The sequence below is a fragment of the Pseudomonas sp. Eth.TT006 genome, assembly GCF_054456575.1.
The window spans coordinates 114,843-228,431 of record NZ_JBTJEN010000009.1 but is presented as its reverse complement, the minus strand read 5'-3'; the positions used below and the strand labels follow the sequence as shown (position 1 = coordinate 228,431).

104 protein-coding genes and 4 pseudogenes (1 of these 108 cut by a window edge) are annotated in these 113,589 nt (G+C 60.3%); 42 read left to right on the top strand and 66 right to left on the bottom strand.

Annotated features, from left to right (window positions below; all coding sequences use genetic code 11):
- The 8 genes in view from ACXR0M_RS16705 to arnB are tightly spaced (each overlapping or abutting the next) and all read right to left on the bottom strand, a layout consistent with a single transcriptional unit that may run on beyond the window.
- Positions 1 to 773: the 5' portion of a UDP-glucose dehydrogenase family protein gene (locus tag ACXR0M_RS16705; protein WP_458832904.1), read on the bottom strand. It extends 607 nt beyond the left edge of the window; 773 of the gene's 1,380 nt are visible here — the first part of the coding sequence; the start codon lies at positions 771 to 773; its stop codon lies off the left edge, out of view.
- Positions 770 to 1,183 (bottom strand): 4-amino-4-deoxy-L-arabinose-phosphoundecaprenol flippase subunit ArnF, encoded by a 414-nt coding sequence (gene arnF, locus ACXR0M_RS16700; RefSeq protein ID WP_458832903.1) that lies wholly within the window; start codon positions 1,181 to 1,183, stop codon positions 770 to 772. The genes ACXR0M_RS16705 and arnF overlap by 4 nt, the downstream gene beginning before the upstream one ends.
- On the bottom strand, positions 1,180 to 1,524 hold the full coding sequence (gene arnE / locus ACXR0M_RS16695) for a 4-amino-4-deoxy-L-arabinose-phosphoundecaprenol flippase subunit ArnE (RefSeq protein WP_458832902.1): 345 nt from the start codon (positions 1,522 to 1,524) through the stop codon (positions 1,180 to 1,182). Before arnE ends, arnF begins: the two co-directional genes overlap by 4 nt.
- Positions 1,521 to 3,170, bottom strand: coding sequence for a lipid IV(A) 4-amino-4-deoxy-L-arabinosyltransferase (arnT, locus tag ACXR0M_RS16690; protein WP_458832901.1), 1,650 nt, complete (start codon positions 3,168 to 3,170; stop codon positions 1,521 to 1,523). Before arnT (ACXR0M_RS16690) ends, arnE begins: the two co-directional genes overlap by 4 nt.
- Positions 3,167 to 4,051, bottom strand: coding sequence for a 4-deoxy-4-formamido-L-arabinose-phosphoundecaprenol deformylase (arnD, locus tag ACXR0M_RS16685; protein WP_458832900.1), 885 nt, complete (start codon positions 4,049 to 4,051; stop codon positions 3,167 to 3,169). The genes arnT (ACXR0M_RS16690) and arnD overlap by 4 nt, the downstream gene beginning before the upstream one ends.
- On the bottom strand, positions 4,051 to 6,042 hold the full coding sequence (gene arnA, locus ACXR0M_RS16680) for a bifunctional UDP-4-amino-4-deoxy-L-arabinose formyltransferase/UDP-glucuronic acid oxidase ArnA (RefSeq protein WP_458832899.1): 1,992 nt from the start codon (positions 6,040 to 6,042) through the stop codon (positions 4,051 to 4,053). Before arnA ends, arnD begins: the two co-directional genes overlap by 1 nt.
- Positions 6,039 to 7,070: an undecaprenyl-phosphate 4-deoxy-4-formamido-L-arabinose transferase gene (arnC, locus tag ACXR0M_RS16675; RefSeq protein WP_458832898.1), complete on the bottom strand. Its 1,032-nt coding sequence runs from the start codon at positions 7,068 to 7,070 to the stop codon at positions 6,039 to 6,041. The genes arnA and arnC overlap by 4 nt, the downstream gene beginning before the upstream one ends.
- Entirely contained in the window at positions 7,067 to 8,215 is a 1,149-nt protein-coding gene (gene arnB / locus ACXR0M_RS16670) for a UDP-4-amino-4-deoxy-L-arabinose aminotransferase (RefSeq protein ID WP_458832897.1), read from the bottom strand. Before arnB ends, arnC begins: the two co-directional genes overlap by 4 nt.
- A 438-nt stretch (positions 8,216 to 8,653) precedes the next feature.
- Between arnB and ACXR0M_RS16665 the strand changes: the two genes are divergently transcribed.
- Positions 8,654 to 9,544: a site-specific integrase gene (locus tag ACXR0M_RS16665; protein ID WP_458832978.1), complete on the top strand. Its 891-nt coding sequence runs from the start codon at positions 8,654 to 8,656 to the stop codon at positions 9,542 to 9,544.
- Here the strand turns inward: ACXR0M_RS16665 and ACXR0M_RS16660 are convergent, their stop codons facing one another.
- The 6 genes from ACXR0M_RS16660 to pmrG form a co-directional block, all read right to left on the bottom strand.
- Entirely contained in the window at positions 9,545 to 10,603 is a 1,059-nt protein-coding gene (locus tag ACXR0M_RS16660) for an ABC transporter ATP-binding protein (protein ID WP_458832896.1), read from the bottom strand. It lies immediately after the preceding gene.
- A complete protein-coding gene (locus tag ACXR0M_RS16655; RefSeq protein ID WP_458832895.1) occupies positions 10,600 to 12,195 on the bottom strand; it encodes an ABC transporter permease in 1,596 nt (531 codons plus the stop codon). The genes ACXR0M_RS16660 and ACXR0M_RS16655 overlap by 4 nt, the downstream gene beginning before the upstream one ends.
- A gap of 3 nt (positions 12,196 to 12,198) precedes the next feature.
- Positions 12,199 to 13,212, bottom strand: a complete 1,014-nt coding sequence (locus ACXR0M_RS16650) for an iron ABC transporter substrate-binding protein (RefSeq protein WP_458832894.1) — start codon at positions 13,210 to 13,212, stop codon at positions 12,199 to 12,201.
- A 187-nt stretch (positions 13,213 to 13,399) separates the two neighbouring features.
- On the bottom strand, positions 13,400 to 14,914 hold the full coding sequence (locus ACXR0M_RS16645; RefSeq protein WP_458832893.1) for an ArnT family glycosyltransferase: 1,515 nt from the start codon (positions 14,912 to 14,914) through the stop codon (positions 13,400 to 13,402).
- Positions 14,911 to 16,632, bottom strand: a complete 1,722-nt coding sequence (gene arnT, locus ACXR0M_RS16640; protein ID WP_458832892.1) for a lipid IV(A) 4-amino-4-deoxy-L-arabinosyltransferase — start codon at positions 16,630 to 16,632, stop codon at positions 14,911 to 14,913. Before arnT (ACXR0M_RS16640) ends, ACXR0M_RS16645 begins: the two co-directional genes overlap by 4 nt.
- 299 nt (positions 16,633 to 16,931) lie before the next feature.
- Positions 16,932 to 17,612 (bottom strand): lipopolysaccharide core heptose(II)-phosphate phosphatase PmrG, encoded by a 681-nt coding sequence (gene pmrG, locus ACXR0M_RS16635; protein ID WP_458832891.1) that lies wholly within the window; start codon positions 17,610 to 17,612, stop codon positions 16,932 to 16,934.
- A gap of 313 nt (positions 17,613 to 17,925) precedes the next feature.
- Between pmrG and ACXR0M_RS16630 the strand changes: the two genes are divergently transcribed.
- Positions 17,926 to 19,188 carry a sensor histidine kinase gene (locus ACXR0M_RS16630; RefSeq protein WP_458832890.1) on the top strand — a complete coding sequence of 421 codons (1,263 nt, stop codon included), beginning with the start codon at positions 17,926 to 17,928 and terminating at the stop codon, positions 19,186 to 19,188.
- Positions 19,189 to 19,196: 8 nt separating this feature from the next.
- Here ACXR0M_RS16630 and ACXR0M_RS16625 read toward each other — a convergent pair whose 3' ends face one another.
- The 5 genes from ACXR0M_RS16625 to ACXR0M_RS16605 all read right to left on the bottom strand — a co-directional run bounded on the left by ACXR0M_RS16625 (position 19,197) and on the right by ACXR0M_RS16605 (position 25,537).
- Entirely contained in the window at positions 19,197 to 19,748 is a 552-nt protein-coding gene (locus tag ACXR0M_RS16625) for a PqiC family protein (RefSeq protein WP_458832889.1), read from the bottom strand.
- Between the two features lie 16 nt (positions 19,749 to 19,764).
- Positions 19,765 to 21,420, bottom strand: a complete 1,656-nt coding sequence (locus tag ACXR0M_RS16620) for a PqiB family protein (protein ID WP_458832888.1) — start codon at positions 21,418 to 21,420, stop codon at positions 19,765 to 19,767.
- A 222-nt stretch (positions 21,421 to 21,642) separates the two neighbouring features.
- Positions 21,643 to 22,944: an NAD(P)/FAD-dependent oxidoreductase gene (locus ACXR0M_RS16615; protein ID WP_458832887.1), complete on the bottom strand. Its 1,302-nt coding sequence runs from the start codon at positions 22,942 to 22,944 to the stop codon at positions 21,643 to 21,645.
- Positions 22,941 to 24,029, bottom strand: coding sequence for a polyamine ABC transporter substrate-binding protein (locus ACXR0M_RS16610; protein ID WP_458832886.1), 1,089 nt, complete (start codon positions 24,027 to 24,029; stop codon positions 22,941 to 22,943). The genes ACXR0M_RS16615 and ACXR0M_RS16610 overlap by 4 nt, the downstream gene beginning before the upstream one ends.
- A 149-nt stretch (positions 24,030 to 24,178) precedes the next feature.
- On the bottom strand, positions 24,179 to 25,537 hold the full coding sequence (locus tag ACXR0M_RS16605; protein ID WP_458832885.1) for a glutamine synthetase family protein: 1,359 nt from the start codon (positions 25,535 to 25,537) through the stop codon (positions 24,179 to 24,181).
- A 161-nt stretch (positions 25,538 to 25,698) separates the two neighbouring features.
- On the opposite strand from ACXR0M_RS16605, the gene ACXR0M_RS16600 reads away from it, so the two are divergent.
- Positions 25,699 to 26,595 (top strand): helix-turn-helix domain-containing protein, encoded by an 897-nt coding sequence (locus tag ACXR0M_RS16600; protein ID WP_458832884.1) that lies wholly within the window; start codon positions 25,699 to 25,701, stop codon positions 26,593 to 26,595.
- 50 nt (positions 26,596 to 26,645) lie between these two features.
- On the opposite strand, the gene chrA is transcribed toward ACXR0M_RS16600, so the two are convergent.
- Both chrA and ACXR0M_RS16590 read right to left on the bottom strand, forming a co-directional pair.
- On the bottom strand, positions 26,646 to 28,004 hold the full coding sequence (gene chrA / locus ACXR0M_RS16595) for a chromate efflux transporter (protein WP_458832977.1): 1,359 nt from the start codon (positions 28,002 to 28,004) through the stop codon (positions 26,646 to 26,648).
- Positions 27,997 to 28,941: a chromate resistance protein ChrB domain-containing protein gene (locus tag ACXR0M_RS16590; protein WP_458832883.1), complete on the bottom strand. Its 945-nt coding sequence runs from the start codon at positions 28,939 to 28,941 to the stop codon at positions 27,997 to 27,999. Before ACXR0M_RS16590 ends, chrA begins: the two co-directional genes overlap by 8 nt.
- A gap of 393 nt (positions 28,942 to 29,334) precedes the next feature.
- On the opposite strand from ACXR0M_RS16590, the gene ACXR0M_RS16585 reads away from it, so the two are divergent.
- Positions 29,335 to 30,717 (top strand): LLM class flavin-dependent oxidoreductase, encoded by a 1,383-nt coding sequence (locus tag ACXR0M_RS16585; protein WP_458832882.1) that lies wholly within the window; start codon positions 29,335 to 29,337, stop codon positions 30,715 to 30,717.
- A gap of 47 nt (positions 30,718 to 30,764) precedes the next feature.
- Here ACXR0M_RS16585 and ACXR0M_RS16580 read toward each other — a convergent pair whose 3' ends face one another.
- Complete coding sequence (locus ACXR0M_RS16580) at positions 30,765 to 31,616, bottom strand: LysR substrate-binding domain-containing protein (protein WP_458832881.1); 852 nt, start codon at positions 31,614 to 31,616, stop codon at positions 30,765 to 30,767.
- Between the two features lie 241 nt (positions 31,617 to 31,857).
- On the opposite strand from ACXR0M_RS16580, the gene ACXR0M_RS16575 reads away from it, so the two are divergent.
- The 11 genes and pseudogenes from ACXR0M_RS16575 to ACXR0M_RS16525 all read left to right on the top strand — a co-directional run bounded on the left by ACXR0M_RS16575 (position 31,858) and on the right by ACXR0M_RS16525 (position 42,813).
- On the top strand, positions 31,858 to 32,700 hold the full coding sequence (locus ACXR0M_RS16575) for a transporter substrate-binding domain-containing protein (protein ID WP_458832880.1): 843 nt from the start codon (positions 31,858 to 31,860) through the stop codon (positions 32,698 to 32,700).
- 65 nt (positions 32,701 to 32,765) lie between these two features.
- Positions 32,766 to 33,617, top strand: a complete 852-nt coding sequence (locus ACXR0M_RS16570) for a transporter substrate-binding domain-containing protein (protein ID WP_458832879.1) — start codon at positions 32,766 to 32,768, stop codon at positions 33,615 to 33,617.
- Positions 33,614 to 35,038: an FAD-binding oxidoreductase gene (locus ACXR0M_RS16565; protein ID WP_458832878.1), complete on the top strand. Its 1,425-nt coding sequence runs from the start codon at positions 33,614 to 33,616 to the stop codon at positions 35,036 to 35,038. The genes ACXR0M_RS16570 and ACXR0M_RS16565 overlap by 4 nt, the downstream gene beginning before the upstream one ends.
- Positions 35,035 to 36,246, top strand: a complete 1,212-nt coding sequence (locus tag ACXR0M_RS16560) for an aminotransferase class I/II-fold pyridoxal phosphate-dependent enzyme (protein ID WP_458832877.1) — start codon at positions 35,035 to 35,037, stop codon at positions 36,244 to 36,246. Before ACXR0M_RS16565 ends, ACXR0M_RS16560 begins: the two co-directional genes overlap by 4 nt.
- Positions 36,243 to 36,977, top strand: a complete 735-nt coding sequence (locus ACXR0M_RS16555; RefSeq protein WP_458832876.1) for an amino acid ABC transporter permease — start codon at positions 36,243 to 36,245, stop codon at positions 36,975 to 36,977. Before ACXR0M_RS16560 ends, ACXR0M_RS16555 begins: the two co-directional genes overlap by 4 nt.
- Positions 36,967 to 37,755, top strand: a complete 789-nt coding sequence (locus tag ACXR0M_RS16550) for an amino acid ABC transporter permease (protein ID WP_458832875.1) — start codon at positions 36,967 to 36,969, stop codon at positions 37,753 to 37,755. The genes ACXR0M_RS16555 and ACXR0M_RS16550 overlap by 11 nt, the downstream gene beginning before the upstream one ends.
- Positions 37,742 to 38,578: an amino acid ABC transporter ATP-binding protein gene (locus ACXR0M_RS16545; protein WP_458832874.1), complete on the top strand. Its 837-nt coding sequence runs from the start codon at positions 37,742 to 37,744 to the stop codon at positions 38,576 to 38,578. Before ACXR0M_RS16550 ends, ACXR0M_RS16545 begins: the two co-directional genes overlap by 14 nt.
- Positions 38,579 to 38,594: 16 nt before the next feature.
- Entirely contained in the window at positions 38,595 to 39,191 is a 597-nt protein-coding gene (locus ACXR0M_RS16540) for a cysteine dioxygenase family protein (protein WP_458832873.1), read from the top strand.
- Positions 39,188 to 39,352, top strand: a pseudogene (locus ACXR0M_RS16535) (thioredoxin domain-containing protein); the annotation flags it as partial. The gene ACXR0M_RS16540 and the pseudogene ACXR0M_RS16535, both read left to right, overlap by 4 nt.
- Positions 39,353 to 39,407: 55 nt before the next feature.
- Positions 39,408 to 42,209, top strand: a complete 2,802-nt coding sequence (metC, locus tag ACXR0M_RS16530) for a cystathionine beta-lyase (RefSeq protein WP_458832872.1) — start codon at positions 39,408 to 39,410, stop codon at positions 42,207 to 42,209.
- Positions 42,210 to 42,297: 88 nt separating this feature from the next.
- Positions 42,298 to 42,813 (top strand): cupin domain-containing protein, encoded by a 516-nt coding sequence (locus tag ACXR0M_RS16525; RefSeq protein ID WP_458832871.1) that lies wholly within the window; start codon positions 42,298 to 42,300, stop codon positions 42,811 to 42,813.
- Positions 42,814 to 43,293: 480 nt separating this feature from the next.
- Here the strand turns inward: ACXR0M_RS16525 and ACXR0M_RS16520 are convergent, their stop codons facing one another.
- From ACXR0M_RS16520 to ACXR0M_RS16510, 3 genes are all read right to left on the bottom strand, one after another.
- Entirely contained in the window at positions 43,294 to 43,647 is a 354-nt protein-coding gene (locus tag ACXR0M_RS16520; RefSeq protein ID WP_458832870.1) for a hypothetical protein, read from the bottom strand.
- 188 nt (positions 43,648 to 43,835) lie between these two features.
- Positions 43,836 to 44,060, bottom strand: coding sequence for a DUF2188 domain-containing protein (locus tag ACXR0M_RS16515; RefSeq protein ID WP_042559198.1), 225 nt, complete (start codon positions 44,058 to 44,060; stop codon positions 43,836 to 43,838).
- Positions 44,061 to 44,196: 136 nt separating this feature from the next.
- Entirely contained in the window at positions 44,197 to 44,991 is a 795-nt protein-coding gene (locus tag ACXR0M_RS16510) for an alpha/beta fold hydrolase (protein WP_458832869.1), read from the bottom strand.
- Between the two features lie 310 nt (positions 44,992 to 45,301).
- On the opposite strand from ACXR0M_RS16510, the pseudogene ACXR0M_RS16505 reads away from it, so the two are divergent.
- The 4 genes and pseudogenes from ACXR0M_RS16505 to ACXR0M_RS16490 form a co-directional block, all read left to right on the top strand.
- Positions 45,302 to 45,560, top strand: a pseudogene (locus ACXR0M_RS16505) (short chain dehydrogenase); the annotation flags it as partial.
- Positions 45,561 to 45,901: 341 nt separating this feature from the next.
- Complete coding sequence (locus tag ACXR0M_RS16500; RefSeq protein WP_458832868.1) at positions 45,902 to 46,084, top strand: hypothetical protein; 183 nt, start codon at positions 45,902 to 45,904, stop codon at positions 46,082 to 46,084.
- A 75-nt stretch (positions 46,085 to 46,159) separates the two neighbouring features.
- Complete coding sequence (locus ACXR0M_RS16495; protein ID WP_458832867.1) at positions 46,160 to 46,834, top strand: HAD family hydrolase; 675 nt, start codon at positions 46,160 to 46,162, stop codon at positions 46,832 to 46,834.
- Positions 46,835 to 47,047: 213 nt separating this feature from the next.
- Positions 47,048 to 47,465 (top strand): annotated as a pseudogene (locus ACXR0M_RS16490) (acetyltransferase).
- A 91-nt stretch (positions 47,466 to 47,556) separates the two neighbouring features.
- Here the strand turns inward: ACXR0M_RS16490 and ACXR0M_RS16485 are convergent.
- The 3 genes and pseudogenes from ACXR0M_RS16485 to ACXR0M_RS16475 form a co-directional block, all read right to left on the bottom strand.
- Positions 47,557 to 48,873 carry an APC family permease gene (locus ACXR0M_RS16485; protein ID WP_458832866.1) on the bottom strand — a complete coding sequence of 439 codons (1,317 nt, stop codon included), beginning with the start codon at positions 48,871 to 48,873 and terminating at the stop codon, positions 47,557 to 47,559.
- A 112-nt stretch (positions 48,874 to 48,985) separates the two neighbouring features.
- A pseudogene (locus ACXR0M_RS16480) lies at positions 48,986 to 49,211 on the bottom strand (transposase); the annotation flags it as partial.
- Between the two features lie 185 nt (positions 49,212 to 49,396).
- Positions 49,397 to 49,918: an AidA/PixA family protein gene (locus ACXR0M_RS16475; protein WP_458832865.1), complete on the bottom strand. Its 522-nt coding sequence runs from the start codon at positions 49,916 to 49,918 to the stop codon at positions 49,397 to 49,399.
- A gap of 471 nt (positions 49,919 to 50,389) precedes the next feature.
- Between ACXR0M_RS16475 and yfcF the strand changes: the two genes are divergently transcribed.
- Both yfcF and ACXR0M_RS16465 read left to right on the top strand, forming a co-directional pair.
- Positions 50,390 to 51,037, top strand: a complete 648-nt coding sequence (gene yfcF / locus ACXR0M_RS16470; RefSeq protein ID WP_458832864.1) for a glutathione transferase — start codon at positions 50,390 to 50,392, stop codon at positions 51,035 to 51,037.
- 123 nt (positions 51,038 to 51,160) lie between these two features.
- The gene (locus tag ACXR0M_RS16465) at positions 51,161 to 51,421 is read left to right on the top strand and encodes a hypothetical protein (protein ID WP_458832863.1); all 261 of its coding nucleotides are present in this window, start codon (positions 51,161 to 51,163) and stop codon (positions 51,419 to 51,421) included.
- 77 nt (positions 51,422 to 51,498) lie between these two features.
- On the opposite strand, the gene ACXR0M_RS16460 is transcribed toward ACXR0M_RS16465, so the two are convergent.
- A complete protein-coding gene (locus tag ACXR0M_RS16460) occupies positions 51,499 to 51,945 on the bottom strand; it encodes an anti-virulence regulator CigR family protein (RefSeq protein WP_458832862.1) in 447 nt (148 codons plus the stop codon).
- Between the two features lie 149 nt (positions 51,946 to 52,094).
- Between ACXR0M_RS16460 and ACXR0M_RS16455 the strand changes: the two genes are divergently transcribed.
- The 7 genes from ACXR0M_RS16455 (at position 52,095) to ACXR0M_RS16425 (ending at position 57,510) form a co-directional block, all read left to right on the top strand.
- Positions 52,095 to 53,012 (top strand): bifunctional helix-turn-helix transcriptional regulator/GNAT family N-acetyltransferase, encoded by a 918-nt coding sequence (locus ACXR0M_RS16455; RefSeq protein ID WP_458832861.1) that lies wholly within the window; start codon positions 52,095 to 52,097, stop codon positions 53,010 to 53,012.
- A 491-nt stretch (positions 53,013 to 53,503) separates the two neighbouring features.
- Complete coding sequence (locus ACXR0M_RS16450) at positions 53,504 to 54,013, top strand: HvfX family Cu-binding RiPP maturation protein (RefSeq protein WP_458832859.1); 510 nt, start codon at positions 53,504 to 53,506, stop codon at positions 54,011 to 54,013.
- A 59-nt stretch (positions 54,014 to 54,072) separates the two neighbouring features.
- Complete coding sequence (locus ACXR0M_RS16445; protein ID WP_458832858.1) at positions 54,073 to 54,957, top strand: HvfB family MNIO-type RiPP peptide maturase; 885 nt, start codon at positions 54,073 to 54,075, stop codon at positions 54,955 to 54,957.
- Complete coding sequence (locus ACXR0M_RS16440) at positions 54,950 to 55,717, top strand: HvfC family RiPP maturation protein (protein ID WP_458832857.1); 768 nt, start codon at positions 54,950 to 54,952, stop codon at positions 55,715 to 55,717. The genes ACXR0M_RS16445 and ACXR0M_RS16440 overlap by 8 nt, the downstream gene beginning before the upstream one ends.
- A 252-nt stretch (positions 55,718 to 55,969) precedes the next feature.
- Positions 55,970 to 56,437, top strand: a complete 468-nt coding sequence (locus ACXR0M_RS16435; protein ID WP_458832856.1) for an HvfA family oxazolone/thioamide-modified RiPP metallophore — start codon at positions 55,970 to 55,972, stop codon at positions 56,435 to 56,437.
- A gap of 225 nt (positions 56,438 to 56,662) precedes the next feature.
- The gene (locus ACXR0M_RS16430) at positions 56,663 to 56,878 is read left to right on the top strand and encodes a tautomerase family protein (RefSeq protein ID WP_458832855.1); all 216 of its coding nucleotides are present in this window, start codon (positions 56,663 to 56,665) and stop codon (positions 56,876 to 56,878) included.
- Positions 56,875 to 57,510 carry a cysteine hydrolase family protein gene (locus tag ACXR0M_RS16425; protein WP_458832854.1) on the top strand — a complete coding sequence of 212 codons (636 nt, stop codon included), beginning with the start codon at positions 56,875 to 56,877 and terminating at the stop codon, positions 57,508 to 57,510. Before ACXR0M_RS16430 ends, ACXR0M_RS16425 begins: the two co-directional genes overlap by 4 nt.
- Positions 57,511 to 57,537: 27 nt before the next feature.
- Here ACXR0M_RS16425 and ACXR0M_RS16420 read toward each other — a convergent pair whose 3' ends face one another.
- From ACXR0M_RS16420 to ACXR0M_RS16390, 7 genes are all read right to left on the bottom strand, one after another.
- Positions 57,538 to 58,914: a GntP family permease gene (locus tag ACXR0M_RS16420; protein ID WP_458832853.1), complete on the bottom strand. Its 1,377-nt coding sequence runs from the start codon at positions 58,912 to 58,914 to the stop codon at positions 57,538 to 57,540.
- A gap of 90 nt (positions 58,915 to 59,004) precedes the next feature.
- Positions 59,005 to 59,835, bottom strand: a complete 831-nt coding sequence (locus ACXR0M_RS16415; protein WP_458832852.1) for an amidohydrolase family protein — start codon at positions 59,833 to 59,835, stop codon at positions 59,005 to 59,007.
- A gap of 28 nt (positions 59,836 to 59,863) precedes the next feature.
- Positions 59,864 to 61,153: an MFS transporter gene (locus tag ACXR0M_RS16410; RefSeq protein ID WP_458832851.1), complete on the bottom strand. Its 1,290-nt coding sequence runs from the start codon at positions 61,151 to 61,153 to the stop codon at positions 59,864 to 59,866.
- Positions 61,154 to 61,286: 133 nt separating this feature from the next.
- Positions 61,287 to 62,018 carry a GntR family transcriptional regulator gene (locus tag ACXR0M_RS16405; protein ID WP_458832850.1) on the bottom strand — a complete coding sequence of 244 codons (732 nt, stop codon included), beginning with the start codon at positions 62,016 to 62,018 and terminating at the stop codon, positions 61,287 to 61,289.
- A gap of 163 nt (positions 62,019 to 62,181) precedes the next feature.
- The gene (locus tag ACXR0M_RS16400) at positions 62,182 to 62,550 is read right to left on the bottom strand and encodes a hypothetical protein (protein WP_458832849.1); all 369 of its coding nucleotides are present in this window, start codon (positions 62,548 to 62,550) and stop codon (positions 62,182 to 62,184) included.
- A 104-nt stretch (positions 62,551 to 62,654) separates the two neighbouring features.
- A complete protein-coding gene (locus ACXR0M_RS16395; protein WP_458832848.1) occupies positions 62,655 to 62,987 on the bottom strand; it encodes a YkvA family protein in 333 nt (110 codons plus the stop codon).
- Between the two features lie 204 nt (positions 62,988 to 63,191).
- Positions 63,192 to 63,905 carry an SDR family NAD(P)-dependent oxidoreductase gene (locus ACXR0M_RS16390; RefSeq protein ID WP_458832847.1) on the bottom strand — a complete coding sequence of 238 codons (714 nt, stop codon included), beginning with the start codon at positions 63,903 to 63,905 and terminating at the stop codon, positions 63,192 to 63,194.
- A gap of 172 nt (positions 63,906 to 64,077) precedes the next feature.
- Here ACXR0M_RS16390 and ACXR0M_RS16385 point away from each other — a divergent pair, with 172 nt between their 5' ends.
- Both ACXR0M_RS16385 and ACXR0M_RS16380 read left to right on the top strand, forming a co-directional pair.
- Complete coding sequence (locus tag ACXR0M_RS16385; protein ID WP_458832846.1) at positions 64,078 to 65,001, top strand: LysR family transcriptional regulator; 924 nt, start codon at positions 64,078 to 64,080, stop codon at positions 64,999 to 65,001.
- A 182-nt stretch (positions 65,002 to 65,183) separates the two neighbouring features.
- Positions 65,184 to 66,647 (top strand): aldehyde dehydrogenase family protein, encoded by a 1,464-nt coding sequence (locus ACXR0M_RS16380; RefSeq protein WP_458832845.1) that lies wholly within the window; start codon positions 65,184 to 65,186, stop codon positions 66,645 to 66,647.
- A gap of 70 nt (positions 66,648 to 66,717) precedes the next feature.
- On the opposite strand, the gene ACXR0M_RS16375 is transcribed toward ACXR0M_RS16380, so the two are convergent.
- From ACXR0M_RS16375 to gabT, 6 genes are all read right to left on the bottom strand, one after another.
- Positions 66,718 to 68,061: an OprD family porin gene (locus ACXR0M_RS16375; protein WP_458832844.1), complete on the bottom strand. Its 1,344-nt coding sequence runs from the start codon at positions 68,059 to 68,061 to the stop codon at positions 66,718 to 66,720.
- Between the two features lie 65 nt (positions 68,062 to 68,126).
- Positions 68,127 to 69,332, bottom strand: coding sequence for a DUF1624 domain-containing protein (locus ACXR0M_RS16370; RefSeq protein WP_458832843.1), 1,206 nt, complete (start codon positions 69,330 to 69,332; stop codon positions 68,127 to 68,129).
- Positions 69,333 to 69,357: 25 nt separating this feature from the next.
- Positions 69,358 to 70,128: a DUF4198 domain-containing protein gene (locus tag ACXR0M_RS16365; protein WP_458832842.1), complete on the bottom strand. Its 771-nt coding sequence runs from the start codon at positions 70,126 to 70,128 to the stop codon at positions 69,358 to 69,360.
- Between the two features lie 566 nt (positions 70,129 to 70,694).
- Positions 70,695 to 71,183 (bottom strand): Lrp/AsnC family transcriptional regulator, encoded by a 489-nt coding sequence (locus ACXR0M_RS16360; RefSeq protein WP_027616181.1) that lies wholly within the window; start codon positions 71,181 to 71,183, stop codon positions 70,695 to 70,697.
- Positions 71,184 to 71,228: 45 nt separating this feature from the next.
- Positions 71,229 to 71,885, bottom strand: a complete 657-nt coding sequence (locus ACXR0M_RS16355) for an HAD family hydrolase (RefSeq protein WP_458832841.1) — start codon at positions 71,883 to 71,885, stop codon at positions 71,229 to 71,231.
- A gap of 96 nt (positions 71,886 to 71,981) precedes the next feature.
- Entirely contained in the window at positions 71,982 to 73,274 is a 1,293-nt protein-coding gene (gabT, locus tag ACXR0M_RS16350; RefSeq protein ID WP_458832840.1) for a 4-aminobutyrate--2-oxoglutarate transaminase, read from the bottom strand.
- 286 nt (positions 73,275 to 73,560) lie between these two features.
- Between gabT and ACXR0M_RS16345 the strand changes: the two genes are divergently transcribed.
- Positions 73,561 to 74,487 carry a 2-hydroxyacid dehydrogenase gene (locus tag ACXR0M_RS16345; protein ID WP_458832839.1) on the top strand — a complete coding sequence of 309 codons (927 nt, stop codon included), beginning with the start codon at positions 73,561 to 73,563 and terminating at the stop codon, positions 74,485 to 74,487.
- Between the two features lie 629 nt (positions 74,488 to 75,116).
- On the opposite strand, the gene ACXR0M_RS16340 is transcribed toward ACXR0M_RS16345, so the two are convergent.
- The 12 genes from ACXR0M_RS16340 to ACXR0M_RS16285 all read right to left on the bottom strand — a co-directional run bounded on the left by ACXR0M_RS16340 (position 75,117) and on the right by ACXR0M_RS16285 (position 89,619).
- Positions 75,117 to 76,196, bottom strand: a complete 1,080-nt coding sequence (locus tag ACXR0M_RS16340; RefSeq protein ID WP_458832838.1) for a tartrate dehydrogenase — start codon at positions 76,194 to 76,196, stop codon at positions 75,117 to 75,119.
- A 27-nt stretch (positions 76,197 to 76,223) separates the two neighbouring features.
- Positions 76,224 to 77,681, bottom strand: coding sequence for an NAD-dependent succinate-semialdehyde dehydrogenase (locus ACXR0M_RS16335; protein WP_458832837.1), 1,458 nt, complete (start codon positions 77,679 to 77,681; stop codon positions 76,224 to 76,226).
- A 544-nt stretch (positions 77,682 to 78,225) separates the two neighbouring features.
- Complete coding sequence (gene argE, locus ACXR0M_RS16330) at positions 78,226 to 79,383, bottom strand: acetylornithine deacetylase (protein WP_458832836.1); 1,158 nt, start codon at positions 79,381 to 79,383, stop codon at positions 78,226 to 78,228.
- The gene (locus tag ACXR0M_RS16325; RefSeq protein ID WP_458832835.1) at positions 79,380 to 80,534 is read right to left on the bottom strand and encodes an NAD(P)/FAD-dependent oxidoreductase; all 1,155 of its coding nucleotides are present in this window, start codon (positions 80,532 to 80,534) and stop codon (positions 79,380 to 79,382) included. Before ACXR0M_RS16325 ends, argE begins: the two co-directional genes overlap by 4 nt.
- Entirely contained in the window at positions 80,531 to 81,907 is a 1,377-nt protein-coding gene (locus ACXR0M_RS16320) for an FAD/NAD(P)-dependent oxidoreductase (protein WP_458832834.1), read from the bottom strand. Before ACXR0M_RS16320 ends, ACXR0M_RS16325 begins: the two co-directional genes overlap by 4 nt.
- A complete protein-coding gene (locus tag ACXR0M_RS16315; protein WP_458832833.1) occupies positions 81,889 to 82,197 on the bottom strand; it encodes a (2Fe-2S)-binding protein in 309 nt (102 codons plus the stop codon). Before ACXR0M_RS16315 ends, ACXR0M_RS16320 begins: the two co-directional genes overlap by 19 nt.
- Positions 82,194 to 84,035: an ABC transporter ATP-binding protein gene (locus tag ACXR0M_RS16310; protein ID WP_458832832.1), complete on the bottom strand. Its 1,842-nt coding sequence runs from the start codon at positions 84,033 to 84,035 to the stop codon at positions 82,194 to 82,196. Before ACXR0M_RS16310 ends, ACXR0M_RS16315 begins: the two co-directional genes overlap by 4 nt.
- Before the next feature lies 1 nt (position 84,036).
- On the bottom strand, positions 84,037 to 84,912 hold the full coding sequence (locus tag ACXR0M_RS16305) for an ABC transporter permease (RefSeq protein WP_458832831.1): 876 nt from the start codon (positions 84,910 to 84,912) through the stop codon (positions 84,037 to 84,039).
- On the bottom strand, positions 84,909 to 85,865 hold the full coding sequence (locus tag ACXR0M_RS16300) for an ABC transporter permease (protein ID WP_458832830.1): 957 nt from the start codon (positions 85,863 to 85,865) through the stop codon (positions 84,909 to 84,911). The genes ACXR0M_RS16305 and ACXR0M_RS16300 overlap by 4 nt, the downstream gene beginning before the upstream one ends.
- Before the next feature lie 46 nt (positions 85,866 to 85,911).
- On the bottom strand, positions 85,912 to 87,549 hold the full coding sequence (locus ACXR0M_RS16295; RefSeq protein ID WP_458832829.1) for an ABC transporter substrate-binding protein: 1,638 nt from the start codon (positions 87,547 to 87,549) through the stop codon (positions 85,912 to 85,914).
- Between the two features lie 94 nt (positions 87,550 to 87,643).
- Complete coding sequence (locus tag ACXR0M_RS16290; RefSeq protein ID WP_458832828.1) at positions 87,644 to 88,918, bottom strand: NAD(P)/FAD-dependent oxidoreductase; 1,275 nt, start codon at positions 88,916 to 88,918, stop codon at positions 87,644 to 87,646.
- A 32-nt stretch (positions 88,919 to 88,950) separates the two neighbouring features.
- Positions 88,951 to 89,619: a haloacid dehalogenase type II gene (locus ACXR0M_RS16285; RefSeq protein ID WP_110718518.1), complete on the bottom strand. Its 669-nt coding sequence runs from the start codon at positions 89,617 to 89,619 to the stop codon at positions 88,951 to 88,953.
- A 583-nt stretch (positions 89,620 to 90,202) separates the two neighbouring features.
- On the opposite strand from ACXR0M_RS16285, the gene ACXR0M_RS16280 reads away from it, so the two are divergent.
- Both ACXR0M_RS16280 and ACXR0M_RS16275 read left to right on the top strand, forming a co-directional pair.
- The gene (locus ACXR0M_RS16280) at positions 90,203 to 91,057 is read left to right on the top strand and encodes a GNAT family N-acetyltransferase (protein WP_458832827.1); all 855 of its coding nucleotides are present in this window, start codon (positions 90,203 to 90,205) and stop codon (positions 91,055 to 91,057) included.
- Positions 91,058 to 91,115: 58 nt separating this feature from the next.
- On the top strand, positions 91,116 to 91,823 hold the full coding sequence (locus ACXR0M_RS16275) for a cupin domain-containing protein (protein WP_458832826.1): 708 nt from the start codon (positions 91,116 to 91,118) through the stop codon (positions 91,821 to 91,823).
- A gap of 56 nt (positions 91,824 to 91,879) precedes the next feature.
- On the opposite strand, the gene ACXR0M_RS16270 is transcribed toward ACXR0M_RS16275, so the two are convergent.
- Entirely contained in the window at positions 91,880 to 92,611 is a 732-nt protein-coding gene (locus tag ACXR0M_RS16270; protein ID WP_458832824.1) for an IclR family transcriptional regulator, read from the bottom strand.
- Between the two features lie 313 nt (positions 92,612 to 92,924).
- Here ACXR0M_RS16270 and ACXR0M_RS16265 point away from each other — a divergent pair, with 313 nt between their 5' ends.
- Positions 92,925 to 93,845, top strand: a complete 921-nt coding sequence (locus tag ACXR0M_RS16265; RefSeq protein WP_458832823.1) for an SMP-30/gluconolactonase/LRE family protein — start codon at positions 92,925 to 92,927, stop codon at positions 93,843 to 93,845.
- 45 nt (positions 93,846 to 93,890) lie between these two features.
- Positions 93,891 to 95,225: an MFS transporter gene (locus tag ACXR0M_RS16260; protein ID WP_458832822.1), complete on the top strand. Its 1,335-nt coding sequence runs from the start codon at positions 93,891 to 93,893 to the stop codon at positions 95,223 to 95,225.
- Positions 95,226 to 95,229: 4 nt separating this feature from the next.
- On the opposite strand, the gene ACXR0M_RS16255 is transcribed toward ACXR0M_RS16260, so the two are convergent.
- Positions 95,230 to 96,456, bottom strand: a complete 1,227-nt coding sequence (locus tag ACXR0M_RS16255; protein ID WP_458832821.1) for an MFS transporter — start codon at positions 96,454 to 96,456, stop codon at positions 95,230 to 95,232.
- 85 nt (positions 96,457 to 96,541) lie between these two features.
- Complete coding sequence (locus ACXR0M_RS16250) at positions 96,542 to 97,219, bottom strand: RraA family protein (RefSeq protein ID WP_458832820.1); 678 nt, start codon at positions 97,217 to 97,219, stop codon at positions 96,542 to 96,544.
- A gap of 226 nt (positions 97,220 to 97,445) precedes the next feature.
- Between ACXR0M_RS16250 and ACXR0M_RS16245 the strand changes: the two genes are divergently transcribed.
- Positions 97,446 to 98,423 (top strand): hydroxyacid dehydrogenase, encoded by a 978-nt coding sequence (locus tag ACXR0M_RS16245; protein WP_458832819.1) that lies wholly within the window; start codon positions 97,446 to 97,448, stop codon positions 98,421 to 98,423.
- Positions 98,424 to 98,505: 82 nt separating this feature from the next.
- Entirely contained in the window at positions 98,506 to 99,834 is a 1,329-nt protein-coding gene (locus ACXR0M_RS16240; protein ID WP_458832818.1) for an MFS transporter, read from the top strand.
- Positions 99,835 to 99,897: 63 nt separating this feature from the next.
- Here ACXR0M_RS16240 and ACXR0M_RS16235 read toward each other — a convergent pair whose 3' ends face one another.
- On the bottom strand, positions 99,898 to 100,962 hold the full coding sequence (locus ACXR0M_RS16235; RefSeq protein WP_458832817.1) for an SDR family oxidoreductase: 1,065 nt from the start codon (positions 100,960 to 100,962) through the stop codon (positions 99,898 to 99,900).
- A 74-nt stretch (positions 100,963 to 101,036) separates the two neighbouring features.
- On the opposite strand from ACXR0M_RS16235, the gene ACXR0M_RS16230 reads away from it, so the two are divergent.
- Positions 101,037 to 101,435, top strand: coding sequence for a MerR family transcriptional regulator (locus ACXR0M_RS16230; protein ID WP_458832816.1), 399 nt, complete (start codon positions 101,037 to 101,039; stop codon positions 101,433 to 101,435).
- A gap of 17 nt (positions 101,436 to 101,452) precedes the next feature.
- Here the strand turns inward: ACXR0M_RS16230 and ACXR0M_RS16225 are convergent, their stop codons facing one another.
- Entirely contained in the window at positions 101,453 to 102,211 is a 759-nt protein-coding gene (locus ACXR0M_RS16225; RefSeq protein ID WP_458832815.1) for an SDR family NAD(P)-dependent oxidoreductase, read from the bottom strand.
- Between the two features lie 221 nt (positions 102,212 to 102,432).
- Here ACXR0M_RS16225 and ACXR0M_RS16220 point away from each other — a divergent pair, with 221 nt between their 5' ends.
- Positions 102,433 to 103,887: an MFS transporter gene (locus ACXR0M_RS16220; protein WP_458832814.1), complete on the top strand. Its 1,455-nt coding sequence runs from the start codon at positions 102,433 to 102,435 to the stop codon at positions 103,885 to 103,887.
- On the opposite strand, the gene ACXR0M_RS16215 is transcribed toward ACXR0M_RS16220, so the two are convergent.
- Positions 103,884 to 104,735, bottom strand: coding sequence for a LysR family transcriptional regulator (locus tag ACXR0M_RS16215; RefSeq protein ID WP_458832813.1), 852 nt, complete (start codon positions 104,733 to 104,735; stop codon positions 103,884 to 103,886). The two genes, ACXR0M_RS16220 and ACXR0M_RS16215, sit on opposite strands and share 4 nt — an antisense overlap.
- Positions 104,736 to 105,081: 346 nt before the next feature.
- Here ACXR0M_RS16215 and ACXR0M_RS16210 point away from each other — a divergent pair, with 346 nt between their 5' ends.
- The 3 genes from ACXR0M_RS16210 to ACXR0M_RS16200 all read left to right on the top strand — a co-directional run bounded on the left by ACXR0M_RS16210 (position 105,082) and on the right by ACXR0M_RS16200 (position 106,837).
- Positions 105,082 to 105,774, top strand: a complete 693-nt coding sequence (locus ACXR0M_RS16210) for a lipopolysaccharide kinase InaA family protein (RefSeq protein WP_458832812.1) — start codon at positions 105,082 to 105,084, stop codon at positions 105,772 to 105,774.
- A 95-nt stretch (positions 105,775 to 105,869) separates the two neighbouring features.
- Positions 105,870 to 106,682 carry a DUF1206 domain-containing protein gene (locus ACXR0M_RS16205; protein WP_458832811.1) on the top strand — a complete coding sequence of 271 codons (813 nt, stop codon included), beginning with the start codon at positions 105,870 to 105,872 and terminating at the stop codon, positions 106,680 to 106,682.
- 2 nt (positions 106,683 to 106,684) lie between these two features.
- Entirely contained in the window at positions 106,685 to 106,837 is a 153-nt protein-coding gene (locus ACXR0M_RS16200; RefSeq protein WP_458832810.1) for a DUF2256 domain-containing protein, read from the top strand.
- 125 nt (positions 106,838 to 106,962) lie between these two features.
- Here ACXR0M_RS16200 and ACXR0M_RS16195 read toward each other — a convergent pair whose 3' ends face one another.
- From ACXR0M_RS16195 to ACXR0M_RS16170, 6 genes are all read right to left on the bottom strand, one after another.
- The gene (locus ACXR0M_RS16195; protein ID WP_458832809.1) at positions 106,963 to 108,144 is read right to left on the bottom strand and encodes a hypothetical protein; all 1,182 of its coding nucleotides are present in this window, start codon (positions 108,142 to 108,144) and stop codon (positions 106,963 to 106,965) included.
- A gap of 223 nt (positions 108,145 to 108,367) precedes the next feature.
- Complete coding sequence (locus ACXR0M_RS16190; protein ID WP_458832808.1) at positions 108,368 to 109,606, bottom strand: serine hydrolase domain-containing protein; 1,239 nt, start codon at positions 109,604 to 109,606, stop codon at positions 108,368 to 108,370.
- Positions 109,607 to 109,612: 6 nt separating this feature from the next.
- A complete protein-coding gene (locus ACXR0M_RS16185) occupies positions 109,613 to 110,575 on the bottom strand; it encodes an ABC transporter ATP-binding protein (protein ID WP_458832807.1) in 963 nt (320 codons plus the stop codon).
- Positions 110,576 to 110,593: 18 nt separating this feature from the next.
- Positions 110,594 to 111,625, bottom strand: coding sequence for an ABC transporter ATP-binding protein (locus ACXR0M_RS16180; protein WP_458832806.1), 1,032 nt, complete (start codon positions 111,623 to 111,625; stop codon positions 110,594 to 110,596).
- A complete protein-coding gene (locus tag ACXR0M_RS16175; protein ID WP_458832805.1) occupies positions 111,625 to 112,509 on the bottom strand; it encodes an ABC transporter permease in 885 nt (294 codons plus the stop codon). Before ACXR0M_RS16175 ends, ACXR0M_RS16180 begins: the two co-directional genes overlap by 1 nt.
- Positions 112,506 to 113,522: an ABC transporter permease gene (locus ACXR0M_RS16170; RefSeq protein ID WP_458832804.1), complete on the bottom strand. Its 1,017-nt coding sequence runs from the start codon at positions 113,520 to 113,522 to the stop codon at positions 112,506 to 112,508. The genes ACXR0M_RS16175 and ACXR0M_RS16170 overlap by 4 nt, the downstream gene beginning before the upstream one ends.
- Positions 113,523 to 113,589: the final 67 nt, after the last annotated feature.

Sequence of the window (113,589 nt, the reverse complement as noted above, 5' to 3'; positions counted from 1 at the left end):
GGGTAGATGAAGTGATAACCGATGCGCGTGTCAGCCCCGATGCCCTGACGCACCGACTCGATGTCCGCGCCCAGGTGTTCGGCCAGTTCGGCGATCTGGTTGATGAAGCTGATCTTGGTCGCCAGCATGCAGTTGGCGGCGTACTTGGTCAGCTCGGCGCTGCGCAGGTCCATGAACATGATGCGGTCGTGGTTGCGGTTAAACGGCGCGTACAGGTCGCGCATGACGTCGCGCACCTCGTCGCCTTCGCAACCGATGACGATGCGGTCCGGACGACGGCAGTCGGACACCGCCGAACCTTCCTTGAGGAATTCCGGGTTGGAGACGATATCGAACTGCAGCTCGCGCCCGGCCTTGTCCAGCGCCGCTTGAATGTGCGCACGCAGGGTGTCGCCAGTGCCGACCGGTACGGTGGATTTTTCCACCAGAATCAGCGGTTGCTCGCGGTGGCGCGCCACGGCATCACCCACCGACAGCACGTATTTCAGGTCGGCCGAACCGTCGTCGCTGGATGGCGTACCCACGGCGATGAACGCCACACGCCCGTGTTGTACGGCGAGTTTTTCATCCGAGGTGAAATGCAGGCGGCCGGCGTCCAGGCCTTCGCGCACCAGGCTCGACAGGCCCGGTTCGAAAATGCTCACGTGACCCTGACGCAGCAGCTCGACTTTCTTCTGATCGATGTCCATGCACACGACGTCGTGACCGACTTCGGCCAACACGGCGGCCTGCACCAGGCCGACATAACCGCTACCAAATACTGTGATTTTCATGGAGCACTCCTGAATTCGGGCGCACGAGACGGACGAGTGTTAATAGTGATGACCCCGAGCATGACCAGTGCCACGCCCAGCGATTTAGTGAAACTGAAGGACTCGTTGAACAACGGCAGACTGGCCGCCAGCAGGTACACCAGCGCGTAGCTGATGCTCAACAGCGAATAGGCCCGCCCAAGCGGCAGATCACGCAACGCCGCGAGCCAGCAGAGCATCGACAGGGCGTAGGCGAAAATCGCGGCGATAACCACTGCCAATGCCGCCAGATCAACGCTACCGGCACTCAGCGCCGCCAGCCATTGTCCCGGCTGCGGCAGCCGCGTCATGCTCCAGCGCATGCCCAGTTGCGCAGCGCTGACCAGCCCCACGCTGGCCAGGGCAAAACCGATACCCCGTACCTGGCTCATGACTGTTGCCCCAACAACACCACGCCGCCGATCACCAGCGCCACGCCCAGCCAATGCTGGCGGTCGATGGGCTCGCGAAAGACGAAGCGGGCGATCAGCGTGATAAGGACAAAGTTGAGGCTGAGCATCGGGTAAGCGATGCCCACTTCAAGGCGCTGCAACACCAGCAGCCAGACCAGCAGGCCGCTGCCGAGAGAAAACAGCGCCAGCCACAACCATGGTGAACGCAGTTTGTCGGCCCACGACGAGTCGACGCCGCGCCAGCTCTCCACCGCGTATTTCTGTGCGACTTGCCCCAGGCAGGTCAGCAGACACGCCGTCAGTAGCAACAACCAACTCATGACGGATCCTTGGGCAGCACCATGATCACCAGATTGCCCGACTCATAACGGGTACCGTCCTTGGGCAGCAGGTCCAGCTCGTCGAGCTCGTCCTGACCCTTGACCCGCATCAGCACGCCGACCGAGCCGCTGCGACGGGCGTCACGGACCCATTGCTGAACGTTGTCCTTGGTGAGTCGGCGTTCAGCGCTTTCCGGGTAGGACAGGCCGTATTTGAGTTCGCCCACCGTGTTGTACAGCGCCACCTGCGGTTGCTTCATGCGCCAGGCCAATGCGGCCGCAGCGCCGAGGTCATTGCTCAGTAAATGCGTGGCGCCGGACAGTTCGCTGACGTGATGGCGGATGAACTGATCCGGGGTCTTGTTCGCCACCACCGACTTGGGCAGCGCCGCCGGGAGGACCCCCGCCAGCAACAGGCTGCCCAGCGCCGGCGCCGCCCAGCACTGCAACGGCAGAAAGGCTTGCGCGAGGTTGGCGATGATCCAGCCGATCAGGGCGATGAACACCAGCACCAGGCTGTGCAGTTCGTGGTCGTATACCGGTTTCTTCAATTGCAGGTAAACCAGTGCGATCAGCGTGACCACGCCCAGCAACAGGTTGAGCAGGCCATTGATCCCCAGCGCGCGGCCCTGTTCCAGACGCAAACGATCCGCCAGCGCATGACCCAACAGCAGCGCCATCGGCAACAGGCACGGCAGGATGTAGGTCGGCAGCTTGCCGTTGCTCAGGCTGAAAAAGCCCAGCGGTAGCCACAGCCACAACAGCAGGAACACCATCTTCGGCTCGGCGCGGGTTTGCCAGGCTTGCTTGAACGCAGTCGGCAACATGCCCACCCACGGCAGACTGAACGCCACCAGCAGCGGCAGGTAGTACCACCACGGCGCGTCATGCTGCGCATCGTCACCGGCAAAACGCCGAATGTGTTCGTGCCAGAAGAAGAACCGCCAGTAATCCGGTTCCTGCGCATGCACCGCCAGCGCCCACGGCAGGCTGACGACGATCGCAATGGCAATCGCCACTGGACCAAACACCAACAGTTCACGCCAGCGTTTCTGCCAGAGCATCCACGGCAACGCGATCAGCACCGGCAGCAACCAGGCGAGAAAACCCTTGGTCATGAAACCCATGCCGCAGGCCAGTCCCAACAGTGCCCACGCGCCGAGGCGTTGCCCGGTGCGCTGGCTGTCGAGCGCAAACCACAGCGCCACCAGACTCAGGTTGACCCAGAAGGTGAATTGCGGATCGAGGTTGGCGTAGCCGGCCTGACCGGCGACCACGGTAAAGCTCATGTAGAGCAGGGCGCAGACGAAGCTTTTGCGCGGATCGCTCCACAACCGGCGCGCGACCAGGTAGGCCAGCAGCACACTCAAACCGGTGCTCAGGGCCGACGCAAAACGCACGCCGAACAGGTTCTGCCCGAACAACTCCTGGCCGATGGCGATCATCCAGTAACCGGCAATCGGTTTCTCGAAGTAGCGCAGGCCCATGAAATGCGGCGATACCCAGTTGCCGCTGAGCAGCATGTCCTGGCTGATCTGTGCGTAACGGGTTTCGTCGGGGATCCACAGGCCATGGGTGCTCAACGGCAACAGATAGGCCAGCAGACAGAGTCCGACCAACAGCGGCAGTGCCCAGCGTCTGGTCATGCGCCTTGCACTCCCAGCCAGCCTTCACGGCCTTCGAGCGCACCGCGTTGCACGCGGCCCACCGGCAGGGTGTTGAAATACTCGGGCAGCAAGTTGCCCAAAGGTTGGAAGTCAATCTGGCGCTGGCGGGCATCGGCCAGCAATTGACGAAAGTCCTGAGCCATCAGAATCCCTTCTACTTCGGCATGAATGGTGTAGACGTTGAGGGCTTGCGCCCGGAAGCGGTCGAGGATGAAGGCGTTGAAGTCCTTCGCCGCCACGTGCGGACCGACGACTTCGTCGAAGGTCGGCAAGTCCACTGGAATCTGCGGCGTCCCCGGCGTGCCGTCCGCCAGCAGCGGACGGAACAGGCTCTGCCCGCGGCAATCGCTGTTGTAGCGAAAGCCGAAGGTCTGCTTGGCCTCGATCACGCGCTCGTCCGCACGCCAACCGGCGGCGGCCGAGCACTGGATCTTTTCACCGAGAATGTCGCTCAAGGTATCGACGCCGCGACGGATCTGCTCGATCAGTTGCGCGTCGCTCCAGCGACCGGCATTGGCCTGCCAGCCATGGTGATCCCAGGCGTGCAGGCCGACTTCGTGACCGGCGTCCCGGGCATGACGCATCAGGTGCCCGAGATCCCGACCAATCGGTTTGCCGGGCCAGGCGGTGCCGGCCAGCAGAATGTCCCAGCCGTACAGCCCGGCCGCATTGGAACGCAGCATTTTCCAGAGGAATTGCGGGCGGATCAGGCGCCACAGATGCCGGCCCATGTTGTCCGGGCCGACACTGAAGAAGAACGTTGCCTTGACCTGCGCCTCGTCGAGCATCTCCAACAGGCGTGGCACACCTTCACGGGTGCCACGGTAGGTGTCGACATCGATACGAAGACCTGCCTGCATTACTTCTTGTCCGCGATTTCGAGCATGGCTTCACGCAGGAAGAAGTCCAGGGTGTTGCCGATGGTCTCGCGCATTTCCACGGTTGGCTCCCAGTTCAGCAGACGCTTGGCGTTGGCAATGCTTGGCTTGCGGTGTTCCACGTCCTGGTAACCGGCACCGTAGAACGCCTTGCTTTCCACGTCGCGGAAACCGGCGAACGGCGGGAAGTTGTGGCGCAGCGGGTGGGCTTCGAACTGACGCAGCAGCTCTTCGCCCAACTGACGGATGCTGGCTTCGTTGTCCGGGTTGCCGATGTTGATGATCTGGCCGTTGCACACGTCGTTGTCGTTATCGATGATCCGCGCCAGCGCCTCGACGCCGTCAGCGATGTCGGTGAAGCAACGCTTCTGCTCGCCGCCGTCGAACAGGCGGATCGGCGTGCCTTCCACCAGGTTGAGGATCAGCTGGGTGATGGCGCGGGAGCTGCCGATACGTGCCGAATCCAGACGGTCCAGGCGCGGGCCCATCCAGTTGAACGGACGGAACAGGGTGAAGTTCAGGCCCTTGGCACCGTATGCCCAGATCACCCGGTCCAGCAGTTGCTTGGATACGGAGTAGATCCAGCGCTGCTTGTTGATCGGGCCGACGATCAGGTTCGAGCTGTCTTCGTCGAAGTTCTTGTCCTGGCACATGCCATAGACTTCGGAGGTCGACGGGAAGATCACGCGCTTGTTGTATTTGACGCAGTAGCGAACCAGTTTCAGGTTCTCTTCGAAGTCCAGTTCGAATACGCGCAGCGGGTTGCGGGTGTATTCGATCGGGGTGGCGATGGCCACCAGCGGCAGGACCACGTCGCACTTCTTGATGTGGTACTCGATCCACTCGGAGTGAATGCTGATGTCGCCTTCGACGAAGTGGAAGTTCGGGTGGCTGCGCAACCGGTCGATGGCATCGGAACCGATGTCCAGGCCGTAGACTTCGTAGCGGTCGTCACGCAGCAGGCGCTCGGACAGGTGGTTACCGATAAAACCGTTGACCCCGAGGATCAGCACGCGGGTACGACGTGGCGCACGCCCGGACTCGGCACCGCGCAGCAGCGAACCGTCGACCAGACCCAGTTCGTTGGCCAGTTGCGGGCCGCTGAGGTAAAGACCGTTGTCGTTGCGCTGACCGGCGTTGATCAGCAGCGAATCCTGACCGCAGGCGATGCGCAGCGGATCGACGCTGATCACCCGGCCTGGCGCCTGACCTTCGTTGCCCTTGACGACTTCGGCGCTCCAGACGATCAGCTTGTGCTCACCGACGGCGCAGAAGGCGCCCGGGTACGGACGGGTGACGGCGCGAACCAGGTTGAACAGCTCTTCCGCAGGTTTCGCCCAGACCAGTTTGCCGTCCGCTGGAGTGCGGCGGCCGAATACGGTGGCCTTGGATTCGTCCTGCGGGGTTTCGGTGATCTTGCCTTGCAGCATGTTCGGCAGGGTGTCGCGCAGCAGGTCGCTGGCGGCGGTGCGCAGTTTGGCGTGCAGGGTCAGGCCGGTGTCGCTGCGCTCGATGGCAACGCGCTGCTGGGCGACGATGGCGCCGGCGTCAGCACGCTTGACCATACGGTGCAGGGTCACGCCGGTTTCGGTTTCGCCGTTGACCAGCACCCAGTTCGCCGGGGCGCGGCCACGGTAGCGTGGCAGCAGCGAGCCGTGCAGGTTGAACGCGCCTTTTTTGGCCAGGGCCAGCAGCGGTTCGCTCAGGAGGTTGCGGTAGTAGAAGGAGAAGATGTACTCCGGGTCGAGCTTGGCGATGCGCTCGATCCACAGCGGGTGGTTGGCGTCTTCCGGCGCGTGCACCGGGATGCCTTTGTTGGCGCACAGTTGTGCGACCGAGGCGTAGAAGGCGTTTTCTTTCGGATCATCGGCGTGAGTGAACACTGCTGCAATGTCATAGCCGCTGTTGAGCAGGGCTTCAATGCCGGCGCAGCCAATATCGTGGTAAGCGAAGACAACAGTTTTTGCACTCATGAGAGAACCTGATCGGAAGTGGAAGAAGTAGCGTTAGACGAAAGACCATCGACGGTGACGGCAGGGACCGGAGTAGCCGGCTGGCTGCGCAAGACCTTTTCGATGAAGAAACGCGGACGGGCGCGAACATCGCTGTACATGCGGCCCAGGTATTCACCCAACAGGCCCATGCCGATGAACTGGCCACCAGTGAACACGAACAACACGGCGAACAGCACGAACATGCCGTCGCCGGCCCAACCGGCACCGAAGGCCAGACGCAGGACGATCAACGCCATCGCGAACAACACGCCGAGCCCGGCCATGGCGAAGCCGACGATGCTCAGCAGACGCAACGGCGTGGTGGTCATGCAGGTGACCAGATCGAACATCAGGTTGATCAGGCGCATCGGGCTGTATTTCGAGTCGCCGTGTTCACGCTCGGCGTGGGCCACGACGATTTCGGTGGTGTGGCGGGCGAAGCTGTTGGCCAGGATCGGGATGAACGTGCTGCGTTCGCGGCAGGCGAGCATCGCGTCGATGATCGTGCGGCGGTAAGCGCGCAGCATGCAGCCATAGTCGCTCATGGCGACGCCGGTGGAACGTTGCACGGCGAGGTTGATCAGTTTCGACGGATAGCGACGCAGGGCGGAGTCCTGACGGTTGCCCCGCACGGTGCCGACCACGTCGTAACCTTTTTCGGCCTCGGCCACCAGCCGTGGAATTTCTTCCGGCGGGTTCTGCAGGTCGGCGTCGAGGGTGATTACCACATCGCCTTTGCATTGTTCGAAACCGGCCATGATCGCGGCGTGCTGACCATAGTTGCGGTTGAGGATCACGGCCACGAACGGGCTGTTTTCGCGGCCGGCGGCTTCTTCGAGCATGTTCGCCGATTCGTCGCGGCTACCGTCGTCGACCAGCACGATTTCAAAGTCGTGGTTGAGCTGGCGGCAGGCCGCCTCGGTGCGACGCAGCAGTTCCGGCAGGCTTTCCTGTTCGTTGTAGACCGGGATAACGATCGACACGCTACGGATTGGATAAGGTTTCACAGGCGTTTTTCCATGATGTGTTCGATGGCACCGACCACGCGGTCAAGGTCTTGAACGGTCATGTCGGGGAACAGCGGGATCGAGCAGAGCCGCGCCGAGTTCCATTCGGTGTTGGGCAGGTACAGGTCGGGATCACGCTGGCGGTACCAGGTGTGCAGGTGGGTGGCGATGAAATGGATACCGGTGCCGATGCCCTGATCCTGCAACGCCTTCATGAAGGCTTCGCGGTCCATGCCGCAGCGCTCGCTGTCGATGCGCAGGATGAACAGGTGCCAGGCGTGTTGCTGGGCGTAGGCGGGCAGGGCCAGCGGTTGCACCGGCAGGCCTTCGAAGCGTTGCAGGTACGACGTAGCCAGTTCGGTGCGGCGGGCGTTGATCGCGTCCAGGCGTTGCAGTTGCACCAGGGCAATCGCGGCATTGATGTCGGAGAGGTTGTACTTGAACCCCGGCTCGATCACTTGCGCCTGCGGCTTGCGGCCACCGGTCAAACGGTCATAGGCGTCAACGCCCAGGCCATGGAATTTGAGCATGCGCACGCGGCTGGCGAGGGCTTCGTCGTCGGTGACGAACATCGCGCCTTCGGCACAGGTCATGTTCTTGATGGCGTGGAAGGAAAAAATCGCCGTGCCTTGCGAACCGACATGGCGTCCCTTGTAGCGGGTACCGGCGGCATGCGCGGCGTCTTCGATGACCGGAATGCCGTGCTTGTCGGCCAGGGCATACAGCGGATCAAGATCGAACGCGGCGCCGGCGTAATGCACCGGAATGATCGCCTTGGTTCGCGGAGTAATGGCGGCTTCGATGCGCGCAGCGTCGGTCATCAGCGTGTCGCGATCGACATCGACGAACACCGGTTTGGCGCCGAGCAGGGAAATCATGTTGGCGGTCGAGACCCAGGTCTGCGACGGGGTGATGACTTCGTCACCCGGACCAATGCCCAGCGCCAGCAGGGTAATGTGCATCCCGCCGGTGGCCGAAGACAGCGCTACTGCATGTTTGCAACCCACGTACTGCGCAAACTGCTCTTCGAGTGCCTGGTTTTTCGGCCCCGTGGTGATCCAGCCCGAGCGCAATACCTGCTCGACGGCGGCAATTTCCTCATCGCCGATACTCGGGCGAGAGAAGGGGAGAAACGCCTGACTCATGGGCACCTCATTGCAAAAAAAATAAAGGATGGATTCAGTAACAGGTTGGATCCAGCCTCAGCGTAGACACAGAAAAGCGTTCCTGCATCAATGACTTGGCAAAAAAAGCATGACGTCGGGATAGTTTGACTTTTCACGATTTGCCCGGCAGGTTGGGGCACCGCCACGACCTCTCCGATGGGCATGAAGGTTATGCCGGTTTTTGTGAAAGGAACATGAAAACCCGGTTGGCGAATCGTTTATCTGTGGCTTATACAGGCACTGTTCAGACTTCTGCCATCCATCGCAGTTTTTTGTCGGACAGTGCGACTCAAGTACCTTCTTTACTTCACGTACATTGCATTTGTTAGTTGTTGTAGTGCTGTACATTTTTTACTCAAGGTTTAACGTTTGATTGATTTAGTTGCTGCACCCGCCGTCGCTGCAAAAACCAACCCGATGAGCCTGTACCTCGCGCGTCTGGCGCCTTCCAGCCAATTGACCATGCGTTATGTGCTGCAAGATGCGGCCGACCGGCTGGGCTTCGAAGACATGAATGTCGAAGAGATTCCCTGGCATGCCCTGCAACCGGAAGATGTTGTAGCGCTGGTCGCGGCATTGCGCGAAGACAACTACGCGCCGAACACTTCTTCGTTGTATGTGAACGCTGTGCGCGGGGTGATGAATGAGGCTTGGCGCATGAGTCTGATCAGTCAGGAACATCTTTTGAAGATGCGCTCGGTCAAGGGCATCGCCGGCACACGCCTGTCCCAGGGGCGCAATCTCAAGCGCACGCTGATTCACGAATTGATGGAAGTCTGCGCCGCCGACCCGCGCCCGCAGGGCCTGCGCGATGCCGCGATCATTGCCTTGCTGTATGGCACGGGGATGCGCAAGTCGGAGTCGGTAGACCTCGATCTGAATCAGGTCGACTTCACCGAGCGCAGCCTGTGCGTCACGGCCAAGGGCAATAAACAGTTGATCAAATACGCGCCGGCCTGGGCGTTCAGCAAGCTCAATGCGTGGCTGGAACTGAGGCGTTCACAGCTCAAGGAAGGCGAGAGCGACGATGCGTTTCTGTTCAACCGCATTCGCCGTGGCAGCCACATCACCCGCGAGCGCATTACCAAACACGCGATCTACTACATCGCCCGCCAGCGTGGCACCCAGGTCGGGGTGAAGATCATGCCCCACGACTTCCGTCGTTCATTCATCACTCGGGTGATCGAGGAGCATGACTTGTCGATTGCGCAGAAACTGGCGCATCACAGCAACATCCAGACCACCGCCAACTACGATGTGCGCGACGACAACGAGCGGCGGCGCGCAGTGGATCGCTTCGATCTTTGATCAGCCCAGGCCAAACACATGCGCCGCGCCGAGCACCGACAAGTGCACGGTGCTGTCGGCGGGTGGTGCGTGCATGCCGGTGCTGCGGACCAGTATCGAACGGGCGGGATCCTGAGTCGCAGATTGACTCAGCTCGACGGTCAGGGTGCAGGTGTTACCGGCGAAATCGCGCTCAGTGACCGTCGCATGACAACTCTGCTCGTCCGCTGGCCCTTCGCTGATCTGCAATTGCTCGGGACGCAGCATGATCTGTGCACTGCCGCTGAAACCGTTGCTGTTGACCGCCACCTGACCCAGATCGCAGTGCGCCCAACCGGCTTCGATCCGCGCCGGCAGCACCACGGCTTCGCCGAGAAAGTGTGCGGTCTGTTCATCGCGCGGATAACGATAGAGGTCCATTGGGTGACCGGATTGCACCAGCCTTCCGGCGCGCATCACCGCCAACTGATCGGCGAACGACAGCGCTTCGCTCTGATCATGGGTCACCAGAATGGTGGTGACGCCGGCGTCCTCCAGCAGGCGCGCGACCATTTTGCGCATGGCGCTGCGCAAGCCGGTGTCGAGCGCGGAGAACGGCTCGTCGAGCAGCATCAGCCGCGGTTGCTGCGCCAGTGCGCGGGCCAGCGATACCCGCTGTTGCTGGCCGCCGGACAATTCATGCGGCCAACGCTTGGCCATGTTGGCGTCGAGCGCAACGCTGTCCATCAATTCGAGAATGCGCTGAGTGCGCGCCGCGCCGGTCAGGGCCAGCCCGAAACCGATGTTTGCCGCCACCGTCATGTGCGGGAACAGCGCGCCGTCCTGCGGGACGTAGCCGATCTGCCGTTGATAGGCCGGCACCGCGTGGTGCTGGTCGACCAGGGTCTGGCCGTTGAGGGTGAGGCTGCCGGTGTCGGGAAATTCAAACCCGGCGATCATCCGCAACAGCGTGGTCTTGCCCGAGCCCGAAGGCCCGACAATGACCGTGCGGCTGCCAGTCGGCACATTGAGGCTGACGTCATCGAGCGCCTTTTGCGCTCCGAAGGTTTTACTGAGGTTGAGCAGTTCTAGAGCGTTCATCGGCCAGCGGTACGCCTGGATTGGTGATAGAGAATGGCCGTCAGCGGCAGGGAAAGCACGATCATCAGCAGCGCGTAGGGCGCGGCAGCGGCGTAATCGATTTCGCTGGTCATCGCCCAGAACCCGGTGGCAAGGGTGCGCGTGCCATTCGGTGCGAGCAGCAGGGTGGCGGTCAGTTCATTGGTGATCGCCAGGAACACCAGCGCCGCCCCGGCAGCAGCGCCCGGTGCCGCCAGGCGTACGGTGATCAGCCACAACGCGCGCATTGGCGAGCGACCGAGGCTTTGCGCGATGTTTTCCAGCTCCACCGGCGCCTGAGCGAAACCGGCGCGCAGACTGACCAGCGCACGCGGCAGGAACATCAGCAGATAGGCGAGCAGCACGGTGATCGCGGTCTGGTAGATCGGCCGGGCGAAATGGATGGTCACGGTCACCAGCGCCAGGGCGACGACGATGCCGGGCAGGGAGCTGGTGATGTAGTTGCAGCCTTCGAGCAATCGCTGGAGCTTGCCGGGGGCGCGGATCGACAGCCAGGCGATGGGGATTGCCGCAACGCTGGTCAGCAAGGCGCCGGCCACGCCATAGGACAAGGTCTGCAGGAGCGCCGGGACCAACTCGTCGCCTTGCCAGACCTGCACACCGCCGGCCAGCAGCCAGCGCCCGAGTGTCAGCAACGGCACGCCCAAGGCCAGCAGGCAGGTCGCGATTTGCAGCAGCAAGGCCAAAGCTGTTACGCCGCGACCCAACTGCACGCTGCGCTGATCCCGCGCGCTGCCGGAACCGACTCGCGCGTAACGCGCCTTGCCCCGGGCGGCGGATTCCGCGGTGAGCATCGCCAGACAGCACAACGCCAGAACCCCGGCCAGCATATTGGCCGCCGGGCCGTTAAACGTCGATTTGAACTGATCGAAAATCGCCGTGGTGAAGGTGTCGAAACGGATCATCGCGTACAGGCCGTATTCGGCCAGCAGGTGCAAGCCAACCAGCAATGCGCCACCGCAAATCGCCAGGCGCAGTTGCGGCAACACCACGCGGAAAAACACCGCCCACGGCTTGAGGCCCAGCGATTCGGCGACGTCTTCAATGGCCGGATCGAGACGGCGCAGGGTCGCCGCGACCGGCAGATACAGGAATGGGAAATAGGCGATCACCGACACCAGCACGCCGGCCGGCAGCCCGTGAATCGAGGGAATCAGACTGACCCAGGCGTAACTGTGAACGAACGCCGGCACCGCCAGTGGTGCGACCGCCAGCAGCGACCAGATACGTCGGCCGGGCAAATTGCTGCGTTCGGTGAGCCAGGCCAATGCGGTGCCGAGCACGATGCACGTCGGCAGAGTGATCAGCACCAACAGCACGGTGTTGATCAGCAACTCGCCAACGCGCGGCCGGAACACCAACGCCTCTATGCTCGCCCAACCGGTTGACCACGATACGCCGAGCACAAAAGCGATCGGCAGCAATGACAGCGCCGAGATGACCACCGCCAGTGCAACCAGCCAAGAGCGCCCGCGCAGGTTGAATGCGCGGGCGCTTTGGGTGCGCTGGGCGGGGGCCGTCAACACGGTCCCCGCCGGCAGGGTTTCAGGCATCACTTACAGCAGCCCGGCCTGGGTCATCAGCTCGGCGGCTTTTTTGCTGTCGAGTTTGGAAGCATCGACTTTCGGCGCATCGAGCTCCTTGAGCGGCACCAGTTTCGGGTTGGACGGCGCGTCTTTGCCCACGGCGTATTCGAAGGAGCTGCCGGTTTCCAGCACCTGCTGACCTTCTTTGCCGGTGATGTATTTGACGAACTTCTGCGCCTCTTCCTGATGTTTGCTGGACGCCAGCACGCCGGCGCCGGAGGTGCTGACGAATGCACCCGGATCCTGATGTTTGAAGTAGTGCAGGCGGGTATTTTTGCTGTTTTCGCCGGTCTTGGATTGATCGACGAAGCTGTAATAGTGATAGATCACGCCGCTGTCGATTTGCCCGGCATTCACCGCTTTGAGCACCGCGCTATTGCCGCGATAGATCGTTGCGTTGGTCTTCATGCCCTTGAGCCAGTCCAAGGTCGCGGCTTCGCCTTTCTGCTGCAGGACGGCGGCGACAATGGCCTGGAAGTCCGCGCCGGCGGGGGAGGCGGCCCAACGGCCTTTCCATGCCGGCGTGGCGAGATCGAGCAGGGATTTCGGCAGGTCTTTCTCGGACAACTTGCTTGGGTTGTAAACGAACACCGTCGAACGCGCGGCGATCCCTACCCAATTGCCATGGGCCGGACGGTAGGCAGCATCAACTTGCTCAAGGGTGCTCGGTGCCAGTGGTGCGAACAGTTTGGCGTTGTCCACCAGCACCATCGCCGGCGAGTTCTCGGTGAGGAATACATCCGCCGGCGAAGCGGCGCCTTCCTGCACGAGCTGGTTGCCCATTTCGGTGTCGTCGCCGTTGCGCACGGTCACCGGAATCCCGGTTTCCTCGGTGAATCCGGCCACCCAGGCTTTGGTCAGGGTTTCGTGCTGCGCGTTGTAGACCACCAGACCCACTGAATCAGCGGCGAAGGCGGGTGCGGCACCGAGCAACGCGGTGGCCAGCAACGCACGCTTGAAGAAGGTGGGAAGGCGAGAATTCATTCGGGCAGCTCCTGTTTTTAGACGTTATGAGCAAACCTTCGCAGGCAACAATGCGAACGATTTGCAAGTGTTGAGTCGCGGCAATGTAGGGTGGCAAATGAGAAAAAAACGTCAAAGAAACCGTTAATCCTTGTCATTGCCATTCAAATTGTAGCGACTCGTTACTTGGGGAGTACAACGTCATGCTTCAGGAGTGGGGAATGTAGGCCACGCTCTGGTCTTCGCGTCCGTGGAACAACTGCTCGCCACGGGTCGGGGTGGTGATAATCACTTGGTGATCGGCTTTCAGGTAGTCGAGCGGCAGGGTGTCACCATTGCGGTACTGCGCAACGACAATCGTGCGTTGCGGATCCCAGTGCTCGCCACTGGTGCGATCCAGCCAGGCCATCAGCGCCGCGCTGTCGCCACTGCGCGGGAAGTCCTGGGTTTCGGCCACGTAATAGAACGGCGCGCCGCCGGTTTGCAGGTACATCGGCACTTTATTGTCGACCTCGACCATGACCATACGCCACTGACTCAACGGCGCCTGCTCGCTGGCCTGCTGGCGCACCTGTTCACCGAAATGAATCACGCCACCGCCGCTGTTGGTCCACGGGTACAACACGCCGAGTATCGCCGCCAGCAGCACCGTGGCGACCGCGAAACCGATTTTCAGGCCGCGACGTTCACTGTTGCGCTCAGCCATGCGCCGGGTGATCCACCAAGCGCCGAGCAATTGCGCGAACGGCACCAGCGGCAACACGTAATAGCTGCGGCGACTGCCGCTGGCGGTGAAGAACAGCATCAACAGCGCCAGCCCCCAAATCAGCCAGCGGGTGTCCGGTTCGATGTGTTTCCAGTTGCGCACGGCGACCCACAGGGCAATCATCCAGCACGGCGCCCAGGGCAGGGTGTAGACCGGCAGGTAGATCAGGTAGGTGTAAATCGGCCCGAACTGGTCGAAGGGATCGAAGAAGCGCACCACGTTCTCACGCAACACCAGGCCCAGACCGCTTTGCGCGTAGTTGGGCGCGCCGTAGAAGTGCGAGAGCACGAACGGCGTCATGTAAAACGCCCCGGCGATCAACACTGCCGCGCACAGTCGCAGGTTCAGGTGGCGCTTCCAGCGGTGCTCACTGAGCAGGTGCGGCAACAGCACCAGACCCGGCAGGATGAAACCGATCAGGCCCTTGAACAGTGAAGTCAGCGCCAGCAAGCCGAAGAACACCAGGTAACGCCAGAACCGCGTGTCATCCGGACCGCGCCAGTACCACCAGACCGCCGCCAGCACGCCGCATACGGTGAGAATGTCGGCGGTGGCCACTCGCGCCCAGAACACGAAATAGAAGGTGGTCGCCAGCATCCAGCCGGCAATCAGCCCGGTGCCTTTGCGAAACAATTGTTCGCCGAGCAGGTACACCAGCCACACGCTGAACCACGCGGAAATCACCGAGGACAGGCGCAGCGACCAATGGCCCAGTCCGCCGGTGAACCACGAAGTGGCGGTGATCAGCCAGTACGACAGCAGCGGCTTGTCGTAATACGGACTGCCCTTGAGGTACGGGTCGAAATAGTCGCCGCTTTGCAGCATCTGCAGCGCGATGTTGGCCCAGCGGGTTTCCGCGCCCCACAACTCACGACCGCCCAGGCCAAGCAATAACAGCAGGGCAGTCGCCGCCAACAGGAGCAGCAACGGCCCCCGCTCAGTCTTGTTCTGGGTCATGGCTGGCTCTGGTTGAAGATGAGGATTTCCAGTTGGCCACGGCGATAGTGCTTGCCGTCGATCGGCAGCAGCTCGAGTTGCTGCGCATCCGAGGTGCTGTTGACCCGCATCACCACGCCGACCGAGCCTTTCTTACGCGCTTCGCTCATCCACTCGCCAACACCGTCCAGGCTGACTTTACGCGAGGCCATGGCCGGGTCGTTCAGACCGTATTTGAGTTCGCCGACGGTGTTGAACAGATCGACCTGCGGACGACCCAGGCGCCATGATAACGCTGACGCCGCGCCGAGATCATTGCTCAGCAACGAGGTGGTTGCGCTCAGTTCCTGCTGGTGTTCGGCGATGAACTGGTCCGGCATCTTGCTATCGACGATGGTCGCCGGCATGGCCGCCGGCAGCAGCGCGACGAGCAGGCCGATACCGAGCGCCGGCATCGCCCACAGCGTCAGCGGTCGGACTGTTTGCAGGGCGCCGGTGATCAGCCAGCCGAGCAGCACGATATAGCCCAGCGACAGACTGAACATTTCGCTGTGTTGGTAAATTTCCCGTGTCGCCTGCAGATAGATCAGCGCCACCAGCCCGGCACTCGCCAGCACCACGTTGAGCACGCCGTTGCTGCGCAGGACGCGACCGTCCTGACGCTCGAGCCAGCCCGTCAGCGTGTGGCCCATGAGCAAGGCCAAGGGCAGCAGGCACGGCATGATGTAGGTCGGCAGCTTGCCGCTGCTGGCGCTGAAAAACGCCAGCGGCAAGACAAACCACAGCGCCAGGAAGGCGATTTTCGGGTCGCGTTTTTCGCGCCAGGTGCGCAGCAGCGTCGACGGCAACAGCAACGCCCAGGGCAAGGTCGCGGCAAACAGCAGCGGCAGGTAGAACCACCATGGGCGCGCATGCTGGGCATCTTCGCCAGCAGCGAAACGGCGGATGTGTTCGTGCCAGAAGAAGAACCGCCAGAAGTCCGGTTCCCGGGCGTGCACGGCCAAGGCCCACGGCACGCTGACCAATGCCGCGACGGCCACGGCCACCAGGCCATAGCGCACCAGTTCACCGAAGCGTTTTTGCCAGATCATGTAGGGCAGGGCGATCAACACCGGCAGCATCAGCGCGAGAAAGCCCTTGGTCATCAAACCCATGCCGCAAGCGAAACCCAACAGCGCCCAGCCACCAAGGCGTGCGCGCGGAGTGCGGCTATCGATGGCAAACCAGATCGCGACCAGACTCAGGTTGACCCACAAGGTGAACTGCGGGTCGAGGTTGGCATAGCCGGCCTGACCGGCGATCAAGCCGAAGCTCATATACAGCAGGGCGCAGGCGGCGCTGATCCGCGGGTTGTTCCACAAGCGGCGGGCCAGCAGATAGGCCAGCCATACGCTGACGCCGCTGCTCAGGGCCGAGGCGATGCGCACGCCAAACAGGTTCTCGCCGAAAATCGCCTGACCGATGGCGATCATCCAGTAGCCGGCAATCGGTTTTTCAAAGTAGCGAATGCCCATGAAATGCGGCGCCACCCAGTTGCCGCTCTGCAGCATTTCCTGGCTGATCTGGCCATAACGGGTTTCATCGGGAATCCACAACCCGTGGGTCATCAGTGGCAGCAGGTAAAACACCACGAAGGCCAGCAGCAGGCCGGGGATCGCCAGGCGTTCGATCAAGGTGTTGTGCTGCAGGCGCGACACATTCAACGCTGCATGCTGCAGCGGTTTGTTCTCAGACGTCATGACTGGACCTTGGTGCAGTACAAGTGTGCGTATCAGTGACGCGCCTGACTTTTCCGTTGCAGGCGTGTCACCGGGTTGGATGAACACAGGTGGGAGCACGGCCGGTGGGCGTGTCCTGTGTTCAGAAAACTGGCGTGCTTCCCAGCGCTAAGTTCTCTCTGGAAAGCCAAGCTTTAAAATGAAATAAGTCCAGTTTTTACAACTAAAAAACATGTCTTATTACAAATTGCCGTGTGCAAAGGTGCTGGCCAGAGGCCTGTCGGTGTAATAGCGCGTAGTTGCCTTAAATAGTCTGCCTATTACTTGTTCATGTGTTTCCAGCCTTCGGGATTCATCAGGCCAATGACTTCAAGTTGGCCTTGCGCATCTATCCGGGCTAACACCGCGCTGCCATATTCGGCAGCCACCGCCCGGGGAAATCCGGTTTGCCGCTCAAAATCGGCGATGCACCCGCTGTGCGTCACCAGAATCATGTTCTGTCCGGGCGTCTTGTGCGCCACCACTTCATCGCGCATGGCCGGGCCGCAGGTTTGCAGCCATTCCTGCGCGATTGCCTCGTGGCCGAGCATGTAATGCGCAGTCTGCATGGTGCGTGTCAGCGGGCTGCTGAAGACCTGGGTTTTCTCCAGGCCCAATTGCGTGAAGCTGCGACCGACGTCGGCTGCAGCCACGCTGCCAATCTGAGTGATACCGTCCGCCGGACCCAGGCAGGTATTGCTCGAGCGGTCGCAACGTTCGGTATGCCGCACCAGTGCCACCACTTCGCCGGCCTTCCAGGCGCCAAGCCATTGCTGGGTGGCAGAGGCGCTGGCATAACGCAGGTTGGCGGGCGAGCGTTGTACCCAGACGAATCCGCAAATCAGTGTGATCAGCAGCAACCCCACGGCGATGATTGTCCAGGTACGCAGGCGTGACCGTTCCCGCCGGCGGGACGCTGATTGTACGTGTGCTAATTCCACCAAGACGTTGCCCCTTGTCATTCTCGAGTTCCATTCAGTACCCGCCGTGCAACGTCAGTTCGAGAACGTTAGTTACTTTACGGTGGTGTACTTGAATGGCTGCTGAACACTACGTTCAGGCTCGTGTCGGAGCAGTGAAGAACATGTGAAAAAATTGCGTGGAGGCCGCATGCCTGAACTAAAACGGCTATTTGATAAATAAACTCAAATACGTTTTTTGTTTATTGGCACTACTTAACAACGGCGGCAATGAAGGCGAAGCTGCGCCCGTTGGGCAACGGCATCGCGCGTTACCTTCTATTGTTCAGTATCAGCCCAGGAGTCGTTGAACCGGATGGACCGCAAGCAAAGCCTCGCCAATCGGATTGTGATCGTCTTCGCCTTGATGAGCGCTCTGGTTGCCGGCGTGTTCGCGATGGGCATTGTCGCCACCGTGCACGTGGTGGAACACAAGTTGACGATGACCTCGCTCAATGGTGGGTTGCGCCGCTTGCTGGCGATGGATGACATCAGCCAATGGCGGCACGAACCGGAAAAGAGCGAGTTGTTTTTCTTCGAGAACGGCCCCGGCCCGATGGCACTGACCGAGCCACTGGCGAGCCTGCCGCTGGGGTTCCAGGAGATCTCGTTCAACGGCAATGACTTCTATGCCATGGTCGAAGCGGTCGGCGGCCGCAAATATGTGCTGCTGCGCAATCAGGAGAGTTTTGAACAGCGTGAGCACCTGCTGTTTATCGTGGTGATCGTCGGCTTCATCCTCAGCGTGATTCTGGCCGTCGCCCTTGGCAGGTTGCTGGCGCGTCAGGTCATGGCGCCAGTGATTCGTCTGGCGCGGCAAGTACGTCATCGCGATCAATTGATCTCGATGGCGCCGGCGCTGCACCCGGACTACGCCGACGATGAAGTCGGCGCCCTGGCACTGTCCTTCGACCAGACCCTGGGCCGGCTGCGAGCCACCCTGACTAGGGAGAAACTGTTCACCAGTGATGTCAGCCATGAACTGCGCACACCGCTGATGGTGCTGGCCAGCTCCTGCGAGCTGTTGCTGGCCAACCCGTCGCTTGATCGGCGCTCCACCGATCAGGTCAAGCGCATCGCCCGGGCCAGCAGCGAAATGCGGCAACTGGTCGAAACCTTTCTGATGCTCGCGCGCAAGCCTGAAGAACTCGGCGCCGCTTCCACCTGCACGCTCAAAGAAGTCGCCGATGCCCAGGTGGAAGTCTGGGGGCGCCTGATCCGCGAGAAAGGTCTGGAATTCATCTATGAGCCGCATCTGGCCGGCGCGCAGCGCTATGACCTGACGCTGCTGCAGTCGGTCATGGGCAATCTGCTGCGCAATGCCTGGCACTACACCGATCAGGGTTTTGTGCGTCTGACTTTGCTCAATGACAGTTTTGTGGTCGAGGACAGTGGCATCGGCATCCCCGAAGAGAAGCGCCACGCCATGTTTCAGCCGTTCGTGCGCGGCGATGAACAGCGCGGGGAAGGCCTTGGGCTGGGACTGTCACTGGTGCAGCGCATCTGCAGCCATCAACAGTGGCAGGTAGATTTGGTGACCCGTGAACCCAACGGTTGTCGCTTTAGCGTCACGCTGTAGCCGATGGCTCAGGACGCCGCCGGACAAACGCGCGGATTGCTTGCCGCCTGACTGATCAGCGCTGCCAGACGCCGCACGTTGTTCTGTTGCGCGACCACCAGATCGTCAATCTTCGGGCCGGAGGGTGTCTGCAGCGTGGAGCGGCAGGTCAGCAAGCTGTTGTCCGCCGCACCGCTGGGACGCAGGCGCCATTTGACGTCGATCAGGCCGTACTGACCAGGAATCGAATCAAAGCGCTGCACATCGATGCGCACCGAGACATTGCCGCGACCGCCGCTATTGCTCAGTTGATCGCCAAGGGCACTGCGCAACTCATCCGCCAGACTCGCACCCCACCATTCGGTTTCCAGAATCGCCAGACCGCTGCTGCCCTGACGGATGACAATCTGCGGACGATCGACTTGCGGCGGCACGCTGATGCCCTCGATCGGGATCTGCGCGCCGGCGCGGGTGTTGGGCAGTTGCACCGGGGTCAGGGTGTGAAAGCTGATCGGCTCGCTGCGGCAGGCGCCAAGCAGCAACAACGTCGCGAGCACGGTGATTTTCAGCGGTACAGCCATGGCGTAGCTCCTGTGCTCAATTGCGCGGTGGTCCTTTGAGGTCCAGCGGTGCCGCGTTGTCCGGACGCCCGCGGATCAGCGATTCCGGATGACGGCCGAGATAGTCCGACAGCTCGCGCAGCGAGCGCGACATGCGTCCGAGTTCGTCGAGGGTCTCCGTGAGTTTTTCCCGCTGCGGCGAATCTTCGGCCAACGTCGAACTGGCCGACTGCAGGGTTTTACTGACGTCGGCCAGGGTGTTCTGCACGCCCGGCAGGGTTTTCGCGTTGAACTGGGTCAGGCTTTTGCGCAGTTCAACCAGATTGCTGTCGAGGTTGTTGGCGATGCGGTCAACCGGCAGTTTGTTGAGCTTGTCGACCACCGATTCGAGTTTTTCCTGCAACTGCTCGAGGCTGCCTGGGAGGGTCGGCAGGACCACCGGACGCGCCGTCGGATCAAACGCGACTTTCTCGGCTTTCGGGAAGAAATCCAGGGCGATGTACAACTGCCCGGTCAGCAGGTTGCCGCTACGCGCCTGAGCGCGCAGGCCATTGTCGACAAAGGTGCCAAGCAGGCGGATGCCGGCGGCTTCGTCGTTGGGATCGTGCTTGAATTCGGTCAGCATCTTTTTGTAGGCCTGACCGAGGCGCTGCGGGTAAATGACGATCCCGACGTTAAGCGGAAAAGTGCGTTTTTTCGCATCGAAATCCAGGTTGACCCCCACCACCCGGCCGATCTCCATGCCGAGGAACTCAACCGGCGCATCGACTTTGAGCCCGCGCAACGACTGGTCGAAACGCAACACCATGTACTGCGCTTTGCCGTTAGGCGGGGCGAGGGCGGTTTGCTGGTCTTCGAACAGCTCGAAATCCCTGTCGTCAGCGGCGGCCACATCGTTGGGACTGTAGTCCGGCGCGCGGAACGCGATGCCACCGACCAGCATGGTCGACAGCGATTCGGTTTTTACCGCGAAGCCGTTGGCGCCGACATTGATATCGATGCCACTGGCATTCCAGAAACGGGTGTTTTCGGTGACAAAGGCGTCGTTCGGCGAGTGGATGAACACTTCGATATCGACGCCTTTGCCTTCGGGGTTGAGGGCATAGGTGACGACCTGGCCGACCGGAATCTTGCGGTAGTAAACCGGCGAGCCGATGTCCAGCGAACCGAGATCCGGCGCGTGCAGCATGAAGCGCTTGCCGGGTTCGCCGTAGGTGATCGGCGGCGGGTTTTCCAGGCCCTTGAAGTGTTTCGCGCGGCTATCCGACTGACCGATGTCGGCGCCGATGTAGTCGCCGGAGAGCAGGGTGTCGATGCCCGACACGCCGCCGGCGCCAATGCGCGGGCGCACCACCCAGAACTGCGAGTCTTCGCGGGTGAAGGTCTCGGCCTGTTTGGACAGTTTGATGGTGGCGTCGACGCTTTTCTGATCGCCGCTCAACTCGACGTCGGTCACCTGACCGATCACCACGTTGCGGTATTTGACCTCGGTCTTGTTCGCGGTCAGGCCGCTGCCGGTCTTGAAGTTGACGATGACCGTCGGGCCTTCCTGCAGCAGGTTGTGCACCACCAGCGAAATGCCGACCAGCACCGCCACGATCGGCACGATCCACACCAGTGAAATGCTGAAGCGGCGGGTCTTGATCGGGGCCTGCCCCGGCGCTCCCGGCTCATTGGCGGCTGACGACTTCATCCATGTCCTCCTCGGGTTATCGGGCACTGAGCGTCAGGAACGCAAAAAGCACTTCATCAATATAGAAGTGCTTGGCGATAGAGCAAATTAACGGGGGGATGCAGGTTGTGGATGCACACGCAGATTGTGTAGGAGCTGCCGAAGGCTGCGATCTTTTGATCTTGTTTTTAAAATCAAAATCAAAAGATCGCAGCCTTCGGCAGCTCCTACAGGGGGCTCGCGTTAGCCGAGGATTTGGCGCAGGCGGTACCAGAGCATGCCCAGTGCCAGCAGCGGTGAGCGCAGGGCCGGGCCGCCGGGGAAGGTCATGTGTGGCACCGCGCTGAACACATCCATGCCCTGACTGTGTCCGGCGTGAATCGCTTCGCCCAGCAACTTGGCGCACCAGTGGGTGACGTTGAGGCCGTGACCGGAATAGCCCTGAGCGTAAAACACGTTCGGCTGCTGCTTGAGTCGCCCGACCTGTGGGAAGCGGTTGGCGGTGATGCCGATCTTGCCGCCCCATTGATAGTCGATGCGCACGTCGGCCAGTTGCGGGAAGACCTTGAGCATCTTCGGCCGCATGTACGCAGCAATGTCCGCCGGATCGCGCCCGGAATAATGGCAGGCCCCGCCGAACAACAGGCGCCGGTCTGCCGAGAGCCGGTAGTAATCGAGGCCGATTTTCTGGTCGCACAGAGCCAGATTGTGCGGGATCAGCTGCGCGGCGCGGTCCTCGGACAACGGCTCGGTGGCGATGATGTAGCTGCCGGCGGGGAGTACCTTGCCGCTGAGTTGCTGTTCGAGTTCGTCGAGGTGCGCGTTGCAGCCAAGGACCAGACTGCCGGCGCGGACGCTGCCGGTGGCGCAGCGCACCTCAACGGTTTCGCCGTGAATGATCTGCAGCACCGGGCTCTGCTCGAAAATCTGCACCCCGAGCGACGCCGCCAGACGCGCTTCGCCCTGCACCAGATCCAGCGGATGCAGATGGCCGGAGCCCATGTCCACCAGACCTCCGGCGTAGACACCGGCATTCACCACCTGCTGACGGATCTGCTCCGGGCCGACCAGCCGGGTTTCATGGCGATAGCCGAGTTCGCCGAGGCTGACTTGTTCGTCCTTGAAGGCCGCGAACTGGGCGGGCGTATTGGCCAGCTCGCAGTAGCCCCAACGCAGGTCGCACTCGATGTGATGGTCAGTGATGCGCTGCCGCACCAGTTCCACCGAATCAATGCCGGCGCGCTGCAGATAACGCACGCCTTCATTACCGACATAACGGGCAAAGCCTTCCACCTGATGCCCGATGCCACGGATCAGCTGCCCACCATTGCGCCCACTGGCGCCCCAACCGATACGGCGAGCTTCGATCAACACCACCGACAGTCCGCGCTGAGCCAGTTCGATGGCGGTGTTGACCCCGGTGAAGCCACCGCCGATCACACAGACATCAGCGCTCAGATCGCCGTCCAGCGTGGGGTAGGGCGTACTTGCCCGTGCCGACGCCGCGTAATAGGAGCGGGCGTGTTCCTGAGTGTACTGGTTCATTTGTTCGACTTCACTTTGCTCCACGAGCGGGTCATCAGGCGCATGATCGACTGCGGCGGGGTAGTGGAAATGTACAGTTTGTCGAGGACCTCCTGCGGCGGATACACCTCTGGGTTGTTCACCAGTGCTGCGTCCATGTATTGCTTGGCGGCCGGGTTCGGGTTGGCGTAACCGACCGAGGCGCTGACTTTGGCAATCACTTGCGGATCGAGCAGGTAATTGATGAAGGCGTGGGCTTCCTTGGGGTTGCTGGCGTCGGCGGGGATGGCCAGAAGATCGAACCACAGATTGGCGCCTTCCTTGGGAATGGCGTAGGCGATGTTCACGCCGTTTTTGGCTTCCTTGGCGCGATTGGCGGCCTGGAACACGTCGCCGGAATAACCGAACGCCACGCAGATGTCGCCGTTGGCCAGGTCTGAAACGTATTTCGAGGAATGGAAATAGGTGATGTACGGACGGATGCTCAGCAGTCTGGCTTCAGCCTTTTTGAAGTCTTCCGGGTTTTCGCTGCGCGGGTCCATACCCATGTAGTTGAGGATTGCCGGGAACACTTCGTCGGCCGAGTCCATCATCGACACGCCACACTGCGACAGCTTCTTGATGTTCTCCGGCTCGAACAGCACCGCCCACGAATCGATGTGGTCGATGCCCAGCACTTGCTTGACCTTGTCGACGTTGTAGCCGATGCCGTTGGTGCCCCACAGGTACGGCACCGAGTGCGCGTTCTGCGGGTCGTTTTTCTCCAGCAGCGCGAGCAGTTTCGGGTCGAGGTTTTTCCAGTTCGGCAGTTGCTCGCGATCCAGCTTGAGGAACGCGCCGGCTTTCACCTGACGGGCGAGGAAATGGTTGGACGGCACCACGACGTCGTAACCGGTGCGCCCGGCGAGCAGTTTGCCTTCCAGGGTTTCGTTGGAATCGAAAACGTCGTAGATCACCTTGATCCCGGTCTTGGCCTGGAAGTCGGCGAGGGTGGTTTCACCGATGTAGTCGGTCCAGTTGTAGACGCTGACCTGGGGTTGGGCCAGGGCTGCGGTGCTGCACAACAGGGCCAGCGTTGCGGGGACGATGGATTTCAACAGACGCATGTCGACACCTCTTAACATTATTGGATTCTTCGGGTGGTTGAGTACCCTTGTAGGAGCTGCCGAAGGCTGCGATCTTTTGATCTTGTTTTTCAAAGGCAACATCAAAAGATCGCAGCCTTCGGCAGCTCCTACAGGGTTTGGTGCTGGAGTCAGACACTCAGCAACAAAAACTCGCGCTCCCACGAACTGATCACGCGCTTGAAGTTTTCGTGCTCGGCGCGTTTGACCGCGACGTAGCCGCGGACAAATTTGTTGCCCAGGTACTTGGCCACGGTGTCGCACTCTTCCATTTGCGTCAGCGCTTCTTCGATGGTGATTGGCAAGCGCAGGTTGCGGCGCTCGTAGGCCCGACCTTCAACCGCCGCGCTCGGCTCGATGCCCTCGAGCATGCCGATGTAGCCGCACAGCAGACTCGCGGCAATCGCCAGGTACGGGTTGGCGTCGGCGCCCGGCAAGCGGTTTTCCACGCGCATGGATTCCGGGCTGGAGGTTGGCACGCGCAGGCCGACGGTGCGGTTTTCCTCGCCCCATTCGACGTTCACCGGGGCCGAGGTGTCCGGCAGGAAGCGGCGAAACGAGTTCACATTGGGCGCGAACATCGGCAGCACTTTCGGGATGTACTTCTGCAGACCGCCGATGTGATGGCGGAACAGCTCGCTCATCTGGCCGTCGGCATCGGCGAAGATCGGCTTGCCGGTGGCGATGTCCACCACGCTCTGGTGCAGGTGCATGGCGCTGCCGGGCTCGTCGCCAATCGGCTTGGCCATGAACGTGGCGGTGACGTTGTGCTTGAGCGCGGCTTCGCGCAGGGTGCGTTTGAACACGGTGATCTGGTCGGCCAGATCCAGCGCATCGCCATGACGGAAGTTGATTTCCATCTGCGCCGGGCCGTCTTCGTGGATCAAGGTGTCGAGGTCCAGGCCTTGCAGTTCGCACCAGTCGTAGACGTCTTCGAACAGCGGATCGAATTCGTTGGCGGCGTCGATCGAGAACGACTGACGCCCGCTTTCCGCACGCCCGGAACGACCGAGCGGCGCCTTCAATGGCAAGTCCGGGTCTTCGCAGCGCTGGGTCAGGTAGAACTCCATTTCTGGCGCAACGATCGGCTTCCAGCCTTTGTCGGTGTACAGCTGCAGGACTTTTTTCAGCACGTTGCGCGGCGACAGCTCGATCGGGTTGCCGAACTTGTCGAAGGTGTCGTGGATGACAATGGCGGTCGGCTCGATCGCCCACGGAATCACATACACCGCGTCGCTCACCGGCTTGCAGACCATGTCGATGTCGGCCGGGTCGAGCAGGTCGTAGTAGACGTCGTCGTCGACAAAATCCCCGGTTACCGTTTGCAGCAGCACACTTTCCGGCAGGCGCATGCCTCGCTCATGCAGGAACTTGTTGGTCGGTGCGATCTTGCCGCGGGCGATGCCGGTCAGGTCGCTGACCACACATTCAACTTCGGTAATCTTGTGATCTTTCAGCCACGTGAACAGCTGATCGAAAGGGGCATTCATAAAGACCTCGTTATTGGTTTTATAGACGCCGGGGAGGGCGGCTTTCATCTTCCGCCCCTTCCCCTGTGGCGCGTTGGCGACTATCTTGGGCGTGCCTTGCAGTTCCATCTATCCACTTTAAGCAGCACCAAAGCGCACCAAGAGAGTGCGCAAGGTCTCCCATGACAACGTGCAATTCGCTCCAGGTTCAAGCGTTCAATACCGCCGATGTGGCCGAGCAAAGCCGCGCCACGCCGGGTTGGGTCCAGCATTACCAGCAGATGTCGCCCGGGCATTTCGCCGGGCAGATTCGCTATCTGGATTTGCAGGGTGTGCAGGTTTACGAAGAGCAGATGAACACCCGCGTCGAACAGAATTTCAGCGCGCCGGCGGGCGCCGTGGCGTTCTGTTTCGATCGCAGCGACAACGCGCTGTACCTGCTCAACGAAGAGAGCCGCAACATCTGGATCACCCCGGAGAACTATCAGGAAATCGCCGTGGTGTTCGGCGCGGAATTCGTCGGGCAACATGGCCTGGATGTCGGCCGGCTCGAAGGTTTGTTCATGGCGCCGCTGAACTGTGGGCAGAACGCATTGTTCAGTCGCTGGTTAAGTTCGACTCTCACGAAGTTGACGCAAGCCATTGATCTGCCTAGTAAAGATGTATTGACTCAGCAGCTGCTGGAAGACTGCCTGTTCATCCTCGACAACGCGCAGGTGTGCCTGGACGGCGGCGGTCTGCAGCGCCGCGCACAAGAACGAAACATTATGAAGCGCGTAGGGGAGTGGGCGGCTGATTCGCCGGAAGACACGCTTAATCTGCTCGAACTGGCGCAGGTCGCTGGCGTTTCACTGCGTCAGTTACAACAGGCATTCAAGGCCTACACCGGGATGACTCCGAGCCACTGGTTACGCCTGCGCCGGCTGAACAGCGCACACCGCGAACTGCGCCGCCGCAGCCCGATGGAAACCACTGTGGCTGAAGTGGCGATGCAGTGGTCGTTCTGGCATCTGGGACGGTTTTCCAGCAGTTACCGCGCGTTGTTTAATGAGTTGCCGAGTGAAACCTTGAAGCGCTGAATGGAGCATGAAATCGGCCTGCTCAAAGCTAGCTGGTCTGGCAAAAAGTGTTAGCGCAGCAGATGCACTACCAGGCCCACAAGCGCCGAACCCAGCAACACCTGGATAACGCCCCGCTTGAAGCGAAACAAGGCAATGGCGGCGGATATCGCGATCAGCGCTGAAGGCCAGTCGACATTACCGCTGAAGCCTTTTGGCCAAACCACGTGATAACCAAAGAAGCAGGCCAGATTGAGGATCACACCAACCACGGCGGCAGTAATGACGGTCAGTGGCGCAGTGAACCTGAGCTCATTGTGCGTCGACTCCACCAGTGGGCCGCCTGCGAGGATGAACAGGAATGATGGGAGGAACGTGAACCATGTCACCACGGTAGCGGCCACAGCCCCCGCCAGGAAGACCTGATCGGCCCCGAACACTTGTGACACATAGGCTCCGATAAAACCCACGAAAGCGACCACCATGATCAGCGGCCCGGGCGTGGTTTCCCCCAACGCCAGGCCGTCGATCATCTGCGTGGGTGTCAGCCAGCCATAGTGACCGACCGCGCCCTGGTACACATACGGGAGCACCGCATAGGCTCCACCAAAGGTCAGTAACGCTGCCTTGGTAAAAAACCAGCCCATTTGGGTGAGGGTGCCTTCCCAGCCAAAAACGGCGGTCAACACGCCCATCGGCAGTATCCACAACCCGGCGCCGATGAGTGCCAGCACTGCCAGTTTGATCCAGCTGAACCGGGCGTGTGCCGGGGCAGGGGTGTCGTCGTCGATCAGGGCCGGGCCAAAGGATTTCCTGTCGGCACGATGACCACCGGTTCTGAACTTCTCGGGTGCCAGGCGCCCGCCGGCATAACCGATCAGTGCCGCCCCTAGCACGATCAGGGGGAACGGAACATTGAACGCGAAGATCGCCGTGAATGATGCCGCCGCTATCGCCCATAGCCAGTTATTTTTCAGCGCTCGAGATCCGATTCGATATGCCGCCTGCACCACGATAGCGGTCACGGCGGGCTTGATTCCATAGAAGAGGCCGGCCACCACAGGCACTTCGCCGAACGCGATATACATCCAGGACAGGGCGATCAGAATGAACAGGGAAGGCAGTACGAACAGCACCCCCGCGATCACGCCACCCCAGGTTCGATGCATCAGCCAGCCAATGTAGGTTGCCAACTGCTGGGCTTCAGGCCCGGGCAGCAGCATGCAGTAGTTGAGCGCATGCAGGAAGCGGCGTTCGGAGATCCATCTCCGTCGCTCTACCAATTCCTGGTGCATGATCGAAATTTGTCCGGCCGGCCCACCGAAGCTGATGAAGCCGAGCTTCAGCCAAAACCAGAACGCCTCACGCACGCTGACGGCTTGCGGCCTGGGCAACTCGTTTGCAATCGTGGGTGCTATCACTTTATTCATTGGATTGGTCATCGTTCATAAACCCGGCAAGCAAACCGTCGAAGACAGAACTCGCAGCAGCCAGAAGGTGGTCGTCATGGAGGATGGTTTCGCGCAGCCCGGTGAGTACGCGCTCGACACCGGCAGCTTCTTCAGGTTGAACGCCACCGACATCAAGGTAATGCACCAGCGCCGCAAGGCGGTTCAAACCAGAGTCCTGGAGTTCAAAACTCGCTTGCAAGACTTCAAAACTCACGCGGTTGCCGACATGACTGAACGCCGCGTTATCAAAGTCGAATCCCAAGGCGTCGGCCGGACAGTCCTGCGGCGTGTTCAGCCAGAGAATCCGGGCGTCAGGGTCAATGAAGCGACGGATAAGCCAGGCGCAGGCCAGGCGATCAACCCACGGTCGCTTGCGGGTTGCCCAGACACGCCCCCGGTAATCTTCACGGTTGAGCACCGTGACCGGTTGGTTGCTGCTGTGTGGCTCGTCCGGGGACAGGACACTGCCAATCGCAACCTCGAGTTCCTGTAAGGCCTGGTCTGTCTGCTGCTTGGGCTTGCCCGGGAAGTAATCGATATTGATCAGCTGCTCGTAGGTTTTACGCAGCTTGCGAACCTGTCTCGTAATGGCCGATATGTTTTCAGGATTGAGCCCTCCCGCGCACGCTTCGATTTCGGTGCGCAACTTGCGGTAGTCATCGCTGCGATCGAACAAATTGATAAAGCGCTCACCGTCAGGGTCGACGACGGGCAGGATAAATGCGTTGCCATTGATGGCCAGAATGTCGCGTTCGACAGCGATCAGGGCTTCGCGACAGATGTCGATGTCAGGCAATAGATAGGCTCCATCGCGCAATACCGCCGCGCCGGATGCTTTGAGGGCGCGCCACGCCCGCATGCGTTCGGTGGCATTGGCCGTGGGCAAACCGAGTATCAAAGCCAGCCAGTTTTTCATGTAGAGAAAGATATTTAATTTGTAGAGACCATTACATTAGGCCTCGAATGAGCATTTGCATAGCGCCCGTTTCAGCGAGGGTGATGAAGACTCTGAACAGAGCTCGGACGCTGATATCGGTCCGCACACACAGCTGGCATATAGCCTGAAGTCAGCGGCTTATTCTATAAAACAATTTCAATCTATTTTTATAGTGCGTTTTAATCTACCCAGGCTTTATGGCTAATTGACGCTTCACTCAATTAGCCGCCAGAGGCTCTGTCGCTTCTCCAGTCTCCATCCTGACCCCGTCCCGGGCTGCGGTTGCGGCCGGCCATCCGCACGATCCAAGGCAAAGGCTTCAGGAATCGTCAGTGATTCGCCGCTTTTAACGACTTCATTTCAGGAACCACGATGTCTGAACCAAAACCTCTTTTGTTCGCACTCTATGAGCAAGCCAGTGTGGGCTGTGGCGGCGCGCCAAGCCTCTGGACGCATCCGGCCGATGAGCGGTTGACCATGAACTCGCTCGGCTACTGGTCGAACCTGGCACGCATCGCGGATCAGGCGCATCTCGATATGCTGTTCTTCGGTGATGTACTGGGGTTCTATGATGTATTTGGCGGAAATGCCGATGCAGCCATGAAATGGGCGGTGGAAGCACCGGCAAACGATCCGTTGATGATCATTCCGGCATTGGCAGCCGTCACGCAAAACCTGGCCTTTGGCGTCACCGTCACCACCAGCTACGAACACCCGTTCACCCATGCCCGGCGCTTCAGCACCCTGGATCACCTGACTGCCGGCCGGGTCGGCTGGAACATCGTCACCTCCTACTTGTCCAGCGCTGCCCGTAACTTCGGCTTGAAACAGATGATCAAGCACGATGAGCGCTACGAGCGCGCCGAAGAGTTCATGGAGGTGGTCTACAAGCTTTGGGAGGGCAGTTGGGCCGATGACGCCGTGGTCGCGGACAGGTCGCGTCAGACCTACGCGCGTGGTGATCGGGTGCGGCCCATCAACCATATCGGTGAGCATTACCGGGTGGCCGGTCCGCACTTGACCTCGCCATCACCGCAACGCACACCCGTGTTGATTCAGGCTGGCTGGTCGGGGCGCGGGCGTGAGTTTGCGGCCAGGCATGCCGAGCTGATCTTCATTGCCAAGTCCAATCCTCAGGAGATTCGTCAGGGGTTGGAAGAGATATGGGCCAAGGCCCAGGCACTTGGCCGCCAACGTGACGATGTCAAGTCATTGACCGTGCTGCGTATCGTCACGGCCAAAACCGAAATCGAGGCGCAGCGCAAATATGATGAGTTGCAAAGCAACTATCACTTGCAGGCCCAACTGGTCAGTTACGCGGGTGATACGGGTATTGATATCAGCCGTTACGCGGACAGCGAAGCACTGTCCACACATACTGAAGGCATGACCTCATACGTCATGCGTCCCGACGGCAGTGGCAAACCGTTGACCGCCGGCGACGTCAAGCATCGGTTTGCCAAGGTTACCCGAGGCAGCGATCTGATTCTGGTAGGCACCCCTGAGCAGGTGGCCGAGCGCATCGAGGAACATGCACGAATCTCCGGTACCAGCGGCTATATGCTCAATCCGTTGATCAGTCCTGGCAGCCTTGAAGACTTCGTCGAACTGGTCATTCCCCAATTGCAAAAGCGTGGCCTGTACCGGACCAAACCGCAAAGCGGCACGTTCCGTTCGCGGTTGCGGGCCGACGGTTCAAGTCACTTGCCGGCGTCAGCCTATGGAGCCTCGTTCCGTTTCGACAACGCTCTTTGACGGAGGGAAGGGGAGATTTGCCGCGAACACCGCGTGCATTTCGGCATTCAATGCCCAAGGCTGCTGCGAATCAGCTCATAGGCCCGGCGCACCAGCGGATTGATCGTGTTGGAACGGATCCATAGGTGGTAGGTGACGTCCGGCAGACGGGGCAAACCATCGCTTTCGCCCAGTACCCGCATATCCGGACCTAACATTTCCATGCTTCTGGCGGTGACGCCCAGGCCTGCTCGCGTCGCCGCCTTGATGCCAATCAGGTTCGATGCGAGATAAGCCTGGCGCCACGGAATGTTAGCGTGCTCCAGGGCCTCCAGCGCATAGCGTCGGTAGATGCTCGGTTCGTCGACCAGAATCAGCGGCAAAGTCTCGCCGGGGTTATGAATGAACTGCGCAGAGCAAATCCACCATACCGGCGAGGTACGCAACGCAAAACCTTCCAGATTGGGCGCTTCGCGGGTGGAGATCACCATGTCGATCTTGCCCCGTTGCAGATCATCCATGAGAAACGGACTGCGACCGACATCAATCTCCAGGCGCAAGCGCGGAGCCGAACGCGCGATGTGGCTGAGGATTGGCGGCAGGATGGTGTCGGCGATGTCATGGGGCGAGCCGATACGCAACACGCCGCTCAAGCTGCTTTCGCGCAGGGAGTTCAGCGCATCATCGTTGAGTGAAAGCATCTGCCGGGCATGGCGCAGCAGCTGCTGTCCGGCTTCCGTCAGCTGCTTTTGCCGCCCGCGCTTTTCGAACAAGTTGACCCCGACCTGTTGCTCCAGGCGCTGCATGTGCTGAGTGACCGACGACTGGGTGCGCGCCAGTTGTACGCCGGCCTCGGCAAAACTGTGGTGATCGACCACGGCAATGAACGTGCGCAGCAATTCGAGATCGAGTGTCGTCATAGGCAGCTTTTATATCAAAGGGACGAACTTAAACATTACATATCTTTATGGGTTGGAGGGAAGTTATTTCTCTCGATGTTCTTTTGGGTCAATAAATTCGCGCTTATATGCTTTTGTTAAAAACGTGACGGAGTCTAAGTTATAACGATATTAGATATTTGTATTTCCGTTATGCCGGTGCTGTCAGCAGGATGCCCACTCACTGGATCGGGGTTTGCCGATCAATCACGAGGAGAAATCCATGTTGTCCGATCGCGCGCCTTCAAAACGTTTTTTGCCCTTGATGCTGGGCGCCTTCATATCGCTGGCCGCCAGCACCGCTGCCCTGGCTGATGCGACGCTGGACAAGATCGAGCAACGTCATGTGCTGGTGGTCGGCGTGCTGTTGTCAGGTGGCCCCTTTGGCGGGATTGATCCTGCCACACAGAAACCGCGTGGTTTGAACGTTGAGCTGGCCGAGGAACTGGGGCGGCGGCTAGGCGCCGAGGTGCAACTGGTGCCGGTATTGCCAGCCAACCGCGTGCAATTCCTGCAACAGGGCAAAGTGGATTTGCTGATCGCCAACATGGAATGGACGGCGGAGCGCGGCGAGATCCTCGGTTTTGTTCCCACACCGTTCTATCGGGTTGGCGGTACCGCAGCCGTGCTGAAGGACAGCAAGATTGCTCGTTGGGAGGACTTGAAAGGGCAACCGGTCTGCACCTCTCAGGGTAGCAGCTACATCAAGCCGCTCACTGAGCTGGGCGTCGAGTTGAAAGCTTTCAAAAGTTCTTCCGAGTCGTTGCTCGCGCTGCGCGGCAACAACTGCGTTGCGGCGGTTCATGACGCGACCCTGATCAATCCGTTAATCGCCGACAGCGCCGAGTGGCAGAGCTACCGCGCCATCACTCCGGAACTCAATCCGGCGCCATCGGTGATCTGGACACGCCGTGGTGAAAACGACACTCAGGCCAGGCTCGATCCGATTGTGAAGGAATTGCACCGCAGCGGCTGGTTGATCGACGCTCAGACTCGCAACCACATCACCCCCGCGTCGCCGGCGCTGGTCGAACTGCAAAAACAGTTTCAAGCCAACGGGGCCTGAAAATCCCTCTCCCAGTGTTGTTATCCAACCGTCGTGCACACGACTGTTGTCCAAGGTTGCCCTGCATGAAACGTCATTTTTCCGCTAAAGCCCTGACCACGTTTTGCCTCGGCGCCCTGGTTGCCATCGGCACCAGTGCCGTCCGCGCCGATGCCACGCTGGACAAGATCCACCAACGCCACGAAATCAGCGTCGGGGTGATCCTCAGCGGCCCGCCGTTCGGCACCATCGATCCCGAGACCGGTGAGCATCTGGGTTACAACGTCGAACTGGCCAAGGGCGTGGCCAAGGCTTTGGGTGTGGAAGCGAAAACAGTGTCGGTACTGGCGCCGAACCGGGTGCAGTTTCTGCAGCAGGGCAAGGTCGACATCCTGATCGCCAACATGCAGTTCACCGATGAACGTGCGCAGATTCTCGACTACGTGCCGACGCCTTACGAGGAAGTGGGCGGGGCGGCGCTGATCCGCAAAGGGGCAGGCATCACGCAGTGGGCAGACCTGAAGGACAAGCCGGTGTGCGTGTCCCAAGGCAGCAACTTCATCAAGCCGTTACAGGAAACCTACGGTGCGCAGATCAAGGCGTTCCGCAGCCAGTCCGAATCGTTGCTGTCGCTGCGCGGCAACGGCTGTGTGGCGGCGGTGCACGTCAGCCCGACCATGCACGCCTTGCTTGGCGATGCCGAATGGGCCGGTTATGAAACTCCGCTGCCCAATGATCTGATTCCCTCCAACTCGGTGATCTGGCTGCGCAAAGGCGAGCGCGACACCCAGGCGAAACTCGATGCCATCGTGCGCGACTGGCACCGCAGCGGCTGGTTGATTGCGTTGGGCGAGCGCACCGGCATGGCGCCGTCCCAGGCCTTGCGTGACTTGCACGAGCAGTATCGCAACGCTCAGCCGCTGGCGGCGCAGCCATGAATGAGGATTTGTTTGCGCAGTTGCAGCAACTGCTGGGCAAGCGTCACGTACAACGCAGCGAAGAGGCTACGGCGTTTCTGACCGACAAGCAGGGGCGCTACGAGGGCTCGGTGATCGCGGCAGTGCACCCGGGCAATACCGAAGAAGTTGCGGCAGTGGTGCGGACCTGTGTCGCTGCCGACGCACCGATCGTGGTTCAGGGCGGCAACACCAGTCTGATGGGGGCGGCGACGCCGGATGCCAGCGGGCGCGCGGTGTTGCTGTTGCTCGATCGCTTGAATCGAGTGCGCGCAGTGGACACCGACAACGACACGCTGACCGTCGAGGCCGGCTGCATTTTGCAACACGTGCAACAGGCCGCCGAGGAAGCAGGGCGCCTGTTTCCTCTGAGTCTGGGGGCCGAGGGCAGTTGCACGATTGGCGGCAACCTGGGCACCAACGCCGGCGGTACGGCTGTCCTGCGTTACGGCAACACCCGTGAGCTGACCCTCGGGCTGGAAGTGGTGACGGCCGAAGGCGAGATCTGGCATGGCCTGCGTGGGTTGCGCAAGGACAATTCCGGCTACGACTTTCGTGACTTGTACATCGGCAGCGAAGGCACCCTCGGCATCATCACTGCCGCGACACTGAAACTGTTTCCGCTGCCCGAGGCGCAATTAACGGCTTTTCTCGCGTTCGACTCGCTGGCGCAAGCGGTGGAATTTCTCTCTCACGCCCGCGCCGGTTTCGGCGCAGGGCTCACCGCATTCGAGTTGCTCAACGCCGATTGCCTGGCGTTGTTGCGCGAGCAGTTTCCCGAAGCGCCACAACCTTTTCTCCGTGCTGAACAGCCGTGGTTTGCGCTGCTCGAACTCTCCGACAATCGCGGTGCAACGCAGGCCCGCGAAGCCTTTGAAAGCGTGCTGGGCGAGGCCTTCGAACAAGGCCTGCTGGCCAATGCTCTGATTGCCGAAAGCCTGGCCCAGAGCCAGGCCCTGTGGTTGCTGCGCGAGAACATGAGCGAGGCGCAGAAACGCGCCGGGCGCAACATGAAGCACGATATCTCGGTGCCCATTTCGAAAGTCGTGGATTTCGTCACCCACACCGATGCGCTATTGCAGACAAAGTTTCCCGGTGTGCGGCATTTCACCTTCGGCCATCTGGGCGATGGCAACCTGCACTACAACGTCGCTCATCCGCTGCATTCGACCGTCGATGAACACATGGCCCAGTACGCCGCGCTGAGTCTGCTGGTGCACGACAGCGCCCATGCCCATGGCGGCTCGATCAGCGCGGAACACGGGATCGGCCAGCGCAAGCGCGACCTGCTGACGCGTTACAAAAGCCCGGTGGAGCTGGATCTGATGCGTCGGATCAAACAGGCACTGGACCCGAAAAACCTGCTCAATCCGGGCAAGGTCATCGAGGTGACCGGCTCATGACGCTTCGTCTTTCCAAACGCGTGCAGCGCGTCTCGCTGTCAGCCAACGCGGCAGCCAAATCCCGTGCGACCGAGCTGCGTGACAGCGGTCGTGACATTCTCGACCTGACCACAGGCGAGCCGGATTTCGACACGCCCGAACACATCAAACAGGCGGCTTGCGCAGCGATTGCCATCGGCGCCACCAAATACACCCCGACACCCGGCGTCAAAGCCCTGCGCCTGGCGGTACAACGCAAGCTCGAACGGGAAAACCACCTGAGCTATTCGCTGCCCTCTATCGTGATTGCCAATGGCGCCAAGCAGATCATCTTCAATGCCTTCGCCGCCACCCTCGACGACGGCGATCAAGTGTTGGTGCCAACTCCGTACTGGCCGTCGTTTCCGGACAGCGTGCGGTTCAATGGCGGCGAGCCGGTGTTCATCGAATGCCCGCTGGAGCAGGGCTGCAAACTGACGGCTGCGCAGTTGGAGCAGCACATTGGCGAGCGTAGCCGCTGGCTGATCCTCAACGGCCCGGGCAATCCCAGTGGTGCGGTTTATACCGAGGCTGAATTGCAAGCGATTGCCAACGTACTGAGGCGGCATCCGCAGGTGCTGATCCTGCTGGATGAGCTCTACGAACACATTCGTTTCGATGACCGAACAGCGCTGAATCTGCTCAATGTTGCGCCGGATCTGCAAGAGCGTTGCCTGCTGGTCGGCGGTGTTTCGAAAACCTATGCCATGACCGGCTGGCGCGTCGGCTTCGGCGCCGGGCCGCAAGCGCTGACAACGGCCATGACCGTGGTGCAATCGCAATCCACGTCCGGCGCATCGTCCGTGGGCCAGGCTGCTGCACTGGCGGCGCTGGAGGGCGGCCTCGGGTTTCTGCCGCCGCAGGTCGAGGCTTATCAACGGCGACGGGATCTGTTGCTCAAGGCGTTGCGCCCGGTCGAGGGTCTGCAGGTGCTTGAGCCACAGGGCGGCTTTTTTGTGTTTGTCCGCTGCGCCGGGTTGATCGGACACTATCGCCCTGACGGGCAGCAGCTGATCAGTGACGCCGATGTCGTCGACTACCTGCTGGAGGAGGGCGTTGCGGGTGTTGCGGGTAGTGCCTATGGCCTGTCGCCGTGGTTCCGTCTGTCCATCGCCACGGCCACCGATAGCGTCGTCGAAGCGGGGCGCCGAATTGCCCATGCCTGCGCCCAGCTTCGGAGCGAGCCATGACCAACTGGCTGGAACTTTTCGTTCACTGGACGGCGGGACTGGGGCTGAACTACAGCTTTCTGCTGGATGCCTACCAGCGTGGATCTCTCGGGCAAGGTGCGCTGACCACTGTGCTGTTGTGTGTGTTCACCATCGTTGGCAGTTTGCTGGCCGGTGTCGGACTGGCAGCGATGCTGACGTCCGGCAAACCCTGGCTGGCGACGCCGGCGCGGATCTTTGTCGAAGTCACCCGCAACACGCCGACACTGGTGCAACTGTATTGCGCCTTCCTGGTGTTGAACATGCTGCTGACCCAGGCGGTGGGAGCGGCCAATCCGCTGACGCCGTTTGCCTGGGTGGTCATCGTGATCTCCCTGCACAAGGGCGCGTTCCATGCCGAAGCCTTGCGCGCCGGCATCGAGGCGGTGCCGGCAGTGACACTGGAAGCGGCCAGCTCGCTGGCTTTCAGCAGCCGGCAGCTGTTGTGGAATGTGCAACTGCCCCTGGCCCTGCGTTTTGCACTGCCTTCGCTGATCAATAACCTGATCGATCTGGTGAAGATGACGGCCGTGGCGTCAGCCATCGCCGTGGGCGACATCACCTACGCCGCGATCATGATCTGGACCCAGAGCGATAACGTGCTGGAGCTGATGATCCTGATCCTGAGCTTTTTCGGCCTGCTGAGCTTTATCGTCAATTGCGTGGGGCGCTACCTCGAAGCGCGCCTGAGGATGCCCGGTTATGGCCATTGAATCGTCCGTCAATACGATTACGGCCCTGCCGCGTCGACACTTCGGCAAACTGTTGATACTGGCAGGCGTCGCTCTGGCGCTGCTGTATTTCGGCGCGCAGAGCCCGGTACTCAAGGCCTTGCTGCAATGGTCGCCGGCACTGGCGGCGGGCTTCGCGCAGAACATTCTGATCAGCCTGGTGGCCATCTGGCTGGGTTCGCTGCTGGGCTTGCTGGTGGGGGCACTGGCCTTGTCGCCGTTGCGTCTGATGCGCCTGCCGGCACAGATCTGGGTACAGGTGTTTCGCAACGCGCCGTGGCTGGTGCTGATCTATTTCACCACCTACGTGTTTCCGTTCGAGATCCGTATTGCCGGTACTTACGTGGCGTTTCCGGACTGGGTCAAGGTTACCCTCGGCCTTGCGCTTCCGGCCAGCGCCAACGTCGCGGAGATCTTTCGTGGTGCCGTGGCGTCGATCCCCGCCACCCAGTGGGAAGCGGCCCGTTCGCTGGCTTTCACGCGGGGGCAGATCTTCCGCTCGATCATCCTGCCGCAGTGTTTCAAACGCATGCTGCCGCCGTGGATGAACCTGTACGCGGTGATCACCATGGGCACGGCGCTGGCATCGCTGGTAGGCGTGCATGACGTGATCGACACCGCGCAGATCGCCAGCAACACGGTGAACATGACCGGCTTTACCGTGCTGATCTACCTCAGCCTGCTGGTGCTGTTCTTCGCCTATTGCTACCCGATTTCCCGACTCACCCGACACCTGGAGCGACGTTATGCCTTCTATTGAAACCGTCGGCGAGCCTCTGGTCCGCCTGCGGGATTTGCACCTGTCGTTCAGTGGCAACCCGGTGCTCAAGGGCATCGATCTGGAAGTGCATCGGGGCCAGGCGGTGTCGATCATCGGCCCTTCGGGTTCCGGCAAGTCAACCATCTTGCGTTGCATCACCGGGTTGTTGCAGCCCCAGCGCGGCAGCATCCGCGTCGGCACCACCGACGTACACAAGCTGGCAGAGGAAGCGCAGCGCATCGAATTGCGCAAGCGCGTGGGGTTCGTGTTCCAGCAGTACAACCTGTTCCCGCATCTGTCGGTGCTGGAAAACCTGGTGGTGGCGCCGCGCAAGGTGTTAGGGCGCAATCGGGTTGATGCCGAGAAAGACGCGCACGCCTTGTTGGCCAAAGTGCGTCTGGAACACAAGGCCGATGCCTATCCCGGTCAACTGTCCGGCGGGCAGCAACAGCGCGTGGCGATTGCCCGGGCCCTGGCGATGCGCCCGGAACTGATTCTTTTCGACGAAGTGACCTCGGCCCTCGATCCGGAAACCGTTGGCGAGGTGCTGACGGTGATTCGCGAACTGACCGAAGAAGGCATGACCTGTGTGCTGGTGACCCACGAGATGCGCTTTGCCGAGGAAATCAGCGATGTCGTCTATTTCACCGAGAACGGGGTCATCGTCGAGCACGGCAGTGCCGCGCAGATTTTTCAGCACCCCGTCAGTGAACGGACCCAAACGTTTTTGCGCCACGCCCTGGGCGATCCGGGCCGGCGCCCGCCGCTTGCCAATGATCCTTATCTGTTGACCAACCTCAGCCGCTACAGCCTGTCCGTCTGACTCCGAGGAGATGTTTATGAGTACCGTGAATCGTGCCGACGTCATCGAGGACTTCCTGAAGAAAGTCCGCGTCATCCATCAACGGGGCGTCGACCGCGCTGCGCTGGGCGAAATCGTCCGCCTGCTGGAAGCGCTCGCCGAGCGCCGCGACCTGTTCAACTTCGCTGAGTTTCCGGCACCGGTGCCGGGGCAGGGCAGCACTGCGTTCCGCTACCGTCTCAACAATGACGGCGACACCCCGACGCTGTACCTCAACTCGCTGCTGCCGGGCAAAAGTACCATCCCCCACAACCACGAAACCTGGGCAATCATCAGCGCCATTGAGGGCCAGGAAATCAACTACGTCTACGCCCGCAGCGACGAGGGCCGCGAGCCCGGTTTCACCACCTTGCACCTGCAACGCGAAGTCGTTGTGCAGCCCGGAACGTCGATCTCGTTCCTTGGTGAAGATTTGCACGGGATTCGTGTCGATGGCGAACAGCCGACCCTGCATTTCCATCTGTACGGCTTGCCGCTGGAATCCCTCAACGGTCGCTACGGCGTCGAGGCCGACGGGCGCATTCTCAACTACAACGCCTCGCAAATGGCGCCGTCGATCAAGGCCTACGCATGATCGATCTGTATTACTGGCCGACCGGCAACGGTTTGAAAATCGGCATTCTCCTGGAGGAGCTGGGGCTGGAGTACCGCGTGCTGCCAGTCAATATCCGAGAGGATGAACAGAAGCGGGCGGCATTCCAGCGCATCAGCGCCAACGGGCGGCTTCCGGCGATTGGCGGCCAGTGAACGCGCTCTGGCGCTTCAATAAATTTCTTTCGAGCGCAACCCCATGAGTCAGACCGTAACCCCAGCGCAATTGCAGCAGTGGCTGTTCGACGGGCAGGAAATTGCCCTGTTCGATGTGCGTGAACATGGCCAGTATGGCGAAGCCCATCTGTTCTTTGCCGTCAATCTGCCCTATAGCCGGCTGGAACTGGAGGTTCGGCGACTGGCGCCCAACCCTCAAGTGCGACTGGTGATTCATGACCAGAATGGCGGCGATGTTGCCAGGCGTGCCGCGCAACGTCTTCAGGCGTTGGGGTATGAGCGCGTGCATATCCTGGCGGGCGGTGCCGATGGCTGGGAGGCCGCGGGTAATCAGCTGTTTGCCGGCGTGCATGTGCCATCCAAGGCGTTTGGCGAATTGGTCGAAGAGGTCAACCACACGCCCCATGTCACCGCGCGACAACTGGCCGAATGGCAAACCCGAGGCGAGCCTCTGGTGCTGCTCGACGGCAGGCCGTTCGATGAATACTGCAAAATGACCATTCCCGGTTCCGTGTGCTGCCCGAATGGTGAACTGGGGTATCGCATCCATGATCTGGTGCCTGACGAAGACACGCCGATCGTGATCAATTGTGCCGGTCGTACCCGCAGCATTATCGGTGCGCAGACCCTCATCAACCTCGGCTTGAAGAACCCGGTGTATGCCCTGGAAAACGGCACACAAGGCTGGTATCTGGAGGACTTCGAGCTTGAGCACGGCAGCACCCGGCGTTATGCCGAGTCGGTGACTGCAGCGCCATTGACCACACAGCGTCTCGCGGCCACCCGACTCGCCGAAAGAGCCGGCGTGGAGACAGTGACGGCTGCACAGGTCGAGCAGTGGGCCGGCGACGCCGGTCGCAGTCTGTTTTTGTGCGATGTGCGCACTACAGAAGAGTTTGCCGCCGGCAGTCTGCCGGGCGCGCAACACACGCCAGGCGGTCAGTTGGTGCAATCGACCGATCTGTATATCGGCGTGCGCCAGGCGCGACTGGTGCTGATCGACAGCGATGGTGTCCGCGCCCGGATTGTCGCGAGCTGGCTGCGTCAAGCGGGGCATGAAGCCTATGTGCTGGCAGGTGGTGTGAGCAGCACCTTGTCGCTACAGCAAAGCGATGGGGCCGTCCACGAGGCATTGCCTCTGATCACGGCGCAGGCACTTTCCGATGCACTGAAGGATGACGCCGTCGCGTTGATTGATCTGCGGCCGAGCATGACTTATCGCAAGGGCCACATTGCCGGGGCGCGCTGGTCGATTCGCTCCTTGCTCGCACAACACGTGGCGGGCGAGCAGCGGCCATTGGTGCTGGTGGCCGAGGTTGCCCAACTGGCTGCGCTCGCGTCACTGGAACTGCCCGAAGCTCAGCGCGCGCAGGTGCGGCTGCTGGATGGCGGCCTTGATGCCTGGCGTGCGGCCGGTTTTGCCGTGCAGCAAAACCAGGACGCGCTCTCTGACGAGCAATGCATTGATTTTCTGTTCTTCACTCATGACCGCCACTCCGGCAACAAAGACGCTGCGCGTCAGTACCTGGCGTGGGAAATCGGCTTGCTGGCGCAGATGAACGCCGACGAAATTGCCAGTCTCAAACCACTGCAGGTACAGGCACGTCAGGGAGCGCACGTGCACACGCGTCTGGTGCATTCGGCACTGGCCCAGGGTGTCGGTGGTCGCCCGGTCAATGTACCGGTGACTCGCTTGAGCACGGTGTTGTTCGACAACCTGGCGCAGATGCGTGACGCCCGGGCTCGTCGTGACAGCGAGCGGGTGCTGAGTTATGGCGCGCGTGGCAATCCGACGGCGTTCGCCCTCGAAGACCTGGTCACCGAGCTGGAGGGAGGGTATCGCACGCGCTTGTACGGCACCGGACTGGCGGCCATCGCACAGACGTTTCTTGCGTATCTGCGACCCGGTGACCATGTACTGATCACTGACGCGGTATACGCGCCGGTGCGACGCCTGGCACGGGACTTTCTGCAGCCCTTCGGCATTGAGGTCAGTTATTTCGCTGCCGATGGCCGTGACCTGGAAGCCCGGCTGCAAGCCAATACCCGAATGGTCTACAGCGAAGTGCCTGGCTCGTTGTTGTATGAGCTTTGCGACTTGCCGGCCATGGCGGCCCTGTGCAAACCGCGAGGCATCCTGCTGGCTGTCGACAATACCTGGGGCTGCGGTTACCTGTACCGTCCGCTGGCGCTCGGTGCCGATATCTCGATCATGGCACTGACCAAATACCTGAGCGGCCACAGTGATGTGGTCATGGGCAGCGTCTGCACAACCGAAGACGTATGGCCCGCATTGGCGGCCATGAGCGACAGCTTTGGCGCGACCGTCAGCCCTGACGATGCCTATCTGGTGCTGCGTGGCGCACGAACGCTGGCGTCACGATTGCAAGTGCATGAGCGTCAGGCGCTGGAAGTCGCCCACTGGTTAAAGGCGCACCCGCAGGTGAGGCAGGTATTCCATCCGGCCCTGCACGATCATCCCGGCCACGCCCTGTGGCGCCGGGACTTCACGGGCAGCAACGGCCTGCTGTCCTTTGAACTGCGTGAAACGGACACCGCGTACGTGGAGCGCTTCATCGATGCGCTGCAGCTGTTCGGATTGGGGGCTTCCTGGGGCGGGTTTGAAAGTCTGATCACCGTGGCCGATACCGGTGATCGCGACAGTGCGGCGGATCGCTCATTGAATCCGGTGTTGCGCTTGCACATCGGCCTGGAGGATGTCGCCGATCTGATTGCAGATCTGCAGCGCGGGTTTGGCCAAGCCGTTGCTGGCACAGGAGTTAATCAACAGGATTTCGGAGAGGTGAGGGTGCACGAAAAGTGACTAAAATCGTTGAAAATACGTTAACTCCACTAAATAGCCGTTTAGTTGAGCTATCAGATGTTTCTTATGTTTTTCAATGGAGCAGTTCATGGCGCAGCGCGAAATCGGTACAAGTGAACTGATAGCCGCACTGGGCCTGGAGACTCACGTCGAAGGCGGCTATTACCGCCGAACCTTTCAAGCCGATCAGCGCGACCTGCTGCAAACGGCAGCGGGTCCGCGTTATTTGATGACGTCGATCTACTATCTGCTGACCGTGCAATCACCAGTGGGTCAGTTCCATTTCAACCAGTCCGACATCCTGCATTATTTTCACTTGGGCTATCCCATTGAATACAGCTTGATCCACGCAGATGGCTCGCTGCAGACATTGATCATGGGTAATGACGTGCTTGCTGGACAGCAGTTGCAATTACACGTACCGGGTGGCATCTGGAAAGCTTCACGGTTGCTGGATGGCACAAATGGATTCGGCCTGATCAGCGAAGCGGTTTCGCCGGGGTTTGATTTTGCAGATATGCAAATGGGTGAGCGTCAAAAGCTAACGGCGCAATTTCCGCAGCATCGGGAGCTGATTGAAAAGCTGACGCGGAATGAGGATTGAACGGGCGGATTTCAATAATGTTCGGGTAGCAGCGGAGGTTGGTTGAGAACGGCTGCTGCTGGAGATTGAAAACACGTGTGTGACTGGGCGAATTCTGAAACATATTGTTACGTGTAATGTATATTATGTTAAATGATGTGTCTGCGTGGAACTTTCCATTTTCTCCACTTCCACTAACCCCGGTCGGTTTTGCACAAAACCCCGTTCGGTAAAAAAATCAGTCTCTTGCGTTACCATCCTCACATCCTCCCTAAGGTCTGCCTGTCATGAATCTCAGTTTCTACACCTGACGCTCTGAAACTGGTTAGGGCGCGGGCTTCAATGAACACACGTTAGAACTTTGGGGCATCGCCCGTCGCTTCCGCAATGGTGGCCAACGCCTCCTCCATATCGGCGATGCTGTCTTGAAGCTTCTGAAAAACCAGTAGGAAAGCCCCATCGACATCCACGGTCTGGTGGCCACGAAGCGCAACTACTCGTTCACTCTCCATCTGCTGGAGGCAATTGACACTCTCTCGCAGAGACAAAAGCTGATCGAATCAAACCTTCAATACCCTCGAATTTTGGCGGCAGTGCTGTCCAGATGACTGCGTCCAACTGATGAAAAAGTGCCCATTCGGCGATTACTCCTACCGGTGAATCACTGGTGGTAAAAATACCGATCCCATCCTCCCTGTCCTCTGGAATCTGCTCTCGGACACGCAGCGCCTCGCATGCCTCTTCAAGGTTTTTTACATTCAACACTGCCCAGAGAACGGGGCATGGATGCGCATTCGCGCAAATCGCCGTCGCGAGCTCCCCACCCTCACCGACTCGCGCAAATTCAATGGGCAAATTTGGCCCATCCAAAAACCATTGGCTTGCGAGCGGTAATGTTCCGGGCTTCCAAATAAGGGATCCCCATCCTAGACATCCAATTACCATTGAACATTCCCTTGGTTGGACATGCGCTGGCGGAAACGAGAAGCGAATTTCTGTAAAGCTAAAAGTCTTCTCGCAGCCGCCACTACTTTGGATTCGACTCAGCCTTTTGTTTTCCTAGGGTCAGCAGCACGAGGAAATGTACGCTCCTCTTGAATCGTCCCGTCTTCTTTGTGAATTTTCAGAGATGCCGTTTTGCCTTGCAGAAATTCGCTGGCTATTTCAGTGATTTCCGCTTTCGTAGAAGCTGTTTTGGAAGCACGCTGCGCACCTTCCTTGACAAGCTCCCAGGCATTTTCTTTTTTTGTGATGTGGTAGTTATCCATGGATCACCTCGACATGATTAATCAACAACAGCCAGGAGGTTGACCGTTGTCGATCTTGAGAGTTTGAAAGCATTTACGAAGAGCAATGGCGCCGACCACTGCGCGCCCTTACACGACGCCGTCAACGAGCAGATGATTAGCTGCACTCCAGGCTAGTCTGATCGTTTCGGTTCGCGATCTTCGGTGCCGTCTCTTCATCGTCGTAATGCCGAAAAAGAAATTCGCGGATCAAGACGGCAGTACGCCTAGCGCTGGTCACCAAAAAGAAATGCCCCTCGCCTTTCAGAATCCGCAGCTCTGAACGGCGAATTCTGCGGCGCAGGATATCGGCGTTGTACGCCTGAATTAACGGATCGCGGTCGCCGGCAAGAATCAGCGTGCGTTGAGGCAGCCGTGACAACCGAAGCAGGCTTGTCCATCCGAACAAGGCTGCGAGCTGGAAATAGTAGGTGTGCGGATTAACAGAAAGCATGCCCTTCATCACACCGAACCGCAGCAGCGTGTGAATCGAATTCCCGGAGCTTTCTTGCTTGTGCATTTTGGCGTTTTTACTCTCGCGGAAAAAATCCATGACGTCAGCAGGCTTCATCAACAGCACTGGGCCAGCAGAGGTCGCCGCGAGGATCAGTCTGCGTACCATGCCGGGGTAACGAAGAGCGAATTCTTGAGCCAAGGCCCCTCCCCAACTCACACCGAACACATCGATCTGGTCGATCCCCAATTGCTGGAGCATATCGGCAATGACGTCGGCATGGCGTGACAGACGAATAGGCCAACGGGGCATTTGCGACTTGCCCACTCCCGGCACGTCCAGGGTGATGGTCATGAAGTCTTCAAGTTCATCGCGCAACGGATCGAAGGTACGAATCAAGCCACCCAAACCATTGAGCAAAAGCAGCGGCGAGCCTTGACCGCAGATCGAAACATTCAACTCCAATCCTTTAGCGATTAGCCTGTGCGTTGCCATGGTTTTCCTTGCCGCATGCGATTAGAAGGCAGTCTGGGGTGTGTAGACCCTGGTTCATTCGCACCTGTGCGCCATGCAGGACACTACTCATACCCGCCTTTGCGTAACCTCTATGGTGCGATATGTAGCTTGGAGAACGTTCGCATCCCGAGCGTTCGATTTATCGCTTACCGACTGTCGCTCTCCGGCCAATGCCGCCATTCGGTCATCCCGATGGAACGTTGAGCCAGCCCCCATCCTCTATCGCAACACCAGCGAATCTGAGGACTTCATCATGATTGATCCAGCAACCGGTATGAAAGCGGGCGAGCGTTACACCGTAGAAAGTCTCGAACGCACACGACATTTCCCAGGCTTCTTCCTTGACGGAAAATATTACCTGGGGCCCGAGTTGATGACGGCCGTAGGTTGGCTGGAAGGACAGCAGTTTTATTACGATGAGCTTGATCCCACCGGTGAGCCGGTATTTCCCGATCGACTCGCCGGCATTGTCGAAGATCTCACCCTGATTCTCGCGGACGGTGCGCGTTTGCCGTTAAACGAAATGCCCTACGAAGCAGAGATCAATCCCTCTGACACTCCGGTCAGTCGTGATCCCTCGTCCTCCGGCCATCGACCTGATTCGCCAGGCAAACATCCTTATCCAATTTTCCTGGCGGCGGGCGCAGCGCTGATACTTGGCATATCGCTTGGGGTCAAACAGGCTAAACGCCTCCGTACACGAAAACCGAGATAGTCGTCCTTCGTGGCCTTTTCGGAGAAACCGCCTTTTGAAAGATCGGAGGTTTCGAGATTTGCGAAAGAAGGAACGACTCGGAGCATATGTTTTCGAAAAATTGAGCGCATCGAATCTCATAGCACGAAGAGAAATCTCATGACCGAAAAAGGCTCTATTTCATCAAGTCAAAGTAAACCGCTGGAGGATGCACCTCCCGTTCCAGACTCGTCAGAAACAGGTTTAACGGATGATGAACGCGTCGTCAGGGAGGATGAATTACTTGGCGAGGAGCCACGCGTAGAGCCGGGCCCAGGCGACCTGGAAAGACTTAAACATTAAGCCGGTTCCCGTAGGTATCCGATGACCAGTACGCGACACCTACGCCTTGAAATTCGATTAATGGAAGTGTCACGCATGCGCAAGCAAACCTCATTTATCTTCGATCTGGATGGCACGTTGACAGATAGCGTCTACCAGAATGTCTTCGCGTGGAAGACCGCATTGGACTCCGAAGACATTCCGTTAGCCATGTGGCGAATCCACAGAAAAATCGGGATGAGCGGCGGGCTGATGCTCAAGACGTTGGCGCGTGAAACAGGACTGGATATCAAACCAGACCAGGCTAAAAGACTCAGCGACAAGCATGATAAAGCTTACAAGGATCTGCAGGACCAGATCATCGCTCTCCCCGGCGCTGTCGAGCTTCTGGATACGTTAAACCGTGATCAGTTCAAGTGGTGTATTGCTACCAGCGGTGGGATGGAAACTGCGGCAATAAATCTGAAGGCATTAGGTTTGGATGTCGCCGAGATCAATCTCATAACCCGTGACGATGTGAAGTATGGCAAGCCCGATCCAGATCTTTTCCTCACCGCTGCAAGCAAACTCAATGTACCCATTGAAGATTGCCTGGTGATTGGCGACGCGGTTTGGGACATGCTTGCCGCACGACGTTGTAAAGCCACTGGTATAGGACTGCTTTCCGGTGGTTACGACACCGGTGAACTAGAACGCGCAGGTGCACTTCGGGTCTACGAGGACCCTCTGGCACTCTTGCAGCACCTGGACGAAATAGCGTCCCGTCCCTGAGCGGCCTTATGCTTCCACTACTCCCCTTCCCTAATGTTGTATTGACACCCCAAAAGCCACTCAGTATCGTCCTTGCTCCCTTCTTTCCGGCTACCTCTGCCGTGAACCGCCCAGGCGTTAACTCGCGAAGCGGTCATACAAGTTGCCGACACTTATACGGTCGCTATCCAGTAGCGCGCCTCATTTCCGATATCAAGTATTAAGGATGATTCTATGATCATTCGTCAGGCTACCAACGCCGACCATCCGCAACTGCTCAACATTTGGCTGCGCTCCGTTCGCGCCACACATCACTTCCTGCAAGAATCCGATATTGAGGCATTGCTCCCTCAGCTTCGCGATATTTACCTGCCTGCTGTTGAATTATGGGTTGCGGTTGATGCCGAGGACTGCCCGTTAGGGTTCATTGGACTTAATGAAAATCGAACCCGATCTGCGAGGAAAAGGGATTGGCCGCGCATTGCTGGATCATGCCCGCAGTTCGCGCAATCAGATGAGTGTTGATGTAAATGAACAGAACCCCGAAGCGGTAGGGTTCTATCTACATTACGGGTTTGTTCAAACAGGTCGTTCTCCGCTGGATGGCGAGGGGCGCCCCTTCCCCTTGCTGCACCTGAGCCTGCCCGGCTAGAGCTGTAACCGTGAATCGCTCCTAAGCTCTTGCTTCGGGGCGATTCATCATTCAGCAGGCCTGGCGCATGGGCAAGTAGGCGACCAAAAGCCTAGCCAGGCTCCACTGACGCCGGCATCGCCACTCTCGAACAGACGAAAAGCAGCATGCCTATCAGGATCAACGCCCCTCCCCGCAACCATGTTTCCAGACTTTGCTGACTGAGCAGGACCAGGCACGAGACGATAGCAAGTACCGGAACCCACGTAGGCACTCGAAAGTGATCTTCCGCAACTTCGTCGCGGCGAAGGATCAACACGGACAAGTTAGTGCTGAGAAATACGAACAGCAGGAGCAGAACGACGGTTTCGGCCAATGTGGCGAGAGTCCCCGTCAGCGTGAGTCCGATCGCTACAAGCGTGGTAGCGACAATCGCAACCCAAGGGGTGCGTCGCCGCGGCAGCACCTTACTCAATGCGTCAGGCAAAAGTCCCAGGCAGGCCATGCCATAAGTCAGGCGACTCGCCATTATCATGGTCAGAAGCGCGCCGTTCGCTACCGCGATCAACGCTATGAAGGCGAACACGCGAGGCGGAATGTTTAATCCTGAGGCGCGTACCACTTCAAGAAGAGGAGCCGAGGTTGCCACGAGTTTATCCATGGGCAGTACGGAAGATGCGGCAACTCCGACAGCCATGTAGACGACTCCGGCTGTTAGCAATGCGGCAAATAATGCGCGCGGGTAAACCTTACGAACGTCTCGAATCTCCTCGGCAAGATTGGCGGATGTTTCGAATCCTACAAAGGAATAAAAGGCGATCAGTGCCGCGCCCAAAACGGCCAGCATCGGGCTGATCCCCGGCTTGAACTCAAGACTGCGCCCCAAATCTGCTTCCCCTGTACGCAAGAACCAGGCAGCGGCTACGACAACCAGAAGAAGACCTGACAGTTCAATGACTGTCATCACCAGGTTGGCTCCCAACGACTCTTTGATTCCCCTTGCGTTCAGCAGTGCGATGACGACAAGGAACAGTAGCGCGGCAATGTGAGGCGGTAGCTGAATAAACGCCGCCAGGTAATCACCCGCGAACGCCAACGATAACCCCGCCGCGCTCGTGACCGCGGCGGACAGCATGCAGAAGCCTACGAGAAAAGAAATGAGCGGAGACCGGAACGCTTTCTCTGCGAAAACCGAAGCGGCGCCCGCGTGGGGATATTTTGTCACCAACTCTGCGTAGGAACCGGCAGTCAGCATCGCAAAAAACAGCGCGATGAGCAGAGGCACCCAGATCGCGCCACCCACCTCCCCCGCGATCGTCCCGGCAAGCGCATAAACGCCCGCCCCCAGAACATCGCCGAGAATGAATAGAAAAAGCATCGGGCCGGTAACAGCGCGGCGCAGAGAGGTCTTGGAGGGCAAGGTCTTCACGTTCAACTTCCTGACTTGAGTTTCCGAGAGCCGATTACCGGGCTGGAAGCCAGGCGGCTTCACTCTCAATCAATGGAAATTCGCGTATCGGTAAAGTTCACATATCTTGCCGATCGCCCTTGACCAGACCTGCGTCCATGCAGCTCCGCAGCACTTCATTGAACAGCCAGCGAAAGAGATCGCTGTCCCGAAAGCGACCGTGTCGTTTTTTGGAAAAGGTCGAGTGATTGGGGACTTTCATCTTCAAGGCTAAACCGGCAGAACCAGCGATACGTCAAGTTCAAATGGGCGTCTTCGCACAACCGGCGCTCTGAGCGAATGCCGTAGCAATAGCCCACGCTCCTGTCCATTCGATAACTGTCCCATCATGCTGCGTGTCTCCCTGCTGGCCAATGCTGCGATTTTGCCGCAGGCCAGATTTGCCGCTGGAAACAACCAGCTCAGAAGATCTGCAATGTAAACAGCCCGGCCCGGCACCCTCGTCAATGACGAAGGATGCCGGGCCGGGCTGTTTGCGTTTCAGTTACTGGTTATTGACGGTGATGTACGGGTCCCAGGTGTGTTGTGGGCCGAGTTGGTTCAGGTCGCGGTCGAGCAGGACGAAGGTGATCTGGTACCAGAGTTTGCCTGGATCCTCGGCCGTGGCTTGCCACATGGAATAGATCACATCGGTTTTGGAGATACCGCCGTTGACAGCCTTGTTCAGGTAAGGCACTACGCCGGGGATGTTGTAGGTGAGCGGTGTCGACATGGTGCCTTTGTAATCGCCGCCCTGGTGGGGGTCGCCGCTCTGGACGTTTTTGATCAGGGCGATGCGGTCGAAGTTGCGCGACAGTGTGGTGGCGCGCCAGCGGATGTTGTCGCCGGGTTTGACGTCGATCCACAGCTCGTCGCCGCCTTCGCCGGTGTTGCCACTGGCATTGGGGTCGACGGCGTCGCGCGTCACCAGCATGGAGATAGCGCCGCCTACGTCGTTGGGATGGGCAAGCAGGTAATCGGCATCGACATTGACTAGCACGTCAATGGTTTGGGTAGCACTGGACATTTTGAGGCTCCTTGTTTTTGGAATCGCATAAGCGACCGCGCCCGCGAAGGCTGTCCGGCTCATCCGGTCCATGGATGCGGTCTGCGGAGAACGATAGGAGATGGCCTGATAGTGTCAAATCGCGATTCCTTGACGCGGAAAAACCAGATCACAGCGCGACGCAACCAAGGTTTTGATTTGGTTCTGTGCGAGTCGATCTCTTATGGATTTAGAGCTGTTCTCTGGCGACGACTGTTGGCGAAGACGCACAGCCGCTGTTGGCATTAACCGCGAATCGGCTACGCCCGGCCGGGGGGCGTTTGACGAAGGGGCGCACTTGAGTGGCGCTGCCCCGCTGATGTGCAAACCGTGATGGGAAACCGTGCCGGCCTTTTTGCCCATTCCTGATGGGAATGCCCCCATAAAAAACATGAATTTTATTTAAGGCGCTTAATCTTTTAGCGTGGCCATTCTGCATATGGAGATGACGCTATGAATGACTCAAGCCTGCGCCTTTACGTCGATGCTCAATTCGCCAGTCCCTACGCAATGTCGTGCTATGTGGCCCTTCGCGAAAAGGGGATCAAGTTCGAAATGAGTACCCTGGACCTGGACAAACTGGAAAATCAGGCCAGCGATTACGCCCGTCTTTCGCTGACTCAAAGAGTGCCCACCCTCGTGCATGGTGACTTTGGGTTGTCGGAATCATCGGCGATCACGGAATACCTGGAAGATGTGTTCCGCCAAACACCTGTTTACCCACGGCATCCACAAAAACGCGCCGCAGCGAGGCAAGTTCAAGCGTGGCTACGCAGTGATTTGCTCCCGATCCGACAGGAGCGCTCTACCCTTGTCGTGTTCTATGGTCAGAAATACGGACCGTTGTCAGCGTCGGCCGAGGCTGCCAGGCAAAAGTTGCTCGATGTCGCGCAATGGCTGCTCACCGACAATCCGGACTACCTTTTTGGTGAATGGTCGATCGCCGATGTTGATCTGGCGTTGATGCTGAACCGATTGATACTCAATGGGGACACTGTGCCGGCTCAACTGGAGGATTACGCTCAACGCCAATGGCAGCGCACGACAGTACAAGAATGGATCAAGCTGGAACGACCTCGAATTCAGGCAGACCTGCATTGATGGCAGCCCAAGCACTTCTATTGACTGTGTCAATAACAACCATTAACTCAATGAAGTTCTCATATCAAATCCGAAGCGTAGGATCTGCTCCATACCAACCCAATGCACACGGAGTACAGAACCATGAAACGCCAAACTATCCTCGGCATCGCCTTCTCGCTCTTCGCCCTGAATGCTGTTGCGGCGACTGAAACGGATCCACTGTTCAGCGATGCTGTTGCCGCTGCGACCCAGACCGATCCATTGTTCAGCGATGCCGTAGCTGCGACCGAAACTGATCCGCTGTTCAGTGATGCAGTTGCCGCGACCGAAACCGATCCGCTGTTCAGTGATGCAGTTGCAGAAGGTGGTTCTGACCGTCTGATTGAAAGTCGTAACGCCTGAATGCCGGGTTTTACCGCAGTACCCGACGAAAGCCCGGCCTTATCCGCCGGGCTTTTTCATATGGGGAGATTTATTTTTCAATCGAAGACGCCGTTGAGCACTTCATAAATCAGCCCCGTAGCGAGCGCGACCAGGATCAAATCGGTACCGACCTGCTGCCATTCGTAGCCGTCGTAGTGCGGCAGTCTGCCGACCAGTCGACCATCGAGCTTCTTCGCAATACCGGGCGGCAGCGGTTTGCCCCGCGCCAGGTTCTTCTGAATGCCGGGTGGCAACGCCGGACCCGGGGTCCAGTAGCCACGATAGTCGTCCACAATCCCGATCACCCCGCCGCGATCGATACTCGGGCCGTGCCCTTGATAGCCACCCTCGCCTTTTTTCCCCTGATTGCCATGATCCTGGCTGTTATGGGGATTGCCTTTGCCCTGGCCCTTTCCGTTACCAGGATCGGCCAGCGCGGTCACCGAACTGCACAGCAGCGCAATACAGGTTGTGGTCGCAATCAGCGTGCGTAAACCGGACATGAGTCGTTCCTTGAATGAATGGGTGTGTGGATTCTAGTCAGTTTTTTTACAGGCTGTCTTTGCGTTCGGGATCGTGAAATCATTCATTTGACTTGCTTGCCTAAGGCAACTATATAGTTGCCTTAGGCAAGCATTATGAGCATCACGCCATGTCCACGATTACCGACCGCGCCGACATCGTCCGGCAGTTCAACCGTTTCTACACCCATCAGATCGGCGTGTTGCAGGAACACTTGCTGCAAAGCGACTACTCGCTGACCGAGCTGCGCATCCTCTACGAGCTCGCGTCCCAGGGTGATCTGACCAGCACCGACCTGCGCCAGATGCTGGGCCTCGACGCGGGCTACATGAGTCGCCTCATCAGCGGTTTCGACAAAAAGGGTCTGATCCAGAAAGAACCCTCCACCACCGACGCCCGCGCCAGTCAGCTGCACATCACCGATCTCGGCCGCGAGGTCCTCGCCCCGCTGGAGCAAGCTTCGCGGCAAGAAGTCATCACCCTGCTCGAACGCCTGTCCGAACCGCAGCAACTGCAACTGATCGCATCGATGAAGCAGATCCAGACGCTGCTCGAGAGCGGCCAGTCAACGACCTACCTGCTGCGCGATCCGCAGCCCGGTGACATGGGTCTGGTGGTGCATCAGCAGACTGCGATCTACAGCCGTGAATACGGCTGGAATTCAGAGTTCGAAGCGCTGGTGTCAGAGGTCGTCGCCAAATACCTGCGCGAATTCGACCCCACGGGCGAGCGCTGCTGGATCGCGGAGAAGGACGGCAAGGTGGTGGGTTCGGTGTTCGTCATCCGCCACGACGAAACCACCGCGAAACTGCGCATGCTCTACGTCGATGCCAGTGCGCGGGGCTTGGGAATCGGCAATCGGCTGGTCGAGGAATGCCTGCGTTTTGCCCGCGATGTCGGCTACAAAAAGATGATTCTGTGGACCACCAGCAATCTGGTGGATGCCCGCCGGTTATACCAGCGGGCAGGATTTGAGCTGGTCGAGGAAGCGCCGATTCACAGCTTCGGCAAGGATCTGGTCGGTCAGACGTGGGCGATTGCTTTGTGAGGTCTATGCCCATTCGTTGTAGCCCAGGCAAAACGGGCTCCGAATGATGCCCTGGTCGATTCATACCGCGCGTTCGGACCTCTGGCGACTAGCAACTGACTGCGACCCGGTCTGCGCACGGTGGCTTGCTCGCACGCGCGTTTGATGCGAAGCGGATCAACTGTTGCGAGCCTGCCCACCGGAACATTGAAATTACGCAGCAGCATGCGCAGACAGCGTTCGACTTTTGTCGTGGAAATTAGTCTGTCTCGACGCTTGTATCCTTCGCGGGTTTCCAAAGCTCTATGCGCCAATCCGCCGAACGCCTCTGTTCATGTATCCCAGTGTGTACACAGGCCGAACCGCTACAAAACATTGACTTTGCAGCCTCGCAAGACACAAGCGAGATACACCAGCAGGATCAACTACGGTCACGGCCAGCGCAGTTGGTCGTGGTCCTGAAGCCTCGCGGCCAGGAGATCATTATTCGCTGCTGCAAGGACACCTCCCCCATGTTCAATCCCTCACTCTTGAACCGACTGAACCTTAACCTCGATCGCGCTGGAAACTGGATCGCCCCTTTGAGCCTGCGTGTGTTTCTGGCGTGGGAGTTTTTTGAGGCGGGCTGGGAAAAGTGGAACGGTGAGAACTGGTTCCCGAGCATTCAAGGCGCCTTTCCTTTTCCCTTCAATCAGTTGCCGGCTTCGGTTAATTGGCAGTTATCCATGTGGGCGGAACTGCTCTGTTCCATTGCATTGCTGGTCGGTCTGGGAACACGCCTCTCTGCACTTGTCCTCATTGTCGTAACCGTCGTCGCAACTGCCGCCGTTCACTGGCCAGCAGACTGGTCGACGTTGAGCGAACTGGCCAAGGGTTACTCCATCAGCGACCGAGGCTACGGCAATTTCAAGCTGCCGTTGATCTATCTCGTCGCACTTGTGCCGTTGCTGTTCACAGGTGCCGGCAAACTGAGCCTGGATGCATTCATCGATCGCTGCAGCAAGCGTTTGAATACACGCTGAGTCGCTAGCGCGTTCATCAGTCGTCGTGGATTGCAAACATCGATCGGAGAATTAAACCCATGCTGCCGAACATTTCATCATCCGTACATTCAGCGCCACAGCTGCCACTTGAGGCGAGCGTTGGCCTCGGATTGCGCCGTGCGCTGCTCAACACGCTGCGTGACGCTCCGGTTGGGGATTTCGATTTTCTCGAGGTTGCTCCAGAAAACTGGATCGGCATCGGCGGCGCGCATGGCGATGCCCTGCAGTTGCTGGCCGAGCGCTATCCGCTTTCATGCCATGGCCTGTCGCTTTCGCTGGGTGGCAGCGCGCCTCTGGACGAAGCTTTTCTTCAGCAAGTCCGCGGCTTTCTCAATCGCTTCAATGTGCCGTTTTATAGCGAACACCTGAGTTACTGCAGTGACGATGGCCACTTGTACGACCTGCTGCCGTTGCCTTTTACCGAGGAGGCGGTTCATCACGTTGCTGCGCGCATCCGTCGTGCCCAGGACATTCTCGGCCGCCGTCTCGCCGTAGAGAACGTCTCTTACTATGCCGCGGCTCATCAGGATATGGACGAACTGACGTTCACCAATGCCGTGCTGCGTGAGGCCGATTGCGACCTGTTGCTCGACGTTAACAATGTCTACGTCAACTCGGTGAACCATCGGTTCGATCCAACGGTGTTCCTCGCCGGGCTGGACCCGGAACGCGTGGTCGCCATGCACGTGGCTGGGCATTATGACCAAGCCGATGACCTGATAATCGATTCCCATGGTGCCTCGGTCAAACCAGTGGTTTGGACATTGCTGGAGCAGGCCTATCGCCTCTTTGGGGTGAAACCGACGCTGCTGGAGCGTGATTTCAACTTTCCACCCTACGGCGAGTTGGTGGCTGAGCTGAATACCATCAAGCGCTTACAACGCGAGGCGAATACTTCGCTGCAGGTGACCGTCGATGGCTGACCTCACTTCAAGTTTGCACAGTCAGCAGCTCGCGCTGACCCGTTACCTGCGCGACCCGGACAGGTATCCGCCGCCGGCCGGGATGAATCCCGCGAGAGCGCAGGTCTATCGCGATCTGGTACTCAATAATCTGTTGGGGTTGCTGGGTGGAACGTTTCCGGTGCTGGTTGCCGTGCTGGGTGATGCCGGATGGCGTGCGCTGGTGCGTGGTTTTTTGCGTGACCATCGCGCGCAAACACCCCTTTTCGGAGAGATTGCCCGGGAGTTTGTCGACTTCGTCGCAAGCCTGGAGGACGCGCCTGGTCACGAACATCCCTGGTATCCATTCTTGCCTGAATTGGCCCATTACGAGTGGGTGGAAATGGCGCTGCAACAGTTGGACGCTGCGCCGTTAACAGCCAGTGATGCCGTGCAGTTACTCGACCGCCCTCTTCGGCTATCCCCTCTCGTCTGGCCGCTGGCCTACACCTGGCCCGTACATCGTCTCGGCCCAGGCCACCTGCCCGCTCAGGCACCGGATCAGCCCACGTTACTGCTGATCAGCCGTGTGCCGGGTGGTCAGGTGCAGTTCTCGCAGGTCAGCCCGCTGGCATGGCGTTTGTTGCAGCGGATCGAGCAGTTCCCCGACATGGATGGGCGAACGCAGTTGCATGCATTGGCTGCAGAGGCTGATGCTGCAGACGTGACCCGCTTCGTCGCTGACGCACTGGTTCTGCTGCGTCAGTTGCATGAGCAAGCAGCAGTCGGTGTCGCAAAATAGCCCCGTTTGTATCCCTGTGTACCCGAACGCGCAGTCTTGGAATTGCCTTACAAATGCTCCCTTCGCCTGATACATCGTGGATACATGCCTTCGGCTAAATAGGCCTTACCCGAACAAGGTCGCTCTGGCGAAGTAGAGAACACAAGCCATGGAACGCCTGGTTTGCTCACCTCGTCTTGAGCGTCCTTGAGGGTTTATCCGCCCTTTGGCATGAACCGCGGCTCGTCTGCGCAAAGCATCTGGAGAAACACCATGTACCGTAAACCCTTCTCGAACAAAAGCAGTCTTGGCCTGGCCGCTATCGCATTGGCCGGTGGCATGAGCCTGGCATCGCCTGCGGCTTTTGCTGTTGAGCCGTTGTCCCAAGGCTATCAACTGGCATCGGCGGATAAAACCGGCGAAGGCAAGTGTGGCGAAGGCAAATGCGGTGCCAGCCAGGCCAGCGACAAGTCCGCGACTGCGGAGGGAAAGTGCGGTGAAGGCAAGTGTGGCGACGACTCCTTCGCACGCACCGATACCGACCATGATGGCCGCGTCTCTCTTGCAGAACTGCTGGCTGTGGCACCCAAGGGCGGTGACGAATTTAAAGCCATGGACACCAACCACGATGGTTTTCTTTCGGAAGGTGAGGTTTACAAATTCAGAACCAATCAGTACCTCTCCAATGGCAAGAAAGTACCCACCGAGCTGTTCAGCCACATGAGCAAAGCGCAGAACTGATTACTGCTCCCGTGACCTTCGCCCTCCTTCGGCTGCCGCCAAGGAGGGCTATTTCATTTATGAAAGCGCCCACCAGCGACTGCCCCCTGCCCGTTCACTTTATTGATTACACAGCGTAATAAGTAATGTTCTACGTCGCTCATTTATTCACTGAAAGCAATCTCCTAAAGTCCACCCTACTGCTCACCTCATCATGTCGATGGGTCGCAAACAGGAGATTTCCCCATGCCTTTCATCAGCGTTCGTATCACTCGCGATGGCGTCACCAAGGAACAGAAAGCACAAGTTATCGCCGAGATAACCAAGACCATGGAAACCGTGCTCAACAAGGACCCGCACCTGACCCATATCGTCATTGAAGAAGTCGATACCGATAACTGGGGCTATGCCGGAATCACCACCACGGAATATCGCAAACAACTGACGGAGTCGAAGAAGTGACTCTTCCCGTCAGTATCTATCCGTCAAACCGCACCGCTTATCTGCTGGTCGATCCGTACAACGACTTTCTCTCGGAAGGCGGCAAGGTCTTCCCCTTGATCAAGCCAATTGCCGAGCAGGTCGGACTGCTCGACAACTTGCGGACCCTCGACCGCGCCGTACGGGCGCATAACATTCCGGTGGTCATCGTGCCGCACCATCGCTGGCAACATGGCGACTACGAAGGCTGGAACCATCCGACACCGACCCAGTGCAAAATCATGCACATGCACCACTTCGCACGTGGTGAATGGGGCGGCGAATGGCATCCCGATTTCGCGCCGCAGGACGGCGACATTGTCGTGCAGGAGCATTGGGGCTCCAGCGGCTTTGCCAACACCGACCTGGATTTTCGCCTGAAGCAGAAAGGCATCACCCACGTCATCATCGTCGGCCTGCTCGCCAATACCTGCATCGAAGCGACCGCCCGCTACGCCTCGGAACTGGGCTACCACGTCACCCTGGTGCGTGATGCAACCGCCGCTTTCCGTCCCGAAATGATGCACGCCGCCCACGAGTTGAACGGGCCGACCTTCGCTCACTCAATCGTGACCACCGACGAATTGATTGCCGCGCTGGCACAGCAGGAGTAATGCCCTGGACAGCGCGGCGCATGTACATCAGGTCACCAGATTCAACAGCAACACCACAATCAAACCAACCACAGCAACGATCGATTGCACCACCGATATGGTCTTGGTGGCCTCGCCCATGGTCATGCCGAAGGATTCCTTGACCATCCAGAAACCCGCATGGTTGGCGTAGTTGAAGAACAGCGAGCCGCAGCCAATGGACAAGGCCAGCAGCGGCAGGTTGAGGCTCGGATCAGCACCGGCAAGCGGCGCCAGCAAGCCGGCAGCCCCCACGATACCCACGGTGGCAGAACCGGTGGATACCGAAAGCAGCATGGCGATCAACCAGCCGAGGATCAGCGGAGGGAACGCCGACTGTTGAGTCAGGTGCACAATCGCATCGCCCACCTTGGCGCTGGTCAGCAGCTCCTGAAACGCGCCGCCGCCGGCGATGATCATGATGATCGAGGCGATGGGCTTGAGGCTCTTGCCCAGCGAGTCGCGCAATTGCCCCGCATCGCCACCGCGCGCGAGTACCAGACTGGCGCCGGCGAACAGCACGCCGAGCAGCATGGCAATCAGCGGATTGCCGAGGAAACCGGCCATTTTCAGCAGCGCATTGTCCTTGGCCAATACCATCTCGGCCACGGCATGAATCAGCATCAGGATCGCCGGCAGCAAGGCTGCCAGTACGCCAAGGTATACGCTGGGGCCTGGTTTATCGTCGGTTTTTTCAGCCAAGGTGAACTGATCAAGCAACACCTGATCCGGCCGGGTGCTCATGCGCGGCGAAATGAACGCGCCATACAGCGGGCCGCCTAAAATCATCGCCGGAATAGCCGCCAGGAAGCCATAAAGCATGGTCGGGCCGACCGAGGTTTTCAGCGCGGCGATGGCCGTCAACGGACCCGGGTGCGGCGGGACCATGCCGTGCATGGCGGCCAGTGCGGCAATCACCGGAACCCCCACATAGACATACGCTGAACCCTTGAACCGCGCCTGACTTTCCAGCTTGCGCGCCACGCTGAAGATCAGCGGCAGCATGATCACCAAACCGACCTCGAAAAACATCGGAATACCGATGACAAACGCGACCATCATCATCGCCCACGGAATCATCCGATCCGATGTGCGCTTGAGGATCACCGCGGCGATCTGCTCGGTGACGCCGGCGTCAGCAAGAATTTTGCCGAGCATCGCCCCCAGCGCAATGACCACCCCTACCGCCCCCAACGTCTTGCCGGCGCCAGTGACCAGGTGCGACACGATGCCATCCGGCTCCATGCCGGTTGCAAAGCCGACGCCGACGGAAACCACCAGCAAGGCCAGCAGCGGATGCATTTTGAGCCGCGAAACGATCAGCGCTACCAGCACCAGGACGCTGATCAATGCGGTCAATAACAGATCTATATCTAAGGGAGTCATGAAAGGTTCTCGGTTGGGCTGGTGCCCAAGTTCTTGTTAATGGGTGAGATGAATGGCATCTGCAACGGCCAGGTTTCAGCGTTGGTCTTTTTAAAAGCGAAATAATTTTCGAGGCGCTTGCACCAGCAACGAATCGCGGCCCTGCGCCGAAAGTTCCAACGCTTGCAACTGCTCGACGACAGTGCCGAAACCGATGCTTTGCTCATGCTGCGTATGCGGCCAGTCGCTGCCCCATACCAACTGATGCGAGCCGAAACTTTGTTGCAGCAGCGGCAATGCCCTTCGAGCGAAATCAATGTTCTGTTGTGGCGTACCTCCCAAACGATAGATACCCGAGACCTTGATCCAGATCGAACCTTTCGATCCGGCCTCAAGCAACTCGCCAAACCCGGGCTGATCGACGCCCGCATTGGCATCCGGCCGACCAAAGTGATCGATCACCAGTTTCACGCCGAACGGCGTCAATTGCTGGATCAGTCCCGGCAGATCCTTGATCTCCCGGTGCAACTCGACATGCCAGTCGAGCTCAGCGATATCGCTGAAAAAACCTTGCCAGGCGCGGTCACGAAAATCGGGTAATGCCTTGCCCATCAGGTTCAAGCGCACGCCGACCACGCCCAGTTGGCTCATGTCATTCAAGGTCGAGCGACTGACGCCTGGCTCCAGCACCACCACACCGCGCAACTGCTGCGGCGTTTGCTTTAACGCCGCCAGCAGGTAGCTGTTGTCGGTGCCGAGGAAGCTCGGTTGCACCAGGACGCCATGACTCAGACCATGCGCTTGCAAGTGATCGAGGTACTGGGCAAGCGTGGCGTCGTAATCAGGGGTGTAGCGCCGTGTACCGATCAGATGCAGATAGCGGCTGAACACATGGGCATGGGCGTCGATGCCGGTGATCGGCACAGAGTGAGTATCTGACATGGGTTTCATCTACTGAAGGTTAGGGTCATCACGCCCGAGCGCGTTGGTTGCCGGTGCTACTGGCCGACGCGGAAGTGGTCCTGGCTTCAAGGTCCCTGCCCCGGGTTTCAGGCAGGCAGAGTGCGGCAAGCACCGCCACGCCGTAGGCGATCCCGGCATCGATACCAATCGCCGAGCCCAGCGACATGGAGTCGCTCATGTGCCCGACCAGGAATGGAAACACCGCGGACAGCACCCGACCAAAGTTGTAGCAAAAACCAACGCCGGCGCCGCGCACATCGGCCGGGTACAGTTCGTTGAACAGTGCACCCAGACTGGCCGGAATACCGGCAGCGAAGAACCCCAGCGGGAACCCGAGGAACAGCATCTGCGTATTGCTCAGCGGCAAAAACACGTAGCACTGCACCGTGACTACGCAGCACAGAGCAAACAGCACAATGTTTTTACGACGGCCAATGCGGTCGATCAAATAACCGCTGGCCACACACCCACACCAGAAGGCGAAGATGATCACCGCCAGATAGCCGCCGGAGTTCAGCACCGACAGATTGCGCTCGGTCTTGAGGAAGGTCGGCAGCCAGGTCATCACTGCGTGATAGCCACCGTGTGCGCCCAGTCCCAGCAGCCCGCCAAACAAGGTCACGCGAATCAGTTCCGGGCGAAAAATGCCGGCAAGCGACTTGAAGAAATTTTGTGGGATGGCGTTGTCTTTTTGCAGACGCTGGAAGCTGTCCGGCTCCTCGACGTTACGACGCACCCAGATGATCAGCAATGACGGCAGCAACCCGACAAGGAACATCACGCGCCAGGCCATGTCCTGTGGCACGAAGGTATAGATCAGCGTGAACACCCCGACCGCCAGGCCCCAACCCACCGCCCAGGCACTTTGCACAGTGCCCATGACCTTGCCGCGATACTGCGGATTGATCGTCTCGGCCATCAACACCGCGCCGGCCGCCCACTCCCCGCCGATCCCGAAACCCTGCAGCGCTTTGACGATCAACAGCTGATTGAAGCCCGTGACAAAAGCCGAGAGAAAGGTGAAGAACGAGAACCACAGAATCATCCACTGCAACGTGCGCACGCGGCCGTAGCGGTCCGACAACGTCCCGCCGACCCAGCCACCGAGTGCCGAGGTGACGAGGGTCACGCCGCTGATCAAGCCGGCATCGCCCTTGGTCAGCGCGAACGCGGCGATCAGCGCCGGGATCGCCAGACCGAACATCTGTACTTCCAACGCGTCGAGCGACCATCCGCCGAAGCAGGCCCAAAACGTTTTGCGCTCGCGAGGAGTGACTTGGCGATACCAGCTGAACATGATTCTTATCCTTATAGGTGTTACGCAAGGCAGCCGACAGCCAACCGCACCGCGGCGGAGCCAGCTTGGGCAAACAAACAGAAAACCGGTGGCGATCCACTCGCCGCAAAGCGATCCGCTACGCAGGCAGGCGTCAGCGAATATCCACGCTGTAGCGGAAGTGCTCGGCGTGACCGCGCGAGCGGCGCCATTCCAGCGGTGAACCCGCGTAATCGCGGGCCAGACGCTCGATCACAATCACCGGACTGTTGACCGCGACCTGCAGCAATCGGGCATGCACGTCGTTCACCGATTCAGCGGTCAGCGTTTCTTCGGCCGAGGCGACAACCTGTCCGCACACTTCTTCGTAGATCGGATACAGCAGCGGCCCTTCACGACTGAGGTCGATCTCCAGCAGCGCCTGAAAACGCTGGCGGGGCAACCAGATTTCTTCGGCGAGCACCGGCTTAACGTCGAGCAGACGCACACGAACAATCCGAATCACCGGCGCATCGGCGGGCAACCCCAGCGCTTGCGCTACGGCCGAAGGTGCAGCAACGGGCTCGATCGAGAGGATGCGACTCTCCGGCACCTGGCGCTCACCGGAAACAGTCTGGAATCGAAAGAAACGGAATAATGAGGATTGAAACTGCGGCCGGCGAATAAAGGTTCCGCGCCCCTGCTGACGCTCCAGAATGCCCTCACTGACCAGCGCATCAATCGCCTTGCGCACCGTACCGGTGGACAGCTGGTATTCAGCAGACAGCGCCGCTTCAGTAGCAATCGCCTCACCCGGACGCCAGCGGTTGTTGGCGATCTGCTCAGCCAATTGGTCACGCAGGCGTTGGTACAGCGGCAGTCGGGCATCACTGGACAAAGAATTCATCGACTTTATTCACCTTGTTATCTAGTCATCTATATGAATCTTGCGGCGAGTATTTGCCCAGTTAACCTGCCTGTCAAGGAGGGGCTTTTCGCTTGGCTGACGAATGGCTGCCCCACTGCCCTCCTCATCGACATTCGGCCGATTGCAGCCCGGCAAAAACGGTTCAGGTTCGATCTATCTCAAGCACCAGTACCCAGCGGTTGAACGGCGCTGAGCCGGCCAAACCTAACACGTCAAAAAACACCCACTTGCGGGTCCTGACCAAAAAAAACTGGGCTGTCTGTCCGGGTGAAACGCTCAGTGCATTGCTGGTCAATATGACCTCACCAGACGTGCCTCCAATGTAAGGCGAGTTCGCAGGGTCAAGCATTCCGACCTGCAACACCCCGCGACTTTCGGGAAAGGTCAGAGAGCGTGTTTCACCCGTCTCCAGACGCCCTACGACCATACCGTCAAACAGAATTGCCAGCGGAATAGCCTGGCCATAGGCGCTATCGAACAGACCTTTCTTCCGTTGAATCGTAATGTCCATGTGCCGTCCTTAAGGTGCTCACCACCAAGAGTGTAGTTGCACCTCGCGCCGCACTAATCGCTCAAGATGTCGTGTTCCAATAGAAATGGATGTATTCATCAGGACTACCCCCAAAAATGCCTGACAAACACCACCGCCAACACCACCCACACGCCAATAATCACCACTGCGGCCACGCGACTGCTGGGGCGCCGGTCATTGTTCTGTTCAAAAACGCGCGCCTGCTCGCGGCTTTCGCGGTAGACGTCTTCCGGGATCAGACGACAGATCAGCCAGATGGCTGCTGGTAAGAGGATCACATCATCCAGCAGTCCCAAAACAGGGATGAAGTCCGGAATCAGATCGATGGGGCTTAAGGCGTAGGACACCACCAGCACACACAGCACTTTCACCGGCGACGGCGTGCGCGGGTTGCGGCAGCAGAACCACAAGGTCATCGTCTGTTGTTTGATTGATCTTGCCCACTGTTTCAAAAGTCGCAGCATTGAGTCGTGCTCGGGAGGATCAGTCAGTCACTGTAAGGCAGATGGGGTGAAAACCGTGTCAGCCACTGTTCGGAGCAAACCGCGAAAACCCACTGCACGCTGTTCGCGCAGTGGGTTGGGTCGTCGCATTGACGGTGCCGTTAGCGGCAGTGCCGATCAGTGACCAGCGCTTTGCCCGCCATCAACGTGGAGGATTTCGCCGGTGACGAAGCTGGCGCTGTCCAGATACAGCACCGCGCCGACGATGTCTTGCACCTCGCCCATGTGCCCGACCGGATGCAGGCTGCCCAGCGCGGCGTGGCTTTCCTCGGCGTGCATCGGGGTCTTGATGATGCCTGGCGACACCGCGTTGACCCGGATGCCGCGCTTGGCGTATTCGATCGCCAGGGATTTGGTCGCGGCGTTCATGCCGCCTTTGGTCAGCGACGCCAGCACCGATGGCACGCCATCGATGGCGTGATCGACCAGTGAGGTGGTGATGCTGACCACGTGGCCACCGTCACCCTGTTTCTCCATCTGTGCGATGGCCTGCTGCGACATGTGGAAGAAGCTGCCCATGTTGGTGGCCACGGTGTTCACATACTCTTCGCGGGTGTACGCGGTGAACGGTTTGGCGAGGAAGATCCCGGCGTTGTTCACCAGCGTATCGATGCGACCGAAACGCGCGACGCCTTCGCGGATGATTTTCTCGGCGGTGGCCGGATCGGCGATGTCACCGGCGACGGTCAGAATGTCCGGATCGGTTGATGGTTTGATCGAACGCGATGTCGCCACCACCTGATAGCCGAGCTTGCGGAAACCTTCAACGATCCCTGCGCCCAGACCCTGGGATGCGCCAGTGACCACAACGACTTTTTTTGCATGGCTCATGATAATTCCTCGTTTGCGGCTCATCGGAGGTGATGAGCCGGCGTGGAATGAACTTTAAGTGTTGCCCCTGAAGGGATAAATGCGGGTCCGGTTACTTCATTTGTGATGCGATGTAATAAGTGGAGCGCTTGTGTATGCTTGCCGGCACGGCCCTGTAACCGGTGTGATTGCCATGAAACGCCACTTTGATGACCTGCAACTTGGAAGCATCGAGCTGTTCTGCCTCGCCTCGGAAACCGGCAGTTTTACCGCTGCCGCGCAGGTCGCCGGGGTCACGCCGGCAGCGGTGAGCCGTTCGATTTTGCGTCTGGAGGAGCGTCTGGGATCGCGCCTGTTCGTGCGCACCACCCGCAGCATTCGCCTGACCGAGCCGGGCCGGGCCTTCTACGAGCAGTGCCGCCAGGCGCTGACGCAACTGGTCGAAGCGCAGCAGGATGTGATGGGCGCGCAAACCAAACCCTCGGGACGGCTGCGCATCAGCCTTCCAACCACCTACGGGCATCACCGGATCCTGCCGTTGCTGCCGAAGTTTCGAGCGCTGTATCCGGACGTCAGCGTCGATATCCATCTGGGCAACCGCAACATCGACTTTGTCGCGGAAGGTTATGACCTGGCGATTCGGGTCCGCGCGCAACCGGACTCGAACCTGATCGCCCGCTTGCTCGAAAACGCGCAACTGGTGGTCGTCGCGACTCCCGAATACCTGGCGAAAGCAGGCATGCCAACCACGTTGGATGAGCTTGGCGTTCACGAGTGCATTCAGTTTGAACTGCCCAGCAGCGGGCGCCGCATCTCATGGCTGTTCGAGGTCGAGGGCAAAACCCGCGAGATCTTCACCGACGGCAGCTACTGCTGCTCGGACGATGTGCTGGGTGGCGTGACCCTGGCTAAGCACAGCGCCGGCCTGTTCCAGACCTACAAATTCATTGTCGAGCGCGAACTGGCTGACGGCAGCCTGGTCGAGGTGCTCCAGCCGTTCAATGGCTGCTCCAGGCCCTACACCCTGCTCTACCCCCATGGCCGCTACCTGCCTCAGCGGGTGCGGGCGTTCGTTGACTTCCTGTTGCAGCATCGCAGCGCCTGGGCAGCCAACTGAACGCCGCTTGCACAGATGCAGCGTTAGCCCGCGAGATTCAGCAGATTATTCCTTGCCGACGGTAACAACGGCATCTTTCGCCTGGGCGCCTTTGTTAGCTTGATCAAAGCAAAGCACTGGCTGTCACAGCCTCCCGCCCCCGCTGTTAACAGCACCTGTTACCGCTCCAAGGAGCCCGTTGGATGACCACACACTCTTCGAATAGCGACCACATCGATCCGCAAATCTCCCAGCAGTTTTATATCAACGGTGGCTGGTCCTCACCGGCAACGCCGGGCAGTCTGCCGGTGATCAATCCTGCCACTGAAAGCGTTATTGCCCAGGTCGCCAGCGGATCGGCCGAAGACGTGGATCGCGCCGTCGCTGCAGCGCGTGCGGCGTTTCCTGGCTGGGCCGCGACCTCGACTGAAACGCGCGCGGCGTTTCTCGGCAAGATTTACGAGCTGATCCTTGAACGTAAAGAGCTGTTGGCGCAGGCACTGTCCGTGGAAATGGGCGCGGCCATCGGTTTCGCCCGCGCGATGCAAGTGCCGTTGGCCGCCGAGCACGTGCGGATTGCCCGGGACCTGCTGTCCACCTATCACTTCCAGACCGTTGAAGGCGGCACCGCGATTGCGCGCGAGCCGATCGGCGTCTGCGGGCTGATCACTCCGTGGAACTGGCCGCTTTATCAGATCACCGCGAAAGTCGCGCCGGCCATCGCAGCCGGCTGCACCGTGGTGCTGAAGCCCAGCGAACTGTCTCCGCTGAGCGCCCTGCTGTTTGCGCAATTGGTGCACGACGCCGGACTGCCGCCGGGGGTGTTCAACCTGGTCAATGGCACCGGTCCCGAGGTTGGCGGCGCGATGGCGGCGCACCCGGAGATCGACATGATTTCGATCACCGGATCAAACCGTGCCGGTGCACTGGTCGCTCAAGCGGCCGCGCCTACGGTAAAACGCGTCACTCAGGAGCTGGGCGGCAAGTCGCCCAACGTGCTGCTGCCCGATGCTGATTTCGCCAAAGTCGTGCCACTGGGCGTGATGACCGCGTTTCGCAACGTCGGCCAATCGTGCAGCGCGCCGACCCGAATGATCGTGCCGAGGGCACGGCTGGCGGAAGTCGAGGCACTGGCTGCTGCGACCGCCAATGCGATCATCGTCGGCGATCCACAAGCGGAACAAACGGTCCTCGGCCCGATCGCCAACGAGGCCCAGTTCAAGCGCGTGCAAGTCATGATCGAATCGGGCCTGAACGAAGGCGCGAAACTGCTTTGCGGCGGGCCGGGTCGCGTACCCGGTCATGAATCGGGTTTCTATGCCCGGCCGACGGTGTTTTCCGAAGTCGATTCGAGCATGCGCATCGCCCAGGAAGAAATCTTCGGCCCGGTGCTGTGCATCCTGGCTTATGACACGCTCGATGAAGCCGTCGCGATCGCCAACGACACGGTCTACGGGCTCAGCGCTCACGTGCAATCAGTCAACCTTGAGCAGGCACGTGCGGTAGCCTCGCGCATCCGCGCCGGCCAGGTGCTGCTGAACCACCCGGCGTGGAATCCGATGGCGCCGTTCGGTGGCTACAAGCGCTCCGGCAATGGTCGGGAGTTTGGGGTCTACGGCTTCGAGGAGTATCTGGAAACCAAAGCCATCGTGGGTTTTGGTGAGTAAAACAAAAACGGGGGACAGTCAGCTGTCCCTCGTTTTTGCTTCGCAGTTTTGCGCACCTTACGCAGCGCTTTCAGAATTTCCCACCCAGCGGATACTCGAGCGCCAGACGCAGCTGATTCGCATCCAGTTCAGCCTGCGCCGCATTGCCACGATGCACCGCATGACGCAGGGTAAATGCCAGGTTCTTCGCCACGCCCGACTGCACCACGTACCTGGCCTGCAGGTCGCGCTCCCAGTGTTTACCGCCCTCCCCGTAGCCAAGCCAGGTGTAGCCGCCGTTGCGGTCCATGTGGCTGCCGTCGATACCGCTGCCGCGCACATAGAGTGCACCAAAGGTCAGACCGGGAATGCCGTAGCCGGCCATGTTCAGGTCATAACGGGCCTGCCAGGATGCTTCTTGCGGTGCGTTGAAGTCGGACAGCGCGACGGCATTGCTCAGGTAGATTGCGCCTCGGGTGACATAGTCGTAAGGCGTGTCCCCGTCGACTTTCTGATAACCCAGGCCAAAGCTGTGGGCGCCAGCCTTGTAAGTCGTCAGCAGACTCCAGGTGGTGTTGTCGATCCGGCCGGACAAGGCTTTGCCGGTATCCCGAGTGCTGTACAGATTGAGGTCGAAGGTCAAATCCTGACCTGCCGCTAACGGCTGCGTGTAGACCGCACCCAGGTATTGCTGGCGCCAGGTCTCTTCGTAGAGCGCGCTGAACCAGCTGGCACTCAGTCCTTTGAGCGCTGTGTTGCGCACCCCGACCAGGTCGAAGCTGTTTCCCTGCTTGCCGTTGGAATAGTTGACCACGAATCCCTGGTCGTGACTGCTGGCATTGCGGTCAGTGCTTTCATTGAAATGTCCACCGTACAGCGTAGTCGCGGGCAGTTCGCGACTGGTCAGCAGCCAGCCGGTGGCGGTTTCCGGCAGCAGGCGGCTGTCGGATGAGCCAAATACCGGGGTCTTTACCCGTTGCTCGCCGTAACGCAATTCAGTCGAGGAAAAGCGCACTTTGCCCACCGCACCAGCGCGACTGAATTCATCCTTCGGATGGCCGTCATTGTCCACGCCAAGCAACCGCGCCTTGCCCGCTCGCCCGCCGCCGCTGTCCAGTTCCCAGCCGGAATAGGCGTGGGCATCGATGCCGAAACCTACGGTACCGGTGGTGTAGCCGGAGGCGATGTCGGCCATCAGGCCATAGGCCCATTCTTCGGCGAGGTCGCTGCGCTGCGCGCGCGGTTTGAAGGCATTGCGCGCACCGTTACTCCGTGCGCCGTGTTCATAGTCCCGACGGTCGTAAACGCTGCGATTGAGCAGGTTCCACTGACTGTCTTCGACAAAGCCTTTGGCGTTGTCTTGCTCTGCAGCGCAGGCCAGCAGGGACTGCCCGCCCAATGCCACCAGCAGGGTATGCGTCGATAAGGTTTTCACAGGGCAACTCCACAGAATACGGGTCTGTAAGGTGTCCCGCCGCACGGGGGACACCGTTGGCTGGCTCACAGATACTTGAGGATCGCGATGTCGCGCCGGCGTTGTTTGAGGGCGGCGAACCAGCGTGTCGGGAAGAACAGCAACACGCCGAGAATCGCACTCCACAACCACACCATGGGCAGGTCATCGAAGCCGTAGTACGCGCCTTGATTGGTGCCCCAAATGGCCACCGATACCAGGTACATGGCCTTGAGCACATACAGGTGCAGCAAATAGAAGAACATCGGTGCACCGCCGTAGATCGCCAGCGTCGCGGTGGACCAGCGATCCTGGAGTTTCTCGAACAATGCCAGCAGGAGCAGGCCCAGACCGAGGGTCGGCATCAGGAACATCAGCGATGGCGGGTACTTCTTCGCACTCATGAAACTCATGAACGTGCGCAACGCATCACCGGTCTGCACCCAGGGTTTCTCGCCGTAGACGTTCAGGTAACGGATGAACACGAACGCCACCAGCAGACCGCTACCGAGCTTGACCAGCCGCGAGATGCGCTCGCTCGGCGGCATGTCCTTGCCAAACCAGGGGCCGATGGCCCAGCCCAGCACAATCACCCCGATCCACGGCAGCACCGGGTACGTGGTGCGCGCCCGGGTGAATTCGGTGATGTCGATAAACACCCGCTGATGCAGGATCGACCACGGCACAAAGAACGGCGACTCTGGCCCGACGGTCACGTTATCCAGCAGGTTGTGCCCGGCGACGATGGCCACCCCGAGCACAATCAGCCAGCTGCGCTTGAAGTGCAGTAACCCGGCGAGCACGATCATGCAGATACCGATGCACCAGATCACCTGCAACCACAGGGTCTTGGGCGGAAACTCGGCGTTCCAGGCGAAACACACGAAGGTGATTTCCAGCAGCACCAGAAACAGCCCGCGCTTGAGCAGGAACACCGAGGTTTCAGCGGCGGTGTGTTTCTGGCTGTAGAGCCAGGCCGAAAGTCCGGTAAGAAAGATAAACACCGGCGCGCAGATTTCACTGAGCATCCGCGTGAAGTACAAGTCCGGCGTCACGCTTAACGCGTCAATCGGGTCGGTCACCTGGCGGTGCAGGAGGAAGGTTTCCCGCACATGGTCAATCAGCATCAACAGCATGACGAACCCACGCAGGGCATCGATCGCCAGCATCCGGGTGTTGGTTTTTACCGCCGTGGTAGCCAGTGCCGGGGGAATACTTCCCGCCTGCCCGGCCAATCCTGAAGATTGGGACATAGTGGTGACTCCTGTGGGGGCGCAATCAGGCTTGTTTTTTCAACCGGGCGACTTCCGAGGCCGGCAACTGGGACGGTGCCCGTGGCAACGGCGGCTTGCCCTGTGTCCGATAGAACGACAGCGTCGAGCTGAAGCTCTTCAGGTCATAGGGTTCGGCCTTGCCGTCCGGGCCGACGCGTTCTCCGGCGATGCGATCCTTGTATTCGACCGCCACCACATACGTGCCCTGCCACGGTAGATCGAAGCTGACCTTGCCGGATTTGTCGGTGCGCGCGGTCACCACTTCGCCCGAGCCGATCTCCAGGACAACGTCCTGATCCACCAGCGGCTTTTTCGAATAGAAAACCTGGAACTGCGCCTTGTCAGCCTCGACCTGGCCGGTCGGTACGATGTCGAGGGTCAGCTCCGGGGTGCGCGCACGCAAATCGCCGACCCAACGGGTGGCAGGCGTCCAGTAGGTCTTCAGCGTCTTGCCCGCCTCATGCAGATCAAAGATCGGATAATGCGCGTCCTCGGCCAGCAGCGAATCATCGCGCTTGCCCTGATGGGCCACTGCAAAGGCCTGACGCTGCAAGGTCAGGTTCAACGGCAAAGACGGGTTGCCGACCGACCAGCCCTTGAGTTGCTGGAACCGGTCCATCCCGCCCGGCGTGACTTCCAACATGTTTTTGTCATACTCGCCGTAGTACAACGACAGGGCTTGCCCGGGTGGTTGTTCGTACCAGATCTGGTGCGCTTCGCTGCTGCCGGCCAGCAGGAAGACGCTGTAACCCAATAGTGCTTTTGCGTTGCTCATTCGCATTTTTTTGGCTCCGATTGGTGTTATTGAACGATCTGTGGCCGGCGCTTGATCCTTGCGAAATCAGCGACGTCACAAACCGCGTCCCTCTCTCTGTACGCATTACAACGCAGCGACTTTGGCGCTTTGCGCCGAAAACCGCGCAGGCAGGGCAATCAGCAACTGTTTTTGCCGGGGCAAACAGGGGTTTATGCGGCTTGCGCAAGGATGAGGCGTGTTGGCGGGGCTGAGCGGCGTGATGTCCAAACACGGTGCATTGCGCACCTGAAAACAATTGTGGGAACGGGCTTGCTCGCGAAGGCGGTTTATCAGTCAACCTCTCTATCGACTGACACGACCTCTTCGCGAGCAAGCCCGCTCCCACAGGGGATTTGCGTTGGTGTCGAGGGCTTCAGTGCCGCAGCAACTTGCGCAGCGGCACGCCGTCTTTCAGCACCGGGGATTTGATGTGGGAGCGGGCTTGCTCGCGAAGGCGGTTTATCATTCAACCACTCTGTCGACTGACATGACCTCTTCGCGAGCAAGCCCGCTCCCACAGGGGATTTGTGTTGGTGTCGAGGGCTTCAGTGCCGCAGCAACTTGCGCAACGGCACGCCGTCCTTGAGCACCGGAGATTTGATGACGATGTAGCTGAAGTACTTGGAAATGCCGATGTTCTTGTCCAGCAGGCTTTCGATCACTTCCTGATAGTGCTGAATGCTGCGCGTCATGAAACGCACCAGATAATCGTAGCCGCCGCTGATCAAGTGGCACTCCAGCACTTCATCCACCAGACGGATATTGGACTCGAACTTGGCGAAGTCTTCGCGCTTGTGGTCACTCAGAGTGATCTCGGTGAAGACCGTCACCGACTCGGTGATTTTCGCCAGATTCAGGTGGGCCTTGTAGCTGGAAATGTACCCGGCCGACTCCAGCCGTTTGACCCGTTGCAGACAGGGGCTGGCCGACAATCCCACGGCATCGGCCAGGCTGACATTGGTCATGCGCCCGTCCTTCTGCAATTCAACCAGGATACTGATGTCGATGCGGTCCAGTTTGACTAAACCTTCCATTGCGAACCTCTTGACTGCCATTTGTAGGACAATCTACTAGCAAAATCAGCGCCGTAAAGACAGCTGATGCTGCGCGACCAGGTCGGCCATGCTGTTGATGCAGTAATCCGCCGCGCAGGGGCTCGGGTGTTTCTTCCGTTCACGACCGATCAGGCACACATCGGTCAGCGCCTCGCCGCTGGCGGCGGGTCGCGTCACCCGCAAAATCTGCGCCGGTTGCAATTCGTTGGCCTGCAACCAGTCGGCGTCCTGCAGCGGCTCGCTGGCCAGCGAAATAAAATCATCGGCGCCGATCCCCAGACGCTCGCACAACAGCGCGCGATCCTCGGCATCCCGGTCGCCAACGACCAACAGGCGATAGAACTTGCGCAAGTACAGCATCGCCCCTGGCGCATCTTCGAACAACGACCAGTTGGCTGCGGAACGGGCGAAACTCATGCCCTCCTCCCAACTGGCTTTCAGGCTCCAGCGCTCGGCCAGTTGCCGGTGGGCGAAACACAGCAATCCACTGAAGCCTAGCTCAGCGAAGCGCGGATAGAGCGCGCGCACCACCTCGCGAAATTCCCCCAGCACCTGTTCCTTGTCCGGGCGCCCGCCGCGGTTGTCGAGCAACGGCTGCAACGCCGTCCAGACCCCCGAATCGCGGTCGACCAGGACTTCATCGCAATCGATGAGCAGCGCTCGATAATCAGTCAGCCCCATGGTGTCCACAGCCTCCGATGATGCGTTTGATCAATCCATGCGCCAAAACGGTTCAGCGCCGCCGGCCTGCGCCCGCGCCGCTGAACCCGGCGGACATCAGTTCAATACCCGTGCCAATGCGTCCTGCAGAATCTGCAACGCTTCATCGACTTGCGCTTCGGTCGTCACCAGTGGCGCGAGGAAGCGCAGCACGTTGCGATGCACGCCGCACTTGATCACCAGCAAACCACCCTTGCGCGCTTCATCAATCACCCGCTGGTTCAGGTCAGCGTCCGGAGTACGCGCTTCGTCGTTCTTGATCAGCTCGATGGCCAGCATGAAACCGGTGCCGCGCACATCGCCGATCTGCGGGTGACGCTGTTGCAACTGCAGCAGACCTTCACGCAGGCGCTTGCCCAGGGCATCGCCACGTTCGAGAAGTTTTTCTTCCTCATACGCGTCGATCACTGCCAGCGCCGCCGCGCAGGAAAGCGCGTTGCCGCCGTAGGTGCCGCCGAGGCCTCCGGGCAATGGCGCATCCATGATCCCGGCCTTGCCGACCACACCCGACAACGGCAGACCACCGGCCAGACTCTTGGCCACAGTGACCAGATCCGGCTGAATCCCTGCGTGCTGGAAACCGAACCACTTGCCGGTGCGGCCGAAGCCGGTCTGGATTTCATCGAGGATCAGGACGATGCCGTGCTTGTGGGTCAGCTCGCGCAATGCCTGGAGAAACGGCGCCGGTGCCGCGAGGAAACCGCCGTCGCCCTGCACCGGTTCAATGATGATCGCGGCGACCCGCTCCGGCGCGACCTGGGTGGCGAACAACTCGTCCAGCGCCTTCAGCGCCATTTCGCTGGTGACCCCGCGATAGGCATTCGGATACGGCGTATGGAACACCTCCGGGGCGAACGGCCCGAAGTTCTGTTTGTACGGCTGGCTCATGCCGGTCAGCGTGGTGCCGAGCAAGGTCCGGCCATGGAAGCCGCCGCGAAAGGAAATCACCGCGGAACGGTTGGTGTGGGCGCGGGCGATCTTCACCGCGTTCTCCACCGCTTCGGCGCCGGAGGTGAAAAATGCCGCTTTGTAGCGCTCCTCGCCACCGATCATTTCGCACAGGCGCTGGGCCAGATCCAGATACGGTTTGTAGGCCACCACCTGAAAGCAGGCGTGCGAAACCTTGTGCAATTGCGCCTGCACCGCGGCGACCACCTTCGGATGGTTGTGGCCGATGTTCAGCACGCCGATGCCGCCGACGAAATCCAGATAACGCTGGCCGTCCACATCCCATAACTCCGCCCCCTGGGCACGATCGATCACCAGCGGGTGCGCGGTTACCAGCCCGCGCGGCACGAACTGCTCGCGCTGACGGAGCAAATGAGAGGTTTGGTCGACTTGGCTGTTCATGGCATTTCCCATCGTGAGTCCGGCAGCCCGGAGTGAATGCAGGAGGTGGTTGCAGATGGTGTCCAGATTAAGGCCTGCGCAAAGCCGACTACGCCGAACTTGGCCGCTGAGAAATCCGGATCGACTGTTTTCACCCTGCGAAACGGCAGATTCCTTCAGGCCGCCGAATCTGCCGCCGGTGCGCGAATCCGGCATGACGCGAGGTGTTCACGGCGCTGCTTTCGACAGATCCTGCTCTGGCGTTGGGCGATGATGGGAACACTTTTCAACCCTTCAGGAATTGACCATGGCTCTGCTCTACAAAGCTGACCCCGTGCGCGGCGAACAGTGGAAAGCACTGTTTGCCGAGCACGCTCCGGATATCGAATGGCGCGCCTGGCCGGACATCGGCGATCCCGCCGACATCAAGTACCTGGCGGCGTGGCAGGCGCCGGATGATCTGCAGCGCGTGCTGCCGAATCTGCAGGTGTTGTTTGCGCTGTCGGCCGGGGTCGATCAACTGGACTTGAGCCGAATCCCGCCGAGTCTTCCGGTGGTGCGCCTGCTCGATCCGGGGATCACCCAGGGCATGTGCGAGTACGCCAGTTTTGCCGTGCTCGCCCTGCACCGGGACATGTTGCGCTATCGCCAGCAGCAGCTGGCGCGCTGTTGGCAGGCGCATCTGTTGCAACCGGCACATAAACGCCGGGTGGGTGTAATGGGACTCGGCGCGCAGGCGCAGCAGATTCTCGCCACCTTGCAGCCGCTGGGTTTCGCGCTGAAGGGCTGGGCGCGCAGTGCGCATCGAATTGACGGCGTCGAGTGTTTTGCTGGTGGCGAACAACTGCCGGCGTTCCTCAGCCAGTGCGATATTTTGCTCTGCGTGTTGCCGCTGACCGAACAGACCCGGGGCATTCTCGACCGCGAGCTGTTTCGTCAATTGCCGCGGGGTGCGGCGCTGATCAACATGGGGCGTGGCGGGCATCTGGTGGAGGCGGATTTGCTGGAAGCACTGGACAGCGGGCAACTCAGCGGCGCGGTGCTGGATGTCGTGCAGGATGAACCGGCACCGGCGGAGCATCCGTTCTGGCGCCACCCGCAGATTCTGCTGACCCCGCATATCGCGGCGATGACCCAGCCGGAAAGCGCATTTGCCGTGCTGCTGGAAAACATCCGCTGCTTCGAACGTGGTGAGGCCATGACCGGACAGATTGATCGCGATAAAGGCTACTGAGCCACACCATCCTGTAGGAGTGAGCCTGCTCGCGATTGCGGTCTGTCAGTCAGCATTGGTGTTGGCGGACCCACCGCTTTCGCTGGCAAGCCAGCTCCCACAGGGACTGTGGTTGTCTTCAGGATCCAGATCCAACTCGAGCACCCACTGGACATGTGGTTGTCTGCAAGCCTCAGGTTCACTGCAAGACATTGTGGGAGCTGGCTTGCCAGCGATTGCAATCTTTCAGCCGGTATTGATGTCGACTGACCCACCGCTATCGCTGGCAAGCCAGCTCCCACAGGGACTGTGGTTGTCTTCAGGATCGGGGTTCAACCCAAACTCCCACAGTGGGTGTGGTTGCCTGCAAACCTCAGGCTCACTGCAAGACATTGTGGGAGCTGGCTTGCCAGCGATTGCAATCTGTCAGCCGGCATCGGTGTTGGCTGACACTCCGCAATCGCGAGCAGGCTCACTCCTACAAGGGGCTCGGGTTGTTCGCAAAATCCGGGCTCAACCGAAACCACTGTGGGAGCGGGCTTGCTCGCGAAAGCAATCTGTCAGTCAGCATTGATGTCGACTGACCCACCGCTATCGCTGGCAAGCCAGCTCCCACAGGTTCGGGTGTTATCAGAAACAGGCGTGGTCTTTCAGAGACGCTCGGCGATGGCCTTGCCGACCTCCTGGGTCGAGCCCTTGCCGCCCAGGTCCGGGGTGATCGGGCCTTCGGCGATGACCCGTTCGATCGCCTGCAGGATCCCGTCGTGTGCCGCGCGGTAGCGTTCGTCGCCGTTGCCGAGGAAATCCAGCATCAGCGCCCCGGACCAGATCATCGCAATCGGGTTGGCGATGTTCTGTCCGTAGATGTCCGGCGCCGAACCGTGCACCGGTTCGAACAGCGACGGAAAGCGTCGTTCCGGATCAAGGTTGGCCGACGGCGCAATGCCGATGGTGCCGGCACACGCCGGGCCGAGGTCGGAAAGGATGTCGCCAAACAGGTTCGACGCCACCACCACATCGAAGCGATCCGGTTGCAGCACAAACCGTGCGCACAGGATATCGATGTGCTGCTTGTCCCAGGTGATTTCCGGGTACTGCGCCGCCATCAACGCAGTGCGCTCGTCCCAGTACGGCATGCTGATCGAAATGCCGTTGGACTTGGTCGCGGCAGTCAGGCGCTTACGTGGCCGGGTCTGGGCCAGGTCGAAGGCAAACTTGAGAATCCGGTCAACGCCGCGCCGGGTGAACACCGATTCCTGCAGCACGAATTCATGCTCGGTGCCTTCGAACATCTTGCCGCCGACCGACGAATACTCGCCTTCGGTGTTCTCGCGGATCACCACGAAATCGATGTCCCCCGGCTCACGTCCGGCCAACGGACACGGCACACCGGGGAACAAACGCACCGGACGGATATTCACGTACTGGTCGAAGTCGCGGCGAAATTTCAGCAGCGAACCCCATAGGGAAATGTGGTCCGGTACCTTATCCGGCCAGCCCACCGCGCCGAAGTAAATCGCGTCGAAACCCTTGAGCTGCTCGAACCAGTCCTCGGGCATCATCTGCCCGTGCTCCAGGTAGTAATCGCAATGCGCCCAGTCGAGCACTTCGATGCTCAGATCCAGCTGCCATTTCTTCGCGGCCTGCTCCAATACCCGCAACCCTTCGGGCAGCACTTCCTTGCCAATCCCGTCGCCGGCAATCGCGGCGATCTTGAATACCTTGCTCATCAATTGTGCCTCCCCGTGTCTGTGAAATTACAAGCCGCCGATGTGGAAGGCTTTGACTTCAAGGTATTCGTCGAGGCCGTATTTGCTGCCTTCACGGCCCAGGCCCGACTGCTTGATGCCGCCGAATGGCGCGACTTCCATGGAAATGATCCCGGTGTTGAGGCCGACCATGCCGAACTCCAGCGCCTCGCCGAAACGCCAGGAACGGCGCAGATCCTGAGTGAAATAGTAGGCGCCAAGGCCAAACGGTGTGGCGTTGGCCAGCGCCAGGGCTTCGGCTTCGTCGCTGAACCGCATCAGCGGCGCGACCGGACCGAAGGTTTCTTCGTTGGCCAGGAGCATGCCGGCGTGGGCATCACCGAGCACCGTCGGTTGCACAAACTGACTGTCACCGTCGGGAATGCCGCCACACAGCAATTGCGCGCCCTGGCTCAAGGCATCATCGATGTGGCGCGCGACTTTGCTCACCGCAGCCTTGTTGATCAGCGGGCCAATGCTCACGTCGTCGTGCAGACCGTTGCCGACCTTGAGTTTGCCGACCTCTTCGACCAGACGCTGAGCGAAACGCGGGTAAATGCCGTCCTGCACCAGAATCCGGTTGGCGCAGACGCAGGTCTGCCCGGCGTTGCGAAACTTGCTGAGCATGACCCCACTGACCGCCTGCTCAAGATCAGCATCGTCGAACACAATGAACGGCGCGTTGCCGCCCAGTTCCAGGCTCAAGCGCTTGATGTGTTCGGCGCTCTGGCGCATCAGCAGACGGCCGACCGCGGTGGAGCCGGTGAAGGAAATCTTGCGCACCGTCGGGTTGCCGGTCAGCTCCTCGCCAATCCCGGTGGGCAGGCCGGTCAGCACGTTGAACACCCCGGCCGGAATGCCGACACGCTCGGCCAGCACCGCCAATGCCAGCGCGGACAGCGGCGTCAGGTCCGACGGTTTGACGATGATCGGGCACCCCGCCGCCAAGGCCGGGGCGCACTTGCGGGTGATCATCGCGTTGGGGAAATTCCACGGCGTGATCGCCGCGCAGACCCCCACCGGTTGCTTGAGGGTCAACAGTCGACGGTCGCCGCTGGGCGCCGGCATGGTTTCGCCGTAGATCCGTCGCGCCTCTTCGGCAAACCATTTGACGAAACTGGCGCCGTAGCGGATTTCACCTTTGGCTTCATTCAGCGGCTTGCCTTGTTCGCAGGTCATGATCAGCGCCAGATCGTCGAGGTTGTCGATCATCGCCTGATACCAACGCTCCAGCAGCGCCGCCCGCTCGGCCGCCGGTCGCGCGCGCCACGCCGGCCAGGCCTGCTCCGCAGCGTCGATCGCACGCCGGGTTTCCGCGCCCTGCATGGCGGGCACGCGCGCGATCAATTCGCCGCTGGCCGGGTCGACGACATCCAGCGTCGCGCCGTCATCGGCGCCAATCCACTGGCCGTTCACATAAGCGAGTTCTGCGAGAAGACCGGGGTCTTTCAAACGATTCCTGAGCATGGTCGAGTCCTGATCCGAGACAGACTTCAGTCTAGGGAGAGCCGGCGGATAAGGATGCTGAAAGTGCCTGGTGGACAGTGTCGGATGCTGAAAATGGCGGTGGAACGGCAGATTTGATATTCACTGCTGTGGAGGCTTCGAGCATGGACCTGAATCCTTGTCGACCGACCCGCCGCTTTCGCGAGCAAGCCCGCTCCCACAAGGATTTGTGCCGAAATACGATTGCGTGATTAGCATAAAAACCTGTGGGAGCTGGCTTGCCAGCGAAGGCGACGCCGCGGACACCCGACAAACTACAGACCACAACGTCTTCAGCGATGCTGAAAATGGCGGTGGAACGGCAGATTTGATATTCACCGCTGTGGAGGCTTCGGGCATGGACCTAAATCCTTGTCGACCGACCCGCCGCCTTCGCGAGCAAGCCCGCTCCCACAAGGATTTGTGCAGACATACCATTGCGTGATCGGCATAAAAACCTGTGGGAGCTGGCTTGCCAGCGAAGGCGGCGGCACGGACACCGGGCAAGCCAGAGATCACAACGCCTTCAGTTTTTGAGGGAGGTAAGCAAGCCGTGGAGGAAGCGTTCGCCGGCTTCCATCTGCGCGACTTCGATAAACTCATCAGGCTTGTGCGCCTGCTCGATCGAGCCCGGCCCGCAGACCACCACCGGCACATCCAGACGCTGTCTGAACAACCCGCCTTCGGTGCCGAACGACACCTTGGACATACCGGTATCCGGCGCCGCAAAGTTTTTCAGAAAGCGCACCGCCGCAACACTCGGGTGCGTATCCAGGCCGGGATAGACGTTGACCGTTTCAATCTCGATCGCCGCGACGCTGGACAGCTTCTTGGCCTCGCGCACGATCAGCTCGGCGCGTTCCTGCATCTGCGCCAGAATCTGCTCCAGATCATCCGCCGGCAAATTGCGCACTTCGAAATCCACCGTGCACAGATTCGGCACGATGTTCAGCGCCCGCCCGCCATTAATCTGGCCGACGTGCACGGTAGTGTAAGGCACGTCGTACTCGGCATCCTGGGCGCCCTGCTCCTGCAGTTGGCGCTGGGATTCACGCAGCGCCGCGATGAAATCGCAGGCCACGTGGATCGCATTGACCGAGCGCGGCGCCAGTGAAGAATGCGCCTCCAGCCCGCGGCAATAGGTGCGGTACGAGCCCTTGCCCTTGTGCCCCAGCACAAACTGCATGTTGGTCGGTTCGCCGATCAGGCACAGAAACGGCCGCACCGGCGCCAGGTGCAGCACGTCGAGCAAGCGCCGCACGCCGACGCAGCCGATTTCCTCGTCGTGGGACAGCGCCAGTTGCAACGGGCGGCTGAGGGAATGCTCACTGGCATCGAGCATCGCGTCGATGGCCAGCGCAATAAAGCCTTTCATGTCGCAACTGCCGCGCCCGTAAATTCGCCCGTTCTGCTCGGTCACCTGAAATGCGGGAACCGTCCACGCCTGTCCCGCCGCCGGCACCACGTCGGTGTGCCCGGACAACAGAACGCCCGGTTGCTCCTTCGGCCCGGTGCTGGCAAACAGGTTGGCCTTCTTGCCGCTTTCGTCCTTGACGATCAGCGACTCGATGCCCTTGCTCAGCAGCAAGTCGCGCACGTATTCGATCAAGGCCATGTTCGATTCCGACGACACGGTATCGAACGCGATCAATCGTTTGAGAATCTCCAGTACCCGCGGTTTCATGAGGCTTTGCTCCGTTGCTCGGCCTGGCGCGCGAAGCGGCGTATCGAAAAGGGTTCGATCAACGTCGAGGTGCTGCCGGTGCTGATCAGCTCAGCCATGACATCACCCACGCCCGGCCCCAACTGGAAGCCATGGCCGCAGAAACCGAAGGCGTAAAACAGTCCATCGACCGTGCCGCTCGGGCCCATGATCGGCAGCGAGTCCGGCAGGTAGCTTTCGATGCCGCTCCACACCCGAATCAGGTTCAGATTTTCCACCCCCGGCAGCAGGCGGCGCATCTGTCGCATCTGATTGAGGATGCTGCGCGGCTCGACGTGCGCGCGGCGATTGAGCATGTCCGGTTTGCTGCGATAGCCGCCGCCGATGACGATGTTGCCGCGCGGAATCTGCCGGAAATAGATCACTTCCTCGGGGACTTTGGTGAACACGCCAATCACCGTGGGCAAGGCGTACGGCACCGGTTCGGTCACCGCCATTTGCGGGCCGTGGGTGTCCAACGGCACCGGTTCGCCGAACTGCGCGGAGAGTTTTTCGCCCCAGGCGCCGGCGGTAATCAGCAGTTGCGCGGCGCGATATTGCCGGCCATCGCTGGTAGTAACACTGAACTCGCCGCCGAGTTTCTGCACTTCGGCGACTTCGGTCTGTTCTTCGATGCGCGCGCCGAGACGCCGCGCCGCCCGGGCAAATGCCGGTGCGGCCAGACGCGGGTTGGCGTGACCGTCATGCGGTGCGTAGGAGCCGCCCTTGACGTCCGGCCCGAGAAACGGGAAGCGCCGATGCAGTTCCGCGCCGCGATAGATCTGCAGGTCCAGTTGCGCCGCTTCCGGCGCTGCGGCGTAGGCCTCAAGCTCGGCAATCTCGTCTTCGCGATAACACACGCGCATGTGGCCGCTGGCGATGAACTCCAGATCATCGTCGATCAACTCCGGCAAGCGCTTCCACAGCGCATAGGAACGGTTGGCCAGTTCCAGTTGCCCGAGATAACGGCCCTGGCGGCGCACGTTGCCGAAGTTGACGCCACTGGCGTACTGGCCGATCTGGTCGCGTTCGAGCAGGGTTACCGAGTGCCCACGCTGACGCAGAAAAAACGCTGATGCCGCGCCCATCAGGCCGCCGCCGATAATCAATACATCACTTTTCTGCGGGTTCATGACGGCTCCTCGATGATCACCATCGGCAACGGTTTGACCGGGGCCTGACCGCGTTGACGGCCGACCTGTTGCACGCTGACCCCTGCGGCTGCGGCAATTACTTCGGCGCCGGCCTGCGAGCAATAACGGCCCTGGCAGCGGCCCATGCCGACCCGGCTGAAGGCCTTGGCCCGGTTGACTTCACAGGCGCCCTTTTCACTGACCGTGCGCCGCAGTTCACCGGCGCTGATCATTTCGCAGCGACAGACGATTGCCGAATCCGGCAAGGCTCTGGCCTGTTCAGCAGGCCACGGAAAGGCCTGCGCCAGGCCGAGACGGAACTGATCCATCACCGCCAGGGCGCGCCGCTGTTCCGCGCGCAGTCCGGCATCCACGGGTTTCTGCTGATCCTCCAGCAATGCCATCGCCACCAGCCGCCCGGCATGTTCCGCCGCATCGGCGCCGCGGACCTTGGCACCGTCGCCGGCGGCGTACACACCGCTGACCGAGGTGCGGCCCTCTTCATCCACCGCCAGCCACCACTGCCCTGTCGCCTCATCAAAACGCATGCGACAGCCGGCCAGATCGGCCAGCTGGGTTTCCGGGCGCAAGTGATAACCCAGGGCCACGGCATCGCAATCGATGTCCAGCGTCTCACCGTTGGTTGAGCGCACACGCACGCCACTGACGCCGCTGCCGGCATCGCCCAGAATCTGCTCGGGCTTGATCCCCAGATGCACGGGAATTTTCGCCTTATACAACTGTGCCAGCAGTTTCATCCCGGTGAACAGCACGCCGGGCCGCGCCAGCATCTTGGGCAGGGCAACGATGCGTTTGCTCAATGGCGCGGTATCCAGCACCGCCGCAACGTTGGCGCCGGCCTTCAGATACTGGCTGGCGACCAGATACAGCAACGGCCCGCTGCCCATGAACACCACGCGCTGGCCGATGGAAACCGCCTGCGACTTCAGCGCAATCTGCGCCCCGCCGAGGCTGTAGGTGCCCGCCAGTTGCCAGCCTTCGATCGGCATCAAGCGGTCGGTGGCGCCAGTGCAGAGGATCAGCGCGTCGTAATCCACGGTCGTATGCTGGCCCTGGTTGACGCAGCACAATTGCTTCGGCACCAGATTCCACACCAGCGTGTCGGGGCGGTAATCGATGTGCGGGCGCAAACGCTCGAAACTCTCGTGCAGGTCACGCGCCTTGGCCGCTTCGCTGCCGTACAGCGCCTGATAATCACGAGTAAAACCATCGGGTTGGCGCCGGTAGATCTGCCCGCCGTCGCGGCGGTTTTCATCAATCAGGATCGGTTTGTAGCCGGCCTTCACCAGCGTTTCCGCGCAGCGAATCCCCGCAGGGCCGGCGCCGACGATAACTACCCGCGCAGTGGCCATGTCGCCTCCGGTTGTGTGGTGACGATATCCAGTCCTTCCCGGACTTCATTGGAGCACGCGCGCAGGCGTTCGCCGCTGCGCGTCCACACCCAGCAGTCCTGGCAGGCGCCCATCAGGCAGAAGCCGGCGCGCCGCCCGGAATCGAATTCCGACTGGCGCAACGCGTTGCCCTGAGTGAGCAACGCGACCATCAACGTGTCGCCCTGCAACGCCTCGATGGGCGCGCCGTCCACGCTCAGCCTGACAGTCGCCCGGCCCTGCTCGGCCAGTCTCACAAAACGCCCGCTCATGCATAGGCTCCCTGATTCAAGGTGGTCAGATTCTGCTGGGTTTTCAGCAATTCAGCGCTGTCATGGTGACAGAGGATTTCGCTGCCGCCATCGATGATCCGCCGATTCGGCGCGGTGCGGTTGCACAAGCCATCGACCCGCACCGGGCAGCGATTGAGGAAGGTGCACAGCTCGGCGACGTTGGCTTTTGGCCCGATGGGCGGCAGCTCGCCGCTGGTAGCGCCGCAGGTTTCCAGCCAGCCCTGGCGCAGCTCCGGCACCGAGTGAATCAACAGATCGGTGTACGGATGAAACGGCGCCTGGGCAAACGACTGCCGGCTACCGGCCTGAACCTTGTGCCCGCTGTACATCACCACCACGTCATCGCACAGCGCGCGCACGGTGGAAATGTCATGGCTGATAAACAGGTACGACACACCGAGCTGCTGACGCAAATCGCGGAGCAATTCGAGAATCGCGGCACCGACCACGGTATCCAGCGCCGAGGTGACTTCATCGCAGAGGATCAGATCAGGCTTGGCCGCCAGGGCACGCGCCAGATTCACCCGCTGCTTCTGCCCACCAGACAACTCGCTCGGACGCCGCTCAGCGAGGGCGCGCGGCAGGCGCACCAGATCCAGCAATTCGCCAATGCGTTCCTGCAGCGCCGCGCCTTTGAGGTTGAAATACATCTTCAGCGGTCGGCTGAGAATGGTGCTGAGGCTGTGCATCGGATTGAGCGCGGTGTCGGCGTTCTGGAACACCATCTGGATCCGCCGGAACTGCTCGTCGCTGCGTTCCGACAGACTTCCGCCCAGCGGTTGCCCGTCAAAGGTCAGCCCGCCCAATGCCGGGGTTAACAATCCGGCCACTACCCGCGCCAATGTTGACTTGCCCGAGCCCGACTCGCCAATCACGCCAATCGCCTGGCCCCGGCGCACGGTGAGGTCGATGTCTTCGAGGACACGGATCGCCGGCATGCCCTGGGTGTTCTTGTTGCCGTAGCCGGCGGTCAGGCCGCGAATGGTCAATAGCGGCACTTCTTCGGCGATGCCGCTGGGCGGACGAATTGTGGTGTCCGGGCGCGCGGCGGCAAGCAGACTGCGGGTGTATTCGTGACTCGGGCCTTTGAGCAATTCCGCCGTGGCGCTTTGTTCGAAGATCTGCCCGCCGTTGAGCACGACGATCTGATCGGCCATTTGTGCGACCACGGCCAGGTCGTGGGACACATACACCGCCGTGGCGCCGCGATCGCGCACCACGCGCTTGAACGCACGCAACACGTCGATCTGCGTGGTCACGTCGAGCGCCGTGGTCGGTTCGTCGAGGATCACCAGCAGCGGATCGCTGATCAGCGCCATTGCCGCCATCACCCGCTGCAACTGCCCGCCGGACACCTGATGCGGGTATCGCTGGCCGATGTGGTCCGGGTCCGGCAGGGCCAGATCGCGGAACAGCTCAATGGCCTTGGCTTCGAGCACGGCGCGGGTACCGAGGCCGTGAATCAGCGCGCCCTCCACCACTTGATCGATGAGTTTCTTCGCCGGGTTGAACGCCGCCGCCGCGCTTTGCGCGATGTACGACACGCGGTTACCGCGCAGACCCTGCAATTGCGCCTCGCTCAGGGCCAGCATGTCGTGTTCGCCGACCTGCACCACGCCGCCGGCCAGGCGGCAGCCACGGCGGGCATAACCCAGCAGCGCCAGGGCAATGGTGGTCTTGCCCGAGCCCGATTCGCCGATCAACGCCAATACTTCACCCTGTTCCAGGGCAAAGCTCACGCCTTTGACGATTTCGCTTTCACCGTGTTCGCCGCAAGCGACCACGCGCAGGTCTTGCACTCGAATCAATTGGCTCATCTCAATGGCCTCCCGTGCGGCGACTGCGTCGCGACGACAATCTGTCGATAAACAGATTCACGCCAATGGTCAGGGTGCCGATGGCCAGCGCAGGGATGACGATGGCCGGCGCGCCCTGATTGAGTCCGCCGATGTTTTCCCGCACCAGCGAACCGAGGTCGGCATCCGGCGGTTGCACGCCCAACCCAAGAAAGCTCATGCCGCTGAGCAGCAGCACGATGAAACCAAAGCGCAGGCCCAAATCGGTGAGCACCGGGTTGAGCATGTTCGGCAGGATTTCCACGCAGGCGATGTACAGGCGCCGTTCGCCACGGGTGCGGGCGACCTGCACGTACTCCAGCGCTTCGATGTTCACCGCCATGCTCCGCGCGATACGAAACGCGCCAGGGGCGAAGCTCAATACGGCGGTGCTGATCAACAGCGTGACCGAGGAGCCGAACGCCGAGACCATGATCAGCGCAAGCATCTTGCTTGGGATCGAGATAAAGGCGTCCATCAAGCGGCTGATGATTTCGTCCAGCCACTTTGGCGACACCACCGACAACAACGCACAACCGGTGCCCAGCGCACTGGCGAGCACTGCGGCAATCAACGCCAGGCCCACGGTGAAGCGCGCACCGACCAGCACCCGGCTGAGCATGTCGCGGCCCAGATAATCGGTACCGAACGGGTACGCCGTGCTGATGTTGTCGAACACGTTGTTCGAGACCACTTCGCCCACCGGATGCGGCGCCAGCCATGGGCCGAACAGCGCCACCAGCAACCAGATCACGCACATCGCCGCGCCAATCAGTCCCAGCCACGCCGGCCCGTGTGACACCTTGCCCGCTGACAGATCAGGGGACGCCGGGGTCGATTTCACAATGAGATTGTTCATTGGTTTCTCAGCCTCGGGTTGGACAGAATCGCGCACAGGTCGGCAATCAGCACCAGACCCAGGTAGGCCGTGCAAAACAACATGGTGCAGCCCTGCACCAGCGCCATGTCACGGTTGGTCACGGCATCGACCATCAGGCTGGCGATCCCGGGATAATTGAAGATCGTTTCGACAATCACCACGCCGCCGAGCAGGTACGACAGGCTCAGCGCAATCGCGTTGGCAATCGGCCCGATGGCATTGGGCAAGGCGTGGCGCAGGACGATGCGCATCGGGCTGACGCCTTTGAGCCGGGCCATTTCCACGTAGGGGCTGTCGAGCTGATCGATCACCGCTGCGCGGGTCATCCGCGCCATTTGCGCGACGATCACGCAGCACAGGGTCATCACCGGCAAGGCGTAGGTGCGCATGAATTGCCACGGTGAGGTGATGTCGCTGGCATAGGACAGCGCCGACAACCAGCCCAGGTTCACCGCAAAGATCAGCACCGCGAGGGTCGCCACCAGAAACTCCGGCACCGCGACCATCGCCAGTGTGGTGAAACTGAGAACGCTGTCGATCCGCCCGCCGCGGCCCATCGCCGAACCGATGCCGAGCACCAGTGCCACCGGCACCGACACCAGCGCCGTGGCGGCCGCCAGCATCAGGGTGTTGGGCACGCGCCCGGCCATCAGCTCACCGACCGGCATGGCGTTGGATACCGACACGCCCATGTCGCCACTGAGCAGGCTCATCAACCAGTGCAGGTAACGCACCACGCCGGGTTGATCGAGCCCCAGTTTCAGGCGCAACGCCGCCACCTGTTCCGGAGTGGCGAACTGGCCAAGGGCTTGTTGCGCCGCGTCTCCCGGCAATACCGCCGTGATCGCAAACACGACCATCGATACGATCAGCAAAGTCACGATCGCCGCGCCCAGCCGCCGTCCGATCAACCACAGTGTGTTGCTATTCATCGCCTACCTCCTGCATCCGGCCTGCCGTTCATTGCGACGGCTCTGCTCAAGCGTCCAGCCAGACCTGCTCGGCGAACATGTACCCCATGAAACCGCCGAGCGGGTTGCTGCCGTAGCCCTTGACCCGTTGATCGACCGCGTCGATGTTGCTGATGAACACCGGGATACCGATGCCGCAGTGGTCGTGCACCAGGGTCTGCATGTCGCCATACATCTTGCTGCGCTTGGCGTCATCGGTTTCGCCACGGGCGAGCATCAGCAACTGATCGAACTGCTCGTTCTTCCAGCCGGACTCGTTCCATGGCGCCTTCGACTGGAAGAACTGCGAGAACATCACGTCGGCGTTCGGCCGCGGGTTGATGTTGCCGAAGCTGATCGGGTGCTTCATCCAGTGGTTGGACCAGTAGCCGTCGCTCGGCAGGCGTTTGACGTCGAGCTTGAGCCCGGCCTGCTTGGCCGATTGCTGCAACAGCACGGCGATGTCCACCGAACCGGTCGCCGCCGGCGAGGCAAACAGCTCCATGCTGATGTTTTCCATGCCGGCTTTTTTCAGCAGGAACCTGGCTTTTTCCGGGTCGTAGACCGTTTGCGGCAGGTCGCTGTTGTAGTAGCGCGAGCCGGGCGCGATCGGATGGTCGTTGCCGACCACGGCATAGCCACGGAATACCGCGGATTTGACCTGTTCGCGGTCCAGCAGGTACTTCATTGCCTGAGTGAAATCGGGGTTCTGCCCGGGCAGCTGATCCTGACGGATGATCAAATCAGTGTAGTTGCCGGACGGCGCATCCACGACGCGGTGTTTGGCGCTGGCCTTGATCCGGTCGGTAGAGCGCGGGTTGACCTCGTTGATCATGTGCACGTCGCCGGACAGCAGCGCGTTGACCCGCGACGGCTCGTCGCCGATAGCGATGAATTCGATTTCGTCGAGGTACGGCAGGCCCGGTTTCCAGTAACCGGTGTTGCGCGCGGCAATCGAACGCACCCCCGGTTTGAACTCCTTGACCTTGAACGGCCCGGTGCCGATGCCCTGGTTGAAGTCGGTGGTGCCTTCGGGAACGATCAACAGGTGCGAGACGGCCAGAATCGACGGCAATTCGGCGTTCGGCGCGGTCAGGCGGATCTGTACTTCGTTGGCGCCGGAGGCCTTGATTTCGGCGAACTGCTCCATCAGTGGCATGACCTTGGAGCCGGTCAGCGGATCTTTGTGCCGCGACAGCGAGAACACCACGTCGGCGGCGCTGAGGGTTTTGCCGTTGTGGAAGGTCACGTCTTTGCGCAGGGTGATCGTCCAAAGGGTCGCGTCGACGTTATCGATGCGCTCGGCCAGTTCCAGTTGCGGCACCAAGTGCGCGTCGAACCGGGTCAGGCCGTTGTAGAACATGTAGTGGCGCACGTAGTCGGTGGACAACGCACCCTTGGCCGGATCGAGGGTGTCGGCGGTGGAGCTGGACATGCCGGCAACGCGAATGCGCCCGCCCGGCTTGCCTTTGCCCGGAGCCGCCGCTTCGTCAGCCCAGAGTTTGCCGGCGGCGCCGAACAGGCTGCCGGCGCCCGCTGCCGCGACACCGGCGACGCCGAGCATTTGCAGCGCATGACGGCGCGACATGCCGCGATTGAGGCCTTCGAACACCCGCAGGCTTTCTTCGCCGGAGATCAGCGGTGAGTCATTCTTGTGATCAGTCATTTCAGTGGTACCTGTCGAAGTTAAGAAGGCTCAAGTGTTCCGGTTGGCCGGAACGTCCTGGAAACGCAGACGACGGTGAAGCCACAACAGCAAATCAATGCAAATAGTCTTGAAACCGGTAGTAGGCGCCCACGAACGGCAGGAACCACGGCTTGCCGAAATGCCCGGGGATTGCCGGCCAGTCGAGTTCACGCCAGGGGTTGGCCTCGGCATTGCCGGCCATCACCTCGGCCATGACCTGGCCCATGTGCACCGACATCTGCACGCCGTGGCCGCTGTAGCCCATCGAGTGGAAGACCCCGCCGTGCTGCCCGGCGCGGGGCAAACGGTCGGACGTCATGTCCACCAGGCCACCCCAGCAGTAATCGATCCGGACGTCGGCCAGTTGCGGGAACATCTGGATCATCGCCGCCTGCAGCACCTTGCCGCTCTTGGCGTCGTTGACGCTGTCGGACATGGCAAACCGCGCACGCCCGCCGAACAGCAAGCGGTTGTCTGGGGTCAGGCGGAAGTAGTTGCCGATCATCCGGCTGGTGACGTAGGCGCGGCGTCCCGGCAGCAACTGATCGATCAGCTCCCGTGGCAGGACTTGCGTGGCGATCACGAAACTGCCCACCGGCACGATCCGCCGCCGATACCAGCCCAGGCCACCGTGCTGACAGGCGCCGGTCGCCAGCAGTACCTGCCCGGCGTGCAGCGAACCCTTGCTGGTGTTGACCCGATAACCGCCGGCCTCGGCTTTCCAGTCGAGCACCGAAGTGCCCTGATGGATCAGCGCGCCGTGGCGCACTGCGGCTTCCGCCAGACCGACGCCGAAACGCCCGACATGCATCTGCACGCCGTTGCGCTGCAGCAGGCCGCCATGGAACTGCGCCGAATGCACTTCGCTGCGGGTCTGCTCGGCCGACAGCAACTCGACATCGGCATCGACTTCCTTGCGAATCAGCTCGCAGGTGCGGGCCAGCCCTTCGTAGTGCAGCGGTTTGGCCGCGAGCTTCAACTTGCCGTTGCGCAACAGGTCGCAGGCGATCTGCTCCTGCTCCACCAGCGACACCACGCTTTGCACGGCACTTTCGTAAGCCTGGTAATAGGCTTTCGCCCGCGAGGCGCCGAGACTGGCGCTGAGGGTGGCGTAATCCTGCGCCACCCCGGTGTTGCACTGCCCGCCATTGCGTCCCGACGCCTCGCCGATCACCCGCCCGGCTTCCAGCACCACCACACTGGCGCCCTTGAGCGCCAGGGCCCGGGCCGCCGCCAGCCCGGTGAAACCACCGCCGACGATGGCCACATCGACCTGCCCCGGCAAATTGCCGAGCTGGGCGCCGGTGAAGGCCGGTGCGCTGTCGAGCCAGTAGGATTCACTGCCCATGTTCAATCCCGCCTTTGCCAATGAAGATGTCGTTACAGACCGACCAGCCCGGCCAGACCACCGATGTCCGGGATCTGGTGGTAGCTGTAGAAGGCATTGCCCGGCACTTCGTGACCACGGGCGACGAAGGCCTTGTTCTTGATCTTCATGTCGTGGGCCGGCATCAGGTCGTAACGGAAGCTGGAGGACACATGCAAGATGTCTTCCGGGCCGCAGTTGAGGTTGTCGAGCATGTACTCGAACGCCGCCAGACGCGGTTTGTAGGCTTGTGCCTGTTCGGCGGTGAAGACTTTGTGAAACGGTGCGCCGAGCTTTTCGACGTTGGACATGATCTGGCTGTTGCTGGCGTTGGAGAAAATCACCAGCGGGATCTTGTCGGCGATTTTCGACAGACCGGCCGGCACGTCCGGGTGCGGGCCCCAGGTCGGAACGGCGTCGTAATACAGCTGGCCTTCTTCACGGTACTCGACGCCCCAGCGTTTGCAGGTCCGCGCCAGAGCGGTCTTGAGAATTTCGTCGTACGGCATCCAGTCGCCCATGACCTGGTCCAGGCGATAGGCCGAGAAATCCTTGACGAACTGATCCATCTGCTCGGCCGGGACGCGATCGGCGAACAGTTCGCGGGTCATCGTGCCCATGTGGAAATTGGTCAGCGTGCCGTAGCAGTCGAACGTAATGAATTTGGGGCGAAGAAAGCTCATTGAGTGCGTTCCTGAAGTTCGTTGAGGTCATTGGCGCGACCCGCATTTGCCGGGTTTTCGCAGCTGCGATGCAACGCTGCAGCACAACCTCATTACAACACCGTGAAATCAGCAGATGGCGTTAAAAGCGATCCTCGTTCGATACAAATCACCGTTTTGATCGTCCGCCTCAGCAGACTTTGCGGTGCGCTCCAGCCTTGGGCAAACCCCGTATTCATGCGCTCTTATGGACCTTTATCGGTCAGTGTGGATGGCGCATGGCGTGTTTGCCCGCAGAAACTGCGCCGCAGCGTCAGGATCGGCGTCAGATACTGCGGCGCACGTCCGTCCTGTTCTGAATCGAGGTAGTTGCAGGCCTGATCGGCACAGCTCGACGCTGCCTTTTATAGGGTAAATCGGCCCAAGCATTTGCTGCCGGCCTCAGGCCACAAATGAGTAGTAAGTGTGGTCGATCAGCCTGTGCCGCGCGGAATCTGCCGAATATTCCCTGGCCCCTTGTCAGGCTTTCGCGCAGATGGGATACAGGCCTCACGTCGCCGGAAAAACCCCGGCGCAAGCGTTCATTCTTTATCGGAGATTTGCCATGTCCGCCCCGCTGCCTTTTTTCGTCTATCGCCCGATGACGGCCGACGACCTGCCCCAGGCTCATGCCCTGTCCGTGCAATTGAAGTGGCCGCACCGGCTCGATGACTGGGCCATGCTGCAGCGGGTCAGCCAGGGTTTTGTGGTACTCGATGGCGAGCGCCTGATTGGCAGCGCGTTCGCCTGCCCGCAAGGGGCTTTCACCACCATTGGCCTGGTGATTGTCAGCGACGATTACCAGGGCAAAGGTATCGGGCGCAAACTCATGGAGCATGCGCTTGAAGCTTGCCAGTCAAGCACGGCGATCTTGAACGCCACCGTGGCCGGCGCGCCGCTCTATGCCAGTCAGGGGTTTGTCGAGTTTGGCCGGGTTCAGCAGCATCAGGGCCAGGCCCACGCCACACAGCCCGGGCCATTGGCCGACGGCGAAGAATGCCGGCGACTGGGCGCAGCGGATCACGACCGGGTACTGGAACTGGCCAACGCCGGCAGCGGCCTGGATCGCCACGCGGTGCTCAACGAGCTGTGGGCTGATGTCGAGCAGGCGGTGGGCATTGAGCGCGACGGGCAGTTGCGTGCGTTCGCCCTGCTCCGCCCGTTTGGTCGCGGTCGTTGCCTCGGTCCGCTGATCGCCGAAAACCTCGCGCAGGCGCAGCACCTGATCGCGGTATTGCTGGCCAAGGTCCCGGATGCGTTTGTGCGTATCGATATCCCGGCCGATTGTGGTCTGGCCGATTTTCTCAAAGCCGCCGGTCTGAAACAGGTCGACACCGTGGCGCAAATGGCTCGCGGTGCCGCACCACACGCCAGCAACGGCGTTCGCCAGTTTGCCTTGGTCACCCAAGCCATCGGCTGATTTATCCGGGGTTGCGCCTGTCGCGCCCCACCCCCTCACTACACGGAGCGTCACCTGTATGTCCGAACCTTGCATCATGCTGTTGGCCCGCGCCGACGGCAGTCACGTTGTCACGCCTTTCAAACAGCAAGCGTTGAACGCTGCAGATCCCTTTTCGGCTGGGCGCCAGATCGCCTGGTCGGGGTTTGACGGTGTCTCGGCGGGTATCGTCGAAGCCAGCGGAATCGTTGCTAGCGAGGATTTCCCGCACACCGAAGTGATCGTGGTTCACGCGGGCCACGTGACATTGAAAACTCAAGAGCAGACGCTGGAACTGGCAGTCGGTGCCAGCGCGGTGATAGGTCGTGGCAGCGCCCTGCGGATCGAAGCCCAGCCCGGCAGCCAATGGGCGTTTTGCGCCATGGCCACCGAACAACCGACGCCCGGTCTGATCTGGCTCGATCCGCTGGCCATGCTGTCGCCGTCCGCCGCGCCCGAGGAAGCGATTCTGATCGGCCCGGCGCCACAATGCCGCTCACGCAATGCCTTCGAAGATCCCGTAACCGATCTGCGCGTCGGTGTGTGGGACTCGACGCCCTATGAACGGCACGGGCGTCCGCACAAGCTCAATGAGTTGATGTATTTGATCGAAGGCAGCGTGACATTGCAGACGCCCGACGGATCGAGCGTGACCGTCAACAACGGTGACAGCGTGTTTGTTGCGAAAGGCGCGCCATGCGCGTGGAAAAGCACGCGCTATGTGCGCAAGGTGTACGCGGTCAAATAGTCTCTGGCAGAGACAGCAGCGCCGGCTGAACCCACAGGGCGCCGGCGCTGCATGTCTTAGGCGATGGACTCGGCGTCCGCCTGCTGCGCCTTGGTCTCGGCAGGTTTGTAGCCGAGGCTACGCATCAGGTCACGGGCGGTGTCGAAGAACACGTCCTTGATTGCATCCGCGCTTTCTTCGGTCAGGCGGCTGGCCGGGCCGGAAATCACCAGCGCGCCAATCAGCTCCTGTTGCGCCCCGTAGATTGGCAGCGCCACGGACGCGGCATGCGGATCGGTTGCGCCGCGAGAGAAGAACGGTTTGCTCAGCTTGATTCCCACCGAGTAAGGCGCGCGCAACGCCTGGGCGCCTGCCGCTTCGTCCATCGGGCGCATGTCTCCCGGTTGCATGTTCATCCGCAGTCGGTGCGAGGAGTTGATGCGGTATTGGCACATCCGGTACGCGCCATGCCGGACATAGAAAGACGCGGTCTCTCCCGACTGTTCGGCGAGATACTGCAAGCGCGGCATCACGTGTCGTTCGAGATCAAGCGTCTCCTGATACACCGCATTCAGGCGCATCACCTCACTGGCCAACTGATAACGCCCATCGGCCATCCGCGTAATGAACCCGTGGGTCTCCAGGGAAACCATCAAGCGCATGATGGTGCTTTTGATCAGCCCGGTACGTTCTGCCAGCTCGACAAGGCTCAGCGCCGCGTCGCCGATTTGAAACGCCGTCAGCACAGTCAGCACACGGTCTGCCGAAGCCACTCCATTTACCGCCGGACGCGGCCGCGCTTTAACCATTTGCTCATCCTCGATTTTTGTCTGCCCTTTGGCTCACGCCCGGGCTGTAGGCCGGGATTATCCGACAACGCAGGGTCGCCTGCAAACGCGCCTGGCGCGATAGGAAGACAGCGGCCCGGATCGTTATTTTCGCAATGCCATTTTCTTTGATAACTATCAAAAAACCTCGAGCCATCCTTGCGATGCTCAAATATCAAGGGTGGATTTCAGTCGCATTCCGTCTGAAACTGATTTATTTTGAAATGGCATTGCATTAAACAAAACCAATAACAGCAACTGGACGTCCACCGTCCGCTCGCCCTCAGGAGCATCCATGAGCTTCTTCGCCGTCCCGCCCACCGTTGAAACCAGCGTCTTTACCCGACTGCCTGAGCGTTTTCGCAACCCTCGCCCAAGCGCTTGGGCGAATGCCAATCGACAAGGGCGTGCCATCGACTCGTTTCTCGAAGGCCCGTCGTTCGACCGTCAGGGCCGCTTGTATGTGACCGACATCCCCAACGGGCGGATCTTCCGGATCTCTGCTCAGGGCGAGTGGGAACTGGTGTGCGAATACGATGGCTGGCCCAATGGCCTGAAGATCCATCAGGACGGGCGTATTTTCATCACCGACTACAAGCGGGGGATCATGCTGCTCGACCCGGACAGCGGTGCCATTGAAACCCTGCTCGATTCGGCAGGCTCCGAAGGCTTCAAGGGCGTCAACGATCTGGTGTTTGCGCCCAATGGCGATCTGTATTTCACCGATCAGGGCCAGACCGGTCTGCAGGATGCCTCCGGTCGCGTTTACAGGCTCGACGCCGGCGGCAACCTCAGTTGCCTGCTTGGCACCATTCCCAGTCCCAACGGCATCGTCTACGACCCGCACCTCAACCACCTGCTGATCGCCGTGACCCGCGCCCAGCAAATCTGGCGCATTCCGCTGGGCAACGGCTCGATCATCGGCAAGGTTGGCGTGTTCGCCCAGTTGCACGGTGGTCTGGGTGGTCCGGACGGTCTGGCCCTCGATGCGCAGAGCAATCTGTACATCGCCCATACCGGTTTCGGTTCGGTGTGGAAGCTGTCGAAAGTGGCCGAGCCGCTGCAACGCATCGTGTCCTGCGCCGGCATCAGCAACACCAACCTGGCCTTCGGCGGCGATGACGGCCAGACCTTGTTCATCACCGAATCCGAGACCGGCAGCATCCTCCAGGTGCGCACCACGACGCCGGGACTGCCCATGTACTCGCACAGCTGAAGTCGCGCCGTCGGCGTACACAACAACTACAAAAAGAGTGACGACATGACCCACGAAAACCTCGCGAACCAGGCGCCGCTCAGCGATGCCGAGGGCGAACGCCTGATGCGCCGGATTCTCTGGCGCCTGGTGCCGTTTATCTTCATCTGCTACGTGATCAGCTACCTCGATCGCACCAACGTCGGCTTCGCCGCCATCAGCATGAACCACGACCTGGGCCTGACCGCGACGATGTTCGGCTGGGCCGCCGGGCTGTTCTTCTTTGGCTATTTCCTGTTCGAGATCCCCAGCAATCTGCTGATGCAGCGCTTCGGCGCACGCGTGTGGATCGCGCGGATCATGATCACCTGGGGGCTGATTTCCATGGCCACGGCGTTCGCCACCGGGCCGATCAGTTTCAGCATCGCACGCTTCATGCTGGGCCTCGCCGAAGCGGGATTCACCCCCGGCGTGTATTTGTATTTCACTTACTGGTTCCCTGGTAAGTGGCGGGCGAAAGCCACGGCGGCGTTCCTGCTGGGCATTCCGGTGGCCAACATCGTCGGCTCGCCGCTGTCGGGCTGGTTGATGGAACAACATGGCGTCTGGGGGCTGAAGAACTGGCAACTGCTGCTGGTGACCGAATCCATGCCGGCGGTACTGCTGGGCATCGCCTGCCTGTTCGTGCTGGTCGACACCCCGGCCAAGGCCAAATGGCTCAACTTGCGGGAAAAGGCCTGGCTGACTCAGCGCCTGTCACACGAGCAGCAGGCCATCGGCGCCTCCCACGGCAACACCCTGCGCGCCGCCCTGACCAATCCCAAGGTGTTCACGCTGGCGGCCGTCAACTTCTGCTGCATTGTTGGCTCGATCGGTATCGGCATGTGGCTGCCGCAAATCATCAAGGGCTTGGGCATAAGCAGCAGCGTGGTCGGCGTGGTGGTCGCCCTGCCCTATCTGCTGGGTGCCGTAGCGATGACGATGTGGGCACGTCTGGCCAATCGCAGCCGCCATCGCCTGCCGTATGTGGTCAGCGCATTGGCCATGGCGGCCGTGGCGTTGGTGGCGGCGGCGCTGATCGAGCAACCGACGCTGAAGATCGCCTGCCTGGGCGTGGCGGTGGCAAGCATTCTGTCGTTCCAGGCGACGTTCTGGGCGATACCGTCCACCTTCCTTACCGGGCGGGCCGCCGCCGGCGGGCTGGCGATGATCGTATCGATCGGCAATCTGGGCGGGTTTACCGGGCCGTTTCTGATTGGTCTGATCAAGGACGCCACGCAAAGCTTCAGCATGCCATTCTTTGCCGTGGCATCGATTCTGCTCGTGGGTACTTGTCTGATGCTCTGGCTGGGTGACCCGGCCAAACAGCAGACGCCTCAAGGCAAAGCGCAAACCGCCTGAGCGATCAGCCGCGTCGACGCATCGCGTACTGGCCCAACAGCCCGGCCACTAGCACTCCGCCGGCGATCCCCAGGGTCGTCGGCGCGCCGCAACGGGCGGCGATCAGGCCCGCGGCCATGCCACCCAAGGCTTCGAAACCGAAACGCATGGCGATGTAGAAGGCAATTACCCGGCCGCGCAAATGATCCGGCGCGGCGCTTTGCAGTTGCATGTTGGTGCTGACATTGCTCAGGGTGATGCCAAATCCCAGCACCGCCAATGCCGCTAGCGCCCAGGGCAACGCGCCCGCCAGCCACAGGCCGATCAGCGCCACCGCACAGAGCATCGCCCCGGCATCGGTAAACTGTCGCAGGCGTGGCAACGCACCGCCCACCGCCAGCACCAGTGTCGCCACGAACGCACCTGCGCCGGCCGCGCCCCACAACCAGCCCAGCACGCGCGCATCGCCCGCGAACACGGCCTTGGCGAGAATCGGCAGCAACGCCGCGTAGCAGGAAGCCAGCAGATTGACCATGATCACGTTGACCAGCAATTGGCGCACGCTGCGGGTCTGCCACAGATAGACCAGTCCCTCGCGGAACACCTGAGCAGTAGAGCCGGCGGCTTTGGCGCTGGCCGTGCCGCGCACTTTCAGCAAGCCACCGAGCAAGGCCAGAAAGGCTACGGCGGTCAGAGTGAAACACGCCGCCTCGCCGGCCAGGGCAATCAGCGCACCGGCCAATGGCGGGCCGACGAAACGCGCGGCGTTGATCAGCATCGCGTTGAGCACCAGCGCATTGGGCAGGTCGGCCGGGTCATCGACGAAGCTGCCGATCAGCGCCTGGCGCAGCGGGGTTTCCAGTGCATTGAGCAAGCCGAGCAGCAGCGCCATGCCGGCGATGAATGCGCCGTCGACCCAGCCGAGCCAGGTAGAAATCGCCAGCACCAGCGACTGCGCCACCAGTACCATTTGCACGATGATCAGCATGCGGCGTTTATCGTGCCGGTCGATCCAGGCCCCGGCCAACGGGCCGATAAGCAATTGTGGCGCCAGTGTGAGGAAGGTGATCAGTCCCAGCAGGACTGCGGAACCGGTCAGGTGATAGGCCAGCCAGGCGAGCGCGACCTGCTGCACCCACTTGCCTAACGTGGAGACGCCCTGGCCGGCAAAATAGATCTGGAAGTTGCGATGGGCGAGCGCGCGAATCGCGCGGGGCCATGGTTTGCGCTGCGGTGATGATGAAGCGGACAAGTCTGCGAATCCTCCATAGACCCGCAAACGAAGCTCAACCCGCGAGCACTGTGCACCTCGTCGCAAGGTGCGCAGCTCCAAGGGTTCAGCCTGGCAGCAGGCAACCTTTTTTCTTCAAGGACTCCAGAACCCACGAGCGGTCATTGGTGCCTTGGGCAATTTTTTCCATCTGTGCGGTTTCGGCAGCGTGCTTGGCTGTCGCGCCCGCGTAAACCTCAGCGACAAAGTCGTAGGGCACACACAGCAGGCCATCGTCATCACCGATCAGCAGATCACCCGGCTCGATCACCATACCATCAATGGCGATGGGCACATTGATCTCGCCCGGGCCGTCTTTGTAGGGGCCGCGATGCGAAATCCCCGCCGCGTACAGCGGGAAATCATTGGCGCCAATATTGGCTGAGTCGCGAATCGCGCCGTTGATGACGATACCGGCCACACCGCGCTTGATGGCGTAGGCCACCATCATTTCGCCGATCAGGGCGTTGGTCAGGTCACCACCGGCGTCCATCACGATCACATCGCCTGGCTGCGCGATATCGATCGCGTAATGCAGCATGAGGTTGTCACCCGGACGAGCCTTGACCGTCAGGGCCGGACCGCACAGCACGCCTTCACGGTGCATGGGGCGCAAGCGTGCGCCACCTGCGGTCAGGCGATTCATCGAGTCGCTCACGTTGGCGACCGGCACTTCGCGATACCGCGCTACCCATTCTTCGCCGACTTTACGTGCGCGCTCAAGCACTTGGAAGCCAATGCTCATGTGACCTACCTCTCTTGGAATTATTCGATGTCATCGACAGCCTGCCGAATCTGTTTTTTAGAATGGCATTCCATAAATCTCTTTGCAAAACATTTTTAACTGGGCGATCAGCGCACAAAAGCGGCTTGTTCTAATTTTCTTGCAACGTCATTTCATTATGATAGGGTAAAAACATTGCCGACATTGAGCGGCTGTTACGCCCCATGACAAAAACAAGGTATTGAACATGTCCCGCACGATTCTGCTGACCGGCCCTGAGCTGGCGCCTGAGGCCATGCGCCTGGCCGCCGAACACGGCGTCAACGTCGTTCCCACCACGCCTTACCTGCCAGAAGATGAGCTCGAAGCGATCATTCGGGCGGAACAGCCCGATGCCATCGTTGTGCGTCAGGGCAAGCTGACCCGCGCCATGATCGAGGCGTCATCGCAGCTCAAAGTGATCGCCAAGCACGGCGTGGGCTACAACACGATCGACATCCAGGCGGCTGCCGATCTGCGCATCCCGGTGTCGATCGCCGTGGGCGCCAATGCGCAGTCGGTGGCCGAGCATGCTTTCGCCCTGCTGTTCAGCGTGGCCCGGCAGACCGCCCTGCTGGATGCGCGCATGCGTGACGGGCATTGGGACAAGTCGTCGGCCAACGGTATCGAACTTTTCGGCAAGACCCTCGGCCTGGTGGGTTTGGGTTCGATAGGCAGCATCCTGATGGACCTGGTCGCCCCGCTGCGGATCAAGGTCAAGGTGTTCGATCCCTATCTCAAGCAAATGCCGGAGCGCGCGCACGTTGAACGCGAAGAGGACTTCGATCGGCTGCTGGCCGAAAGCGATATCATCAGCCTGCATTGCCCGTTGACCGCGACCAATCACAACCTGATCGGCGCGGCGCAATTTGCGCGCATGCGTCCGGGCGCGATCCTGATCAACACCGCGCGCGGTGAACTGGTCGATACCGCCGCGCTGGTGCAAGCGCTCAGCGAACGACGCATCGCCGGCGCCGGGCTGGACACCTTCAACCCGGAACCGCCACCGGCGGACAGCCCGCTGTGGGGCTTGCCGACTCTGGTTGCCACGCCTCATGTCGGCGCCAATACCAGCGAGGCCCGTGACCGTGTCGGGCTGGTGGCGCTGCAACAGGTTCTCGATGTCTGGGCAGGCAACGCGCTGGATCCACGTTGCGTGGTCAATCGCCATCTGTTCGACAGCTGACAGGACTCCGCACACGCCCGCTGCTTGAATGCGGGCGTGTTCACCCCGCTTTACTCCAGAAAAAAAACAATGGGAGAGCACCATGACTTCAGCCACATCCCGGCCGGATGACCTCGAACGCAGCACCATGCGCCGCGTCGCCTGGCGGTTACTGCCGTTCCTGATCATCTGCTACCTGATCGCGATCATCGACCGCGGCAATATCGGCATGGCCTCGCTGCAGATGAACCATGACCTGGAGCTGTCAGCCAAGGTCTTCGGCTTCGCCAGCAGCCTATTCTTCTTCGCCTACTTCCTGGTCGAGGTGCCGAGCAACCTCGCCATGCAGAGATACGGCGCGCGGATCTGGATCGCCCGCATCATGATCACCTGGGGTCTGATCTCCGCCGGTACCGCGTTCGTCCAGGGCGCCAACTCGCTGTACTTCATGCGCTTCATGCTCGGCGCTGCCGAGGCCGGTTTTTTTCCTGGCGTGCTGCTCTACCTCACCTACTGGTTGCCGACGGCTTACCGCGCCCGCATGGTCGCGCTGTTCATGGTGGCGATTCCGGCGGCCAACTTCATCGGTTCACCGCTGTCGGGATTGCTGCTGAGCCTGGATGGCTGGATGGGCATGCGCGGCTGGCACTGGCTGTTCATTCTCGAGGGGATCCCGGCGGTACTGCTCGGTATCGCCTGTCTGTTCGTGCTGACCGACCGCCCAGAGCAGGCCAAGTGGCTGAGCGATGAGCAACGCGGCTGGCTGATTCAACGCCTGGCGCAAGACTCCGCGAACAAAACCCCGATCGGCCATATCTCGCTGTGGAAGCTGTTGCGCCACAAGGACATCTGGGTTCTCGCGTTGATCTACTCCGGCGCCTCGGCGGCCGGCAGCACCATGAGCGTCTGGGCGCCGCAACTGCTGAAAACCTTTGGCCTCAGCGCCATGGAAATCGGTCTGGTCAACGCCATTCCGTACGGCGTTGCCTCGGTGGCTATGGTGATTTGGGGACGCAGCTCCGACCGTACCGGCGAGCGCCGCTGGCACACCGCGATGACCATGTTGCTCATAGCCGCAGGTCTGTTGATGACTCTGTTCACCTCATCGTTGCCGGCCACGGTCTTGATGCTGACCATGGTGCTCGTCGGTGCCTATTCCATGAAGGGGCCGTTCTGGGCGCTGGTCTCCGGCTGGCTGTCGTCGTCCACCGCCGCCGCGGGCCTGGCGGCCGTGGGCGCCATGGCGAACCTGATCGGTGGCGGCCTGATGGTCAATGCCTACGGCGCGATCCACGACGCCACCGGCAGCTATGCGCTGGCACTGATGCCACTGGCTGCTTTGTGCACGGTTGCGGGCATCGCCGTGCTGGTGATGGGTCGTAAACGCCAGATCGAACAGGCTGACACCGCCGCCGCAGCCGGCGTGAAGTAACGCCACACGCAACATCTGATGTTCACTTTTCTCGGGAAAGTGGGCATCTTTTTTACAGCGGACCTACTGCACGCCGCATGAATGAACGAACCTGGCAGTGTGCTGCAACGACTGGCGGATGTCCGGCCTGACGATGCCATGGCGCTTGGCAAATAGCTCAAGCGCTGCGGTATCAAAACGCGTGGTCTGGATAAAGTCCAACGCTTCGGGTTGGCTATTCAGATAGCGCGCGACGGGAGCGATCTGCAGCAGCCATTTCAGCCAGCGCAGCGAAAGGTAATGCCTCGGCGCCTTGATCCCGAGCGGTTGTGCCACCTGTGCCAGCAATTCGCGCAGGTCGGGCGTCTGCTCATCCAGCGCCAGCAGCTCCTGCCCGGCCATCGCCGGATCGAACGCACTGGCCGCTGTCAGCTCCACCAGGTGATCCACGGTCACCAGCGGTAGCCAGTGCCGGGCGCTTCCGGGTATCGCCGTCAGCTTGCCTTGCATCAGGTTGCGTATCAGCGCCACCAGCGGCTGACCGTCAAGGATATGCCCGCTGCGGCTGTGGCCACACACGGTTGCCGGGTGCACCACGGTGATTTCGCCGCCCAGCGCGGCCATCAGCGCCAGGGTCGCAAAATGCGCCTCCAGCTTGCTGCCCTCATAGCCACCGACGCGGCGGTAGACCGCTGGCCAGTCCGTCAGCTGCGGCTGAAAGGGATTGATGCCGATGCGCCGCAGATGCTCGAAATTCTTCAGCATGAAACCGCCGAGCATCACCATTCGGCTGTGTTGTTCGGCCGCCAGCGCCGCCACACGCTTGGCCCCTTCGACATTCACCGCACGCGCCTGTGCCGCGGACAACCCCCAGGCGAAATGCGCGCCGAGATGGAAGACGACCCCGGCCTGCCGCAACACTGTCCGGTCTGCGAGGCTCAGGCCCAGTCCATCCTGTTGCAGATCGCCCGCTACGGCGAATACCCGGCTGGCGTCGCCGCCCAGCGCAGCGACTTGTTCGCGCAGATCGGCGAGTCGTTCGGGACGGCGCATCAGCACCCGAACGGTGTGACCTTTTGCACTCAGGTGCGCCAGCAGATGCTGGCCGATAAATCCTGTGCCGCCGGTGACAAAGCACTCCACGCGCATTTCCCTGCTCCTGTTTTCAGATGAGAAATCGAGCGTAAACTATCGACCCAACTCTACAGTCAAGCGGTGTTTTCATGAAAATCGGCGAACTCGAAACCCGCAGCGGCGCCAGCCGGCACACGCTGCGTTATTACGAGCAAATCGGCCTGATCGCCGCCCAGCGCGGCGCCAACAACTATCGCGTCTACAGCACGCAAACCCTGCAGGACCTGGACTTTATCCAGCGCGCGCAAAGCATGGGTTTCTCCCTCGGCGAAATCCGCGAGATTCTCGATGCGCAGCGCAACCAGCTGATCGACTGCGCCGAGGGTGCCAAATTGATTGAAAGGAAGATGGCCGACATCCAGCAGAAGATCGAAAACCTGCAGAGCATCCATCGGTATCTGGACCAGGAACGCGCCAATCTGGAAGCCAGTGCGGCGCGGCAACTCGAGCTTCAGCGGTTGAATCAGATGGCGGCCATCGACTCGTAGCAGGTTCCGCGCAGACCTCAGATTTGCGACAAACCACCGTCGACCATCAGCTCCACGCCGTTCACGTACCGGGCGGCGTCGGAGGCCAGAAACAGCGCCGCACTGGCGATTTCTTCAGGTTGCGCCATGTAGCCCAGCGGCGTGATCTGCTCGACGTATTGGCGCAGCGCGGCGATGTCGCTCTCGCTCATTTTCAGCCCGTTGTCCATCAACGGCGTGCGGGTGAAGCCGGGGCTCAACACGTTCGCGCGGATTTTGCGGCCCTTGAGTTCATTTGCCCAGGTGCGGGCAAACGAGCGCACTGCGGCCTTGGACGCGTTGTACAGACTCAAGCCTTCCATGCCGTTGCTGGAGCAGATCGAAGCGGTGAGCACGATGGCCGAGGCGTCTTTCATCAACGGCAGCAGCGTCTGAACACTGAAGAACACGCCTTTGACGTTGACGTCGAACATGGCGTAATACGCCGCCTCGCTGGTTTCTCCGATAGGATTTTTCTCACAGATCCCGGCATTGGCGAACAGCGCGTCGAGTCGATCACCCCGCGCCTCGATGGTGTGCTTGAGCGCGTCGAGATCAGCCTGACGCGCGACGTCGGAGACCACTGCAACGGCCTTGTCACCGAGCCGGGCAACCGCCGCCTCCAGTGATCCCGCCGAGCGGCCTGTGATGTAAACGCGCCGGGCGCCCTCGGCGAGCAAGGCTTGCGCGATGGAAAAGCCGATGCCCGTGGATCCGCCAGTGACCACGGCAACCTGAGCGCTGAATTTACCTGACATGTGTGACTCCTCAATCGTTGATAAGCGGTCGTGTGCAACGACCTGCCCATCCTGAGCGTGAACGGCGCCGAGCGGCACTGACACGAATGAACGCTGGCCGTGCAGTTTTGTCAGGCGAAAGCCCCGGTGTGATTGCCTACATTGGCCGCCAGCGGCCTGGTGCGAGCGGGACACAAACCCGCGCGCCCCAAGCCAGATCTTTCACTCAGGGGATGCCTGTCATGTCTGCAATCGAAATCGAAGCGCCGGAGCCACGGCGCTGGTTGATGTTCGCGATCCTGCTGGTCGGTGCGTTTCTGCCGCCGCTGGATTTTTTTATCGTCAATGTGGCGCTGCCCTCGATCCAAAGCGATCTGGGCACCGGCGCCTCGGCCGAGCAATTGGTGATTTCCTCCTATGCAACGCTGTATGCGGTGACGCTGATCACCGGCGGGCGGCTCGGCGATCTGTACGGGCGCGGGCGGATGTTCTTTGTCGGCTTGCTGGGTTTTGCCGCGGCGTCGCTGATGTGCGGCCTGGCCGCTTCGCCGTGGATGCTGATCCTCGGCCGCGCCTTGCAAGGCGTGACCGCCGCGGTCATGGCACCACAGGCGCTGGCCTCGGTGCAGGCGATTTTCCCGGCGGCGGAACGGCCGTTGGCCTTGAGTCTGTATGGCGCCGTGTTTGGCCTGGCGTCGGTGATCGGTCAGGCGCTGGGCGGCGTGCTGATTGCGCTCGACGTGCTGGGCATGGGCTGGCGCGCGATATTCCTGGTCAATCTGCCGATTGCGCTGCTGGTGATTGTGTTCGGTATCCCGCTGCTCAAGGAGACCCGGGCGCGGCACCCGAGCAAGCTCGACCTGGTCGGCACGGTATTGTCGATGCTGACCCTGACCGCGCTGGTGCTGCCATTGATTGAAGGCCGCGCCGCGGGATGGCCGTGGTGGGCATGGTTGTCGCTTGCTGCCGCGCCAGTGCTGGCGGTGTTGTTTTGGTGCTACGAGACTCGCTTGAGCCGCGCCGGCGGTACTCCGATTCTCAACCCTGCCGCGCTGCAAGCACCGGGTCTGGGCCGCGCGCTGCTGGTCGCGCTGTGCTTCTATGCCATCGGCGTGTTTTTCCTGATGTTTTCGATGTATGTGCAAGGCGCATTGCAGATGAGCGCGCTGCATGCGGGACTGATTTTTCTGCCGTTCGGCGCGGGGTTCCTGCTTGGCCCGCTGTCGGTTCCGCGCCTGCGCCGTGTCCTCGGCGACTACGTCAACCCGACAGGCATGGCGCTGGAAGTCGGTGGACTGCTGTGGCTCGGCTGGTTGCTGTCGGCGACGCCAGCCGCCCTCGCCCCTTCCCTGACCTCTTTGGCGGCGATCCTGTTCCTGATCGGCTTCGGCCAGGGACTGGGCCTGCCGACGTTGATGCGCATGGTCACCGGCCGGGTCGCGCCGGCGTATGCCGGGATGATCGCCGGCATCACCAGCGCCACATTGCAGATCAGCACCTCGCTGAGCGTCGCCCTGATCGGCGGGATTTTCTACACGTTGCTCGGCGAACAGACGACGGCGGAGAGCATCACCCACGCCTTCACCGTCTCGGTGCTGTGCATCGCCGCTTGCCTCACCGTGGGCGTTGCACTGAGCCTGTCGCTGGCGCGGCAGCCGGCGCAGGAGCCGCAAGCTTCGGCGGTGCGCTCGACCTAATCCGCGCCAATCATGCTCGCCGCCAGATCGGCCAGCGCGCGCAATCGGTCCATCTGGCGCATGTCCTGGTGATAGCCCATCCAGATATCGCGCCCCGGCGGTGGTTCGTGTTCATCCAGCAGGCGCAGCCCCGGCACCGAGTCACCAAGGACGCGCGGCAATACCGCAACGCCCAGCCCTCTAGCGCACATCTGCGCCTGCACCGTGCGGCTGCTGCTGGTAAACACGGTGTGGGCCAGCGGATAGCGTTGCTGCAGCCATTGCACATCCGGGTAATGGCCTTGGGCGACGTTCATCAGAATCAGGCCCAGACCTTCGCCATCAGGGTGCGGCGCCGGCGCATGCAGCGCGGTGTAGAGCCCGTAGGCCAGGGTGGTCAGCTTGCGGTGAACAATGTCGGGCTCGGTGAACGGCACGATACGGAAAGCAATGTCGGCATCGCGCCGGGCCAGATCGAACAGCCGATGCCCGGCAATGACTTCCGGCACGATCAGCGGATAGCGTTGCACCAGCTCGCTCAGCACCGGCGCCAGCACATGGCAGGCGAACCAGTCGGCAGAAGAAATGCGCAATAGCCCTTCCGGCTGATCACCATGCCCGGCCAGACGCCGCTCGATGGCCAGCGCGCTGTGCTCCATGTCCTGCGCCAGACTGAGAATCCGTTCGCCAACGTCCGTCAGCACCAGACCTTGAGCGGTACGCAGAAAAAACGGTTGCCCGGTGCTCTGCTCCAGCACCTGCAAACGCCGGCCGACCGTCGGGTGACTGACCCCCAGTTGCCGGGCGGCGGCGCCCAGCGAGCCGCTTCGGGTAATCGCCAGAAAGACCCGCATGTCACTCCAGTCCATGCCGCACTCCTGATAAAAATGAAAACGTTGTCCGTTTCTGCGCGCGCTCAGTTGCAGACTACGCGGACGGTCTGGCGCACGCGCTGACCACCAGTAAATCGCCCCTCAAAAAGTGGCGCCTTGGACAAAACACGGTCACAAAAATTCAGACTATTTAACACTAACCGTCACGCATCCACTTCCTCTCTCAATTAAATGCAAAGTGTTACCAAATACGTCTCTTTGTACATGACGCTTATGCAGAACTGGCCTAGTATTGGCACGCCAGTCCTAACGACAGGTTCGACGCGCTTTAATGACTGGCCTTTGGCGCGAACCATAAAAAACTAGAACCAAGGAATGAGCGATGCCCCAAACAGATCCACGTTTTTCTTACTGGTGGAACACCTCCGGGCCATGGGTAGAAGAACCTAACGTGCGACGCAGTGGCACCAGCGGCGTACAACGCGTCATGCATGACGGCACGACGGTTTATGTCAAACGGCAGACCGGGCACCTGTTCCGCAGCCTGCGTTACCCATTGGGACGGCCCACCACTTTGCGTGAAGGCCGTGCGCTGTCGAAGCTGGTCCAGCTCGGCGTCAACGCCCCGCAGCCGATCTATTACGGCGCGCAAAAAGTTGCCGGCGTCTGGCACGGTATTCTCGTGACCAAGGACCTGAACGGCTTTCAGGATCTGGATTCATGGTACGAACACGGCGCAGGAAGCCAGCTCACTGCCGAGCAACACGACGGCATCCTGGAGAAGCTCGCAGTGCTGATGGCGCGGATGCACCGTGGTCGCTGGCAGCATGGCTGCATGCGCACCAAGCACATTTTCATCAAGACCAGCACCACAGCGAATGGTCCGGAATTCGATCTGGCACTGCTCGATCTGGAAAAGTCCCACGGCCGGGTCAGTTCCATGCGCGCCGCCCGCCATGACATCGCGCAGCTGCGCCGTCATTCGCGCTGGAGCGAAGCGCAATGGCAGCATTTCCTCAGTCATTACGAAAAGAATCTGGGGCGCCCGCTGACTGCCCTGCCGCGTCGCGCCTGACGGTCGAAACGCCTTGAGCACCACCCGAGAATTGTCGATAGAACCCCTTCCCACGGGAAAGGTCTGCTCTGTTAACACTCTCGGGAATCGATCCAATGTCTGCGCAACACAGCCTGGTAATACTCGCTCGGGGTGGCTACGCCGCTCGGGGTTTGCTGTATCTGATCATCGGTATCTTCGCACTGCTGGCAGCACGCGACTCCACGCAACCGAAAGACAGCCACAAAAGTCTCGAAGCCTTGTTAAGTCAGCCATTCGGCTATTTTCTGGTGGGAATTGTGGTGGCAGGCCTGCTCGCCTTTGCGGCCTGGCGCGTGCTCCAGGCCACCCGTGATGTCGATCATCACGGCAAGGAAATCAAAGGGCTGGTGATTCGCGCGGGGTTGTTTGCCGGTGGCATGGTCAATGGCGCGCTGGCGATTTTTGCCCTCGGCCTGCTCATCAGCGGCATCCGCAGCTCGGGCGACTCCGGTGGGCAGACCAAAGACTGGCTGGCGCACCTGTTGTCCTGGCAGCACTCGAACCTGTTGATCTACCTCGTCGCACTCATTCCCTTGGGTGTCGGTATTGCTCACTTGATCAAGGGCTGGAAGGCGTCATTCGAAAAGTATTTCGAAGCCGACGAAGAAGTCATGCGCTACGTGCGCCCGGTCTCGCGATTCGGTCTGATCGCCCGTGGCGTGGTGTTCATCGAAATCGCCTTGCTGATGGCGATCAGCGGCTCCGCCTATCAGGCAATGGACCCACCGGGCATGAAGGAAGCCCTCGACGCGCTGCAGGACTTGCCCGCTGGCTGGTTGATCCTGATCGTCATGGCGTTCGGTCTGATTGCCTTCTCGGTCTACAGTTTTGCCGAAGCGTTCTGGCGCAAGATCAACATGGATGTCCCGGGCGTTTCGAGGGCGTAGCGGTGAAAAAAAGCGAATTGCCGATCAAGACCTGCGTGACTTGCGGCCTGCCCTTTGCCTGGCGGAAAAAATGGGCGCGCTGCTGGGATGAGGTGCGTTATTGCTCGGAGCGTTGCCGCCGGGGTAAGGACCGGGAACACAAACGGGCCCTTTGAAAGGCCCGTTTGTGTTGCCTGCGGCGTCTCGAACCGCGTACCGCAATGCCAGACACAATCATCTGAAGGTCTGTTAGCGGCGCTGAACGAGGATATCCGACAGGTTATGCAGTAAACCCGTGGGGTCAGAAGTAATAACCAATGTTCATGTAAAGCTGGTTTTCCCATTGGTCAGTACCACCCGCCCCCAGACTCTGGGTCAGACTGCCACCACCAATGACCGGATCATTTTTTCCGTACAACCACTCCGTAGCTATCCACAGTTTGCTGAGGGAGAACGAAGTGCCGAAAATCATCCGTTGCGAGGTCTTGAAGTCGTTCGCGGATTTATCGAAGGCGCTGTAGTTGGCGTAGAGCTTCACGCCGCTGACTTGATCGAACAGGTATTTGCCGCTGACATCGTAGCTCACATCCGCCACATACAAGTTGCCCCGACTGGCGACGTTGAAGGTGCCGTCGTAACTGCCGAAAGTCACCAGTTCATCGGTGCCTGGGTTGCGCGGCGACATCTGTTGCCGCGCGGCTTGCAATTGCACGCCCCACGGGCCGTTTTTGCCGATGTAATGAACCGCCATGGCATTGCGCCGGCCATTATTGTCTGTGTCGCGGTTCTCCAAGGTTGCCGTCAGTCCGGATATCCCGACTTCGGACTTCCACGGTCCAAGGTCAAGCGACTTGGCTACTCGCAGAACCACGGTGTCGCGTTCCTGGTTGTGGCTGCCGTCGATGACATAACTGTCCGCTTCAGAGACAACACTGGAATAGGTTTCACCGTTGCTGGTGCCTTTGCCCTGCCAGGCCGGGCGCAGGTAATACCCAGCCTGGAGATTCCAGTCACCGCTTTGCTGGATGTATTTGGCACCAACTTCTTCGATGTCTTCCAGCCCCATGACGCTGCCCAAGGTTTGATAGAACGTGCTGCCGAAGTACGGCTGCAAACCGAACGGCAACTGGTTCAGACCGACCTGGACCTGCTGGTCGGGGTTGAACTTGTAACCGATCCACGCCAATTCGGCGAACTGCACGTCACCCACATTATTGGTGTACTTGTACGGGTAAGCTCGGCCGTAGAACCGGTATTTGGCCTCGCCGATCCAGGTCGCGGAGTTGTACTTGGCACTGAGGATCGCGGTGTCGAAGTTGAATGTCTGGATGTCGCGGTCCGGGTCATAGTCCCAGCGCGCCCGCACGGCACCGCCCAGATCAAGGTTGTCGGTCACCTGGATCGCCATCGCAGGCGTGGCAAGGACGCCCAATAATGCCAGCGGGGTCAATGTGCGCAAAGTTCGGGGGGTATTCAAATGCATGGTCGCTCCGTCTCTAAGTTTTATTTTTGGCAACAACCATCCCGGCCACGACAAAGCGCAGTCTGGATGAATGGGGTAATGCCCGAAGGCTGAGGACGCGCGCAGCGCCCAGGTGTTGGCAGGCCCCGAAGGGTCAGCCGGCAGCAGCACTCAGTTGCGCTTGCACCTGAGCGCAGAACGTCGCTGCCGGCAGGCTCTGCATGTCGTTACGCAGAACCTGTATTCAATCGCGTTGCAGTTCCTCGACCACAGCGGCACACGCGCGGAAGGTATCGAGCGTCAACTCTGAATTGATAAAGTCCGGCCAGCTGGACAGTTTGACGATGGTCACTTGCGAAGCCGGATCCCAGTAAATGCTCTGACCGAAGACCCCGCGCGCCGAATAGGTCCCCAGTTCGCTGTCCAGGACCCAGCATTGGTTGCTGTAGGCCGCATTCGGATAGCTGTTGACGTAGAAGCCATAGAGCACCTCAAACGCCGGTGTCGAGCCACGGCCGCATGCCCGCACAAATTCTTCTGGAACTATCTGCTGACCGTTGAAATATCCCCCTTGCAGATACATCTGGGCAAAGCGCGCCAGATCCCGCAGCGTCACGCTCATCCCGCCATCGGCCAACGCCGTTCCGACGCCGTCCAGGGTGATATTTGCGTCCTGTTCGGCCCCCAGTTTTGACCAGATTTCCCGACTCAGTAAAACGGGAAGACGCTCTGCGCAAGCCCGCTCGCAGACCCAGGCGAGCATGTCGGTATCCACCGAGCGATACTCGAAGAACTGGCCATGGTCACGGTCTTTTTTGAGCGATTCCAACAAACCATAAATGCTGTCGGGTGACTGCAGCTCGCCGCGTTCACGCCAACCCGACGCGACGTCCAACTGGATGAACTCAGCGTCCGGATCGGTGTAGTCCTCCCTGAACCTGACTCCCGTGCGCATATCCAGAAGGTCCTGGACCCGGGCGTCACCATAACCACGACCCGCAACCTCCGGCACATAGTGGCTGACACGTGCTTGCGGATCGATTTTGCCCTGGCCGATCAACCTGCCCACCAGGCTCCCGACGACAGTTTTGGAGACCGATTGCAGCAAATGCAAAGTGTGCGGCTGCATGCCGTTGAAATACTGCTCCGAAATCACCTTGCCCTGATGAAGCACCAGAAATCCATCGGTGTAGCTGTCGATCAGAAAGCTCGCCAGATCGGTTTGTGCGCCGTCGACCCGCTGAAAACGTACGCCGTCCAGTGAGCGTTCGTTGCGTTCAAGTTCGATAACCGGCCCGGAACCGCGATGAATGGCGGCCACCGGGAACAGCTGGCTCATATGCTGGAATGACCAGCGGTTATAGGGCGGGCTGTCCCAGTTATGTTGGGCGACTTGCTTTTCCCGAGGCGGTGGAAACCCCTGCATCAGCTTTAAATCCTGATAGCCGATGCCTGGCGCGGTCGTGTCGTTTTTGTTGTACATAAGGATTCAGCTCTCATCGTTCAGAGGGTGGTGGCACGAAAAACGGTGGTCGTGATCCTGAGTCTCGATTGGCACCTCGTGGCGACAACGATCACTGGCGCGCAGGCAACGAGGCGCAAAATGGCACCCGGCAGGCCGGTTCAACGGGCTGGGGATTTCGCCGCTCAGAATTTGCAATTGGTCGCGGCGCTCCGGGTCGATGGAGGGCACCGAGTCGAGCAGCGCGCGGGTGTATGGATGACGCGGCCGACCGAACACCTGCGCTACAGGTCCCGATTCGACGATGCGTCCCAGGTACATCACCAGCACCTGCTGCGCCAGATACTCGACCGTCGCAAGGTCGTGACTGATGAAAAGGTAACTCAGGCCGTTGTTGCTCTGTAACGTCTTCAGCAACTGCAACACCTGGGCTTGTACCGACACGTCGAGCGCCGCCGTCGGCTCGTCAAGAACCAGCAGTTTTGACTCCATCGCCAGCGCCCGGGCGATAGCGATCCGTTGCAACTGGCCTCCGGAAAACTCGTGGGGATAGCGCTCCATGTGCTCCTCGCCCATCCCCACACTTCCCAGCAGCGCAAGAATGCGTTCGTGCAATGCGGCGCCGCGCAAGCCAAAGGCAACCTTCAGCGGCTCGGCAACAATCGCCTTGATTTTCATTTTCGGATTCAGCGAGGCGTAGGGGTTCTGAAACACCATGCTCAAGCTTCTGCCTCGCTCCCTGGCATCGATCGGCAGCGGTCGTCCCTCGACCAGAATCTGCCCGCTGTCGGCGGGCAGCAGACCGAGCAAAGTCGCGGCAACGGTGCTTTTCCCGCAACCGGATTCCCCCACCAGCGCAACGGTTTCACCGACTTTTACCTCAAGGTTTATATGGTCGATGGCGGTCACCAGACCGTCGCGGCTGGCGTAGGTCTTATGCAACTGGTTGACGCTCAGCAGCGTGGGCTGTTCGTTGTTATTCATAGCCATTTACCTTCTCCAGAAGCCTCACACCCTGACCAACGTGTTGTGGCAAGCGGCCCAATGTCCCTCACCGATTTCGACCCTCGGTGCGGCATGTACGCAACGTCCCGTGGCACGCTCGCAGCGCGGGTTGAAGGCACAGCCTGCCGGGGGATCCGCCATGTTCGGCACCTGCCCGGGGATGAAACCCAACTGCAGGTCGCCCTGCCCCAGCTTCGGCACGGTGGCCATCAGTTTCAGGGTGTAAGGGTGCGCCGGTCGCTTGAACACCTGGCCCACCGGCCCGGTCTCCACCACTTCGCCGGCATACATCACTGCCACCCGGTCACAGAGCGACGCCACGACCCCAAGGTTGTGAGTGATAAACAGAATGGCCAGATCCTGCTCCCGGGCCAGCTTGCGCAGCAGCGCGATGATCTGCGCCTGCACCGTGACGTCCAGCGCTGTAGTGGGCTCATCGGCGATCAGCAGTTTTGGCCGGCACGCCAGCGCCATCGCGATCACCACACGTTGCAATTGCCCGCCGGACATCTGATGCGGGTACTTGCCTAGCGCCAGATGGGGGTCGGGCATGCTCACCGCTTCCAGCGCGCTTATCGCCTCGGCGCGGATTTGTGCTTTCTTCAGTTTCCGATGACAGCCGATTACATCGAACATCTGCCGCCCGACAGTGAAGAACGGGTTGAGCGCCTTCATCGGATTCTGGAAGATCATGGCCGCACCACCGCCGCGCAAATCGGCCAACTGCGATGCCGATGCACCGTTAACCTGCTGTCCGGCCACCCTGACACTGCCGCCAAGCCGCGCGGTTTCAGGTATCAATCCAAGGCAGGACATGGCGGTCATCGATTTACCCGAGCCCGACTCTCCGACCAGTCCGAGGATCTCGCCGCGCCGGACGCTGAGGTCGATGCCGCGAACGGCTTTTACGGTCTTGAACAAGCCCGGGAAGGACACCGTCAACCCTTGCACTTGCAGCACCAGGTCTTGCGCCGTATCCGGATGCGAGGTGACAGGACGCTCGCTATCTGCGGCTTTGAAGGATTTGTTCAGCATCAGCGCGTCCCCTTTTTCGGATCAAGCACATCGCGCATCCCGTCACCCACCAGATTGACCGCCAGTACCAGGACAAAAATCGCCACCCCGGGAAACAGCACCGTCCAGGGGTTCTCCAGTAACTGCGAGCGTGACGCCGCAGCCATCAGCCCCCATTCGACCATGGGCGGTTTGGCCCCAAGCCCGATGAAACTCAGTGAGGCGGCGGCGAGAATGGTGTAACCGAAGTCCATCGAACCCTGCACGATCACAGGCGTGGTGGCATTGGGCAGCACATGGCGAAACAAGATGCGCGCGTGGCTGACGCCCATGGACCGGGCGGCCTGGATATAGGTTTCCGAACGAACCCTGACCACCGCGCCGCGCATGATCCTCGCGTACCATGGAGACCAGGAGACCGCGAGCGCCAACATCGCGTTGGCGAGTCCCGACCCCAGGGCAGCGGTAATGGCAATCGGCAGCAACAACGGCGGAAAGGCCAAAAACACATCGGAGAAGCGCATCAAAAACGTATCCACCCGGCCACCGAAGTAACCGGAAACGAGCCCGAGCGGAATCCCGATCAGCATTGCAATCAGAGTGACTGTGACGCCGATAATCAGCGATGTTCGTGCCCCATAAAGCACCCGCGAAAAGATGTCACGACCAAACTCGTCGGTGCCCATCCAGTGTGCCTGGTCGGGCGCCAGCAGCTTCGCGGAAAAGACGATCTTGTTCGGCTCATAAGGTGCGAGCCAGGGAGCAAAGACTGCCGCCAGGATGATCAGCAGCAATAGCAGCGCACCGAAGACAAACAGCTTGTTGTCGTGGGCAAACGCCAGGGCCTTGATCCGCCAAGTCGGGGCTCGCGAGGGCATGGACAGGGTTACGTCTTGAATACTCATTGGACTCGCAGCCTCGGATCAACAAGGTGATACAAGAGATCAACAATCAGGTTGATCGACAGATAGGCCGTGGCCAGCACCAGGGTGGCGCCCATTACGGCGGGGAAATCGTTCTGGGCAATCGAAAACACGACAAACCCGCCCAGACCTGGCCAGTCGAAAACGAATTCAACGACCACCGCACCACCGAGCAGATACCCGAAGGTCAGCCCCACCACTGTCAGCAGTGGAATCATTGTCGCCTTCAGTGCGTAGGTGTAATGGATACGCCACTGGGGTACACCGTAAGAAATGGCCGTGCGGATGTACTCCTCGGATAACACCTCGACCATCATGTTGCGGGTAATCCGGGTGACCGTGGCCAGCGTCACGATGACCAGCGTGAACACGGGAAGCGTCAGGTGTTTGATCGCGCTCCACAGTGCCGCAAAGTTGCCGGCCAACAGCGTGTCGATCAGATAAAAACCCGTCACGCGCTCGAAGGGGCTATCGAGCAGAATGGAAGCATCAATACGTCCTTGCAGTGGCAACCAGTTGAGCTTGCCGTAGAACAGCAATTGCAAGCCCATGGCCAGGATGAATACCGGAAACGCGGTCCCGGCAATCGAACCTGCTCGTGCCAGATTATCGACCGCCGAGTTCTGTCTTGCCGCCGAGATCACACCGATCGGCACGCCCAGCACCACCACCCAGAACATCGCAAGGAACGTCAATTCAAAGGTCGCACCAACCCGTCTCACGACTTCCTCGGCTACCGGTCGGCCGGTGCGCAGACTGGTGCCAAAGTCTCCGCTGAGAAGATGGCTGAGGTAATTGAGGTACTGAACGGGCACAGGCTTGTCCAGCCCGAGTTTTTCCCGTGCGACAGCAATCTGCTCCGCCGTGGGGTGATTTCCCAGCATCGTTTCGACCGGCGAGCCCGGTAGAGACCGGCTCAGTACGAACGTGATGGTCAATACGCCCAAAAGAATGAAGAACATCACTATCAAACGTTGGGCAATATACTTCGCCATATGGAATACCCCTTGTGGCTATAAACTTGAACCTGATGGCTTGCTTCAAGATAACGCCATCGACAGC

Coding starts and splice junctions, on each gene's coding strand:
- ACXR0M_RS16495 (WP_458832867.1), top strand. CDS start 46,160: ATGCGCAAGCAAACCTCATTTATCTTCGATCTGGATGGCACGTTGACA.
- arnF (WP_458832903.1), bottom strand. CDS start 1,183: ATGAGCCAGGTACGGGGTATCGGTTTTGCCCTGGCCAGCGTGGGGCTG.
- ACXR0M_RS16435 (WP_458832856.1), top strand. CDS start 55,970: ATGTACCGTAAACCCTTCTCGAACAAAAGCAGTCTTGGCCTGGCCGCT.
- ACXR0M_RS16620 (WP_458832888.1), bottom strand. CDS start 21,420: ATGAAGTCGTCAGCCGCCAATGAGCCGGGAGCGCCGGGGCAGGCCCCG.
- arnA (WP_458832899.1), bottom strand. CDS start 6,042: ATGAGTGCAAAAACTGTTGTCTTCGCTTACCACGATATTGGCTGCGCC.
- ACXR0M_RS16205 (WP_458832811.1), top strand. CDS start 105,870: ATGTCTGCGCAACACAGCCTGGTAATACTCGCTCGGGGTGGCTACGCC.
- ACXR0M_RS16190 (WP_458832808.1), bottom strand. CDS start 109,606: ATGTACAACAAAAACGACACGACCGCGCCAGGCATCGGCTATCAGGAT.
- ACXR0M_RS16170 (WP_458832804.1), bottom strand. CDS start 113,522: ATGGCGAAGTATATTGCCCAACGTTTGATAGTGATGTTCTTCATTCTT.
- ACXR0M_RS16310 (WP_458832832.1), bottom strand. CDS start 84,035: ATGAGCCAATTGATTCGAGTGCAAGACCTGCGCGTGGTCGCTTGCGGC.
- arnB (WP_458832897.1), bottom strand. CDS start 8,215: ATGAGTCAGGCGTTTCTCCCCTTCTCTCGCCCGAGTATCGGCGATGAG.
- ACXR0M_RS16215 (WP_458832813.1), bottom strand. CDS start 104,735: ATGGACTGGAGTGACATGCGGGTCTTTCTGGCGATTACCCGAAGCGGC.
- ACXR0M_RS16405 (WP_458832850.1), bottom strand. CDS start 62,018: ATGAATTCTTTGTCCAGTGATGCCCGACTGCCGCTGTACCAACGCCTG.
- ACXR0M_RS16415 (WP_458832852.1), bottom strand. CDS start 59,835: ATGTCAGATACTCACTCTGTGCCGATCACCGGCATCGACGCCCATGCC.
- ACXR0M_RS16630 (WP_458832890.1), top strand. CDS start 17,926: ATGGACCGCAAGCAAAGCCTCGCCAATCGGATTGTGATCGTCTTCGCC.
- ACXR0M_RS16565 (WP_458832878.1), top strand. CDS start 33,614: ATGAATGAGGATTTGTTTGCGCAGTTGCAGCAACTGCTGGGCAAGCGT.
- ACXR0M_RS16300 (WP_458832830.1), bottom strand. CDS start 85,865: ATGAATAGCAACACACTGTGGTTGATCGGACGGCGGCTGGGCGCGGCG.
- ACXR0M_RS16475 (WP_458832865.1), bottom strand. CDS start 49,918: ATGTCCAGTGCTACCCAAACCATTGACGTGCTAGTCAATGTCGATGCC.
- ACXR0M_RS16555 (WP_458832876.1), top strand. CDS start 36,243: ATGACCAACTGGCTGGAACTTTTCGTTCACTGGACGGCGGGACTGGGG.
- arnE (WP_458832902.1), bottom strand. CDS start 1,524: ATGAGTTGGTTGTTGCTACTGACGGCGTGTCTGCTGACCTGCCTGGGG.
- ACXR0M_RS16430 (WP_458832855.1), top strand. CDS start 56,663: ATGCCTTTCATCAGCGTTCGTATCACTCGCGATGGCGTCACCAAGGAA.
- ACXR0M_RS16295 (WP_458832829.1), bottom strand. CDS start 87,549: ATGACTGATCACAAGAATGACTCACCGCTGATCTCCGGCGAAGAAAGC.
- ACXR0M_RS16275 (WP_458832826.1), top strand. CDS start 91,116: ATGTCCGAACCTTGCATCATGCTGTTGGCCCGCGCCGACGGCAGTCAC.
- ACXR0M_RS16400 (WP_458832849.1), bottom strand. CDS start 62,550: ATGGACATTACGATTCAACGGAAGAAAGGTCTGTTCGATAGCGCCTAT.
- ACXR0M_RS16240 (WP_458832818.1), top strand. CDS start 98,506: ATGACTTCAGCCACATCCCGGCCGGATGACCTCGAACGCAGCACCATG.
- ACXR0M_RS16230 (WP_458832816.1), top strand. CDS start 101,037: ATGAAAATCGGCGAACTCGAAACCCGCAGCGGCGCCAGCCGGCACACG.
- ACXR0M_RS16650 (WP_458832894.1), bottom strand. CDS start 13,212: ATGAATTCTCGCCTTCCCACCTTCTTCAAGCGTGCGTTGCTGGCCACC.
- ACXR0M_RS16445 (WP_458832858.1), top strand. CDS start 54,073: ATGCTGCCGAACATTTCATCATCCGTACATTCAGCGCCACAGCTGCCA.
- ACXR0M_RS16540 (WP_458832873.1), top strand. CDS start 38,595: ATGAGTACCGTGAATCGTGCCGACGTCATCGAGGACTTCCTGAAGAAA.
- ACXR0M_RS16305 (WP_458832831.1), bottom strand. CDS start 84,912: ATGAACAATCTCATTGTGAAATCGACCCCGGCGTCCCCTGATCTGTCA.
- arnD (WP_458832900.1), bottom strand. CDS start 4,051: ATGCAGGCAGGTCTTCGTATCGATGTCGACACCTACCGTGGCACCCGT.
- ACXR0M_RS16185 (WP_458832807.1), bottom strand. CDS start 110,575: ATGGCTATGAATAACAACGAACAGCCCACGCTGCTGAGCGTCAACCAG.
- ACXR0M_RS16210 (WP_458832812.1), top strand. CDS start 105,082: ATGCCCCAAACAGATCCACGTTTTTCTTACTGGTGGAACACCTCCGGG.
- ACXR0M_RS16570 (WP_458832879.1), top strand. CDS start 32,766: ATGAAACGTCATTTTTCCGCTAAAGCCCTGACCACGTTTTGCCTCGGC.
- ACXR0M_RS16195 (WP_458832809.1), bottom strand. CDS start 108,144: ATGCATTTGAATACCCCCCGAACTTTGCGCACATTGACCCCGCTGGCA.
- ACXR0M_RS16360 (WP_027616181.1), bottom strand. CDS start 71,183: ATGGAAGGTTTAGTCAAACTGGACCGCATCGACATCAGTATCCTGGTT.
- ACXR0M_RS16575 (WP_458832880.1), top strand. CDS start 31,858: ATGTTGTCCGATCGCGCGCCTTCAAAACGTTTTTTGCCCTTGATGCTG.
- ACXR0M_RS16440 (WP_458832857.1), top strand. CDS start 54,950: ATGGCTGACCTCACTTCAAGTTTGCACAGTCAGCAGCTCGCGCTGACC.
- ACXR0M_RS16585 (WP_458832882.1), top strand. CDS start 29,335: ATGTCTGAACCAAAACCTCTTTTGTTCGCACTCTATGAGCAAGCCAGT.
- ACXR0M_RS16590 (WP_458832883.1), bottom strand. CDS start 28,941: ATGAAAAACTGGCTGGCTTTGATACTCGGTTTGCCCACGGCCAATGCC.
- ACXR0M_RS16550 (WP_458832875.1), top strand. CDS start 36,967: ATGGCCATTGAATCGTCCGTCAATACGATTACGGCCCTGCCGCGTCGA.
- ACXR0M_RS16280 (WP_458832827.1), top strand. CDS start 90,203: ATGTCCGCCCCGCTGCCTTTTTTCGTCTATCGCCCGATGACGGCCGAC.
- ACXR0M_RS16580 (WP_458832881.1), bottom strand. CDS start 31,616: ATGACGACACTCGATCTCGAATTGCTGCGCACGTTCATTGCCGTGGTC.
- ACXR0M_RS16385 (WP_458832846.1), top strand. CDS start 64,078: ATGAAACGCCACTTTGATGACCTGCAACTTGGAAGCATCGAGCTGTTC.
- ACXR0M_RS16390 (WP_458832847.1), bottom strand. CDS start 63,905: ATGAGCCATGCAAAAAAAGTCGTTGTGGTCACTGGCGCATCCCAGGGT.
- ACXR0M_RS16410 (WP_458832851.1), bottom strand. CDS start 61,153: ATGTTCAGCTGGTATCGCCAAGTCACTCCTCGCGAGCGCAAAACGTTT.
- chrA (WP_458832977.1), bottom strand. CDS start 28,004: ATGAATAAAGTGATAGCACCCACGATTGCAAACGAGTTGCCCAGGCCG.
- ACXR0M_RS16380 (WP_458832845.1), top strand. CDS start 65,184: ATGACCACACACTCTTCGAATAGCGACCACATCGATCCGCAAATCTCC.
- ACXR0M_RS16340 (WP_458832838.1), bottom strand. CDS start 76,196: ATGAGCAAGGTATTCAAGATCGCCGCGATTGCCGGCGACGGGATTGGC.
- pmrG (WP_458832891.1), bottom strand. CDS start 17,612: ATGACAAGGGGCAACGTCTTGGTGGAATTAGCACACGTACAATCAGCG.
- ACXR0M_RS16660 (WP_458832896.1), bottom strand. CDS start 10,603: ATGAACGCTCTAGAACTGCTCAACCTCAGTAAAACCTTCGGAGCGCAA.
- ACXR0M_RS16420 (WP_458832853.1), bottom strand. CDS start 58,914: ATGACTCCCTTAGATATAGATCTGTTATTGACCGCATTGATCAGCGTC.
- ACXR0M_RS16605 (WP_458832885.1), bottom strand. CDS start 25,537: ATGAATGCCCCTTTCGATCAGCTGTTCACGTGGCTGAAAGATCACAAG.
- yfcF (WP_458832864.1), top strand. CDS start 50,390: ATGAATGACTCAAGCCTGCGCCTTTACGTCGATGCTCAATTCGCCAGT.
- ACXR0M_RS16260 (WP_458832822.1), top strand. CDS start 93,891: ATGACCCACGAAAACCTCGCGAACCAGGCGCCGCTCAGCGATGCCGAG.
- ACXR0M_RS16465 (WP_458832863.1), top strand. CDS start 51,161: ATGAAACGCCAAACTATCCTCGGCATCGCCTTCTCGCTCTTCGCCCTG.
- arnT (WP_458832892.1), bottom strand. CDS start 16,632: ATGACGTCTGAGAACAAACCGCTGCAGCATGCAGCGTTGAATGTGTCG.
- ACXR0M_RS16245 (WP_458832819.1), top strand. CDS start 97,446: ATGTCCCGCACGATTCTGCTGACCGGCCCTGAGCTGGCGCCTGAGGCC.
- ACXR0M_RS16560 (WP_458832877.1), top strand. CDS start 35,035: ATGACGCTTCGTCTTTCCAAACGCGTGCAGCGCGTCTCGCTGTCAGCC.
- ACXR0M_RS16450 (WP_458832859.1), top strand. CDS start 53,504: ATGTTCAATCCCTCACTCTTGAACCGACTGAACCTTAACCTCGATCGC.
- arnT (WP_458832901.1), bottom strand. CDS start 3,170: ATGACCAGACGCTGGGCACTGCCGCTGTTGGTCGGACTCTGTCTGCTG.
- ACXR0M_RS16220 (WP_458832814.1), top strand. CDS start 102,433: ATGTCTGCAATCGAAATCGAAGCGCCGGAGCCACGGCGCTGGTTGATG.
- ACXR0M_RS16345 (WP_458832839.1), top strand. CDS start 73,561: ATGGCTCTGCTCTACAAAGCTGACCCCGTGCGCGGCGAACAGTGGAAA.
- ACXR0M_RS16645 (WP_458832893.1), bottom strand. CDS start 14,914: ATGACCCAGAACAAGACTGAGCGGGGGCCGTTGCTGCTCCTGTTGGCG.
- ACXR0M_RS16395 (WP_458832848.1), bottom strand. CDS start 62,987: ATGACCTTGTGGTTCTGCTGCCGCAACCCGCGCACGCCGTCGCCGGTG.
- ACXR0M_RS16175 (WP_458832805.1), bottom strand. CDS start 112,509: ATGAGTATTCAAGACGTAACCCTGTCCATGCCCTCGCGAGCCCCGACT.
- ACXR0M_RS16325 (WP_458832835.1), bottom strand. CDS start 80,534: ATGAACCCGCAGAAAAGTGATGTATTGATTATCGGCGGCGGCCTGATG.
- ACXR0M_RS16455 (WP_458832861.1), top strand. CDS start 52,095: ATGTCCACGATTACCGACCGCGCCGACATCGTCCGGCAGTTCAACCGT.
- ACXR0M_RS16625 (WP_458832889.1), bottom strand. CDS start 19,748: ATGGCTGTACCGCTGAAAATCACCGTGCTCGCGACGTTGTTGCTGCTT.
- ACXR0M_RS16355 (WP_458832841.1), bottom strand. CDS start 71,885: ATGGGGCTGACTGATTATCGAGCGCTGCTCATCGATTGCGATGAAGTC.
- ACXR0M_RS16235 (WP_458832817.1), bottom strand. CDS start 100,962: ATGCGCGTGGAGTGCTTTGTCACCGGCGGCACAGGATTTATCGGCCAG.
- ACXR0M_RS16515 (WP_042559198.1), bottom strand. CDS start 44,060: ATGGATAACTACCACATCACAAAAAAAGAAAATGCCTGGGAGCTTGTC.
- ACXR0M_RS16290 (WP_458832828.1), bottom strand. CDS start 88,918: ATGGGCAGTGAATCCTACTGGCTCGACAGCGCACCGGCCTTCACCGGC.
- ACXR0M_RS16525 (WP_458832871.1), top strand. CDS start 42,298: ATGGCGCAGCGCGAAATCGGTACAAGTGAACTGATAGCCGCACTGGGC.
- ACXR0M_RS16615 (WP_458832887.1), bottom strand. CDS start 22,944: ATGAACCAGTACACTCAGGAACACGCCCGCTCCTATTACGCGGCGTCG.
- ACXR0M_RS16500 (WP_458832868.1), top strand. CDS start 45,902: ATGACCGAAAAAGGCTCTATTTCATCAAGTCAAAGTAAACCGCTGGAG.
- ACXR0M_RS16370 (WP_458832843.1), bottom strand. CDS start 69,332: ATGTCCCAATCTTCAGGATTGGCCGGGCAGGCGGGAAGTATTCCCCCG.
- ACXR0M_RS16270 (WP_458832824.1), bottom strand. CDS start 92,611: ATGGTTAAAGCGCGGCCGCGTCCGGCGGTAAATGGAGTGGCTTCGGCA.
- ACXR0M_RS16545 (WP_458832874.1), top strand. CDS start 37,742: ATGCCTTCTATTGAAACCGTCGGCGAGCCTCTGGTCCGCCTGCGGGAT.
- ACXR0M_RS16265 (WP_458832823.1), top strand. CDS start 92,925: ATGAGCTTCTTCGCCGTCCCGCCCACCGTTGAAACCAGCGTCTTTACC.
- ACXR0M_RS16180 (WP_458832806.1), bottom strand. CDS start 111,625: ATGCTGAACAAATCCTTCAAAGCCGCAGATAGCGAGCGTCCTGTCACC.
- ACXR0M_RS16285 (WP_110718518.1), bottom strand. CDS start 89,619: ATGAGCTTTCTTCGCCCCAAATTCATTACGTTCGACTGCTACGGCACG.
- ACXR0M_RS16460 (WP_458832862.1), bottom strand. CDS start 51,945: ATGTCCGGTTTACGCACGCTGATTGCGACCACAACCTGTATTGCGCTG.
- ACXR0M_RS16665 (WP_458832978.1), top strand. CDS start 8,654: ATGAGCCTGTACCTCGCGCGTCTGGCGCCTTCCAGCCAATTGACCATG.
- ACXR0M_RS16610 (WP_458832886.1), bottom strand. CDS start 24,029: ATGCGTCTGTTGAAATCCATCGTCCCCGCAACGCTGGCCCTGTTGTGC.
- argE (WP_458832836.1), bottom strand. CDS start 79,383: ATGAAACCGCGGGTACTGGAGATTCTCAAACGATTGATCGCGTTCGAT.
- ACXR0M_RS16365 (WP_458832842.1), bottom strand. CDS start 70,128: ATGAGCAACGCAAAAGCACTATTGGGTTACAGCGTCTTCCTGCTGGCC.
- gabT (WP_458832840.1), bottom strand. CDS start 73,274: ATGAACAGCCAAGTCGACCAAACCTCTCATTTGCTCCGTCAGCGCGAG.
- ACXR0M_RS16600 (WP_458832884.1), top strand. CDS start 25,699: ATGACAACGTGCAATTCGCTCCAGGTTCAAGCGTTCAATACCGCCGAT.
- ACXR0M_RS16320 (WP_458832834.1), bottom strand. CDS start 81,907: ATGGCCACTGCGCGGGTAGTTATCGTCGGCGCCGGCCCTGCGGGGATT.
- ACXR0M_RS16225 (WP_458832815.1), bottom strand. CDS start 102,211: ATGTCAGGTAAATTCAGCGCTCAGGTTGCCGTGGTCACTGGCGGATCC.
- ACXR0M_RS16655 (WP_458832895.1), bottom strand. CDS start 12,195: ATGCCTGAAACCCTGCCGGCGGGGACCGTGTTGACGGCCCCCGCCCAG.
- ACXR0M_RS16315 (WP_458832833.1), bottom strand. CDS start 82,197: ATGAGCGGGCGTTTTGTGAGACTGGCCGAGCAGGGCCGGGCGACTGTC.
- ACXR0M_RS16335 (WP_458832837.1), bottom strand. CDS start 77,681: ATGCTCAGGAATCGTTTGAAAGACCCCGGTCTTCTCGCAGAACTCGCT.
- metC (WP_458832872.1), top strand. CDS start 39,408: ATGAGTCAGACCGTAACCCCAGCGCAATTGCAGCAGTGGCTGTTCGAC.
- ACXR0M_RS16250 (WP_458832820.1), bottom strand. CDS start 97,219: ATGAGCATTGGCTTCCAAGTGCTTGAGCGCGCACGTAAAGTCGGCGAA.